The organism is Legionella dresdenensis, assembly GCF_042649825.1.
GTDB classification, from domain to species: Bacteria; Pseudomonadota; Gammaproteobacteria; order Legionellales; family Legionellaceae; genus Legionella_C; species Legionella_C dresdenensis.
This window is the reverse complement of record NZ_JBHSAB010000031.1, coordinates 1-115343: the sequence shown is the minus strand read 5'-3', so window position 1 is coordinate 115343 and position 115343 is coordinate 1. Positions and strand designations below refer to the sequence as shown.

The window sequence follows — 115343 nt, the reverse complement described above, 5'->3', positions numbered from 1 at the left end:
TATTTTAATTGCAGACGAACCAACAACCGCACTTGATGTGACTATTCAGGCGCAAATTCTGGCATTGCTTAAAAAATTACAGGCACAATACCGGATGAGTATGTTACTGATAACGCATGATCTTGGTGTAGTTAAGACAGCGGCTGACAGGGTTTGTGTTATGTATGCGGGGCAACTGGTTGAAGTAGCGGAGGCAAAGGTCTTTTTCAATGAGGTAAAACATCCTTATTCTCAGCGGTTGCTGGCTTCCATTCCAGATATAGCTAAACGGTCAAACTATCTGCAGACAATAACCGGTTCCGTACCTGTATTGTCGGCACTGCCTTCAGGATGCCGGTTTCATCCGCGTTGTGCGCATCGTTTTGAATTATGTACCGATATTATGCCGGTTATGCAAACTATTGACGGCCGGTCTGTACGTTGTCATTTATATCCGGAACATCATAAACTTCCTGCAATTGATGAAATTTCAAAACAGTGGCCGGAGCGGCCTGAGAATAGTGAAATTTTGTTTACGGTAGATAATCTGTCGGTGTATTTCGAGATTGGAAAGCGGCTATTGCGAAAGGGGCAGACTATTAAAGCCGTTGATGGTTTGTCCTTTGAACTTGCCAAAGGACGTACACTGGCATTGGTTGGTGAATCAGGTTGCGGAAAAACAACTGCTAGCAGAGCATTATTAAGGCTAATCACTGCCACTTCAGGACAGATTCATTATCGAGGCGAAAATGTTTTGCAGCTGTCGGGGCGTTCGTTGAAAGAATATCGAAAAAAAGTACAGATTATTTTTCAGGATCCATACTCATCTCTGAACCCGCGCATGAGTATTGGTGAAATTATTGCCGAAGGCATGATTGCGCAAGGTGTGTCGTCAAGCCAGATTCAGCGCAGGCAGGCTCTTTTGCTTGATCAGGTTAACTTACCTAAAAACTGCCTTAGCCGTTACCCGCATCAGTTTTCCGGCGGGCAGCGCCAGCGGATCAGTATTGCGCGCGCACTGGCAACTGAGCCGGAAGTGTTAATCTGTGATGAACCAACAAGCGCTCTGGATGTTTCAGTGCAAGCCCAGATTCTTAATCTGCTTAAGGAATTGCAATACGAGACAGCCATTTCATATCTATTTATTACTCATAATATGGCCGTGGTATCTTATCTGGCCGATGATGTTCTGGTCATGCGTCATGGCAAGGCAGTTGAAAGCGGCTCTTGCAGGCAGATATTAACAACCCCTGAGCATGCCTATACGAAGCGATTATTGGCCAGCGTATTAACCGTTAATTGATAAATTAAAGGAGTGTTGGGCTTTACAGCCCAATCTGCACTGGTTTAATGAAGTCCAACACTCAATTTTCACTAGTTATGGCGGCATTTTGATAACAAAAAACGGCTTGATAAAGCCGTTTTTGGAAGAAAGGAGGATTATTCGTTGTCTTCTTCTTTTTTTGAAGAATGTCCGCCATGGGAACTTTGGCCTCCTTTTCGGCCCATATCAGCAGCAATTTCACTTACGCTTTTCCCGGATTTTTCAGCCCGAGTTTCCATAGCTTTTCTGCCGCTTGATTCATGACCACCTTTGGCGCCCATTTTACTCATTGCACCTGGGTCATTTTTTTCACGGGTTTTAACCGCTTTGATACCACCTTCATGTGTGCCAGCCATAATAGTTCTCCTCTAAATATTGAGTTAACACTTTATGTGCCTATAAGCGACGAATAAAACGAAGCTTTAATTACAATTAAATGATGGTTTTTCTATATAAAAAATCATCTATAAGCTATCTAATATTTTATTTAATCGCCTATAGGAATTTCAGTATACCACAATGCTTTTTGATGTAAATATATTTGATTTTTTAATGAATATTTTTGATGTTTTTTATTAGTAAAATGTAGGTTGGGCTGTAAAGCCCAACACTCATTTTTATTACAATAATGTCTGCAAAAACGCAGGTAATTCTGACAGCAGAATCATTTCAGCTTCATCTTTATTCCGTGCCTTATATTCAACAGATTGCTGCTGCAAATGACGCTCACTGATAACCAGTCTGTGTGGTATGCCAATCAGATCGCTATCAGCAAACAGGACTCCAGGACGCTCATTACGATCATCAAGCAATACTTCAATCCCTTGAGCAATCAACTGTTGATATAACTCTTCTGCGGCCTGTTTGACCTCAGGGCAGCGGTGACCGTTAATCGGAATGATGACGAGCTGGAATGGCGCAAGCGCTGCTGGCCATAAAATACCTTTCTCATCATGATGCTGTTCAATAGCTGCTGCGACCATTCGGCTAATACCCATACCGTAACAACCCATCAGCATGGTTTGCAGTTTTCCTTCTTCATTAAGCACAGACGCATTCATGGCGCGGGCATATTTGTCGCCAAGCTGGAAAACATGGCCGACTTCAATACCACGGCATGATTTCAGCGTACCTTTACCATCCGGACTGATATCGCCTTCCTTTACATTACGTAAATCATAAGCGTCATGATATTTGGCATCACGATCCCAGGCTGCATTGATATAGTGTTTGTCAGCCTGGTTGGCGCCGCAGACAAATGCAGATAAAGCCAGGGCTTGATGATCGGCGATTACCGGAATAGATAAACCCACTGGCCCGAGATAACCTACCGGGCAACCTAATGCTGTTTGTATGGTTTTATCATCAGCAAGGCTTAATGGTGATTTGACTAATGGATGTTTAGCGGCTTTGATTTCGTTTAGTTCATCGTCGCCACGTAAAACCAAGGCAACCAAGGGGTGTTCAGCGCCTTCCACAATCAACGTTTTAATCATTGCTGCTGGCTGAATGGATAAGGCTTGCGAAACCTCCGCAATTGTTTTGTGACCAATGGTATCAACCAGTTCAATTGCGGCATCAGACGCTTGCGCTTTAGCTGGAATCGCGCAGGTTGCCTGCTCGATATTAGCGGCATAATCACTGCTATCACTGTAAAAAATCAAATCTTCACCAGCATCAGCCATAACCTGAAACTCATGCGAGGCAGAACCGCCAATTGCACCGGTATCTGCTTCCACTGCTCTGAATTTCAAACCCAGACGATTCAGGATTCGGCAATAAGCAGCATACATCGCATCGTATGTTTGCTGTAATGATTCCTGACTCAGATGAAATGAATAGGAATCTTTCATAATAAATTCACGGGCGCGCATCACCCCGAAACGAGGGCGAATTTCATCACGGAATTTAGTCTGGATTTGATAAAAATTTACTGGTAATTGCTTGTAGGAACGCAGTTCGTTGCGCATGACATCAGTAATGACTTCTTCATGAGTCGGGCCATAACAATAATCACGGCCATTGCTGTCAGCCATAGTCAGCAACAGACCGCCAAAAGTGTCCCAGCGTCCGGTTTCCTGCCAGAGCTCTGCTGGCTGGACAGCTGGCATTAATACTTCCATCGCTCCAGCCCGATTCATTTCTTCGCGGGTAATTTGTTCTATTTTACGCAGTACTTTCAATCCTAACGGCAGCCAGGTGTAAAGTCCTGAACCCAATTTACGGATCATACCAGCTCGTAACATTAACTGATGCGAAACGATTTCGGCGTCATTGGGAGTCTCACGGAGGGTTGATAGAAACCATTGCGATGTGCGCATATTCATTCCTGTAAGTAAAATAGAAAAATTATACCCAATAAACGCGAAAATGCTAGGTTCTGTGGATGGAAACAGGGTAGGTTGCCGGTTAAGCGCGTATCCGTCAAACTAAGGAAGTAAATTTCTACACTTCACAAAAACGTTCGGGTTGAGGAAGCGCTTTAGCGCTGTCTCGAAGCTCTGGTATGGTAAGCCTACGAGACAAATGCTACGGATTTTCCTCAGGCCGAACGGGTTTGAGCCGGATGAAATGACAATTGTTTATGTATCAAGATTTTTTAAAACACTCGTCTGCATGTCGTGACAACGTGTGATTATCATCAATCACTACCTTGTTATTCACTATTTGCACCTGATTTTTTAATAAACTGGCAACCAGTTTATGCACTGACAAAGTTTCGTTAGAATATTTTTGGCTGCGGAAAAAATGCCTTTCCTGCTTCAGTATGTGACTGGGTGAGTTTAAAATAAATAGCGCGAATGCTTTTTTAAATTCAGGGGACTTACCCACTATTTCACGAGCTACTGCTTGCAAATAATTTTCCTTATAAGTTTTCTCTTTTCCCTTTATCAGTTGTGGTAAAGTTGAGCTTATGCGACTGTCAAACTCATTCACTGTTTCATTATGTTGCGCATTATTTTCAGTATTCGCAGAAACATGTACTCTGTGCGGCTGGCTTTGCCCGCCAGGGACTGTTACAGCTTTGCACACTTCGCCCATTATAATAAACGTATCAAGAGTTTTTACCTGATCAAAGTCTAGCAAACATACCGAACTCTTAGCCTTCTCATAGAGATCAGTCATAAAATCCCTTTTGAAGCTACGTGATTTAGCTAGTAGGGCTTGGCTTATCATTTCCGCGTATTTGTTTCGACGCACATCAATATTTTTAATTTGCTCTATAGCAGCCAGTATACGCGTATTAAACTCGTGAATGGTTTCAAATTGATTCGGATCCGTGTTTGCCTGCTCTTGCCTTGGGGAATTAGTATTCTGAGAGGTTAACTGGCTGGAATTTCTTACCATGGGCATGTACTCCTGATTATTAGTATATATAATATACATAAAAAAACTTAAGAGATTATTAATTTAATGGATGACACAGGACAATTTTCTTTTGCTGGACAATTTTTGTAGGTTGGGTCGTTTTGACCCAACAAGCTTTTTTTATCAAGCACTCAGATCTGAAAAGTGATTGAAGATTGGTAATGTTGGGTCAAAACGACCCAACCTACACGTAATACAAAAAAATTGTTTGGTACAAAGGGAGAATTTCTTTGCACAGGACAGTTATTTTGGCATGCTGTGTAATTATTTATTGCTCCTCATTTGCCTGTTGCAGCAACAAGCGGGTTTTTTCAGCGATATTATTATGATCATGGCTAAGGCGGTTCAAGTCGTCGCTATAATCATCAAAATCAACTACCCCGGTTCCTACATCATAAATCGCGCCAACCATGCCAATTTCGTCCTGATCAACCATAATTCGCAAAATTTCGCTATTTTGATAAATCTGCTGCAGCGTATTGGCAATATTCAGTGAGGTGACATTGGCGGTAAACTCCTGGTTTTGGCCGGTACGGTTTGCCTGTGTTTCGGTTTCGGCATTAACCGCGGGTTTGATTTTTGCCAGCAGTTGCGTGATATGGCCTTTTTCTACGCCATCGCAAGCCGCCTGGATTGCTCCACAACGAGTATGCCCCAAAACTACGATAAGCTTTGCGCCAACAACATGGCAGGCGTATTCCATACTGGCCAATACATCTTCATTCACCACATTACCAGCAACACGGATACAGAACAGATCGCCGAAACTCATATCAAAAATGGTTTCAACCGGAACGCGTGAGTCAATACAGGCGAGCACGACTGCAATAGGATGTTGCGTCATTGCCGTATGTCTAATGTCGATTTTAGAACTGCGGTGGATACGGGTATCGTTGAGAAAACGCTGGTTGCCCTCGCGTAATACCGTTAACACTTCGGTTGGCGTTAAGGTTGATTGAACGTTATAAGTTGTGACATTAATAAAATCAATATAATCGTGAATATCATAATGATCTTTGAAGCCAATCAGGTTCAGGGAAATTTGTCGGTTTTGGGCTTTCTCTTCCTGGAATTCCTTGATTAACTCAATAATTTCCTTATCAATATAATTGGCATAACGGGCATCAATAATCAGTTGCGAGTTACGCGGTATGGAATCGAGTTCAGCAACCAGAGACGCTTTATTCAGAAAAGTGATTTGTTGCGGCAGCACCAGACGGCTGGTCACACCGTTGGGATAGTTTTCTTTAATAATATCGAGTCTTGCCTGACTGTTGGTTTTCAAAATATAAAAGAGGCTGATTGTCAGACCGATCACAATTCCGAGTAAGAGATTAAACAGAACAATGCTGATGACTGTTGCAATAAACGGAATAAAACGATCAAGCCCCTGGCGGTAAATATTTTTGTAAATAGCAGGTTTGGTCAGTTTGTATCCAGTATAAATAAGAATAGCGGCCAAAGAGGATAGCGGGATCTTGTTTAACCAGCCCGGAATAAGCAGAACAGCTAAAAACAGAAAAAGCCCATGAAGTATTGCAGAGGCTTTGGTTTTCGCGCCCGATTGAACGTTAACCGAGGTTCTGACAATAACAGATGTAACCGGTATACCACCGACCAGACCAGCAACCAGATTACCGCAACCCTGAGCAATTAATTCCTGATCTTTTGAGCAGTAACGGTGCTTATAGTCCAGTTTTTCCCCGGCTTTAACGTTAAGCAGACTTTCAAGCGAAGCAACGATGGCAATAATGATACCGTATAAATAAACTTTGGGATTGCTCCATGCTGACCAGGATGGATATTGCAGTTGATTAAGTAAATCAGTAAAACCATCATGCTCTGGAATATTAACCAAATGGGGGCTGTTTTGTTCAAATGTTGAACCACTTGCAATAAACAACTCATTAATGACTATCCCGGCAATGACAACAATAATTGGCGCTGGAATTCCCTGTAAAAATTTTAATTTTGTTTTATCAAAATAAATTAACAGGGCGAATGATACGAAGGAGATGATAATAGCGCCTGTATTGAGATGATGGGACAATTCGTAAAGCGGTTGTATAGTAAAGCCTTCAGTTGTTTCAAGCAGATGACCCTGAAGCTGTTTAAGATCAGAGGAAAGGGTGAATGCCAGTGGAATCTGTTTGACAATCAACAGAATGCCAATTGCGCATAAAAGTCCCTGCACGACGTTGGACGGAACATATTCGGCAATAAATCCGGCCCGCAGGCTGCCGACAATAATCTGGAACACGCCAGCGAGTACCAGTGCCAGAAGGAAAGTATTAAAATCCCCCAATTGCGTGATCGCCGTTAACACAACAGCTGCCATACCGGCTGCCGGTCCACTTACGCTGACTTGTGAACCGCTGAGTGAGCCAACAACAATCCCTCCAATTATCCCGCTTAAAATACCTGAAAACAACGGAGCGCCAGAGGCTAATGCAATGCCAAGGCAAAGAGGAACGGCGACTAGAAAAACAACTATCGCAGAAATGAAATCGAATTTCAAATTACGGCTTTGATAAACACGCAGTTTGCGTAAATTGGTAGTAACAGCATTCATTAACATTTTTCACTTCCTGGTTTTATGGCAACAATGTGATGCAAATTGTATAATATAAATTCTTTTACAGTAAAGTAATATTTCTTTACTTTATTGTAAATTTAATGCGTAAAAATAATGCAATGAGCTGTGTGTTGGGCTTTACAGCCCAACCTACGCTTTTAAATAAATGTAGCCTTGATGCAGCGCAGCGTAATCAAGGTTTTCCTCTATTACTCAATTTCAGCCAGATTGCCTTTAGTCTCCAGCCAGACTTTTCTATCAGCAGCGCGTTTTTTAGCTAACATCATATCCATTAAAGACATGGTTGTCTGCTCATCGTCCAGGGTTAACTGAATTAAACGCCGGGTATTTGGATCCATTGTGGTTTCCCGTAATTGCATGGGATTCATTTCACCAAGACCTTTAAAGCGCTGGACATTGATTCTGCCGCGGTATTTCTCGTTTAACTCCAGAATGATGCGTTCTTTTTCTTCATCATCAAGGGCGTAATGAACGATTTTTCCGGCGTCGATTCGATAAAGCGGGGGCATAGCGACATAGACATGACCTGCGGCGATCAAGGGTTTGAAATGGCGTAAAAATAACGCACAAATCAGAGTTGCAATATGAGCGCCGTCTGAATCGGCGTCTGCCAGGATACATAATTTGCCATAACGCAAACCGGACAAATCATCAGAACCAGGATCAACGCCGATTGCAACCGAAATATCATGGATTTCCTGAGAGGCAAGAACCTGGGATGAATCGACTTCCCAGGAGTTCAGGATCTTGCCGCGTAATGGCAGAATGGCCTGAAAATCTTTATTACGCGCCTGTTTGGCAGACCCCCCTGCAGAATCCCCTTCAACCAGAAATAATTCAGCCTGGTTTAAATCCTGTTGTAAACAGTCAGCCAGTTTACCGGGCAGGGCAGGACCCTGGCTCACACGCTTGCGAGCAACCTGTTTGGCTTGTTTAAGTCGTTTTTGTGCCCGTTCAATGGCAAAACCGGCAATTGCTTCGCCTTGGCTGCGATGGTGATTCAGCCAAAGGGCAAACGCATCTTTCACCACATTACTGACAAAGCCGGCTGTTTGTCTTGAGCTTAAACGCTCTTTAGTCTGGCCGGCAAATTGCGGTTCTTTCATTTTTACTGAAAGCACATAACGGCATGGCTCCCATAAATCATCAGCTGCGAGCTTTACACCGCGAGGCAGCAGGTTTCTTAATTCGCAAAATGCGGCAAGGGCGTCAAATAATCCGCTTCTGAGTCCATTAACATGTGTACCGCCCTGGGCAGTAGGAATCAGATTGACATAGCTTTCATTAAGGCTGGCCGCTGTCGTTTCAGACCATGCTACCGCCCAGTCTACTGTACCCTCGTCACTGCTGAATTCGCCGGTGAACGGTTCCTCGGGAAAATAATTTTCAGGCAATGATTGTTGCAGGTAGTCAGCTAATCCTTTTTCAAAACACCAGTCGATTTGTTCCTGGGTAATTTTATTGATAAAAGTCATTGCCAGCCCGGGGCAAAGGACTGCTTTGGCGCGCAGGGTATGAGTCAACTGTTTTACCGAAATCCGGGGCGAGTCAAAATATTTGGGATTCGGCCAAAAGCGGATCAGGGTTCCGGTTTCGCGTTTTTTGCAGATGCCGGTTTCATTCAATTCCTGGATTTTATCGCCGTTTGCAAAAGCCATTTGATAGGTGATGCCATTACGCTTGATAGTTACATCAACCCGCTCAGAGAGGGCGTTAACTACCGAAACCCCTACACCGTGCAAACCGCCTGAAAAGCTGTAGTTTTTATCGGAGAATTTGCCGCCGGCATGCAGGCGGGTCATAATGACTTCCACGCCGCTCAATCCAAGTTGCGGATGCAGGTCAACCGGCATCCCGCGGCCGTTATCTTCTACCTCTATGGAGCCGTCTTCATGCAGCGTGACGGTAATTTTACTGGCGAAGCCGGCAATAACCTCGTCCACGCTGTTATCAATCACTTCCTGCGCCAGATGGTTAGGGCGCGTCGTATCTGTATACATTCCGGGACGGCGCTGAACGGGCTCAAGACCGCTCAGCACCTCAATCGCTTCAGCTGTATAATTGGCAGACATTGCTGTTCACTTTAAGGTAAAAGTTTGTAGTTTAACATGAAATACCATAAAACCCGAGAAATGGCAAAGTAAAACCTGTTATTCAACTTTGATTGGAGGGAATTTTTCTGCATAGTTCAAAGGCTTTGCGGCGATAGCCGCGGCAAGCCGCAGGGCAATTTTGCTGAATTGCTGCGCCCGAGGATCATTCCCTGAAGCAGATGGTGTTCCCAGATCTGCCTGATGGCGGATTATACTGTCAAGCGGTAACTGGCCAAGAAGCGGCACATTAAAATTGGCGCTTAATTGGACTCCGCCGCCTTCACCGAATATTGGTTCCTGATGCCCGCAATGGCTGCAGATATGGGTAGACATGTTTTCTACCACACCTGCGACATCAATATTGGTTTTTTCAAACATTTTAATTGCTTTCTGAGCGTCAAGCGTAGCAACGTTTTGCGGGGTAGTGACTATCACTGCGGCAGTTAAAGGAATTTTCTGTACCAGGCTTAGCTGAATATCGCCAGTGCCTGGCGGTAAATCAATAAACAGATAATCGAGATCATTCCATAACGTAATATCCAGCATTTGCAGCAGCGATTTGGCAAGCATGGGGCCGCGCCAGATCAGAGCTTGCTCGCTGTCGGTCAGATAGCCTATCGACATCGCTTCAAGGCCATGTACTTTTACCGGCAGATAATTATCATCCTGCAATTGAACCGGTTCATGTTTACCTAACATCAAGGGGATACTTGGACCATAGATATCTGCATCAAGAATACCGACCCGCGCTCCTGCTTTAGCTAATGCGACGGCAAGATTGACGGTAACCGTTGATTTACCGACTCCGCCCTTACCGGAAGCAATAGCAATGGTATTTTTGACTCCTCTTAAACCATGGCCTGCAAGCTGGGTTTTGCGCGGTCTTATACGCGATTCCAGCGTAACCTGAACTTTGGAACCAAGCGCTTCTTTTAACAGCGGCAGATAGGTTGCGTCTAATGTTTCTATTGGAAAACCGGCTTGCAGTTGTAAATGATAGCCATTGCCAGTGGCTTCAAGTCCTGCTTTCAAATTCATTTGTTCGGCGGTGAGATTTAAAAACGGATCGCGTAATTGGGTAAGTTTTTCAACAATAGCTACTTGCTCTGACATAATATTGCACACAAAATCGAAATAATAGCAATGATAGCGTAGTTAGATGGTGAAGGGTAGAGTGGCAGGCGGCATGGCTGACGCTATCTTTAAAGCCCCTTGCCAATCCTGAGTAATCCAATCGTTTCTTCAAACCGCTGCTCTGGCAGTATGATGGTTTCATTATTACTGCCAGTAATCTCGGCCAGATTTACCAGACTGTTCACTCCATGGCACACAGCGTCAGTGCGTACCGTGGGGTTGACGTAATTACGAATAAAACCGCCAATAGCGTTGGCAGGATTCTTCAAGGCGTAAGCGTTGATCTCAGTATAGGCATTCTGCAGCAGCCAGCGGCTGGTTTTGATTACCGCTTCACGTAATCTGTTGCAATCTCCAATGGGATCTCTAAGACAGACGCGATATAACTCGGTAAATACTTCATTAATCCAGCCGTTACCGCTGGTGGTCATGGTATCAAGATAGCGGCCGTAATTATAAACATCGTGTGGATTATTAATTTGTCTGGCCAAAACCTGATCGACCGCCTGTTTTATAGTATCACGTACCCAAGGGGCGTGATTTATTCTGGCATAATCTGTCAATGACATGGCTACCCAACTGGTTGAGACGGTATTAGGAGCCCTGAAATCATCGCCGACAAAGTAATTTTGTTGCCTGACCTGTTCATTGATGCGGCCTGCGATAAGGCTTGCTCCCTGGTAGTAACGTTTGGCATGGGTAACAGCAGCAAGGCGAGAGAGCGCAGACAAAACCTGGCCCGAATACAAAAAAGATTGTTTTTTGACATAATGCCATTGATCGCCTACACAAATCGCTTCCGGCCATACGCTGCCATCGGACTGTACCATAGTCAGCAGCCAATCGCCGGCTTTTTGGGCGGCGTTAAGGTACACTTCATCATGATAGAATTCATAAAGCTCAAGCAAGGTAAAAATGGTTTTTGAGGCAGTGCCGGCAACCAGCTTGCAGGTTTTTTTATCGGTTTTAATATTGTAGGCATAATAGAATCCGCCGGCGTTTTTGCCGTTTTTAACCTGCATGGATAAAAGAAATCCGGCGATTTTTCTGAAATTCTTTTCAAGTGCCTGATCATGATTATAGCGGTATAGTTTTATAAAGCTGTACAGGCTGGAAGCGCTATAAATTGTACGCAGCAGGGTGCTGTCCTGATCGGATTTTGCCTGATAAACCTTGTAAAACCCATAAAATTGCGGATTCATCACATGCATTAAATAGCGTTGGCTGGCTGCAATTTGCTGTTTAAGCTGATTGGTTTCAAAAAGTCGGAGCGGTATGCGGCCGCCCATTAACTCATAGGCATTGCCTTGATAACTGATGAATGAATAATAGTTGTCAGGCGGATAGCTGAAGGTAATGATAACGCGCAATGCTTTATATTTTACTTTGGTTGCGGCGGTAATTCCAGCATTGGTGAGTGCAAGCCTGGTTGCCTGGCACAAAGTCTGGGCAATTTTATCGGTTGTGGCGGTTCCTTGACCAAGCAGTTGACCCTGGTCAAACAAAGTAATGGTAATATACCAATAGGCATGAGCATATTGCCTGTCCCAGTGTTCATTAAAGCGGGTTGCAGATGGCAGGGGTAAGTTGTCCAATATATTTCCGGCACAATTGTTGACATAGGCAAGTACATCATTGCGAAACTCTCTGTGCTGTTTTGTTGATCGCGGCTCTGTCATAGCGCTGGCAAAACTCGTGGCCGCTAAAAAGACACATACTACAGTATAGACGATTTGTTTGCGCATGATGGACTTGCCTGTCTCTATCAAATCGTTATCAGGAAATACACATCACGAGTATTGCCAGTGAGGAAGCAAAACCAATAAACCAAATCAGTGAACGCAGGCTGGCTAAGTCAATAAGATACAGGATATGGTAAACGACTCGGGAAATTATATAAGTAATAGCCAGGTTCTGGATTAAAGCTGAAGTATGGCCAGTTGCCAATGCCGTTAAGACCGCTACGGCGAAAATCAGTAATGACTCAAACGCATTTTGGTGAGCTGCAACGGCACGGCTGCCAAACCCTGTCAAGCCTGCCTGTTGGGAGCGCGGTTCATTATTATTATAGCCGCCTGCTTTTGCCATCGCATAACCAACCGGGATTCTGGCCAGATAAGGCATTATGGTTGCAATAAACAGACAGACAATTAATGTATTCATAAAATATTCCTAATAATTTTACATAATAAAACAGTGACAGCATTCCCGCTCATTAACCGACAATGCGTCTTCTTGGGGTTCTGCTGTCAGTACATATTCCACTTCAAATTGCTGATATCTCTCCCAGCGCGATTTTAATAGTAATCGGCTTTGTTGAGATAAAGCAAGCGAATCAATCCATGTCGGGTCAAATGGCAATTTTTTATTTAAAATCAGTCCGCCCGCGTTGCGGAGCAGAGCGGGTAAAATTGCATGCTGGTTTGTAGACAAGGGGCTTGCCGAGCTGTTACATTGTTTTGCTATCTGCATAAAATTCATTGGGTACCTGATTTTGCTTTCCTCTCCCTCAAAATCTTTTATTGTCATAGTAATTACTAAATAACCAAAAATATGCTGGTCGCATTTAAACTGAAAGTCATCATCATTTAATTTCAGTTCGCCAAGTAATATTTGGTAAGCCTGGTAGACATCTTCGTTTGACCGGGCCTCGGATTTCAATTTGAAGTTGGTAGCTTGTTTAAGTAATGCGGCATTGGGATTATGTTCTAAAGGCAGTTTGGTTCCAAAAAAATCTAAAGGCATGAACTTCTCTGGTTGATAATAGGTCATTTAGTCTACACATTAGTTAATAATTATGTCAATGCGAGATAAACTTTATGCGCCATATTCCCAAGTTACCCAGGAACAGGTAGACAGATAATAAACACCGCAATGAACGGGGTGTTCGCCATTCGCAAAAAGTTGGGCGTAGCCGTTGACTTGTTGTTGATGGGCAAGTGTTGCGGAGTCATCTTCCCGGCCGGTTTTAAAATCAATAATCCAGCGTTTGCCCTGATCGATGAAAGTCCGGTCAATAATCCGGACTGTTGCATGGCCGTCATTGCGGATTAACAGCTCATATTCATTGCGTTCCTGATCATGTTGCCGGCAAATCCATTGGCCTGTTGCATCGTTGCATAACAAGGTAATCTGATCATGCAACAGGGCTATTGTCTGTTTTACTTCGTCATCGCTAAAACCGGCATGACGGAAACGGTTGCTGACCATAGTCCATGGCAGCATTGAAAGATCGTCTGGATGGTTATTGCATATCCACTGCAAAAGTTCGTGCGCAATGATCCCGGTCAAGCGTTGTTTGTTGGTGAAATTGACTGGTTCCATCCTGGAAAACGGAATGGCTGTTGTTGCTATTGTATTATGATAAAACGAAACCGGCAGGCGCTTGAGCACTGGTAATGCCAAGGCTTTTTCTTCTTGTTCGTTGACTTGTTCCTGCTCAAAAGGCTGATGTTGCAACAGTTCTCGAAAAGTATTGCTGGTGGTTTTATGTTGATTATCGAGCAAATAAAGACGCTTTTTAGCGCGGGTAGCAGCAACATACAACAAACGTTGTAATTCGTAGTTTTCCTTGTTCTTGTCCAGATCGGAAATGTAATCATATAAGAGACATTGCTCATTATAGCTTGCACGGACTGGCGAAATCAGTAACAGTTCATCTTGCTCCTGAAGAGGGAGCTTAAGCCATTTTAACAGCGGTTTGTCATTATTATTCGGTTTTTTACCAAGTCCAGGTAAAATTACACAATCAAATTCCAGGCCTTTGGATTTATGTATAGTCATAATCTGCAGGCGGGATGGCGTGATCTGCTGGGAATAAAGTTGATCAAGTTCTGCTTCAAAGCGTTTGAGATCAGTGATAATCCCATCCTGGTTGTGCCGGGTTAACAGAGTCCAGAATTGCTCAAGGTCGTTTTGCTCTTCTATAGTCAGGATATGATCCAGATAAAGTTGTTTCAAAGTATTCCTGACCCAGTCCGCAAGGCATTGCTGATGACGGATTGCTAACGCGTTTTGCATCACGGAGTAAATAAATTCAGCCCGCAGGCGGCCATCGCTGCTTAGGCCGGTTATCTCGGTGAGATTTGCCAGGGCATATAAGATGGATTTATGGCGATTATAATTTGCAATGCAATGCAGATCAGCCAAAGATAACCCGCACCAGGGGCTGCGTAACAGGCAAAGCCAGGATAGTCTGTCAGCCGGAAGCAATAGCGAGCGGGTAATAAACCAGACATCTTTGATATGCGGCAACGTTGAAAGCTTTTCAATTTCAACCCCCTGAAAGGGGATCTGACGTGCTCGTAACAGGGGGATGATATCAGCAAGCAAACTGCGCGACCGTACTAAAACGGCAATGCTGCTATCGGTCGATATCGTCAATTCCTTTTCGACAATAGCAACCAGTTTTTCCGCTTCCTGCTGCCTGGAGGCACAGGCGTAAGCAAAAATATTACTGTCCTCGGTTGCTGGTAATACACTCACTGCTGACGAAAAAGAAATGGCGCCGGATTCAATGTCATTCTGTGCCGGAAAAATCAATTGAAACTGCTGGTTAACCCAATCAATAATTGTTGCAGTAGAGCGGAAATTACAGCGCAGTTCTAATGGCGTTAAACTGACATTGCCTATACCGGACTTCCATGCTTTCAGAAACAGACCGACTTCGGCCTGGCGAAAGCGATAAATCGATTGCATCGGATCGCCAACGATAAACAGGGTGCGGCCATCTTCGGATTGCCAGCCTGATACCAGTCTGGTTAAGAGCTGAAATTGCTGGATTGACGTGTCCTGGAACTCATCAACCAATAAATGATGAATCGTATTATCAAGATACAGGGCAAGATCGGTTGGCTGGTCATCATCACCCAGCGATAATAATGCCTGTTGTGCAATGGCGCTGAAATCGACCTGGTTAGCTTCGCGAAACACAATGTGCAAATGGGCGGCTAGCAGCGGCAGTAAGGTAAACAAGGCTTGCAGAATCTGCCATTGCCCATTTTCGTATTGCGGGTAAGGCAGCTTGCTGATTCGATTCAACGCTGCACAAAAATCGCTGTTGTCTTTCAGTTGTTCAAACAGAGCTTTGCTGTTTTTTCTCAGCATTTGATATAACGCGTCATCGCAAACGCCTTTTTTCAGACCAATATGATGATCAAATTCCTTTCTTAAGCTATTGGTTTTAGTCAATAACAATTGACCCAGACAAAATGCAACATCGCGATCAAGGCCAGTAAAATCATTCCAATCCCGAAGCGCTCTCCGCGGTGAATCCGGGTTTGCATCGATGCTCGCCAATTGCCTGCAAAGCCGGCATAACTCATCTTGCAAATCATCCGGAACCGAATGAATAAAGCGCTCAAGCTCATGTTGTTCAATTAGCTCCAGTCCATACTCATACAACTCACGGCTCTGGGCGCGGGCAGTATAAATAACGGTTAACCATTGTTCCCGTTTCGCCAGCAAATCACAAAATAACGTTAGCAATTTTTCCTGATCATTGTCGAGGTGATTGAGCAACTGGCTTAACGGTTCCTGCAATACAGCCTGTTCCAGAGCATCCTCCAGGCAGGAGCGGGCAGCCTGCATATAAAGGGGCAGTGGTTGATCGCTAAGTCCGGCATAAGGAACCTGGCGTTCACAAATTGGTATTGATTGGGTCAGTGAATTACACAGCGAATCGATGGTTATAATTTTCAAACGGCCAGGTTGCTGCAATAACTGCCAGCCTAATCGCCTGGATTGGGCCAGGGCTTCTGTCGCATATTGGTAAGTCAGGCGCTGATGGTCTGATTGCGGGGTTTTGCCGGCAGCGGCTTTTGCCAAAGCATGTAAAATACGCTCTCGCATTTCACTGGCAGCCTTGCGGGTGAACGTTAATGCGACTATCTGTTCAGGCGAATTAACTTTCGCCAGCAAACGCAGAAAACGCTGAGTCAGCAGCTCGGTTTTACCCGAGCCAGCTGGTGCCTGAACAATATAGGAACCGCAGGGATCGGTTGCCTGTATACGCTGTTGACTGTCAATAAGCATCATTTAGTCCAGAACGATTTCCTGTGCCGGCGGCCTTAAATTATAAGATGAACTCATGCAATGCCCGTAAGCGCCGGTATTCGCTATCAGAATGACATCATTCTCGGCAGTCGCTGGCATCGGCCGATCATAACCCAAGGTATCGCCTGATTCACAGATGGGTCCAACGATATGGGCAAAATGCTTTGTCGGCTCATGTAATTTACTCAGGTTAACTATCTCATGATAGGCGCCATACAATGACGGTCTGACCAATGAGTTCATGCCGGTTTCAATCCCGATGAACCTGACTTTGCCTTTTTCCTTGCATTGAGTTACCTTGGCAAGAATAACGCTGCTTTCGGCAACCAGATAGCGTCCGGGTTCAAGCCAGAACGATAGCTGCTCGCAATTCGCTTTAATTGCGAGTAAAGCGGAATCGAGAACTGCCAGATCCAGAGGTTGCTGGCCTGGTTTATCGACAATGCCAAGGCCGCCGCCGAGATTAATAATTTTGATGCTCGGAAAAACGGAGGTGAGTTCAGCAAGCATTCGAGCGGTATCCTGCCATAATTCCGGCGTTAAAATGCCGCTGCCAGAATGGGCATGCAAGCCAATAACCTCAATTTCATGTTGCTTGACCAATTCACAAACTGTTTGTAAATCCTGCCTGGGAATTCCGAATTTCGATTCATTCCCGGCTGTTGATACAAATTTATGATGGCCTGCACCGCTGCCAGAATCGATACGCAGGAACAATTGTCTGTTTTTAAATAACTCTGGCCAGGTTTCAAGTGGGTAAAGGCTGTCTATTGTCAAATAGCACCCCAGCTTCAGCCCAAATTCATATTCATGTTTTGCAGCGAAATTCGGCGTAAAAAAGATGCGTTTGGGATCGATATCCGGAAACAGGGATAGAACCAATTGCAATTCATTAATAGAGACGCACTCAAATCCAATTCCTTGCTGATAAAAAGTTTTCAGCACTTCAGGATGCGGATTGGCTTTCATGGCATAAAACAGCTGATCGATTGCTTTAAGTTGGCGTAAGGTATTGGCTTTCTCAAGCAGCGTTGCCCGATCGTAGACATAGCAGGGTGAATGCAGGGCAGCTAAATCCAGCAGTGTACTTTGTCTGGTTTCCCACCATGGCGTTGCACGCTGGGCGGGGTTGCCGAATTCTTCATGCCAGCTTTTGGAGTAATAAAAACTTTGCGGGTTATTTTCAATCAGCAACGTATGCAGCTTCTGACATAATTTTTCTGCATGTGATTCATCAACGACAAAGGTTAAGTTCAAATCGTTGGAAGCAAGACACATCAGATAAACCTGTTTTGCCTCAAATACTTCCAGTGTTGGGCCTAGTTGATGCAGAACAGTACGGATATGGTGGCCGACCAGGCTGACAGCGCTGCATGGTTCAATTAATTTCGCCCGCCCAAACTGATTTAAATCAGTCAGTAAGGCTTCAAGGGCTTCCCGATCACGTAATTTGGCCGTGCTGTCTAAGGACAGAGTCACGTTAAATTCGGAAGACGAGAGCAAATCCACTGAAAAGCCATGTTGTTTGAACGCAGCAAAAATATCTGCCAGAAAGCCAACCTGTTGCCACATGCTGAGCGTATCAATAGAAACCAGAATAATACTATGCTTGACCTGAATAGATTTGATTGGCGGCGCCAGATCATCACTGTCTTTGGTAATCCGGGTTCCCGAATGTTCCGGCATACGGGTAAATTTTACAATCATCGGAATGCCGGCTTTGCGTACCGGCGGAATACAGTTTGGATGCAGTACTTTGGCGCCCATGGAGGCAATTTCCTGCGCCTCATCATAATTCAGCTGCTTAAGCAGGCGCGCATGCGGTAATTGATGAGGATTCGCTGTGTAAATCCCGGGAACATCAGTCCATATTTCACATGCTTCCGCCTGCAGGATAGCCGCTAACAGGCCGGCTGTCGTGTCTGAACCGCCACGGCCGAGCAACACGGTTTCGCCCTGGGGATTCGCGGCAAAAAACCCCTGGGTTATGATAGCCTGTGCGCCGGATTCAAGTAATTGCCCGCGTAATTCCGGATTATGACGGCTTTCACAATGCGCAGCCAGGTAATTGACCGAGTCGCCCCCGATAACCGGCTTCGAAATTAAAGCCTGTTTGGCATCAAACCACATGCAGTTTATGCCCTGTTGTTGCAAATAATGATGACCATAACGGGTCATCATTATTTCACCCAGACTCATAATATGAGCGCGGATTTTGGCGGAGGCCTCTTTAAGCAGGGCAATTCCGGTTAACATCTGATCAAGCAAGGTCAGTTCATTATTAATAAGTTCGGCTGGGATTGCCAATTCTTCTGCCAGTTTAAAATGGCTCTGGATAATATCCTGGTGGATTTCGTTGTGTTGATTTAATAATGCAGCGTCTATGGCTTTTTCAAGCTTGTTGGAAATTTGAGTCAGCGCAGAACAAACGATAATAGGCTGCAATCCGTTTGCAATATGCTGGCTGGTAATTTTTGCGATGTTCTGCCATGTTTGCAGAGAAGAAACACTGGTGCCGCCAAATTTTGTTATTATTTGCTGCATAATTTTTCCCGCACAAAAAAAGTACAAGGTAACATGGCATTATTGGAAATAGCAAGCGGATAAAAAATAAAAATGTTGATTTATGAGCACTTGGCTTTGGTTGTTTTCATGTTGGTCTTTTGTTGAATATTCAATTAGTTAAAAAATAAAAAAACTTCCGAGAATAGTTTGAAAATTATTTTATTTATTTTATTATGGCTGCTGTTTTGCAACATTTTGGGATGCATTTTTAAATTTTAAGGAGTGTCGAGTGAGCATGCAACGCCCTATAATAAAAACAATAAGCGCTGCAGTTATAGCTGCAATCGCAACTGGCGCACACGCTGGAAGTTTTTCGTTATATACTGAAGGTTCTGGTCGAGCAATTGGAAATTACGCTGCGGGTGTTGCGGCCGAAGCCTCCGATGCATCGACAGGCTGGTACAATCCTGCAGGTCTTGCGTTATTGAACACGCAACAGGCTGTATTTGGCGGAGTGGGCGTTTTCCCTTCATCCAAACTGTCTGGAACGACTACTTATTCTACAACTGGTATTCCAGTCCCATATACACAGTCATACTCAAATTTACAGGGCGCCAAGGACGCGTTTGTTCCTTCGTTCCATTATGCCAAGCCTCTGAGTGAAAACATCACTGCCGGTTTAAGCGTAGTGTCGCCATTTGGTTTGTCTACTGACTGGAGCCGTACTTCTGCTGTCCGTTATAGTGCGACATACAGTGAATTGATTACTACTGATCTTGCTCCTGAGCTGGGTGCGAAAATTACTGATAACTTTGCAATTGGTGCGGGTCTTGATCTGCAGTATGCACGAGTTAAATTCAATAAAGTAATCGGCGCTCCTGATGTAATGAGATTGCTTGGCCAAAATCCTGCCAGCCTTGATTCCTATTCATACAATAAAGGCGATTCTTTTGGCGTAGGTTTCCATGCCGGTCTGATGACAATGTTTAATGATAACCACACCCGTGTTGGTTTCAATTATCAGTCAAAAATGAAACACAAATTCCATGGCTACAGCCGTTTAAGCGGATCGCTGGCTACTGCCAACGTTATCACTTACACCCAGTATCCATTAACAAGTCCTACTTCATCTTTCAGAACCAATACATTATATAGTAATGATATTGAATTCCCTGAAATTGCAACGTTGAGCGGATACCATGATCTGAATGATCAATGGGCGTTATTAGGTTCTGTTGTTTACACTGGCTGGCATTCGCTGAGCTACATCCAGTTGAACAATGCTGCTGCATTTGCTCCTACTGTAGGCCGTGTTTTAGCTAATTCACGCGCAGTACAAAATTATGATAACGCCTGGCGTTTTGCTGTAGGCGCTAACTATAAAGTTGATGAGCAATGGATGCTGCGTGTAGGCGGCGGTTACGACCAATCTCCAACTAACGATGTTGATCGCGATATCCGTATTGCTGACAGCGATCGTTGGGCGCTGTCTGCTGGTGCACATTACCAGTATAGAGAAGATATCGGTCTTGATCTGGGATACACTCACCTGTTCTCAGTTGACAGCAGTGTACCGCTCAGAAAAGTTGAAGGAACTGCTGCTAACACGGTTACTTTGAACGGCAGTGCAAAAGGTTCTGCTGATCTGGTTGGCGTGCAAGCTACCTGGTACATGGACGGTATCGTAAAACCGGTTCCAACTAAATAATAGGTTAAGAAAAACCTTAAAAAAGCCACCTTATGTGGCTTTTTTATTGTCTAAAATAGAGTATTGGGCTTTACAGCCTGAATCATAAGCGTAGGATGCTGTTAATGATACTGTCATTCCCGCGAAGGCGGGAATCCATTTCTCAAGTTGGCTCCTTACCTGTTTGATGGATAGATCCCAGCCTTCGCGGGGATGACATATTTTCTAATTTAGCATTTAGTCAAACTTGAACGAATTAAAGCACAGTGACTACACTTACAATAGTTAACAATTTGAATAAATTCAGAGGGATTGTGAAAGGACTCTCAATTATACCAGCTATTATCGGGTTTTTAGTTGCCATACTAGGCACTGTAGTAATAGTTGGCTGGTGCATTGAGGCGCACAAACTGATTAGACTTCATGATAATTTTTCCCCAATGCAATTTAATACTGCGTTGTGTCATATTTTCGCCGGTTTAGCATTAGCCTTTCTTACTCTGCATCAAAAAAGCTTAAGCTGTTTATTTGGCCTGTTACTACTTTTTATTGCCGGGTTTACCTTAAGCGAATACATTTTTCAATTTAATAAAGGAATTGATGAGATATTCATGAAATCGTATATCTCATTATCCAATCAATTCCCCGGGCGTATGGCTCCCAATACTGCATTAAGTTTTACCCTTTTTGCCATTTCAATATTATTATTGCTTTGGAATGATCCCAGGAGGCGGTTAAAACTGCAGGTCGGAATGAATTTGCTAATTATCAGTATCGGCATATTAGCCATTCTCGGCTATTTCACTAATTATGCGACCAATTATGGTATCGGCCAGTGGGTTCAGATGGCGGTACACACTGCAGTCGGATTAATTCTTTTAAGTACCGGGCTAATTTTTTACTTATATACCGACCGAGGACTTAGTTATCTCTCGCTAATTCCACTAATTATTACTTTTGTATTGCTCAATCTGACTTTTTTAAGCTGGCAGCAGATCAAGAAAAATCAGGAGCTTTATTTAAATAGCCTGCTTTATGAAAAGATTACTAATGTCAGAACACTCCTTAGAACCTATATGGTTGAACGGGTTGCTGCTTTTTCAAGAATATCAAATCGCTGGCTTAGCCAGGAAGGCGGCACTCCCAGGCAGGTATGGGAGTCCGATGTATTACGTTATATTAAAGATCAGCCTGGTTATGTAGCGATTGGATGGGTGGATAGCCACTATATTGTTCGATGGGTTATGCCCAAGGAAAATAATGAATATTTAGTCGGGTATAACCTTTACCTGGATGCCACCCAGCGCAATGTTATCGAGCAGAGCATGAAAAAACAGGAGGCTCATTTAAGTGATCAGGTTGATTTAATGCAAGGAGGTAAGGGGATTTTTCTGTTTAGCCCTTTGTATAGAAATAATCAATTTCAAGGGTTCATGATTGGGATAATGAATAGCCAGCAATTATTCGCTTCTTTTATAAAAAATATCGGTATAGCAGGGGTGAATCTTGCAATAAAAGATACATCCGGGCATTTATACAGTAACACAAAGCATTTTAATGATGTTACCGACAGCGCCTTCCAGCGTTGGACTAAAACCGCCATTATCAATTTATATGGGCAGAACTGGTATATCATTCTCGAGCCAACGTATGAATTCTATCATGTCGTTATTTCCCCGGTTCTTCCAGCTTCCACCTTTATTCTGGGTGTGCTGGTCGCGATACTGGCAGGGATTTTAACGGAATCATTACTGTCTATCCGAAAACTGCAAATAGTAGCTGGTAACGCTAATGAGCGCTTACAGGGTATTATCGAGGGCTCTTCGGATTATATCGCTGCAATCGATCTGGATTATAATTTTATTGTTTTTAATACCATGTACCACAATGAAGTTTATCGCCTGTTTCGAATTGATTTAAAACCAGGGATGAATTTTAGTGTGCTCGCTGCACGCATGTCTGCCGCTAACCGAAAAAAAACAGAATATTTATGGAGGAAGGCTCTCGAAGGGAAGGCGTATACTGTTATTGAGGCCTTTGGTGAAAAACTGAATTCTTCTCTGCATTATGAAATTCACTACAATCCTATTTTTGATACCGAAGGAAAACTTATTGGAGCAAGCCATATCGCGACCAATATTAATGAGCGTATTGAAAATGAGCATAAATTGATGCTTTACCGTCAGGAGCTGGAGTCTCTGGTCAATAATCTGGAAGTACAAAACAAATCGCTCAGTCTATTAAAAGAATTTTCAAGTATGCTGCAGGCAAATGATTCCATGGAACAGGCGAATGAAATCATTAGCAGTTATAGCAAAAAATTATTTGGCAACAGTTCCGGTAAATTATATTTTATCGCTTCTGATGATCCTGGCTGCGCTAAAGCAACTGTGACATGGGGCGAGCCAATTAGCACCGTGGATTCATTCGAGATTGATAATTGCTTATCGTCATTGCGGCATCAACTTTATCATGCAGACAATACTGCAGAAGATATGTTGTGCAAGCATGTTTCCCAATGCCAGACTATCCCGGCTAGCTATATCTGTGCGCCTTTGCTGGTGAAAAATGAAATGATGGGCGTAGTATATATCGAACTGGGAGAAAACAGTTTACACCTGCAAAATGAAATTTCTTTTGTACAAATAGTTTGCGAACAAATTGCGTTAAATTTATATAGTATTCGTTTAAAAGAATATTTAAGGGTGCAATCTATTCGCGATCCATTGACTGGTCTTTATAACCGACGATATTTTGAAGAATGTATCCAAAAAGAAATTATGTTAGCCACGCGTTATTCCAGATCTTTTGCGGTTATTCTCCTCGATATTGATCATTTTAAAATGATTAATGATACCTATGGTCATTTGTCTGGTGATAAGGCGCTTTGTAAGCTGGCTGAATTATTACGTACAGAACTGAGAGAGAGCGATTTGGTTGCCCGCTGGGGCGGTGAAGAGTTTATCTTTATTATGAAAGGTGTTTCGTTGGAAAAAATACAGGCTAAAGCGGAAAAATTACGCCAGCTTGTCGAAAATCTTAAAATTAAAATTGATAAGAGCCATATGTCTTTCACTGTCTCTATAGGTATTGCTGAATTTGACCCTGCTTTTGATAAAAACCGATTAATTGAAAAGGCCGATGAGGCGCTATATCAGGCAAAAAACACGGGCCGAAATAAAGTGGTTCTATTGAGCTAGCGCAAAATTTTTCGAAATATCAAAACGTTGTTCTTAAAACACTTGACTGTGCTATTGAAGGTTATTGTATAGTAGAAGTAATAAATTCAATGGCAAGGGATATGTTTTTCACTAAAAAGAAAATCCTGATTACTATCTTTACCCTATTTGGTCTTTCAGGATTAGTATCGCTTGCGTACCATCAGGCGCGATCTTTAAAACGTGATCCGGTCGTGCTGATGGATCGCTATTATCTGTTGAAAAAAACACACCCTCAAGCGGCGGTGAATGCACTTGAAATTCTCTTGCAGCAATACCCTGAGCATCCAGAGGCTTTACGTGCACTGGCGCAGGAATATCTGAGCGTCCGTGATGAAGTCAGGGCAATAACGCTTCTTGAAAAGCTGCACCATCAATTTCCAGAAGACAAAACATATAGCGCTCAATTGGCAAAATTATATTATCAAAAAGGCAATTGGGATAAAACCCGTTCTTTACTGCCTGCTCTTACACCTGAAGAGATTCGTTTTTTCCATGATCAAATGGCTTCCGCACTTCCAGATTACCGCAACCAGGCCGCAATCACGGCAGTAATTCCTCCCGAGCAGGTTGTGATTAACAATCTCTGGAATGATTATTTCAGGCTGAAGCAAACCGACCCGGAACAGGCACAAAAAATATTGCTGCAGTTAGAGGAGAAATTAGCCCATAATGCCGCCGTATTTGAAGAAGCGGGATATTTCGCCTTACAGCAGGGCGAAGCGACAGACGCAATTAATGCTTTTTTGAGGGCTTATAAGGAAATGCCGGCTGACCATTTGGCGCTTCAGCTTGGTTATCTTTATATGAATCAGAAAGAGTATGCCAAAGCGGCAGAGTTTTTTTTACTGGCTTCCCAATCTACTGACGCAAAGATTAGACGATCGGCTATGAATGGTTACGACTATGCCAAGCGATCGGTTGCCTTTGAACAACCCGCGCCTCTACAGCCAAAGTCTAAAGAAATGGTTATGTTCGATCAGTATTATGAGCTGAAAAAATATGATAAGAGAGCTGCTTATCAATTGCTAAAGCAAATTATTGTTCAATACCCGGCCAATTTAACCGCTTTGAAAGAAGGGGGGTACCTCGCTATTGAATTAAAACTTCCCAACGATGCAATCAACTATTTCTCGCAGGCTTATGCATTAAGTTATGAGCCTGACATCGCCATGCAACTGGGTTATTTATACAATCAGGTTGAGAATAATTATATGGCCTATCAGTATTTCAAATTAGCTGGTAAAAGTACTGATACTGAATTGGCGCTGAAAGCGGAAAATGCGATGACTAACCTTGCCGGCATGCAAACAAAAGTCTTTCCTAAACCTTATTTCAGCGAACTGTTTTTCACGCCCTTTTCACAAACGCGCTTTGGGTTGACCGTACGGCCATTAATTGCCCGTCTGGGTATTGAACATGAGGATACTTTACAGACCAAAACGTATTTATTATTCAGGCAAACCGATGATAATAAAACAGATGTTCTTGGGCAATTACCACAAATTTATGAAGATAATGTCCGGATTATGGGGGCAGGCGTCCAGATAACGCCGGTGAAGGCAATTCCTATGGTTGCGTTTGTTGAAACCGGAGCCGCCTACGATTTGGTCTATCGCAACCGCAATCGCTGGCGTGGCGATTTACGCGGCGGATTAATGTATTACCAGGATTTGGGTGCACGGCCTGCATATTTTGGACGGCCAACGCTAAGCGCGAAATATTATGGCTTTTTATATGGCGATGCGACTTATTTTTCCCGTTATGATAATAATGTTATCGGAACATTAAAAACCCATCAGGGGATACGCTTATTGCAGTACCATAGCAGTATGCTGAATTTATATATGAGCGGGCGAGTGCTGCAAGATACTAACCGCGATTTTTTTAATAATATTGCAGAGATTGGACCCGGTATCGGTTTCATTCCATCGAATCGGTTTTTTCTCGAATTTCGTTATGAATATATCAGGGGAGTCTATCTGCCTGCAGGTGGCTCAGTTAATCCATATAGCAAGTACTATAACAATGGTATTTTGCAAATGTTATTTTATGTGAAAATGTGATGCCAGGTGAATTTGCTCTCATATGCTATTTTGTAATGTGGTATTTACTGGTCGGGCTTGCAATCTTGTTTGTCCTGTCGGGTATAGATGATTTATTTTTTGATCTTTACTACTGGTATCGCTATATTTTTCGTTTGTTTAAAATGCGGAATTTTGCTCCCTTGACGTATGAAAGTCTGGCCGGCAAGCCGGAGCAGTTAATTGCAGTATTAACCCCTTGCTGGCATGAGGCCGGGGTGATTGGCACGATGTTACGCCACAATTGTTATGCCATTGATTATAAAAATTATTATTTTTTTGTTGGTGTTTATCCTAACGATCCGGAGACGGTGAGTGAGGTTCAGGGCGTTGCAGCGGAAATTCCCCAGGTTCAGTGTGTGGTTGGCAAGGATAATGGCCCTACCAATAAAGCGGCAAACTTAAATGGCATGTTTCAGTATGCGTTGGAATTTGAAAAAAAGATTGGCAAGCAATTTGATATTTTTGTGTTTCATGATTCCGAAGATATTATTCATCCAATGTCATTCAAACTCTATAATCATTTGATGCCGCAAAATCAGATGATACAGATTCCGATATTTCCTCTTGCGGTGAATATCTGGAATTTCACCCATTGGCTATATGCTGATGAGTTTGCGGAAAATCATACTAAAGACATTATCGTTCGTGAATCTATCCGAGGACATGTTCCTTCTGCCGGTGTCGGAACCGCATTTACCCGTCAGGTTCTTCAGGCGCTGGCCGATCCCGCAACCGGGTTGCCTTTTTCAACCAGTTCGCTTACTGAAGATTACCGGACGTCGCTGGCCATAAGAGTACAGGGATTGAGACAGATTTTTGTTACCCGGCGCATTCTAAAAATGAAATGGGAACCAAAAGGCTGGTTCAGAAAGGGATATGTCCAGCGTCCAGTGGAAGAATACATTGCTACTCGTGCATTATTTCCTATGGAATATACGAAAGCAGTGCGCCAGAAATCGCGGTGGATTATTGGTATCGTATTTCAGGAGTGGGATCATACCAAATGGCCAAGCTCATGGATAATCCGCTATACCCTGGCTCATGATAGAAAATCATTTTTTACTCATATTATTAACGGGCTGGGTTATTTTGTCCTGTTATATTGGCTGCTATATTCCTGGTTTACTTATTTTAACCCTGCTTATCCTTCCCTGCAGGAACAATTAAATATGCATTCCTGGGTATGGTGGCTGGTTGTGTTTGTGACGGTTGTTATGTTTGAGCGCTTACTGCAACGTGTGATCGCTGTGAGAAGGGTATATAAACGGTGGCTTCCTGCGTTGCTGGCATTCCCGCGTGCGTTTTACGGCAACCTGATTAATTTGCATGCGGCCCTGCGTGCTTTTTCTATGTATTACCGAGCTCCGAAAACTACTTCGCCATCCAAACAACCGGTATGGGATAAAACAGATCACCATTTTCCGGGTAGCCATATTTTGACCCCTTATCGCATTAAACTGGGTGATATGCTGCTCAGGAAGCGTAAAATCAGCCCCGAAAATCTGGAAAAGGCTGTTATTTTACAACAACAGACAGGGCAGCGCTTAGGCGAAGTATTTGAGCAGTTAGGATTTTTATCACGCAGAGAATTGTTGGAACTGTTATCAGAGCAATATCGGTTGCCTTTAAAGCCTAAAAGTCAAATCAAACCTTTGGATCAGGAACTTATTCCGCAAAAGGTTTGGAACTGGCTAAAAGGGCATGATGTCATTGTAATTGATTATAATCCCAAAAAACAGACAATGACTATTGCTCTCGACGATCCCACCAATGAAGCCTTTATCGAGAAATTAATCAACCGGCTAATGCCTTATAAAATAAATTTTGTGTTGATAGACAGCACCAGTTAACAATACAGGGATTGTTTAAGATACGCTGTTATTCGTTGTGCAGCATGACCATCCCCATAGGGTGAGAGTCCTTGCGACATACTGGCATATAGCTTTTTATCGGTAAGTAACTGGCTTACAATATCGACAATGCGAGCGGGATCAGTACCAGCCAGAATGCCGACCCCTGCACTAATTACGGCTGGCCGTTCAGTGGTATTTCTGAGTACTACAACGGGTTTCCCGAGGGCGGGCGCTTCTTCCTGTATGCCGCCTGAATCCGTCATAATTAGTGTTGCACGATTCATTAAATGCGCAAATTGATCGTATTTTAACGGGGCGAGCAAATGAATATGAGCATGGTTGCCAAGCACAGATAAAATGGTTTTTTGCACATTGGGATTAGGGTGTACTGGTAATACAAAATGAATAGCGGGAAATTTTTCTGATAAAGTGAGTATGGCTTGACTGATATTCTGCAGGTTCCGCCCAATATTTTCCCGGCGATGGGCGGTGACAACAATAATTTCTGAGCATTCGCTTAAAATATCGTGTGCGGGTTTGTGTTTTAAAATCCAGTATAATGCGTCAATCACCGGATTACCTGTTACCAGAATATTATCGGCGGGGATATTTTCCCGGCGTAAGTTTTCCTGTTCAGCAAGTGTGGGCGCAAAATGCCAGGTTGCCAGCGGTGCAGTTAAAACCCGGTTGATTTCCTCAGGAAAAGGCTCATGGCGATTGTATGTTCTAAGCCCGCTTTCAATATGGCCAAATGGAATCCGATGATAAAAAGCAATCAATGAGCAAACCATGACTGTGGTAGTATCGCCAACCGCTAACAGGGCATCGATAGAATGCTGGTTAAATAATTGATCAAGTTTATGACATAATATTCCGGTTAATTGCCCCAGTGATTGATTTTCGGTCATGCAATCAAGGTCAATGTCCGGATGCAGTTCAAACAGATCCAGCATATCGTCCAGCAAATGACGATGCTGCGCGGTGTTAATGATTAGTACTTCCGCCCAATCACTGGCTTTGAGTTGGTGAATAATGGCAGCCATTTTGATAAGTTCCGGCCGAGTGCCAATGACACAGCCTATAGTCAAACGTTTTTTATTAGTCATGGTATTTATTTGGGAGGAAGTATAAATAGTATTAAAAACTGTTTTATAGGTTATTGCAAGAAAGTAAAAAACCTGACCAGACTGGAAGGTCTGAATCAGGTTTTTTTAATCGCTAATCGCTAAGGCTTATTTACATTTTAGACTGATCAGGCTTTTGCCAAGATTTGTAAATCCAACATGGGCGCGTGAATAAAATTCAATGTCAAGAATCGAACCCGGTTTAACAATAAAAGTTGTAGCTGCGCCTTCATCCAGGACAATACCATTGATAACAGACCGCTTTTTCAGTGCCTGAATGTATAAATCAACAACTTCGTTCTGAGTCATGCGAACTTCACATTCACGGTGACGTTTCCAGATAAGATGATTTTTTATAGTTTTGACTTCATTGGATGGTAATTCAAGATACCAGGGAATAAAGTCACTGGATGATTCATTAACTACTTCTTCAGTAGCAGCAAATGAATTAGCAGCTAAAAGAGCACTTGAACATAAGAGAAAAATATTGATTTTTTTATACATAATTAAACCCTTCATTTAATGGAGCTAATGCTCATGAACAAAATTACACTATCCCATTATCAGATTACTTTTATCGTAATCTGGAGTGCCGTTTAAGCGACAGTTTTTGATTAATCCAATCGTTTTAGACAGAGCATTTAATATTAACCAAATGCGCGCCATGATTAGTTAATCCAGCTTCTGACAGCGAGTCAAATTCCAACGTGAATTTATCCCCTCTGCTTAGAGCCAATGCAGATGATTTTCCTTCATCAATAATCTCACCATTTAAAATGATTCGATTTTTCAGCGTCTGAAAAATAATTTCGTCTTTTTCATTTTCTTCAGCACGCACTTCACAGGTTGCAGTAACTTTCCACGGGAAGTGATTCTTAATAGTTTGTAATTGTCCTGGCGGCAACTCATAGTCAGTAGAAACACCTTTGGTCAGGTGGTAACTTGTCGCAAAAGTCGCTGTGGCCAGGAGAACACTGGAACAAAACAATGCTGTACTCATTTTTTTAATCATTTGTATTATCCTTATAGTTAGAGAGCTTCTGCTCATTAAAAATCAGTTCATTGATAGTGGCCATTTTCCTCCTTAAGGCAGAAACACCCGCTTCCTAATTGGGGTGAACGACCAGTTTGTTCTGTACGGTTTTTACGCCATTGACCTGTGCGGCTATACGGCCTGCCTGATATTTTTCGGCAGGCGATTTAACAAATCCGCTCAGCAATACTACACCTCTGTTTGTTGCAACATGTATACGCGATATCGCAACTTTTCTGCTATCAACCAATGCCGTTTTGACAGAACTGGTGATTGCACTATCAGAACTGTATTCACCGATGGTTCTGTCGCCAGAAATAACCTGGCAACCAACTAACATGATTAATACTGTACCTGCAAAAATACTGTTAAAATTGTTAATCATAATTGTTTCCCTGAGTGTTATTTTTCTGCTTCATTGCCCGGTGATTTTTTTAATCATCGTGTGACAGTTATCAATCTACCTAATTGTGACAAAGTTGTCAAATAATTACATTTAAATAACATCTGATATTTTGTGTTTATTTAAAAATTGTTGGTCAAACGACCCAACCTACGTGAAGAGGCGTAGTTTGGGTCGTTTGACCCAACATCTGTTTTTTGTTGGCAAAAACGTCAAAAAAATTGTGACAACTATAAAAACACAGGATAGTAAAAACAACTAGTCATTGCTAAACTAATACCAAATAAGCTCACACAAAATTCTATGGATCTTTCTATTCCCGAATGTTTATTGCCGCGTAAAGCATTGTTTGAAAAGTACATTGCAAAACCTGAGCATGCTCTGACGCAGGCGGCATACAAGCTGATTTTATCCAGTAGCTATGCTGGCTCTCATATACCTGTTATTCAAAAAATGTTGGCTGACAACGATTATCAGCAGCCGCTCGCTTTTAGCGATTATCAAAAACGGATAGCCGAAATTCCCAAGCTGAGCCAGCCTCAGATGTCCGCGGCGATCCGCCATTTCCGTCATTATCATTTTCTGCGTCTGATGCTGCGTGAAGCCGGCGGTTTGGCTACGGTTGAAGAAACCATGGCTAGCTGGTCTGATTTTGCCGATGCCGCTATTCTGGCCATACTGGAATATTGTCAGGAGGAACTATCGGCCCGTTACGGTAAGCCTCGGGAATCCAATGGAGATTGTGCTCAAATCTATGTTCTGGCGATGGGGAAGCTAGGAGGGCGGGAGCTGAATTATTCGTCTGATATCGATCTGATTATTGCGTATTCAGCATCAGGCAATACGGATGGTCAGGAGCAAATTTCCAATCAGCAATACTATACCCGGGTTGTCCAGCTCTTTATCCAGCTAATGCAGACAGTGACAGCAGAAGGTTTTGTGTTTCGGATCGATTTAAGGCTCAGGCCAAATGGAGAAAGCGGGGCGCTTGTTTCTTCGCTGGCAGCAATGGAAACTTATTATCAGGAGCAGGGCCGTGATTGGGAGCGTTATGCTATGGTCAAAGCCCGATTGCTCGGCGGATCCAACAATGACTGGTTTTCACGGCTTATAACGCCTTTTGTTTATCGGCGTTATGTTGATTTCAGCGTAATTGAATCCCTGCGTAGTATGAAAGCAATGATTGAAAGGGAAATACAACTTAATCCTGCATTAGATGATATAAAGCGTGGCGCCGGTGGAATTCGCGAAATTGAATTTATTATCCAGAATTTTCAATTAATACGCGGCGGGCGAATGCTGCATTTGCGTCAGCAAAATGCCTTGGCAGCGCTTGCCGCTTTGAAAGCAAATAACCTGTTATTGCGTACTGATGCGTTAAAAAAAGCTTACCTGTTTTTAAGAAGACTTGAAAATTGTCTGCAAAGTTTAAATGATCAACAAACCCATTCTTTGCCGACTGATCCTGTAAAACAGGCGCAAATTGTACTGGCTCTCGGCTTTGAGAATTGGGATGACTTGCTCGCCAGGCTGCATAAATACCAGCGCATTGTTAATACCATTTTTCGCTCCATGCTGGCTAATGCGCCGGTTTATGAAGATAATGACCGACTGCTTGCAAATCAACTTGCCAGCCTGTGGAATGGACATGTTGAAACCAATATGGCAATCAACTGGTTAGCAAGCTTTGGCTACAAAGAAGCAGAACGCTGCTATCACCTTATCCATGAATTTAAACATTCCTCGCGCTGCCGGCGGCTCCATCAGGCTGCACGTATCAGGCTTGAGCGCTTTATGGTTTTATTATTGGCACAGTTGGCATTAGTCAACAATACTGAGTCCGTAATGCTACAGGTAATTCGGTTATTGGAGAATATTGTTGGCCGAAGCGCCTATCTGGCACTGCTGACTGAAAACCCTGGCGTATTAAATGAAATTCTGTATTGGTTTGAGCACAGTCCATTTATAACATCCCTCTTGGTTAACTATCCGTTTTTATTGGAAATGTTGCTGGAGCAACAGACAAAATGGCATCCGCCATCACGCAAACAACTGCGCAATCAGTTAAAAAATCAATTGGCTGCGGTCACTGAGCTGGAAATTCAGCAAGAAATTCTGCGCCAATTTAAATTAAGTTATTGGTTGCTGACTGCCCGTGCGGAGTTGCAGAAAAAAATTAATGCGGTTACTGCGGGCCGTTTCCTGGCTGATTTGGCAGAAGTTATTCTCGGGGAAGTGGTAAATCTCGCCTGTGCTCAGCTTGCATTGAAACACCAGGAGATTGTCCGGGTAAAATCCCGGTTCGCAATTATTGGTTATGGCAAGTTGGGTAGCCGGGAAATGAATTATAATTCTGATCTTGACCTGGTCTTCATCCATACGGCGCGGCAAGAGGATGAGCGGATTATGATCCGGCTGACGCAGAAAATTATTCATATGCTGACTACCCGCTCAAGTTTTGACATTTTATATCAGGTTGATACCCGTTTACGGCCATCGGGCGAAGCGGGTCTTTTAGTAAGCCGGCTGGAAGCTTATATTGATTACCAGCTGAACAATGCCTGGACCTGGGAGCATCAGGCATTAACCAGGGCACGGATTATTACTGGCAACCGCAGTATTGCTTCAGCGTTTAATCGATTGAAAAATGAAGTAATATGCCAGCCCCGGGAGCGTGCCAGTCTATGGGCAGATGTTCAGGCCATGCGGGATAAAATGCTGCGTTATCTGGCCAGTGATCAAATCAAAAATATCCCGGGCGGATTACTTGATTTGGAGTTTTACATACAGTTTTGTGTACTGGCTCATCCTTCTGCTTCCCTGTGTCAGGAAACCAGTATCCCCGGTCTGTTGAAAAAGCTGCTGGCCACAAAAAAAATTCTGTTAAGCGAATATAATGTTTTATATAAAGCATATAAACGCTATCACGCCATTTTGCATCAGTATCTTTTGTCAGAGAACCAGCCAACGGATAAAATCGCCGAATTCGAACAGGTAAAAGCAGTAATCAACTTAGCAGGACAGTATTTGTAGCCTTAAAGGAGTGTTGGGCTTTACAGCCCAATCTACTCTTTTAACTCCCTCTCCCGTATCGGGAGAGGGTTGGGGAGAGGGCCTAAAAATCCAACCTATACCTGCTCCGCATACAGATCATAATCATCACTATCTGTGATTCTCACCGTAACAAAATCTCCCGCTTTCAAACCCGGCGCAGGATCAATATACACCAGACCGTCAATTTCGGGCGCATCACTCTGGCTGCGGGCAATAACCTGTTCATCAGTGACCGAATCAATCAGAACAGTTTGTATACTGCCAATCTTTTCCTCCAGCTTCTGACGGCTGATTTCCGCCTGGAGCTGCATAAATCGATGATAACGTTCTTCTTTAACCTCATCAGGAACCGGATCGGCCAACTCATTCGCTTTAGCGCCTTCAACCGGTGAATATTGGAAACAGCCGACCCGATCCAGTCTGGCCGCTTGCAGGAATTCGAGTAACTCGCAGAATTCCTCTTCCGTTTCACCCGGAAAACCTACGATAAATGTAGAACGCAAAGTAATCTGCGGGCAGATCTCACGCCATTGCGCAATACGCGCCAGCGTATTTTCACTGCTGGCCGGCCTTTTCATCGATTTTAGTACGCGCGAACTGGCATGTTGCAGGGGAATATCCAGATAAGGCAGAATTAAACCATCGCGCATTAATGGGATAATTTCATCAACATGCGGGTAGGGATAAACATAATGCAGCCGCACCCAGATACCTAACTCGCCTAATTGTTCGCATAAATCGTAAAATCGGGTATTAACCGTTTTTCCCTGCCACTCGACCGGTTGATAGCGGGTATCTATACCATAGGCACTCGTGTCCTGCGAAATCACCAATAACTCGTTGACGCCAGCTTCTTTCAATCGTTTTGCTTCGGTTAAAACCTGTGTCAGCGGATAGCTTTGTAATTTGCCGCGCATAGTCGGGATGATGCAAAACGTACATTTTTGATTACAACCTTCAGAAATTTTAAGATAGGCGTAATGACGCGGCGTTAATTTAATCCCTTGCGGCGGAACCAGCTGGGTAAACGGATCAGCGGGCGGCGGCAAATGACGGTGAACGGCCCGAACCACCTCTTCATAAGCGTGAGCGCCGCTGATATGTAAAACATCAGGGCAGGCATCGCGAATCACTTCAGCCTTGGCGCCCAGACAACCAGTGACAATCACTCGACCGTTTTCAGCCATAGCCTCTTTAATCGTATCCAGAGATTCGGTAACTGCTGCATCGATAAATCCGCAGGTATTCACGACAACCACTCCGGCGTCCTGATAGCTTGATACCAATTCGTACCCCTGGGCACGCAGCTGGGTAATAATTCGTTCTGAATCAACCAAAGCCTTGGGACAACCCAAACTCACAAAGCCTACTCGATGATTCATACATTTCTCCACGGTTATGGAACTTAAAAATAAAAGGCCTGTATTATAATTTTTTTTACTGGCTAAAGTCTAGGTTCTATGGATGAATTTTATCTATAATATGCGTTCAATCGCTCGATAAACTCACTGCCTGATAATTCTCCAACTAACCTGAGTTGAGTAAGCTCTCCACCCTTATTATCGAGAAAGATAAAAGTAGGGGGCGCTATGACCTTAAATTTCTCCATTAACGCTTTTGAGTCGCTGTTATTTGCCGTGACATCAATTTTAAATACCGTAAAATTTTGCAAGGCTTTACTAACCTGTGTTTCCTTAAATGTCGTATTTTCCATAACTACGCAGGATGCACACCAATCGGCATAATAATCCAGCATCACTGGTTTACCCTCCGCCTGGCTAATGGCCTGTTCAAGTTCATTTAAATTGGTAATTGATTTATGTAGCGGCAGCAGGTCAGGAGCATGCCTGCCAGCAGCCCAGGCTGCCAACGGTTGCAGTGGATTTGTTCCGCCCATGCTTGCGCCAATTAGAATCAATATCCCGTATACCAGTAACACCAGACCTATGCCCTGGCAGAATTTGCCGGCATTGGTTAATGCCGGGGTAAGGGCGCCGGCATAAATCCCGGAAAATATCAGTAATACTGCCCATAATCCCATAGTCAGAGTATCGGGGATAATGCGGCCAAGCAGATAAATGGCCACGGCCAATAGCAATATCCCAAAAAAAGCTTTTACCGCATTCATCCAGCTGCCGGCTTCCGGTAACCATTTGCCGGCTGAGGTGCCGATTAAAATTAACGGCATACCCATACCAAGACCCAGAAAAAAGAGACTCGCACTTCCTAAAAAGACATTACCGCTGTGAGCGATATAGCCAAGCGCTCCGATTAAAGGCGCTGTGACGCAAGGGGATAAAATCAAGGTTGAGAGGCAGCCCATCACTGCCGCTCCCAGATAATGGCCGCTGCTTTGGTTACGGCTGAGCGCAGCCAGCCGGTTTTGCCATGTCGCTGGTAACTTTAAATCGTAAAACCCAAACATGGATAAAGCGAGCACAACAAAAATAAGGCTAAAAGTGATAATCGCCCAGGGAGCTTGCATAATAATCTGCAGGTTACTGCCCAGCTTTGCAACAATTGCGCCAATAACTGCATAAGTCGCTGCCATGCTGAGTACATAGCTCAATGACAACAGAAATGCTTTACGGGTAGTAATGGCGCCGCCATGGCCGACAATGATGCCGGATAATACAGGTACCATGGGAAGTATGCAGGGGGTAAATGAAAGCAATATACCAAACCCGAAGAAGGTCAGCAAAACCAGTGTCCAGTGCCGCGCTGAAAAAAGCGATTCAATCTGATCCTGACTGCTTGTTGCTGCCGGTTGCGGCGCAACCTGTACCGTTGAATCCAGTTGCGCGGAATCAAGCGCCATCTGCCCGTTAATGGCAAGTTTGATATCGACGGTTTCCGGCGGATAGCAGAAGCCGTCATCAGCACAGCCCTGATAATGCAATTTTATCAATGATTCGCCGGGACTTATTCCCAAAACAGGAACATGCACCGCGACATCATTCCGATAGACAGGAAAGCTACGGCCCTGTTTATCGGTTTTTATCTGCGGCTTTGGGTACATGATCTGCCCGAGATGCAGATTGCTGTTTTCATTGACGCTGATGTTGATTCGGTCGCTATAAAGAAAATACCCTGGCTTTATCTGCCAGTTAAGGGTAAATCCGTTTGGATCAGACGTTTGTACCGTAAGCGGAAAAACATCATTCGCCGGCAGCGGGGAAGCAGCAAACAATACTGTTGAGATCAGGCAGCCAGTTAATAAAAACAACCATTTTTTTATAAACACGTTCATAGAGTCGAGTAGATTGCTATGGTAAAGGGAAATAGTACATTTAATGCTTGCCATTGGCAAAACAATAATCTTAGTAACTCCTCCCGTCATCCCGAGTGCAGCGAGGGATCTCCAACAAATGGCACGTACTACATTAAATCCTGAGTGGGACGATTTATATCGATCATTATGTTAGAGATTGTGCCACTGCAGGGAGATCCCTCGCTGCGCTCGGGATGACGTGGGGAGTTACTAATAATCTTATATATCGTCCAATTTTTACGTTAATTGATAAAAAACGGGATAGAGTTTTAAAAAAAATAAAAAATATATGATTGTCCCTCTTGAAAAAAAACTTTCAGGCTACATATTGCAGTCATCGATGTTGTTCAGGCATAACAGCATCACATGGTGATTAACTCTACTCAGGAGAAAGAAGTATGAAAATTCGTCCTCTACACGATCGCGTTGTAGTTCGCCGACTGGAAGAAGAGAAAAAAACAGCAGGCGGTATTTTAATTCCAGACAATGCTGCAGAAAAGCCAATGCAGGGTGAAGTAATTGCTGTAGGCGGCGGCAAGCACCTGGATAACGGCGATGTTCGCGCACTGGCGGTTAAAGTAGGCGATACAGTTTTATTTGGTAAATATTCTGGTACAGAAGTTAAAATCGGCGGCCAGGAGCTGGTTGTTATGCGTGAAGATGACATCATGGGTGTTGTTGAAAAATAATCTGATACGATCTTAGGAGAATTAAACATGGCTAAAGATGTAAATTTTGGCTACGGCGCACAAAAAGATATGATTGACGGGGTTAATGTTCTGGCTAATGCCGTACGGGTTACCCTTGGTCCTAAAGGACGTAACGTCGTATTAGAGCGTTCTTTTGGCTCGCCTACTGTTACTAAAGACGGTGTTTCTGTAGCAAAAGAAATTGAACTGGAAAACCCCTTCCAGAACATGGGCGCTCAAATGGTTAAAGAAGTTGCTTCTAAAACTTCTGACCTGGCTGGTGATGGTACAACAACTGCAACCGTTCTGGCTCAGGCAATTGTTCTTGAAGGCCATAAGGCAGTTGTTGCCGGTATGAACCCAATGGATCTGAAACGCGGTATTGATCGCGCCGTTGTGGAAATCACTAAAGAGCTGCAAGCACAATCCAAGCCTTGCAAAACTGCAAAAGAAATCGCACAGGTAGGTACTATTTCTGCTAACTCTGACAGCGCTATCGGCCAGATTATTGCTGATGCAATGGAAAAAGTTGGTAAAGAAGGCGTTATCACTGTTGAAGACGGTAACGGTCTGGAAAATGAACTGTCTGTGGTTGAAGGTATGCAATTTGACCGTGGTTACATTTCTCCATACTTCATTAACAATCAACAAAGCATGAGCGCTGAGCTTGAGAACCCGTTCATTCTGTTGGTTGACAAGAAAATTACCAGTATTCGCGACATGTTATCTGTTCTGGAAGCGGTTGCAAAATCTGGCCGTCCATTACTGATCATTGCTGAAGATGTTGAAGGTGAAGCATTAGCTACACTGGTTGTTAACAACATGCGCGGCATTGTTAAAGTATGTGCGGTAAAAGCGCCTGGTTTCGGTGATCGCCGTAAAGCCATGCTGCAAGACATTGCTATCCTGACTAATGGCCAGGTTATTTCTGAAGAAATCGGCAAGAGCCTTGAAACAGCTACGCTGGAAGATCTGGGTACTGCTAAACGCGTTGTGGTTACTAAAGAAAACAGCACTATCATTGATGGTGAAGGTAAAGCAACTGAAATCAACGATCGTATTGCTCAAATCCGTGCGCAAATGGAAGAAACTTCTTCTGATTACGATCGCGAGAAATTACAAGAGCGTGTTGCCAAATTGGCTGGCGGTGTCGCAGTAATTAAAGTGGGTGCGGCTACTGAAGTTGAAATGAAAGAGAAAAAAGCACGTGTTGAAGACGCGCTGCACGCTACTCGCGCTGCTGTTGAAGAAGGCATCGTAGCTGGCGGCGGTGTTGCCCTGATCCGTGCTCAGAAAGTACTGGAAACACTGAAAGGCGATAACGCTGATCAAGACGTTGGTATCAAAATTCTGCACCGTGCTATCGAAGCGCCAATGCGCCAGATCGTTTCTAACGCAGGTTATGAGCCATCTGTAATCGTTTTCAAGATTACACAGGAAAAAGGCAACTTTGGTTTCAACGCAGCAACCGGCGAGTACGGCGATATGGTTGAACTGGGTATCCTGGATCCAACCAAAGTTACTCGTACAGCGTTACAAAACGCAGCTTCAATCGCTGGTCTGATGTTAACAACAGACTGCATGATTGCTGATCTGCCAAAGAAAGCTGATTCTGCTGGTGCTGGCGATATGGGCGGCATGGGCGGTATGGGCGGCATGGGAATGATGTAATTTTCCCTCCCCAATAAAAAACCCGCCGAAAGGCGGGTTTTTTATTTAAACCACGTAAGTTGGGCTGTAAAGCCCAACACTCATTGCAATAAAGTCTATCTGGAAAAGGTAAAGCTTTTCGCTTTTTGCCAATGGGCAAGTGGCGACAAATCAGGGTTGACCATGGCAGCGGCAGGCAAGTAAAAGGTTTGTTCGAGTAAGTATTGTCCACTTAAGGCAGCATGAGAAACCTGATCGGTGAACACTATCCAGGTACTATTGGCCGGGAAATCAATACGTTGTTTGGCAACGCTTTGCTGGTAATCATCGTCCAGTTTCATCATATCATGCATATGCAATTGGTAATGATCGTAGGCTGAGCGCAGGGTCTTAGTGGCTTTGATTATTTGCAGGCATTTCGCTCGCAATGGGCTATATGCAGGTATTCTGGGCGCGAAGCGTTCGAGAACTTGCGCAAATGGCTCCCCCAGCTCCCATACTCTGGCAACGTTATCAGGGTTAATATTACAAAAAATCCGGAGAATTCGATTACCATTAACCGGTGTGGCAGGAAATGAATCAACATGAACGCGGGTATCGTCCTTACGTTTTGAACTGACCCGTCCCTTGATTTCCGCAGGACGGTAACTGGTTCTGCCCCAGATCAAATCGCTGCCGTATTCTGGACAAATGGTATCGATAAGCTTTCTGGCAAATAGAGCGTAATCGTGCATAAATGTTTTTAACAGAGCAGGTAATTGTCCATTATTATCTTGTTTGAAACCGCCTGATTTTCCTGTTCGATAGTCATAACTGACATTTTTATGTTTGCCGTCAAGAATAGCGTCTGTGAGCAAATCCTGCATGGTTTTCTTACTGGAAACAAAAAAATAATTGGGAAAATAGACTACCTGACCCGATTCCAGGGCAGTCAAGGCAGATGTTTGCTGCTCCAGGTTGATAGCCTCAAGCGAGTCGTTTTCCAAAGTAAAAAGTTGATTTTCCATAGTGCCTCAGACATACGTAAGGTGAATTGGGTTCGATTCTATCAAATAATTATGTTAATTTGTGGTTTTACCGAGAATTTGTACTATCTTATTTATATAAAACTATAAGGAGACAGTCATGAGTGAATTAGCAAAAAAACTGTCGGTATTAATGGCTGATACCTACTGTTTATATCTTAAAACTCAAAATTACCACTGGCACGTCAGAGGCGCTCAATTTAAAGCGTTGCATGGATTGTTTGAACAACAATACATTGAGCTTGCCGAAGCTGTTGACAGCATTGCAGAGCGTATCGTGACCACTGGTAATCGTGCACCAGCCACGTTTAAAGAATTTGAAAGCCTGCGCCGTATTCAGGAAGGCGAATATGGGATTTCTGCTAATGAGATGGTTACTCAACTGGCACATGATAATGATACGTTGGTAAAAGACCTGAATCAGGCTCTGGCATTGGCTCAGGAGCATAAAGATGAGGGTACTGCGAATCTGTTAAGCGATCGCATCGCAGCTCATGAGAAAGCACGCTGGATGCTGAATGCTTCGAGAGAGGTGTAGCTGGGTTGCAGGACAAGTTTAACCGAGTCGTAGGGTTGTATCCGTAGGCTGGCGAAAGTGTACGATCCGTTCGGGTTCACTGTCATTAAGCTAAGAAAATTGTCATCCCCGCGAAGGCGGGGAGCTGCGTTCACGTTTGAAGTGCAACACTTTGTTTGAAAAAAATTCTGCCGGTGTCTTATATCCCAAACATTTCCTTGGGGTCAAATTATATAAGCTTTCAATTTGTAAAAGTTCCGCTTCATTAATATCTTCCAAATTAGTTTTTCGTGGTAAGAACCTGCGCACTCTTCCAATAGCATTCTCTACGCCTCCTTTTTGCCAGGGTGAATAAGGGTCGCAAAAATAAGTTTTGATGTTATGTTCAGTTAATCGGTGATGCTCAGCAAACTCAGTGCCATTATCAAAAGTCACTGTTTTAACCAGGTTATTAGGTAATTGGGTAAAAAGTGCAATAAGATTTTCCGCGATGGGCGCCGCTTCCTTTGTTGGAATTTTAGATAAAAAAAGAATTCGAGACAGGCGTTCCTGTACTACCAGAATAGCGCCTTTTTTCTTGGAAAACTGCATTAAATCAACTTCCCAATGACCGATTTGCTTGCGTTGCTCTATGCTTTTAGGGCGTTTATGAATTGATACCCTATGCTTAATAAACGAGACCGACGAATGCTTCCTTTTCATCTTGCTTCGTCGAGTAGAGCGCCCACTAGGCAGATAATGGCGCCACTTATAGTCTTTTGTCCGTTTAATTTGCTGATAAATAAAACGATAAATTGACTCATAAGATATTTGAGCGCATCCTTGTTCCTGCGCCAACCTATTTGCAACCTGCTGAGGAGACCATCCCATAGCAAGGCGGTCTAATACAGCAGCTCGTAATTCAGGCTGGCGCTCTAATTTATGGCCTTTCCATCGGCGCGCCTTCGTCTGAATCTGGGCATAGCTCACATCATACCCTTTTGTTTTTGTGCTGTTCCTTTTTAATTCGCGAGACAATGTTGATGCCGAGCGATCCATAATTGACGCAATTTTTCGGAGTGAATACCCTTCTCTCTGAAGAATGGATATTCTACATCTCTCCTCCAACGAGAGTTGTTTATATTTTTTTCCCATAGCAACACCGAGTATAACCGGTGTTGCACTTCGTTTGTGAAATTAGGGGATCCATCCATTAAGCAAGGTAAGGAGCTATCTTGAGAGATAGATTCCCGCCTTCGCGGGAATGACAGAATCCTTAACTTAATGGCAGTGCCGTTCCTACATGCCTCTAACCAGCCTCTTCCTCAAACTCTGACTCGATCCCCTCAACCACAGATTCTCCATCAAGGTGATTCGGTGTTATCAGCTGCTTTTCCAGATCTTTAAATTGCCACAGATCCTGATCCATCAGCTGACTTGGTTTGATACTTTGCAAGGCATGTAAAATATTACTTGGAACCTTCGGATTTTCTTCTGCCAATTGATCAATTAATTTTCCAATACGCTTGCGGGCAAGATTTTCCTGTGAACCGCACAAAGTACAGGGAATAATGGGATAAGCCTGCTCATTGGCAAATTGAATAATATCTTTTTCCTGAACATAACAGAGTGGTCTTATCACAATATGTTTTTTGTTATCGCTAAGCAGTTTCGGCGGCATCGAGCGAATATCGCCGTTATAAAGAATAGACATCATTAAGGTGCGGATTAAATCATCACGATGATGGCCAAGCGCAATTTTGGTAAATCCATGTTCTTCCGCATACCGGTAAATAATCCCTCGTCTTAGCCGTGAACATAATGAGCAGTAGGTTTTGCCTTCAGGAATTTTTTCTTTCACAATGCTATAGGTATCGCGAGTCAATATTTCATAAGGAATATTTCTTTCCTGCAGCCAGGCATGCAGCTTGCTGTCATCCCAGCCAGGCTGTGCCTGATCGAGAGTAAAAGCGAACAAATCAAATTTATTATTAGAGCGTTTGCGCAAAGTATGCAGCAAGGTCAGCATGGAAAAAGAGTCTTTACCGCCGGAAAGACAGACCATGACACGATCGCCTTTCTGAATCATATTAAAATCGGCAATTGCCTTACCGGTATAATGTAACAGTTTCTTTTCTATAAACGATGGATTGGACATAAACTACAACCTGAGTAAAAAAAATTAAGCCTGGCGACGTTTTTGAGGTCCCGAAGGAGGGAAGCTGCTGATCCGCGTTGTTGCTAACCACGAATTTACCTCTTCAAGATCATTAACGTTGAGTGTACCGGCAAGATATTTTAAAGTTAAAAAAGATTTGATCAAATTATATTGATCGCGGGCCAATTGCTCCTGCGCTTCAAACAGGCGCTGCTGGGCATTTACCACATCAACCATTGTCCGGGTTCCTACCTGGAATTGCGCTTCCGTACTTTCAAGTGAATTCTGTTGCGAGATAATAGTCTGGCGATCTGCTTTGACTTTGCTGAGAAAGTCAATAATCGTATTAAATGCAATACGGCTGTCTACTTCAACATCACGATAGACTTTTTCCAGCTTATCGCTGGCTGTCTGGAAATCATATTGTGCCTGTCTCGTTTGCGATTGCACCAGCCCGCCTTGCAGAACCGGGAAATTCATCGCCAGTGCAATATTTGACGAAGTTTGTTTGCCGGGGATAAGAAGCGAAGGATCCTTGGGATAGTTTTTAAGCTGGGAGCTATTGCCCTGGATTGCAAAAGTAGGCCAGCCGCTGGCTGACTTAACCTTGATATTTTCCCGAGCCGATTCCAGAGTATATTTGGCAGAATACAGATTATAATTTTGCCTTAAACCGGTATCTATCCACTCATTGACATTGTTGGGTTCCGGAGTAATTAACGGAATTCGGCTGTCGCGTAAAGGCGCCAGGTATTCATAAACGTGATTAGTTAATTTACGCAGATTTTCGTTCTGGTTCATCTGATTGTTTTGTGCGGCAATAACCTGAGCAATAGACTGATCATAAGCTGCTTTTGCTTCATAAACCGAAGTAATCGCATCCAGACCAACTTTGAAACGTTGTTCGGCCTGATCATATTGCCGTTTGTTAGCCCGCTTTTTTGCTTCAGCAAAATTTAACGTGTCTCTGGCCAGTAGTGCATCAAAATAGGCCGATGCCGTGCGTCTTATTAAATCCTGGGCAGCACTGTTAAAAGTGGCTTGCGCTGCTTTCACCGATGCTTTCGCCTGCTTGACCTGTGCCCAGGCCTGATAGTTAAAAATAGCCTGACTGGCGCTTATCTGCCATTGGTGGCTGTTAAAAGTTCCTTCTGCGGAGACATTACCGCTGGCACTATCCTGAACATTACGCGCAGTCTGGGCACTGACATTTAATTGCGGGAACAATGCGGATCTTGCTTGCGGTATCGCCTCTGTGCTTGACATATAAGTACTGTAAGCCTGTTTGAAGAGGGGATCGTTTTCCAGCGCTTGTTCATAGATATCCATGAGATCGGTCGCTGAGACAACGGGCGAAAACCCTGCCGCTAACACTAATGCCCATAATGCTTTTTTCATTAAAACCTATCCTAGAAAACGAATTCTTTTGTTTTTAGCCGGTTGATTAATGCTGGCACGCAAGTCTCAAACAGCAGCGATTCACTCCAGTTGCCGCTGTGATCCTGTTCCAATAATTTACACAGCATTATTGGCTCTTTACCTACTATTACAGCAAGTTTGCCGCCCGGCATAACCTGCAGGCGGTGTGATTCAGTAATGTGTTCAACCGCGCCGGTTATTACAACTGCATCATAAGGCGCTTTATCCAGCCAACCCTGACTGGCATCGCCTGTTATCAACTCCACATTAGTGCAGCCGTGTTGCTCCAGCCTGGCTCTGGCAGACTTTGTGAACTCATCAAAGTAATCGACACTGATTACTTTTTTACATTTTTTACTTAACAAGGCAGTGAAATAACCGGTGCCGGTGCCGACCTCAAGGACGGTTTCATTTCCTTTCAACGCCAGCCCCTGCAAAAGTCTTCCTTCTTCAACCGGCGTCAGCATTCTCTGGCCGTGTGCCAATGGAATCTGCATATCAGAATAGGCAAAATTCTGCATGGCGGCAGGCACAAAATTCTGTCTTGGCATTGATTCGAAAAGATCTAAAATGTCTTCGTTAAGAACATCATTGGTTCTTAACTGCTGTTTAATCATGTTAACAAGCGCATGTTGAGTGGTCATTACACTACACCTTTATTACAGGGCAAAGAACTACTTTATATTAATGAAGTAGGCTAGGGTAAAACGTTGCGGATATTTTAGCAAGATCTGGGAGGTATCCTCAATCTATTTATTAGCGCGGCTCGCAAGAAGCGCAGCGGATTGCAGGTCTGAAACAGTTCATTCCCTGCATTACGTTGCGCTCTTTGCGGCCTGCAAGAGATTTAGACGCTGTTAGGTCAGGGGGCGATTTGAAGAAATTTCTTCCATTAAGGTGTCCACATGAGTTCTGTTGGGTAAGCAAGGGCTCACAAGACTTGCTCCTATCCGGGTGAAAATTTCAAGCACGCCGGCTACCAGAGTCAGAGCAGCCATAGCAGTTCTGCCCACGCTGATCAGTGCGTGTTTGCCGATGTCGACAACATCTGAGCCGATATCAAGCAATGAATTGCCGGCAGCTCGCCCTCGAAAAGTTATCAACTGCCATGCCGCTTCGAGAAGATGAGCCACAATTTCTGCTGCTTTTAGCAAAATCATCAGGCCATTCTCGATGACTGAAAGAACATAACCGGCTGGCAAGCCTACTGATAATACCAATGTTTTGCCAAAATCCGACCAGCTACGGTAGGCGGTAAAAAAGTTTTTCCGTAAGAATTTTAACTCGGTTGGATCGGCGGCAAGCATTTCTTCAAAAAAGCTATAGTTATCAGTTACTCCTGACTCTTTTCTATCGTGCCGCTTTAGGTTCGAATATTGTGTTGCGAAAAAATTGCTTAAATTATTCATATTCTCTCCTTACTTTGTTATTTCAACTCTCAGTGTGCATAAAACGGGCGCACTATGCAAGCCTTTTTTAAAGTCAACTTACCGCTCTTAGACATAGTACCGCTGTTTAGAATTTGTTATCATGCAGGTTTTCTGTTGAGAGTCTGAAGGAGATTATTGTGCCTGAACGGTTTATTGAACATTTGCAAACTGAGCTTGAAACGCTTAAAAAAGAAGGCTTATACAAGTCAGAGCGAATAATCGGCGGCCAGCAGCAAGCTGCTGTTTCAGTTAATCAACACGAAGTTATTAATTTATGCGCAAACAATTATCTTGGTCTTGCCAATCATCCTGATTTGATTAAGGCAGGTCAGTCAGCGCTTGAAACATATGGTTATGGTATGGCATCTGTCCGTTTTATCTGTGGAACCCAGACGCCGCATAAACGCCTCGAGCAGAAAATCAGTGAATTTCTGAGGATGGAGGATACTATCCTTTACTCTTCCTGTTTTGATGCCAATGCCGGTTTGTTTGAGACGCTGCTGACGGAAGAGGATGCAATTATCAGTGATGCGCTGAATCATGCCAGTATTATTGATGGCGTCAGATTGTGTAAAGCTGCGCGTTATCGTTATGCCAATAACGATATGAAAGATTTGGAGGCGCAATTAATTGCCGCAAAAAATGCCAGATTTCGCTTAATCGCGACTGATGGCGTATTTTCCATGGATGGAATCATTGCTAATTTGCCCGCCATCTGTGAACTGGCCGAGCGGTATGACGCAATGGTTATGGTTGATGATTCCCATGCGGTTGGGTTTATGGGCGATACCGGGCGCGGTACGCCTGAGTATTGCGGTGTTGCAGACCGAATCGATATTATTACCGGAACCTTGGGTAAGGCGTTAGGCGGCGCTTCCGGCGGTTATACTGCGGCCAACGCCGTGATTGTTGACTGGTTGCGTCAGCGTTCCCGGCCTTATCTGTTTTCCAATACGCTTGCGCCTGTTATTGCCCAGACATCAATCACTGTACTTGATATGCTGCAATCAAACCGGGAGCTGTTACATAAACTGAAACGAAACAGCCAATATTTCCGGGAAGGGATGACCAGACTGGGGTTTACTCTGGTACCAGGAGAGCATCCGATTATTCCAGTTATGCTCGGCGACGCATCATTAGCAGGTAAAATGGCTGCGATGTTGTTGGAAGAAGGGATTTATGTGGTCGGCTTTTCTTATCCGGTTGTTCCAAAAGGCAAAGCGCGTATTCGTACCCAAATGTCTGCCGCTCATGAAATTGAGCATCTTGACAGGGCGATTGCTGCGTTTGCCAAGGTAGGCCGTGAGCTGGCGGTTATTAAATAAATTCTGTGTATATGAGGTTTACCATGAAGTCGTTAGTCAAAGCGAAGCGTGAACCCGGGATCTGGATGCAGGATGTTCCGGTGCCTGAGTATGGCGTTAATGATGTATTAATTAAAATTAAAAAAACAGCAATCTGCGGTACGGATATCCATATTTATAACTGGGATGAATGGGCTCAGGCAACCATTCCTGTTCCTATGACGGTTGGCCATGAGTTTTGCGGTGAAATTGTTGAAATCGGCCGTGAGGTTACTGGCCTGAAAGTCGGGCAGCGCGTTTCGGGCGAAGGCCATATCACTTGCGGCATGTGCCGGAACTGCCGTGCGGGCAAGCGTCATTTATGCCGCAATACATTAGGGGTCGGCGTAAACCGTCCAGGTTGTTTTGCAGAATATCTTGCCATGCCGGCCAGTAATATTCTGGCTTTACCTGATAATGTCAGTGATGAGCAAGCCTCTATTCTTGATCCCTTTGGTAATGCGACTCATTGCGCACTGGCTTTTGATATGGTGGGCGAAGACGTACTGATTACCGGTGCCGGTCCTATTGGCATTATGGCTGTTGCCATTTCCCGTCATGTCGGCGCCCGCCATGTGGTGATTACCGATATTAACGAAAACCGGCTCGAATTGGCCCGTAAAATGGGAGCGACCAGAGCAGTGAACGTCAAGCATCAGTCCATTCGGGAGGTGATGAATGAACTCGGGATGCAGGAAGGATTTGATATTGGCCTTGAGATGTCAGGCAGCCCGGCTGCATTCAACGACATGTTAAAAGCAATGAATCACGGCGGCCATGTTGCGTTGTTGGGTATTCCGCCTAATGACACGGCAATTGACTGGAATCAGGTCATTTTTAAAGGATTGGTTCTTAAGGGAATTTATGGCCGTGAAATGTTTGAAACCTGGTATAAAATGATCGCCATGCTGCAAAGCGGATTGAATATCGCACCAGTTATCACGCATGAATTCCCGGTTGAAAACTATCAGGAAGCATTTGAAATTATGGCATCCGGCCAATCGGGAAAAATTATTCTTGATTGGTCGTAATCAGGATAGCAATAGAAATTTAAGGCGGAGTTTTAATGGCACAATATATTTATACAATGAATCGCGTAAGTAAAGTGGTGGAAAACCAGCGCGTAATTCTTAAAGATATTTCATTAAGTTTTTTCCCGGGCGCCAAAATTGGCGTGCTTGGTTTAAATGGTTCAGGAAAATCAACACTATTGCGTATTATGGCAGGCGAAGACCAGCAATATGATGGCGAAGCCCGTCCGCAACCGGGAATCAAAATTGGTTATCTGGCGCAGGAACCTGAGCTTGATATGCAAAAGACCGTCAAGGAATCAGTCGAGGAAGGGGTTGCTGAAATCAAGCAAAAGCTGAAAGATTTTGATGAAATCAGTATGCGTTTTGCAGAGCCTATGAGCGATGATGAAATGAACGCGCTGCTTGAAAAACAGGGTAATTTACAGAATGAGATCGAAGCCTGCGGCGGTTGGGAGCTTGATCGCAAGCTGGAAATAGCGGCTGACGCGCTGCGGTTACCTGAGTGGGATGCTAAAATCAGTCAGCTGTCGGGCGGTGAGCGCCGGCGGGTTGCTTTATGTCGTCTATTGTTATCAAGTCCAGATATGTTGCTGCTTGACGAACCAACCAACCATCTTGATGCTGAGAGCGTCGCCTGGCTTGAGCGCTACCTGGAAGATTTCCCGGGTACCGTAGTGGCAATTACCCACGATCGTTATTTTCTTGATAATGCCGCTGAGTGGATTCTGGAGCTTGATCGCGGTGAAGGTATTCCTTATAAAGGCAATTACACTTCCTGGCTGGAACAAAAAGAAGCGCGTCTGGCAATGGAAGAAAAGCAACAAGCTGCGCATGACCGTGCTATCAAAGCTGAACTGGAGTGGGTCAGAACTTCACCAAAAGGCCGTCATGCCAAGAACAAGGCACGTCTGGCACGCTTTGAAGAAATGAATTCAAAAGAGTTTCAAAAACGCAATGAAACCAATGAGCTTTATATACCGCCAGGCGAGCGTCTGGGGGATCTGGTCATTGAGGGCATTGATATCCGTAAATCCTTTGGCGATCGCCTGTTGATAGAAAAGCTTAATTTTCAATTGCCCAAAGGGGGAATTTTGGGGATCATCGGCCCGAATGGCGCAGGAAAATCAACATTCTTAAAAATGATTACTCAGATGGAGCAACCGGACTCTGGGGAAATAAGAATTGGCGAAACAGTGGATCTGGCCTTTGTCGATCAGATGCGTGATCATCTTGATGATAACAAAACGGTATGGGAAGAAATTTCTGACGGCCATGATATTATGCAAGTTGGTTCTTTCCAAATCCCTTCACGGGCTTATGTCGGCCGTTTTAATTTTAAAGGCGCTGATCAACAGAAAAGGATGTCGCAGCTTTCCGGCGGGGAGCGCAACCGTGTGCATCTGGCCAAGTTGTTAAAGCGTGGCGCCAATGTTCTGTTGCTTGACGAACCAAGTAACGATCTTGACGTTGAAACCTTGCGTTCACTGGAAGAAGCGATACTGAACTTCCCGGGCTGTGTGATCGTGGTATCGCATGATCGCTGGTTCCTGGATAGAATCTGTACCCATCTGATGGCTTTTGAAGGCGATTCACAGGTCGCATTCATTGAGGGTAATTACACTGATTATGAAGCGGATCGCAAACGCCGGCTGGGTGATGATGCGAATAAGCCGTCACGTATTAAGTATCGTCGTTTAAGTGCTTAATTTAGTATAAAATTGGCTCATAAAACTGGTATGCCGGTTGAAGTTGTATTTAGAGGAAAATTTAATGAAAAAAATCGTTTTGGCAAGCCTGTTGCTTTGCCTTGGCCTGACTGGTTGCGTCAGTGATGATCCTTCAACTATTGTTGTTGATGATAATGGTTACGTTCATCACACAATTCATTTCCTGAAGGACAAAAGAGGGCGAGATTATTTTCCAATGCAGGTTACTCCTACTGGAAAAAAACAGTTTGTATTTGATCCCAAAGCGTATGCCTGGGCAGCCTACGATGTTGATGGCCAGCGGGTAATGACCGGTAGTGCGTCCGGTGGTATGGATTTCTGTGAGGATGTCGGGCAGCCATGCCGTACGGTTACCGGTACCTTTAAAGTCTATAATAAGCGGGGCGCTGATTGCCGTTCAGGTGAATATCCGGTTGAAACCTATGGTGGGGCTAAAATGCCGTACTGTATGTATTTTTATCAAGGATATACTATTCATGCTGCTTATGAAGTTCCGGAGGCTAATACCAGCCATGGCTGTGTGCGGGTATTACCCAGTGCTGCCAAATGGTTGAATGAGGAATTTATGACCAGAGGCACAACGGTTATTATATTGCCTTACGCTGACGAAAAATAAGTTTTCAGAAAAACACACGGTTGGGCTGTAAAGCCCATGGCCGTCAAGTTAAGCCAGGTACATAGGAAATTAGAATAGTAAATGTACAAAATTCCTTAACTGACTGCTATGTGTTTTACAGTCCATATTCGTTCGGCCTGAGGAAAATGCGGAGCATTTGTCTCGAAGGCGTGGCACTGTACCACAGGCTTCGAGACAGCGCTAAAGCGCTTCCTCAGCCCGAACGATATTGTGAAATATAGAAATTTAATTCCTTAGCTTGACGTCTATGGGCTGTAAAGCCCAACACTCCTTAAAAATAATTTACCCTTTCAGCCATAAATCAATCACATCGACATTAATTTTTACTCATTAAGGATAAATTATATGTTCTTTTAATCGTCAATAGGGTAAAATTAAGAACATTCTTTTTTGTTAACATCCTATCCCATGCCTATTTTAACCGATGAACAACTAAGACAACTAAGACAACTCAATGTACAAATTACAGTGCCTTTTTTGCAAGAGCAATTGGAGGCACTCCGGGCAGAAATTGATAATATGTATCGCGAGCTTAGAGATAGACTTGATGTCAGGCTACAACGAATCTTCGAACAGCGTCATCCACAACAAGCGGTTGCTTTTATCAACGACAATCAGAATACACATGACCGCTCTGTGACCTTGACTGCAACCGGCAGCCTGATGGCCCTGGACAAGCGTTACCTGCTTAAAGATGACGAAGAGGCTGCAGCGTTTGAAGAAATTGAGCAGTTAATTAACGAGTTTGATTACAATCAATTGATTATCGATGAAAATTTAACTTTTCAAGATAAACAGGTTCTGGCCGCAAATTTTCTGACATTGATTAAAGCCAGTCGTGAGATTACTCATGTTTACACAGGCCTCACAATGGGCAAAATTTTCGCTCTTGTCTGGCGCGGCGTAACCGATAATAGTGCAGATTGCTTTCCTGATGATATTCGTCAGCTCTTTGATCCAGACTTGAAAGTTGCGCCAGAGCATCTGATTACTACTAAAAAAGCAGCATTGGTTGAGAAGTTTGTTGAAGCAGCGCGACAATTCATTTGTTCTGGCGGCATTATTCATAAACTGTTAGAAGCGTTAAATAAAGCTCATGTCGATGTTGTTATTACAACAGGTGCAGAGGCAGTGATGCCTGCAGCAAATAGTATGGCAGTTTCGCTCACGGGAATGGAAGTATTAAAGCTGTCGCAGCAACAACAAGCAGAGTTACTGGCTAATTGGCACCAGGATGAAAATGTACCGTGGATACATGAATTTAAAAATCAACTGTCACCGGTGATCGATAGCAAATTAAACGAGCATTTTGGGGTATTGCTGACAACTGATGAGCGTCAGGAGATTATCAATAATTTATCTTATATGCCGCGGCCTAAAGTTCCTTATGCCAAACTTAATGAATTAGCTGATGAAATTGAGCTTACACTAATTAACCAGGGTGGTGTGGAGCGGAAAAAAGCAGTGCAGCAATTAAAAGCTTTTGCTCATGCCAGCTTTTATGCTGAATCAAAGCAGGAAGAATGCGCCAGGCTAGCAGAGCAATATAATCAGTTAAAAAAAGTTGATCAATTTATCAATACTATTACTGACAGTAATAACCTCAGATATAACGAGCTGAAAGAAAAAGTAAGCCAGTTATATATTTCTTTTGATGATGTTTATTATCAGCAATTACAAGAGCAGTGGCAATCACTGCAGGCCATTGAAAATTACAGACAAACGTATCAGAATCAGACAACAGATAGCTCCCATCCGGTATATAAAGCGCTTATTAAACGTATCAGGCTGGAAATAGAAGCGGCTTATAAGCAAGCTGAGCCGGTAAGCGCTCTGCACCAATTACAGACGGCAGAACAACAAATGGCCGAGCTCAGCTCCTGGATAAAGAGTCTGTTAATGTTACCGGTGCAATATAAGGCAACTGGAGCAAAGAGAATTTCTCAGGTGCAGGATATTAACAGGCTGCTGGAACAAGTAGGACAGAATGCGGTTGAGCATGGCTTTAACTTCGCGCTTACAGAATTAAAAAAAGATGTTTATTCAAAACGTAAGCTTATTCAGATAGATCATAAGACAACTGGGGCTTTGCGTTGGTTTGGAAAATTTCAGCCGCAAAGCCGGTTAGTTAATGCAATGAATCATGTATGCAATCACCATGCTAACACTGAAGATTATCGGCAACTTTTCCTGAACGAATATGATGCGCTTTTTACTGCGGATAAGGCAGGTTTTTTTGGCGTCTATAGAAACAAAGGTATTAAACCGGAATGGTCGTTAGCTGAGATCATTCAGCATGCCCAGTCAGATAATAATCGCAGCCGGCAAGCGTGTATTAATCTTGGATGGATGGACAAGCAGGGTAAAATCAAAAATGAAGCGCTGTTACAGGCTGTTAGCAGTTGCCAAGAGAAGATAGAATTGACCGTTTAACCCAGATAGCTGATTTCCCTATAGTGTTTCCTCTCCCCCGCACACAAGGCTTTGTTGCATAAATAGAGAGTAGCCTTGATGTAGCGGAGCGTAATCAAGGTATCTATCGCGCGTTCAGACACTTATGCCTTGCAAGTTCAGTGCGGGTAAGCCCTTTCTTTTAAAGGCTTTTTGCAAACACGCATGAAGTCATCCTGACGCTCCCAGATGCCATCCCTGGCATCTGAGGGTTTGCAAAAAGCCTTTAAGAAAGGGCTTACCAGAGAGATATCCTGTAGTAATACATAAAGACAAGCATAGTGATTTCGGAGTAAGTGTCCCTGATATTCCTGGATGCTATTCTGCTGGTAGTACTTATGATGAGGCATTGACAAACATTATTGAAGCTATTGAATGCCATTTGGAAGGTTTTTTAATGGATAATGAATCAATTCCTGTAGGAACTGCAATCGATCACTGGATAAATAATGATGATTTTCGAGGTGGTGTCTGGGCATTTGTTGACATTGACTTAAGTCGAATATCAGGAAAAGCAAAACGTGTAAATATCACTATGCCAGAACGTGTTTTAACTCTTATTGATCTGTATGCTAAAAATCATTCTATAAAAAATCGCTCTTCTTTTTTAGCTGATGCTGCACTTAGTTATATGGAAAGTCATAGATAATATTGAAGATAAAGTACAAGGTATTTTAGAACTAAACGCTGATACAATGACTATTGACCAGGCTCCAGCATCCTTGATGCTGCAAGCATCAAGGTTATCCAGGCTACGCTATAAAGCTGGTGTTTTCTGCTGGGCATCGGTTATAGGTGTAATCGGGAGCTTTTCTTTATCCTTGGAAATAACAAAATTAAAAATGCTGTTCTGGTACGGCAGAGCGGCAGTACTTTTTCGAATAGCGCTATCTGTTTTTTTAATCTCTTCGCGTGCCCGCTTTTGTTCCTCGCCTGTTTTTTTATAACCCAGGCTGGTTACAGGTTCGGTGTAATTTTTATTAAAAATAAACAACACTTCTTCTTGACTCAATTGTTTCCAGCCTTCAAAGGTGCGTAATTCGCTATCCTCATCAAAAAGTTGAAACCATATATTCCTTATGTTCTTTAGTCTTATCCCGGCGTTTGCTGCTGCAGTGGATATGCCTTTAGTTTCTTGAACGGCAAGATAAATCATTTCGGGCGTTATTTTTTCCGGATCCAACGGTTCATGAGTCAATGGTTTATCATAAGCCTCTTTCCATATTGCTTCCGCTTCAGCTACTGTTAATGATTTAAGCCATTTAAAGATGGATATTCCAGTCAGTTTCGGTATTGCGTCAGGGATAGCAGGGATAGGGAGACTGGCTAGAAAACGAGCAAATGCAGAATGATGAACATCAAGTCGTTTAGCCGCAGAACTATAACAGTTTTCTTTAATAATATGAGTATGTATTTCTCTTAGAGTCTTGCCTTTTAATTTTAATTTAGGCTTGACTTCCTTGGTATGAGGGGTAGCAAAGAAGCTTGCAGGCAATATACGCCTGGTTTTATTAACATTTTTCATAATAATTTCCAATTATCATTAACGCATGTAAAATATTCTATACCAATTTCATTAAGGCTATATTAAAACTTACAAAGCAAAAATTCCGCTTTGGTTGAGTTAAGACTGCTCACAGTGTTTTTGATATTACCAAAGGATATTGGTGTGATGTTTGCTTTGTTCTTCTGCTTTCACAAGTTTTTTTGATGCAAATAAAGTTGCTGTTGATTGACTGTATAGAATAGCTGGAGCATGGATGAAATCAAGCCGCTCGGCTTCTTCCCTGTTATTTTCGTTAACGGGAATTGGGATAAAAGATTCATCTGTGGCAGCCTTCGAAAGTAATACCTGTTTTATATATTTTTTTATAGAGTTTGCAATTTCACAGGCATCATTAACCTCTGTTGAAAGGTATAGGCTTTCTAACTCTTGATAAGAGAGCTCAGCAATCGCTTTTCTAAGTGCGCTACATACTTCATCAAAATTGCTATACCATTTCTCGGGCGAATACGTTACTTTGAAATCTGCCGCTGTGACCGCATCATAATGAGGAATAGCCTCAAAACCACCTGTTAAATAAGATAATACCGCCTGTTCCGCTCGAATACGCAACCCTGACTCAAATACGCTTTCTGCAATAGCATGGCTTTCACCTAATACAAAATCGATTTTATTCTGTATAGCAAAAGGCACGCAGTGCAAGGTAAATTTATTATTATACGGCGTATGATGCAGCACAACTTTTTTTAAGGGAATGTCGAGTAAGCATAACACTTTGACCATTCTTGCATAACAGCAGTTAAATATCATCTCATCGATTGGCGCTGAGAATTCAAATGAAATAGCGGGTTTAGTATCAGCACTTGAGCAATAAACATCAATTACGTTTGGGTGTAACGGATTAATCTTTTCAATACACGTATCATAATTAATAGAATGACCTTCTGCCAAAAACCTATAAACATTAGGTCCATACATTACAAACAGAAAGGAGATTGTGCTGTCAATTTGCAGGCTACATTCTGTGGTAGAATGATAAGTTAATATAATATGGGTTGCATGCTGAAGCCGCCTGTCATCATAGATGATAGACAGGTGTTTAGGATACGTAGATAATTGACTTAACTGTTTCTTAATTTTCTCTTTATACTGATTCTTATAAGCATTTTCAATGACTGCAAAATCCCTTTTTAATTGAAAAAATCGCTTGGCATCAGGATTAGTTGAATGAAAAGAAAGACCATGCAGCCGCCTGACTAGAACTTCGAACTCATCCGGGCTTATAAAAGGAACATGAAACCGTGCCAAGTCCTGGCGTGAAGGAACACCATCACTAATATTGCTATCATTAATGTATAACGGGGTATTGATCACGCCTGGATTACGAGAATGCACTAATGCAGCTGATTTGCTAAATGCACTAATGCTTTCACTATCATACCCGATATCATGAACATTAACTTTAATACCACTTAAGCTTATTCTGACCTTATTTATTTCAATATATGCATCCGTCGGAAAGGTATAAGCTTTAGGTTTCTTATCGGGATAAAAAGAATATGTTCCGCCAGGGGTGTTATAAAAAAGAGCCATTGATACATCTCCAACTGGATTTATTTGGCTTTTTAATGGCTAAATAATAAACTTTAATAGGCAATTACGCTATCCATAAAACAAGGAAAAATCATTTAAAAAACTTCAGGAGCGTTGCCTGATTATATCTCAATTTATAAAATTGAACATTTGCTGCTAGCTGCTTCCCATAACGAATCCGGTTCATATCCGTTAATTGACTCAATATTTATTGAAATGGCTTCTTTTATTGTCTGAAGAACAGGATGCAAATAACGAGATCTGGTGAAATCCTGATTCCCCGCAGCTGCTGCCGCTAGCAGATAAAAATTGGCCAACCAATAAGATGAGCGAAGGATGCTTTACTTACCGTTTAAGCACAGTGGAAGCCTCAACTGATTCTTTTATATCTGCAGATGGACAACTTTCTTCTTTTAACTCTGAAAGCGCTTGTTTAAATTTATTTATGGCTGCAATGGGTGCTGATTTATTTTCGGCCGTGGCGGATTGTTTGTGTTCTTTAGGTGAAAAGTGACTAAGACGATTTAAGAAAGGGAGGAATTTTAACAAAAACTCTTTCCAGGAGGACTTTTCTGCTAAATTAGAATTTGCAGAATTATCATAATACATAATACGTTGTTGGCAAAAATTTTTAAACTCTGTTAAATCGCCTGTTTTTTTATACTCCTGGTACTTAATAACAACCGATTTGTAAAAATTACCAGCATCTTTTGCGGCCTTATGATCTGATTTTTCTAAAGTTTTTGCGCTCATTGCAATTTCCTGCAATAACTGCTCAAATTTTACTTGGCTATCCAGAGACTTACCTGCATTTACGTTTATTGTATTACAACGTGCTTCCGCAGCCAGCTTCATTTCATCTTTCTTTGCTTCAACAGCTTCCTTTGGTAAATTTAAAGAATTCAGGCGTTGTAATTCTTTTTCCAAATGCTGTTCAACTGCCAGAGTATTAGTGAGCCGACTAAAATCATAACTAAAGTCTTGTATTGAATTGAATAAATTATCGGCTTTCTGACAAACATTGTATGAGTTTGCAATGTAATCATAAGGATTTTTCAGCATTTTAACGAATTCATTTTGTACTATAGCACTGTCTTCAGGACTTAATGTCTCACCGTTTTGATAATTTAAATCAGTAATTTGTTTAGAAAAAATGACGTTATTAAATACCGCTTCAAAAGCACATGCCGGTAAATCACTTAAAACCTGCGGTTCAGTTTGATATTTTTCAAAAAATTTAGCTAGCTCTTTATCAAAAAACGGAAAAACTGCGTAACTGGTTGTAGCTCTGCTGGTATCAAACCGCACTGAAACAAACGAATTAAAGCCAAAGCTATCTTTGGGCCCTAAAGGGTTTTTATTTTCAGATAAATTAGCCTGTAAATAGTTGTTGATATCTTCTGATAATGCAAGCATATCAGAGACCGATGAATAGGCATCAAAATAAATAGTCAGCTGATCAGTGTCTTTAAAACGCTCATTGCCATGCTCTGCCGGATTAATAATTTTATAGTCAAAATTCATATTATTATCGGCTTTAGCTTTCTTATTTAATAGCTCTACTAAACCCCATAATACTTTTTCGTCCAGATTAGCAATACTATTAATGTTAACATGAAATTTTAATGCAGCACCTGCAGACGACTCTGGCGCGCGCCCTATTATGGCGTTTGTTTTTAATTTATTTAGAGCATTAACTACTTGATTCCCATGTTGATTTTTTAGCTTATTAACACCATCTAAAAACAAATCACTTGTTTGATTTTTATAATGGCTTTTTAAAGTCATTTTTTTATCTTTAACAGGAATTATTTTGTAAAACATACCGCCTGAGATTGGATTGCAGTCAATATTGTCGCTCTGGATCCTTTTTTGCAGATTCTGGCCAGACAGGTTTTTAAATTTTGTCATTGCAATTCCACGATTTTCAAATAAAGTACAATTATAAGTATATGCTACTTTCTTGCGGCAAATGGCTTTTATGATGTGACTTAGGTAATCTTCGAAAGGGATCCTGATATTAACTGCCGACAGAAGTCTTATTCTTCAACAAGGGGTTCATGCCGGCCCTGTATTGTGTGAACAAGGTAATCCGAATCAATGTTATCACTCTGTATTGGGTTAGCCATGCAACCTGCAAAGAGCTTGCTGAATTTCTACATAAAGCAATATGTATGTATATGTTGCTATATGGTATAATATTAATCATTAGGTGTTTATTTGTTTAATCTGGCAGGCAATAAATAATGAGTAATACATCGATCTATGAATCTGGTAAACACGGCAATAAAACAAAAAACCTTTCTATTTTACAAGATCTTTTAAAAGGCGAAGAAAAATTATATGTGCCTGATTTCATTGGTTTGGCACATGATGACATCTGCTCGCACCTGAAAAGATTTGGCCTTGATATTGAGGTACGTTGGCAAGCAATTGCAGATGCCATGTCAAAACCAGAGGTTCTGAATGATCAAACAAAAGAACTGTTAAAAATCTTATCAAGCGATATTAGAGCTTGCCTTTCAACGCATCCGATTCAAGAGTTAGCTCTGCCAAAAGGTGCACGCTTAATGGTTAGGAGTACAGGCAAAGAAGATAGTAAAGAAATAGCTAATGCCGGCGGCAATGAAAGTGTTGCTAATGTTGTTCCAGATATCAATTCAGTCTCTAATGCTATTGCTGAAGTGCTTTGTTCTTATCTTGGCGAAAAGTCGCTACTACAGCGACAACTGGCTCATGATGATATTAGTACACCACCGTTTATTCCCATTTTAATCCAGACTATGATTGGTTCAGAATCTGATATTACTGATGACAAGATTGTCAAATCAGGCGTGGCGTATTCTAATAATAGCGGCACTTTTATTCAGATAGCGCCGGGTCATGGCGAATTGATAGTTAATAGTAAAGGAGCTGTTGATAGTTATTGGTATACCAAAAATCATGTTGTAATTGCTGATATTGTTAACAAACCTGTTCGTATGGTACCACAGACGGATGGCAATGCGGGGCTGAAGACTATTCCTAATTCGCATAGTCTTGCTAAAGCACCAAGTATACCCCCTGCAGTCGTTGAGCGTTTAGCAAAATGTGCAGATAAGATAAACCGCCATTATGGCATGCCAATGGATATTGAATTTGTCTATGTTCCTGAGCATGATGCGATTTATATTGTTCAGGCAAGGCCTATCGTTAATGCGCCAAATCTGGCGCAACCTTCTGCATTACATCCGAACTTGATAGAGCAGGGCAAGGAAAAACAAGCCTGGCTGGCGGGACATTCTATTGTTCCGCCAGGTAATGCCTTGCCGCTTGCACATGTCAGGGAAGTCACTAAAGCCGATGATGTTTTCATTATAAAAAAAATGAATAATGATGCGTTAAAACAATGTATCGAGCTGGCCAGAGATAATCGCGTTAAAGTAGTGGTAGTTGAACAATTACTGGCAGATATTTCCCATGAGGCAGCAATAATTAATGGGGCAGGGCTTCCTTTAATACAAATAAGCAATACCGCTGAGCTTTCTAAAGCGCTTGATACTGTCGCTGAAGCTAACCCACTTTATTTTGACCGTCAACGAAATGGTTTTTTACTAGCCTCTAAACTGGAAAAAATTGTGCTTGACCGAAATGAATGGATTCAGCCCGGCCTTATCGCTTCATCTCTGGATTCCAACTCCACTCCGTTGCCGATTGGTATAAATCCACACGTTTCGGTTGACTTAACAGTATTAACCGATAAAAGAACGCCATTAGCTGAGTTGATAGTGCGTGTGCGAAATCCAGAGATAGCGATAGCAGAGCCTGCAGTAAACGAATTATTAGCTCATTTTTATGCTTTAATGGGTAACGATCACAGCAGAAAAACTACTACGAATGAAGCGCGAATAGCATGCCAAACGGTATTGACTAATTTATCGGAAGCCAATAATGTGCAGGCAGGCCGTGCAATCGCGCAATTATTACGTTATGCTTTTCAGATAAATAAAAAGCTTGATACCCAATCCAGTCATCGAGCTTTTCAAAACCTTGTCCTGGTTGCTGCGGATTATTACGAAGCACGCCATGCTGAACCTGGGCAAGAGCAGGCAGAATACTTACTGGATTTAGCAAAAAAGATTGAAGGTTTAATATTTGGAAAAGGACGTCCAGAAGATTTCGGTTATTCATTACATGCCTTGCTGGAAGAGCGAAAATTGCAGGAATCTATCGCCAAACAGTGTCAGAGGCTTTTTGGTCAAAATTATCAGCAATTAACAGCTGCTCAAAAAGTGATGCTCGTCACACTCATCCCGTTTAATATTTATTTTTTGAATGCTAATGACAAGACAGCCTGGAGTACTTTCTGTTTTAACATAGTAAAACAGGGATTAACTACAGCGGATGAGTTATTGCAATTTTTACTTAGGCTTCAGGAGGAGAAGCTGCTTGAAGCGGCAGCTTGTTTAATCGTGTTGCCAGCCATTACAGCGGATAGTCCAGTTGATTATAACGAATTAATAAACCAGCTTAGTTCATTTGTCGAGTTTAAAAGTACACAATTGGCAACGCACTATTCTGCCATTAATGATTTTGAAAATCAAATATCCCTATGGGGCGAAAAAGGGTTAAGCCATGATATGTTTATACAGCGTTTGAATGAGCTTAAACAACTGGGTGTCAGTGTATTAAAACTCAAAAAAACAGGGCATGAACAATACCTTATCAGCCAGTTAAAGTTTAAATATATTGAGTTGTTGGATAATTCGATTAAAGCCCTGAAAGCCAATAGCGCTTTACCGGTCAGTGATAAAATTGACCGCTTTACTGAAATGCTTAAAATCTACAAAATCAGTATGGAAACATTAGTACGTTGTGATATCGATCAAGCCACATTTCAGAAACTTCGCAATACGGATGTTATTTTAACTGACAATGAACCAAAAACGCCGTGGGAAAGGATAAATGCTATCAGTCTTAAGTTTGATACCTTATTAAAGCAAAATAACTTTGGCGAAGATCAGCTTTTATCAAGCGGAGAGTTTTCAGTTGATGCAGCAATCATTAATACCGCAGGCTCGTTTAAACGGGCATTTATTGATATGCGATTAACGCTAGAGGATTTTTTTACATTTTTTCACCAGGAATGTCTGGCGTGCATTGAGACTGAAACAAATCCTTATCTGATTAAGACAGAGCGCTTGCCTGAGCATATACAACAAGTAGTCAATAGTCTGGATAATATGTATTGGCTGAACCGAGAAGGAAAAACATCAAAAGCTACACTATTACAATCAGAATTTAATTTTCCTGATTTAACTTATAGTTACAATATGCCGCTACGGAATCACGCGGCAAAATTTGATATTAAAATTGATGTTGTAACCGGTGTAGTCACTATTGGATTAGTATTAATTGGTGTCGAATTAAATTCGCGTATGGAACAAATACCCGGATTGATTCGACTGGATTGTATGGCATCTGGCAATGAATTATTGGATTTAACTAAAAAGCATGCCGGCGCAAATATAGTTATTAGTAAAACAATCAGAACTTCTCTTGATAAATTGGCTGCGCGCCTACATGAAAATCCCCAATATCTAACCGAATATTTTATTAAATATTTTGACGTTACTGCTATAGGAACTGATGAAAAATATAAAACGCCTTATCCATCGATTATCTGGACAATTGAGAATCATCGCTATAATTTTGACATTTTTATTGATAAATTACTAACCAGTCTGGAAAAAGACGACTGGGCATTGTGGATGTGGAATGATGGTTTATTCCGATTACAATGGCGAAGTGCTTTAGGAGTTAAAGCAACAAATTTTCCCAATACAGCTGTTTTTTATAGTCTGTTAGCAGATAAAATAAAGCATAAAATAACGAATAATCCGAGCCATGCTGAGGTTTATGAATGTTTATTTGATGTAATCAATCCGAAAAGATTAGGCGGCAATTGGTTTGAGATTGATTCTTTAAAAACGAACAGTTCTTTTATTAATAAATTTCTTCGAGCGCTTCCGCAACAAAAATTCAATGAGATTTTGCAAGTGATTGACGAGCAAAATACACTACTTTTTGACGAAATTGCGGGTAAACACGGCCTGATGGACTTAATATCCGCCATCGTCAAAGAGAATTTATGGGCGGTGGGTTCAGAAAAAATTGATGAAACGCTAAAAAATTTGCAAATAAATGATGAACAAGTAAAAAATGCAATAAAAACAGACTTACTTGGTGTTTTTGATATTAATAAAGTATTAATGTTTGCCCGGCTTGTACAAAAACCTGTCACGGATAATACAGAATCTTCTATTCAACCGGCAGATATCAAATATCTTTTAAATAAGGTAAGAGAATATAATAACAGGATGCTCATCGCTCAACAGTTGAAGGAAATAGTATTTGCTATTAATCAGGAAGTTGAAAAAGAAGTTATGACTAAACCTGCAGGGTCAGCTCAGCCAAAAGCGGAACCTAAGCCTGAAATTCCAGCATCTGCACCGGTTGCAGAATCAGCTCAGCCAAGAGCGGAACCTAAACCTGAAATTCCAGCATCTGCGCCGGTTGTAGAATCAGCCCCGCCAAAAACAGAACCTGAACCTGTGGAAAATGCCTTACCGCAACAACCTTCCGTAACCCCTTCGAAAGCGAGCTATGCCGAAGAGGCTGAAATTAAGGCTAAAAAAGATATAATTAACCTTCTTGAGCAATACACTGATAGGCGAAAGAGTGTTACAAACAGTAAGAATCAGACTAAAGAATATTATTTTGGTAGTTTTTTGGGAATTTTTCAAAAAAGTTTTACCCAGAAACAGCAGGCGATTATTACGTTAAAAAGTGCTTTGGACAATGAGCAAGTTGATTTATTAGCACATTTATCAACGTTCCGAAATGGGGATCTGGGTAAGCAGTTGCGCGAGTTTATCAAGGCAGGGAAGGCAGATATTCTGGTAAACAACAAGCAAGTCCGTACTGTCAGCGATTTTATTCGTGAATTACACATACTTTGTAACAAGGCCCAGGAAAATCTATCGTTATAATGCTATTTGAATCATCCCGAATTACGTTTCACTGCCATTAAGATAGCTCCGTACCTTGTTGAAATGCAGAGACGACATTAGAATTATCCTTATTTAAACCTCGATTAAAGAAATAGCCAGGATAAGTAGTTAATTGAAGTAAAATCTGAGCAGCTTCCTCTTCCTCCATTTCCTCTTCATCGGTCAATAAAGGTATAGTTTCCTGGTTTAGGGTGTCTTCTGATGCAGACAAATCTGCAGCTAATGCAGCATTCGGAGGATTAACTACATTAGATTCGATTTGAAAACAAATGGCGTTCCAATTAATTTCTCTAATTTTTAGCGCTTCATAGCGCAAGTAATTATCATCTAAATTTGGAAAAAGATTTCGTAATGATGAAAAACGATTTAAAGCCGGATAAATAATTTCCGAAATCGCATAAGAACGTTTTTCTTCTATCGTTTCAGCTATTAAATCAACATTAATTGTTCTGTAATTGTAGGAAAAAGTAAGCCACTTTTCTCGATTATTATACGACTTGGAATAATGAATGATCCATCGAGAAAATTGTTCAGCGATTAAAAGATTTGCCATCGTGAATAAGATCGAATAGGGATTCTTAACAATAGATAACTGTTGCAGCAAATTGGACGCTTTAGCCTTAAATTGCTGTAATTCACTAGCCGGGCGCCTACTTAAGTCGCGTAGATACTCTTCAAGCTCTAAGCTGGCACGTGGATAAAGAACAAAATCGTAACAAGGCATATAAATAGATCAATAAGAAATCATTTGATCATTATAAATACAATTTATTAACAAAATATTAATGATTAAGGACTGTTATGCTATTCTTCTTTGTGCCGGACAATTTTTTTGTATTACATGTAGGTTGGGTCGTTCCGACCCAACATTACCAATCTTCAATCCTTTTCAGATGTAGAGTGCTTGATAAAAAGGTTTGTTGGGTCAAAACGACCCAACCTCAAAAATTGTCCGGCACAAAGGCTATTTTTTTTGTACCGGACCATTTTTTTATATTACGTGTAGTTGGACTGTAAAGCCAACATGAGTTTAAGCCTGAACTTTCAGCCGTAAATCAATCACATCCGCATTAATTCGCACTCTACCGCTGGTAAGCGGCATTTGTTGGTTGCCGACTGTTACATAGTTACCCAGCAACGTATTATAAAATGCATGGCCATATAATAATTCAACGCTGGTTGTCTGATTGAGATGATAATCAGTAGACAGGCCTAACAGATAAATTCTGTCTGCCGGGAAATTAAGGGTGCGGTAGATGTCTCGTTCCGGCCCGTCATCAACCACACCCAGAAAGCTCAAACCGGTTTTTTCATTGACTTGCTTACGTAAAACGCCGACGAAAGCCCAGGATGGTTTGTATTTCATCGTGAAAATAAAATTTGGTCCGGCGGGCGGTGGGGCTGCAGTATTTAAAACTCTGGCAAACTGGTTTGCATCCCATTCGGATCGGATTGCCTGGATGTTGCCCAGCCATGTTGGTGAAAAAATATGGGTGTAATTAAACAGGCTGGTTGCCGGAAACCGGAAATTAAATCGTATGTCATTACTGATATTGCCGGCGAACATGCTTTGGCCGCGCGTATTTTGCCGGATGGCAGAATAATAACTGGCGCCTATAAAATTGGTTGGGTTAATCATATACGACAAACCCACATCATAACCGGCGCCAAACCCTGTGGTTCGGTTTGTAAGCGTTGCATATTGGGTAGCGTTAACCGGTAAAGCCCAATTTACTTCGTTATTTTTTAAAAAATTAAAATTAACACCAACGCCGGCATGCAATTTGGGAGTAATCTCTGCCGACAGGCGTGGGCTTACGTCAACATCCGTGATTAGAACATCTATTGAAGCATAGCGGGTAACGGCATCTTTTCCCCATACCAGATAAGAATTAAAAGGTTGAGTGACATCAACTCCCCATACCAGTTTATCATTGATCCGGCTGGCTATTCGCCCATACGGGAGAATGCTGGTCCGTTTGGTATCGCTTTCACCATAATCAAGATTAAGGGTATTAAAATTTAAGGCATTACCGGTGAATCGGCCTTCAACATAGACCTCGGTACTGCCAATAATAAATTCGTTGTTTTTTACTTTAAACAATTCTGCAGGATTACTGTAAGAGATGCCGGTAAAAAACTGGAACACATTGGCATTAGTGTTAACGCTGAAAAGACAGCTAATGGCTAAAACGAGTTTACGCATAATCTTCCCTGAGTAGGGGGGTATTCCACACCCCACTGCCATTAGGTTAAGAATTCTGTCATTCCCGCGAAGGCGGGAATCCATCTCTCATGGTGACTCTTCACCTTGTTTGATGGATGGATCCCCGCCTTCGCGGGGATGACAAATTTTCTTAACTTAATGGGAGTGATTCCATACCCCCGGAATACAAAATATTAATTCTGAGTAGCTGGCGCTGTTGGTTGTGTTGCCGGTGCCGCTGTAGCTGGCGCGGCAGGAGCAGCAGGCGTTGCTGTTTTTGGGGTTGCGATAATTTGCATAATACCCAGATCTCCTGACAATTTTCTGCCAACAATAACGTCAACACTCAGATTTTGAGTCAGTTTTTCTTTATCGTTTTGATAAACAACCTGCAATGGCAAGTTGACTTTCCATTGATTTTCTTTGGTTTCGATAATTGATGTAGTGCCGCTGATTATGCTGCTTACAGTCAATTTTTCAGTTGTTATCGCTTTCATATTACCGGATTTTTCCAGGGCGTCGCTAAAGCTCTGCCAGCCTTGATCGGTGAAGCAGGTTTGCAGGGCAGACAATTGTTGCGTCAGGTTGCTAAAGTCCAGATCGAAAGCCTGTTGCGTTGCTTTTTCTGTCCACTGCTTCACCAGATTAGGGTCAATATGAGAAGCTTCACCAGTACGATAAGAGCAATTGACTGGCGCTGGCGTTGCTGGTTGTGGTGTAACAACTGGTTGAGGATTCGCAGGGGCGGTAGCCGGATTTTGTTGTACTGGCGCGGGGGTTGTGGTTGTTGGTCCGGTAATATTCGCTTCGGCGGTTACTATGTTTGTGTTTGTTGGCTTGTTAGCCGCAATTTCCAGTGTGCGTTTGGGATAATTAGCTGTAGCGGGGTGGTCCTGAATTGCGAACGCAGAGGCGCTTAATAGAGCCAACAATCCGCTGCATAACAAAGTCTTTTTCATTATGTATTACTCCTTTTATAATAATTCTATCAATTCTGCCGCAATATTTGCCGCAAGACGTGCCGTTCTTTGCTCTTGATCCCAGGGCGGAGAAAGTTCGGCAATATCAAAACTTACCACTTTGCCAGTTTGTACGATGTATTTCAACAGGGGAAGCGTTTGCCAGGGAAATAAGCCCAATGGCTGCGGAGCGCTGACGCCAGGCGCAATACAGTCTGCAAAGACATCCAGGCAAATAGTCAGATAAATTGCTTCATGAGTTGACAGAAATTTATCGAGAAAACGAATTTGATTGGCCGGGCTGTCATGAGTGATTTGTTCGGCGGTGAGATATGACACATTTAATTTACTGGCTGTGTTAAACAGACTTGTCGTGTTAGCATGCGGCTGGATGCCCAGGCAACAATAGGAGAACAGCAGGTTGTTCTGTTCGCAATATTGTGAGATTTGGTAAAAAGGTGTGCCTGAAGTGCCTTTTTTATCCGCTAAAGGGCGAAGATCGAAATGGGCATCGAAATTAATAATACCCAGTCTGGGATATTTTTTAACCAGTCCATTAAAATGACTCCAGGCAATTTCATGGCCGCCGCCAAAAATAACCGTTTTGATCTCATTGTGCTGATAGTACTTGATTAACTCGGCCAGCTGCTGCTGAGCTGACTCCAGGTCGCTGTCTGTGCACAGAATATTACCGCCATCAATAAATTGATGTCGGCCATGATAAGGCAATTTCGCTAACTGCGCCTTCAGGGCATCAGGGCCCTGCTGCGCTCCGGGACGGCCTGAATTTCGTTTAACGCCTTCATCGCAACTGAAGCCGAGAAAGGCAATTTTATGATTAGGCTCTATGGGCTGATTTTCTGCATTCTGACAAATGACGCGTTGAAAAAAACGTTCGCCGGGCAGGCTATCGGTTCGTCCTTGCCAAAGTGACTGAACACCTGGTTGGTAATTTGCCAGTTTTTTTAACATGGCCGGGTTTCTCCTGAAATGATTAACTGGATATTGTTGGGCCGAAACGACCTCGCCCTAGTTTAATAAAGGCATAACTGCTATTATCCGCTAAATTGTATTTTGGGAGAAGGCATTGTTTGTCATCACTGGTGGCGGCAGCGGCATTGGCCGTGCGCTGGCCCATTCTCTGGCAGATCGCGGACACGAAGTACTTATTATTGGCCGCAGGCAAGCCTTATTGGCTGAAACAGCGGCCTTTTCGCCTTTAATTTCTGTTTTTTGCGCGGATGTGTCAACATCAGAAGGGCAAGCGGAAATTATCAATGCCCTCAAACCAGTCAGACAAATAACCGGCCTGATACACAATGCCGGGATTATCGAGCCCATTAAAGGCATTGCTGATATCACATCAGCAGAATGGCAGCATACTCTTGCCACCAATTTAAACGCGCCATTGGCTTTAAGTCAGAAACTGCTGGCTAAATTATCCGGTAACCGGGTTTTGCATATTGGTTCAGGCGTCGCTTATTTTCCAGTGAAAGGATGGGCTGCCTATTGTGTTTCCAAAGCTGCGTTATCCATGTTGACGCGCTGCTGGCAGCTGGAAAGTGAAGATGTCCATTTTGCCAGTGTGATGCCGGGTATTATCGATACCGATATGCAGGCATTAATTCGACAGGCCGCGTTCATGGATGCGGAGAAAAAAGATTTCTTTATGCAGTTGCATCAGGATAACAAACTGGTTTCGCCGGCTACTGCGGCAATATTTTTGACCTGGTTGCTGCTGGATATCAGCCCGGAAGAATTCAGTTCAAAGGAATGGGATATTTACGATACCACTGATCAGGCGCGTTGGTTGGTTGCTCCGCATACGGTACCTCATTGGGAAGTGTAATGCGAACTGTCGATACTGTTTTATTGAATGCAACAACTGTTGATGAGACTGGTAATGAGCTGACCAATCAGGCCTTGGTGATTGCCGATGGCAAATTTGTCTGGTGTGGCGGACAGGATCAATTACCTTCCAGATTCCTGGATTCAAAAGCCGTTATTGAGGACTGCCGGCACCATTTGGTTACTCCCGGATTAATTGATTGCCATACCCATCTCGTTTATGCCGGTAATCGAGCCGATGAATTTAAATTGAAGCTTCAGGGTGCGACTTACAGTGAGATTGCTAAGGCTGGCGGCGGTATCCTGTCAACGGTAAACAAAACCCGTGCCGCTTCGGACGAGGAATTGCTGGAACAATCTTTACCCAGAGCGTTGGCGTTAAAAAACGAAGGCGTCACTACGCTCGAAATTAAATCAGGTTATGGCCTTGATCTGGCAAATGAAGTAAAAATGCTGCGGGTTGCGCGCCGTCTGGGTGAACTGGCCGGTCTAAGAGTCCGAACAACTTTTCTCGGCGCTCATGCTATCCCACCCGAACATAAAGACAATCCACAGCGTTATGTCGATATCATTTGCAATGAAATGCTGCCGGCAGTGGTTGAGCTAAAACTCGTAGATGCAGTGGATGTCTTTTGCGAATCCATTGCTTTTTCACTGAAACAGACAGAGCAAATCTTTAATCAGGCTCTGGCGCTTGGCTTGCCCATCAAATGCCATGCAGAGCAGCTGACCAATTTGGGAGCAGGCAAGCAAGCTGCGATGATGGGAGCTTTATCGTGCGAGCATCTTGAGTATCTTGATTTGGCGGGCGCCAAAGCTATGGCAGCGCAGGGCACGGTAGCGGTTTTACTGCCGGGGGCCTATTACTTTTTAAAAGAGAAACAAAAACCGCCAATTCAACTTTTGCGGGAGCAGGGTGTTGGAATGGCGATCGCTACAGACTGCAATCCTGGTTCCTCACCGACAACATCGTTGTTGTTAATGATGAATATGGCATGTCAGTTATTTGGTTTTACTGTACCGGAGGTTGTTGCAGCAACAACAACCCAGGCTGCGAAAGCGCTTGGCCTTGATGCTGAAATTGGACGGCTAATGCCCGGATTTGCCGCGGATTTGGTAAAATGGTCAGTAAAAGATAGCGCATCCTTGTGCTATTATTTTGGTTACCCTTTGTCGCAAAGGACAATGATAGCCGGCAAATGGGTAAATTAACCGGAGAGATTACACATGAACAAATTTACTATGGCCGCAGCCAGTTTGTTACTGGTTTTGTCTGGCGTCAATTTTAACGTTTACGCTAAAACGGTAGAAGTGAAAAAAGAAACTAAAAATCTTATTCTGGATATCAAATACCCTCAGGGTTTTAACAAGCCAGTTGATCAAACAATCAAGAAACTGGTTGATAGCGCACAGAAAAAAGCAGTTAATGATAGTGTGGTGGATGATTTGCCGGCTGATGTACCAGGCAAAAACGGTTTGTATATTAACTTCCAGCAGCAATTTCAAAACCAGCACGCGTTAAGCCTGCAATTTGATATATCTTACAATGCCCGGGGAGCGGCTCATCCCAATAATACGATAAAAACGCTGAATTTTATTGATGGTAAGGAAGTCGGCCTTGATCAATTGTTTAAACCCAACAGCGGTTATCTGGCGAAGCTTGCAGAAATCAGCCGTAATAAATTTCTGGAAAATAAAGATTTCGATCCCAAATGGGTAACCGAGGGGACAGAGCCGAAGATCGAAAATTATAAAAACTGGTATTTCAGTCAATCAGGTCTGGTGATTGTATTTGATACTTACCAGGTTGCGGCTTATGTATATGGTCCGCAAACGGTTACTGTGCCTTACGCAGTATTAAAAGACATGTTGCAGGAGCGGGTAAGTAATTTGGTTTGGGGTAATTAATGGCAAGTCTGGAGTCGGGTAGCACACGAAAGCAGGGTATTATTGAATTGACTGTGCGCAGTATTATTCTTGCTGTTATTCTCACGGTCATATTGGCCATGTCAAATGCTTACCTTGCCTTAAAGCTGGGTATTTTGACTTCGGCCTCAATTCCTGCGGCCATTATTTCTATGGGAGTACTGCGTTTTTTCAAAAACTCTTCCATTCTGGAAAATAATGCGGTGCAGACTGCAGCCTCTGCCGGCGAGGCAGTAGCTGGCGGTATTGTGTATACCATTCCAGCATTAATTATTATTCAATATTGGCATCATTTTGATTATTGGGTCAATTTCTTGATTGCAGCCTGTGGCGGCGTGCTGGGTGTTTTATTTTCCATTCCCTTAAGACGGGTGCTTGTTCATGATCAATCGTTGAAGTTTCCAGAGGGCCGTGCCATTGCCGAGGTACTGAAAACGTCATCAGAGCGCGGAGGCGTTAAAGAAATTGTATTGGGCGGCTTGATTGGCGGTTTGATTGAGTTACTGCAAACTGGATTCAAAGTCGTTGCCAGCAGTTGGAACTTCTGGTTTGTCGCTAACCGTTCCTTATTTGGCTTTGGCGCAGGTTTTTCGCCGACCATGCTGGGGGCAGGTTATCTGGTTGGGTATGAAATGGCGGTCAGTATTTTTCTGGGCGCAATTATTTCCTGGCTGATTGCCATGCCGATTGCAAGTCAGTTTTTCCCTGAGTTTATTCATCAATATCCTCCTGCCAAAGCTGCGGTATTTTTATGGAATGGCGAAATGCGCTATCTTGGCATTGGCGCTATGTTGTTTGCCGGGGTCTGGACATTTCTAAAATTAGTCAGGCCGTTAATTAAAAGTATCCAGTCATCATTACGCGGTTTTTCGCTGAAAAAATATCAGCAAAATGAACTTGCAAGAACTGACAGGGATATTCCTCTTCCCTTTATTTTACTGGGCACAGCTGTAGTTGCAGTCATTCTTTTTGTCATGTTCCGGCATTTATTTCCTCTGGCGTATATTGGCTTTACTGGCGCCCAGACTCCTGTACTGATTTTAGGAGCTATCACTTACTTAATCGTAGTTGGATTTCTGTTTTCAGTGATTACCGCATATTTTTCCGGGATGGTCGGCGTGACTGCAAGTCCTGGCAGTTCGGTGGTGATTGCCGGGATGTTAATTGCTGCCTGGTTGCTGCTGGTTGCGATTAACTGCTTTATACCCACCCCGCTTGATGCGGGGCAGATGCAGGCTGCAGAAGCCGTAACCATTATTATTGGATCGATTTTAACTGGAATCGCAGCAATTGCTAACGATAATAGCCAGGATTTAAAAGTAGGGCAGCTAGTCGGCGCAACGCCCTGGCGACAGCAGTTGATGCTTTTGCTCGGTGTTATCGTGTCAGCCCTGGTTATTCCACCGGTGATGCAGTTGCTTTTTGATGTCTATGGCATTGCGGGTGTCATGCCGCACGAAGGTATGGATGCAGGGCAATCTTTACCAGCGCCAGTCGCCGCATTGATGGCCGCGGTGACAGAGGCGGTATTTCGCCATGCTTTACCCTGGTCAGTGATGTTTATCGGTGCAAGCGTCATTTTAGTTGTTATTGCAGTTAACAAAATATTCCGTCTGGAACGTTTCATCAGATTATCGATCCTGGGTATAGCGATTGGGATGTATTTACCGATTTCCTCATCAGTACCGCTTTTTATCGGCGGCATGATTGCCTTGCTGGCACGAAAAAGATTGGCCAAATCGGGTTATAGCGGTGACGAGGCAAAACAACGCACTCAAACTGGAACATTAATCGCCTGTGGTTTACTCGCCGGTTCCGCACTGCTCGATGTATTGCTGGCTATTCCATTCTCAATTTTTCATTCCCCTGACGTTTTAATGTTGGTCGGACCGAGCTGGGAAAATTATGGCGTCTTTCTGGGGATAGCGTCTACTTTGGTGTTAGGAGGGTGGATAATCAAAAGAGTTTGTAAATATTAAGTAATGTCCCTAAAGTTATTTTTTGCTTATTTAAAGCACAGATTTTTAAATTTACCCGTATCTGCCCCCTCTCCCGCGAAAGGAATTTGAATAATATACTGATGGTTATTCGCGGGAGAGGGAAGTGGACAAATCGATACTGTGCCATAGTCTAATGGTAAGTCACGCCAGGCAGCCCCTGTTCGAAGGATCCAGCAAACAGCTTCCAAAAATAAGCGATCATCTGTCCCATGCCTCCCTTTAGGCTTTGGTAATAATTCTTTTAAATTTGTCCAAAGCGCATCATCTATTACCATTCGTGACATCCCTCTCCCGCGAAGGATCATCAGTAAATTATTCAAATTCCTTTCGCGGGAGAGGGGGTAGATCGAGATAAATTTAAAAATCTGTGCTTTAAATAAACAAAAAATAATTTTAGGGACGTTACCTGGTTAATACATTCAAATCATCCATTATAGTTTGAATCTGGTTTTGCCGTTTAGTATTCAGGAATAAAAAGTTCCCGGTAAATATATAATGAATCAGCGGTATTATCACTGTTGCGGCAGCTGCAATGTTTAAGAACAGCATTCTTCCCGGCATACGGTGATCGTTCATGTCGCAAAATCCTTTTTTCAAGGCAGTTGAAAAAGCTTTTTCTTGAGTCTTGGTACTGCGACCATTAAAATAGGCAACAGCATAATTATCCGCATGGGTTTTAAGCTGATCCGCAAGATCTGTGGTTCTCATTCCATGGCTTTCACTCGCTTTTTCTTGCTTTAAATTTTCTCCATGAGATCTGAATACGGCAATATCCTTATGTAACTGCAGAATCGCTTTCGCTGTCGCCAGCGATTGTTTAATGTGCTTATTATTAGCAGACTTAAGCGCTTCATTAATATCTCTTATAGTCAGCTTGTTATCCACGATCATTGCGCAATAGTGTTTGACTAATGAGAGATTATTTTGTGAAACCGCCTCTCTTAGTCCATTGGCTGTTACTTTTGGAGTTAACCCGGCATCAGGCACGTTTTTTTGTATTTCTTGCGGCCGTGTTGGTATAGCAGAAACAGTAGGTTTCTCTGCTTGAGCAATAGGTTTTTCTATAGGGAATAACTTTTCCTGTTCAAAGAACCGACATATTGAGTGGCTTTTTAATTGAACCGCTTTTTGATAGGCATCACGCAAGAATTTTTCGTCAAAAATAGTTGTTTTTTTATGAGCTGATACTAAAAATTTAAGTACTCCCAATCCATTAGGGGCCTCGATTGCTGTTAAAAATCCTGCTTCCATAGCTTGTTGTTTCGATTCAAAACAGGACTCATCAAGAAAAATAAAGTAGTGCGCCAATTGGACATAGCCTTGAGATATAGCTCGATTAAAACCAGCATCGACACATTTTTTTTCAGGCCGAACCGGGTTTGTTTCTCCTAATAAAAATTTAATAACATCTAAATGCCCTTTACTTGCAGCAGTATCGAATGCCATTTCAATTAACGCTGTATCAGGTCGATTAGGTGTGGCTAATTCACAAAAATATTGGACAACCAAATTATTATTTGCAGCCGCGGCATCTATAAATGCTTTGGTAATGGTTTCGGAGGTAGGCCTGGTTTCGGTTTCTATTTCCATAAAGAAAGCCAAAATGCCCGTATTCTTTGAATTGGCAGCAGCCAGAAAGGCACTCTGAATTGCTTCAGCCCGGGGGCAACGCTCCAGAGGTAAGGTGCAAATATCTTGAACTAATTCTAATTGTCCGGCACTTGCAGCTTGTCCTAACACAACTTCAATAGCGGCTTGACCAGGTTTATTGTCGCTTTCTATCTTGAGTATTTTTTTAACCAGTTCCCATTTAGTGTATACTGTTGCGTTGTTAAGCGCCTTATCAATGATAGGTTGTCCAGGCTTGTTTTCTGAGGTTAAAAAACAAATGTATTCAATAAATTCCCATTTTACAGGGTACGCTTGAAAAGCAGCACCTAAAATGTATTCAAGTTGTTTTTGGCTTGGTTTAGTTATACTTTGTTCACATATTTCTTTAAATTCAGCAAATTGATCCTGTTCATGAGCGTGAAATGCTGCCACATCAATAGCTGTCTGACTGGGTTTATTGTCGCTTTCTATCTTGAGAATTTTTTTAACCAGTTCCCATTTGCTGTGTACCGCAGCGTTTTTAAGCGCCTTATCAATGGCAGGTTGTCCAGGCTTGTTTTCTGAGGTTAAAAAACAAATGTATTCAATAAATTCCCATTTTACAGGGTACGCTTGAAAAGCAGCACCTAAAATGTCTTCAAGTTGTTTTTGACTTGGTTTGGTTATACTGTGTTCGCATATTGTTTTAAATGCAGTAAGTTGATCCTGTTCATGAGCGTGAGATGCTGCCACATCAATAGCTGTCTGACTGGGTTTATTGTCGCTTTCTATCTTGAGAATTTTTTTAACTAGTTCCCATTTGCTGTGTACCGCAGCGTTTTTAAGCGCCTTATCAATGGCAGGTTGCCCAGGCTTGTTTGCTGAGGTTAAAAAACAAATGTATTCAATAAATTCCCATTTTACAGGCCAAGCCGCAATGGCGGCATCTACAATGTCTTCAAGTTGTTTTTGACTTGGTTTGGATATACTGTGTTCGCATATTGTTTTAAATGCAGTAAGTTGATCCTGTTCATGAGCGTGAGATGCTGCCACATCAATAGCTGTCTGACTGGGTTTATTGTCGTTTTCTATCTTGAGAATTTTTTTAACCAGTTCCCATTTGCTGTGTACCGCAGCGTTTTTAAGCGTCTTGTCAATGGCAGGTTGTCCAGGCTTATTTGCTGAGGTTAAAAAACAAATGTATTCAATAAATTCCCATTTTATAGGCCAAGCTGCAATGGCGGCATCTACAATGTCTTCAAGTTGTTTTTGACTTGGTTTGGTTATACTTTGTTCACATATTGCTTTAAATGCAGTAAGTTGATCCTGTTCATGAGCGTGAAATGCTGCCACATCAATAGCTGTCTGACTAGGTTTATTGTCGCCACCCATTAAACAAATCTTTTTAACCAGCTCCCATTGACTATATGCCGCTGCTCGTTTAAGCACCATATCAATGGTAAGTTGTTCAGGCTTGTTTTCTGAGGTTAGAAAACAAATGTATTCAATAAATTCCCATTTTGGAAGGGAATCATTACATGCGGTCCTCAGCAAATGCTCCACAGTTTCTCTACCAGGAGATTGGTCGCCAATGGCGCTAAATAACTCTTTAAATTTGTCCAGATTATTGGACTCCATGCAGCGGATTGCATCATGAAAAGGGAAGAATTGTGGCATGATAAACTAACTTGTCTTAGAAACTCATATCACGGATTGTATATTGTTAGATCACTTTAATCAATCTTTTAGTATTTTTTCTCTGTTCCACTTTGATTTTGCACAGAGCAATTTTTTTATTAAGGTTGGGCTGTAAAGCCCAACATTCCTTATTTATTACCGGTAAATTCCAATTGCCTCAATGCTTCAAATAAAATAATCGCAACTGAATTCGATAGATTCAGGCTTCTGCTATCCGGCCGCATTGGAATTCGAATCGATGAATAGGGCTCACGCATATGCACCGGCAAACCGCGTGTCTCGGGGCCAAACAGAAGCATGTCTTCATCCTGATAGCTGACATGATGGTAGTTCTGATCGGTTTTGGTGGTGCAGGCGAAAATACGCCGTTCTTTGTTCTGGTCAATGAAGTTTGCTTCATTATCGTAATGCACGACACTTGCCCATTCATGGTAGTCCAGACCCGCACGGCGCATCCGTTTGTCATCGAGGGCGAAACCCAAAGGGTGGATTAAATGAAGCTGTGCGCCGCTGTTAGCGCACAGACGAATGATATTTCCGGTGTTAGGCGGAATTTCCGGTTGATACAATACAACATGCAACATCTTAAAACTGATTACCCCTTTTTCGTAACCGCTGGTTCAGCGACATCATCAACATAATCGCTGCTGTTGACGCTATTATCGTCTTCTACGTAAAGGGAATCAACCGCGTCGCCATTAATCAGGTAATTACGATGCTGTAAATAGGCGTCACGCACAAAGGCGTAAGGATCAAGCGCTTCATCCATAAGGCGTTCGGTATCAAACAGTTGCGAGCGCAGATCAACATAACGTAATCCTAACAAGCCGTATATTAATGCATCGCTCTTAAGGTATGGATAAGGGGTCATGATTGAATATTCAAACATGTTACCCATTCCGTCGCGAATGGTGCTTGGCCCAAGGAACGGCAGAACGATATAAGGTGATTTTTTATCGCCCCATTTGGCAAAAGTAAGTCCCAAGTCATTGCTATGCGGCGGAAGGCTGAAACGCTGGTCGGCTACATCAAAAAAGCCGGCGACGCCAAATGTTGAATTGACCAGAAAGCGCCAGGTATCTTTAATCGCATAGCTCCACTCGCCCTGCAGCAGATCGTTGCCGACAGTCGGGATCATATTAATATTATTATAGGCGTTATTAATCCCCGCACGTACAGGGCCAGGAATAACCGCTTTATAGAGCCGTGCCGGCGGTTTGAGCATAGTAGCATCAAAAGCCATATTAAATTTGTGGATTTTCCGGTTGACTGACTCATAGGGATCATCCGGGTTGGTCCCTTTGGCGATACAACCAGCAAGCACCATAGAGCTTGCGAGGGCAGTGACAGCAGCTATTAATCGCATAATTTATTTACTTTTTCCATTATAAACAGAGTGATACCAACTTTACCCTAAAATTACAAACCTTAACAAGCGTCAAGGTTATGTTTACCAATTTCATTGCTGGCGGTAATCAGAGCATCAATCATGCCTGCTTCACGATCAGAATGGCCTGCGTCGCGCACTATAATTAATTGCGAAGCAGGTAAACTCTGGTGCAAATCCCAAGCGCCGGCGAGAGGGCATATCATGTCATAACGGCCATGAACCAGGTAAGCCGGGATATGACGGATTTTATTCGAATTATTCAATACCTGATTTTCCTCAATAAAATAATGATTATTAATGTACCATGATTCAATTTTGGCTAATGCCAATGCAAAATGAGGGTCGCTATACAAATCAATGACATTTTGATGAGGCTGTAAGCTGCTGCATCGTGCCTGCCATAATGCCCAGCTTTTAGCGGCCGCCATACGCGCCAGTTCATTCTGGCCCTGTAAACATTCGGCATAGTATTGCGGAATATGGTTTTGGCGATTTGCCGGTACGATACTGGCAAACTCCTGCCAGTAATCCGGATAAACAAGGCTTGCTCCGTTTTGGTAGAACCAGGCGATATCTTTTTGCCGCCCTAAAAATATTCGATGCAGTAATAAGCAGAGTATTTGCTGCGGGTAGCGTTCGGCGTAAAGCAATGCCAACAATGCCCCCCAACCGCCCCCTGACAGGACAAAACGCTCGATACCGAGATATTCTCTGATGGTATCAATATCTTCCAGTAACAGATTAGTGTCATTTTCCCTGATTTCAGCGTGCGGCGTTGAATGTCCGCAACCGCGCTGATCAAAAATTACGATACGATAAATCTGCGGATCGAAAAAGCGCCGAAGATAACATTCACTGTCAGCCCCGGGACCTGCATGCAATACAATGACAGGCAAACCATCCGGATTACCCGTTTCTTCGATGTATAAAATATGGCGATCGCCGACCGGAAGCTCGTGCGTCTTGTAAGGCTTGATGGCAGGATAAAGAGTATGCATTTTAGTCCTTTAAAATTTTTATATTCATCATATCCTGCCTGTTTGTAATTGGTAAAGCAGAATCGCGTTCACAGAACTTGGGATATTTTAATTGAGAGTCGGCTTCAAATTCAGGATAATGCGAGGATTGTTTTAGGAGGGGGCGGCATGGCAATTACAGATTTATTAAATGGCTTAAATGAAAAACAGCGTGAGGCGGTGATGGCGCCTTTGGGTAATGCACTGATTCTTGCTGGAGCCGGCAGTGGAAAAACAAAGGTACTCGTTAGCCGGATAGCCTGGTTAATAGAAGAGTTAAATATGCCGCCGCAGGCAATCCTGGCTGTAACATTTACCAATAAAGCAGCAGGCGAAATGAAAGCGCGGCTGAATAATCTCCTGTCAACGCCGGTCATTGGCTTATGGGTTGGAACATTCCACGGTTTATGCCACCGCCTGTTGCGTCGGCACTATCAGGAGGCGCGCTTGCCAGAGCAGTTCCATATTCTTGACAGCGATGACCAGTCCAGATTGATTAAACGCGTTATTACCTCGCTTAATCTGGATATTGAGCAATGGCCGGTTAAACAGGCGCAATCATTTATTAATGCCAATAAAGATGAAGGCATCAGACCTCAACATGTAGTGGTATCGCAATACAGTCATACCAGAACGCTGTTGCAAATCTATAAAGCCTATGAACAGGCCTGCCAGACCGCCGGGGTAATTGATTTTGCTGAATTGCTGCTGCGTACTCATGAATTATTAAGAGATAACCCGGAATTGCTGGCTCATTATCAGCGCCGTTTCCATGCCATTCTGGTTGATGAGTTTCAGGATACTAATACTATCCAGTATGCCTGGATCCGTCTGCTTGCCGGTTCGCAGGCTGCTGTTATGGCGGTAGGCGATGATGACCAGTCAATTTATGGCTGGCGAGGTGCGAAAGTGGAAAATATCCAGCAGTTTTCCCGTGATTTTCAGGATACGCATATTATTCGTCTCGAACAGAATTACCGCTCGACATCAACCATCCTGGACGCGGCAAATCAATTAATCAGCAATAATAATTCGCGCATGGGCAAGGAATTATGGACAGCTGGTAAAACCGGTGAAAAAATCGTCTTGTACAGTGCCTTTAATGAAATCGATGAGGCCCGGTTTATCTGCGAACGCATTGCCATGGCGATTAATGAAGGGCGCAGCGCCGATGAAATGGCGGTTTTATATCGCTCCAATGCCCAGTCGCGTGTGATCGAGGAAGCATTGCTGCGTGCCGGTATTGCTTATCGCATTTATGGCGGCGTCCGCTTTTTTGAACGCGCTGAAATTAAAGATACACTGGCTTATTTACGCTTGCTGCTTAACGAGCATGATGATACTGCTTTTGAACGAGTAGTGAATTTTCCCACACGCGGGATTGGTGAAAAAACGCTGGATGATGTACGTCAGCTGGCAAAAAGCGAGCAATCCTCGCTCTGGCAGGCAGCTAATCTCATTCTGCAATCCAATGACTTACCGCAACGTGCTGCCGGTGCGTTAGCCAAATTTATAACCCTTGTCCAGCAGCTGCAACATAAAACAGAAGGTCTTGACCTGGATGAACAGATTGCTGAAGTGATTAAAAGCAGCGGTTTATACGAACACTTTGCCAAAATCAAAGGCGATAAATCAGAATCCCGGCTGGATAACCTGCAGGAGTTAGTGAATGCGGCCAAACAATTCCGTTATGAACAGGATGAAGAGGAATCATTGCCGTTAATGGCTGCATTCCTGGCTCATGCATCGCTTGAAGCTGGGGAAATGCAAGCGGGGGAACACGAGCGTTATGTTCACTTGATGACCCTTCATGCTGCGAAAGGGCTGGAGTTCCCGCATGTGTTTCTGGTCGGAATGGAGGAGGGAGTATTCCCGGGTAAGCAGTCAATTGAAGAGCCAGGCCGTCTGGAAGAAGAACGCAGGCTGTGTTACGTGGGTATGACCCGGGCAATGGAAAAGCTGATTCTTTCTTATGCGGAAGTCCGGCGGCAATACGGCCGGGAAGAATATCACCGTCCTTCGCGTTTTCTGAATGAAATACCCCAGGAATTGTTGGAGGAAATCAGAGTAAAAGCGAGGTATCAACCGCTGGCCTCAAGGCAATCACTGCCTGAGGCGGCTGCTAAAGATGCGGGATTGAAACTTGGACAGAGCGTGAGTCATGCCAAATTCGGTCATGGTGTTGTATTGGCCGTAGAGGGCAGTGGGGCGCATACCCGGGTGCAGGTGAAATTTGATCATGAAGGGCCGAAGTGGCTGGTACTGGCGTATGCAAATTTAACCACTATAGAGGATTGTGCGCCATTTTAAAGTTTATTAAGTATGCTACTTGAATTTAGCCTGCGCTGGTGCTACGGTTCGGTGTGTGATAACTACTATCAAAGGGGAAATTTGTGAAAGTTACTGGTATATTCGCTGCAAGCGCGCTTGCAATGGCAATGGCGCCGGCTGTAATGGCTGACAATAGCACAATGTCTGACGCTCAGAAAAAAGCGGTTGAGAAAGTTGTGCACGATTATTTGGTAAATAATCCTGAAGTATTGATTGAAGCATCGCAAGCTCTACAACAAAAACAACAGCAGACTATGCAGGAGCAGGCAAAATCAGCAATTAGCGCTAATGCCGATCAATTGTTTACTGATAAAATGACCGTTGTTGGTAATCCAAAAGGTAATGTAACACTGGTAGAGTTTTTTGATTATCAATGCATACACTGTAAAAAAATGGCGCCCGTTCTTGGCGATCTTGCCAAGCAGGATAATAATCTGCGTATCATTTATAAAGAATTCCCTATTTTTGGTAAAAGTTCGGAAACTGCTTCACGCGCTGCTTTAGCCGCTGCAATGCAAGGTAAATATCTGGCTATGCACGAAGCGCTGCTCAAACAGGACAAACGCTTGAATGATCAAATCATTGATGATGTAGCCAAGTCAATTGGTCTTGATATGACCAAATTCAAAGCGGACATGAACAGCCAGGCTGTGACTGACGCACTGGAAGCTAATCGTCAGCTGGCTGAGAAATTGCGTCTGATGGGTACACCGGCATTTATTATTGCTTCCACACCGGCAGGACAATTTAAAACAGGTACTCAACCTGCATTTATCCCCGGCGCGGCAAGTGCTGATTCTCTGAAAGAGTTAATCAAAAAGGCCTCTTCCTGATTCGGAAGACTGCAATAGTTTCCTTCTCCCGTTGACGGGAGAAGGTGCCCGTAGGGCGGAAGAAGGCAGATCAAAAAACGATACACTTTACCCTGATGTAACATGAGATAACCATGACTAAACCGGCAACTTTCCAGGATATTATTTTAACCTTGCAACAATATTGGGCAGCACAAGGTTGTGTGATTTTACAGCCCCTTGATATGGAAGTCGGTGCAGGCACATTTCATCCCGCTACTTTTTTACGGGCAATTGGACCTGAGCCATGGTCAGCTGCTTATGTGCAGCCATGCCGGCGGCCTACAGATGGACGTTACGGCGAAAACCCGAACCGGGTTCAGCATTATTATCAGTTTCAGGTTGTGCTTAAACCTTCTCCAATTGATATTCAGGAAAAATATTTGGACTCGCTGCGTGCTTTAGGCGTTGATCCGCTGACTGATGATATCCGTTTTGTTGAAGACAACTGGGAATCGCCGACACTGGGTGCATGGGGGCTTGGTTGGGAAGTGTGGCAAAACGGTATGGAAGTATCACAGTTTACCTATTTTCAACAGGTTGGCGGCTTGTCCTGCAAACCGGTTACCGGTGAACTGACTTATGGTCTTGAGCGTATATCCATGTATGTTCTGGGTGTTGATAATATATTCGACTTACCCTGGAGCAATACTCCGAATGGTGTTGTGACTTACGGCGATGTATTCCATCAAAATGAAGTGGAAATGTCTGCCTATAATTTTGAACATGCTAATGTTGAGGCCTTATTCCAGCAGTTTGATCATTACGAAAAAGAAGCTGAACGTCTGGTTGCTATGAATTTGCCGCTGCCCGCTTATGAAATGGTCATGAAAGCATCGCACGCATTTAATTTGCTGGATGCAAGAAGAGCGATTTCGGTGACTGAACGACAACGTTATATCCTGCGAGTGCGGCAACTGTCCAGAGCTATGGCGCAAGCCTATTATGATGCTCGTGATGCGCTTGGTTTTCCTATGCTAAAGGTGTAAATAATGGTTAATGATTTTTTATTTGAATTAGGTTGTGAAGAACTTCCTTCCGGCGCAGTACGGCCATTGGCAGACGCATTAACTGTTAACCTGACCAATGCGTTAGCCAAAGCGCAGATTAATTACACTGAAGTAAAATCATTTGCGACGCCGCGCCGCCTGACTGTATTAATAAAGGGATTGCAAACAGAACAGCCAAGCCAGCGTCAATTAAGGCGAGGTCCCGCCAAAAATGCAGCGTATGACGCTGACGGAAACCCCACCCAGGCATTACAGGGCTTTGCCCGTTCCTGCGGTGTGGCGCTTGATGAGTTAACCGTGGTTAGTACGGATAAAGGGGAATGGTTGGTATATGAGGCCGAAACCAGCGGCGCGAAAACCCATGATTTGCTGCCCGATTTGCTTCGGGAAGCCATCCGTAATCTGCCCATTGCCAAACCCATGCGGTGGGGAGACGGTGATGCCGAATTTGCACGGCCAGTGCATTGGGTTGTCATGCTTTTTGGGTCCGAGGTTATTGCAACTGAAATTTTAGGTGTAAAAACCGATCGTCTGACTTATGGGCATCGTTTCCATGCCCCGCAAGCAATCGAACTGGCTAATCCGGATCAGTATGAAAACAGTCTTTATGAGGCCTTTGTTGTTGCTGACTTTGATAAACGCAAGCAACAGATCATCAAACAGATCAACGAAACTGCCGCGAAGCATGAGGCAGAGGCAGTTATGCCGGATGATTTACTGGAAGAGGTTACCTCTATTGTTGAGTGGCCGGAAGCATTAGCTGCTCATTTTGATTCTGAATTTCTTGATGTTCCTGCTGAAGCGCTAATTGCCGCCATGCAATCGCACCAGAAATGTTTTGCCTTGCAGCGGTCAGGTAAATTGTTACCGGTATTTATTACTATTGCAAATATTCGCAGCGCTAATCCCGAACAGGTCATTGCAGGGAATGAAAAGGTGATGCGAGCGCGTTTAAGCGATGCTGCTTTCTTTTTCCGCCAGGATAAAAAAGCGCCGCTTGCCAGCCAGATTAAAGCGACTGGCAATGTGGTATTCCAGGTAAAACTTGGAACACTGCTTGATAAATCTAACCGTATCCAGCGTTTAATGTCGATTTTGGCTGATAAGCTGAATCTTGATAAACAACAAGCTGCACGCGCTGCCGAATTGAGCAAATGCGATCTGATGACGGGTATGGTAGGCGAGTTTCCTGAGCTGCAGGGCTTGATGGGTTATTATTATGCCAATCATGATGGCGAAGCCAAGCCGGTTGCAATCGCACTGAATGAGCAATATCTCCCTCGGTTTGCAGGCGACAGCCTGCCGGAAACAGATTTGGGATTAGCCCTGTCGCTTGCTGACAGGCTTGATACCCTGGCGGGTATATTCGCTATTGGCCAAAAGCCTTCTGGCGTTAAAGATCCATTCAAATTGCGCCGGCATGCTCTGGCGGTAGTGCGGTTATTAATTGGTTGTAAAGTAGAGCTTGATTTGTCGCAATTGATTATTGCAGCAGTAGAAGGGTATGGCTCAGGTTTTTCTGCCGCTACTGTATTGTCTGATTTACATCCGTTTATTATGGAGCGCTTATTGTCCTATTATCAGGCGCAGGATGTAAGCCAGGATTTTGTTCAGGCGGTGAAGGCTCGTCAACCAGACTGGTTGTATGATTTTGATAATCGTCTGAAAGCTTTGGTTCATTTTGTCGCTTTGCCCGAGGCTGGCGCACTGTCTGCCGCTTGTAAACGGGTAAATAATCTGTTGCAAAATAATAAAGCAGGGCAGCAGGCAGTCCGGGAAGATTTGCTTACTGAGCAGGCTGAAAAGGATTTGTTTGCCAAGCTGGCGGCAACTGAAGAAGCAATTAAACCGCTTTATAACAGCGGCAATTACACCGCAATTCTAACTGAGCTTGCCAGCTTGCGTAATGCAGTGGATGCTTTTTTTGACAATGTGATGGTAATGGTTGACAATGAGGCAATAAAAAATAATCGCCTTGCTTTATTATTACGCTTGAAAGAAGCGCTGCAAGGTGTGGCTGATATTTCTGTGCTTCAATTAAACCCATGAAAAAAGTTATATTATTAGACCGGGATGGGGTGATTAATCAGGATTCATTACACTATATTAAATCAGTGGATGAATTTATTGTCCTCCCCGGCAGTATAGCAGCGATTGCCCGCCTGACTCAGGCGGGTTATGTCATTGGCGTGGCGACTAACCAGTCAGGTATTACCCGCGGGTTGTATACCGCAGATGAACTGGCTGCTATCCATAACAAATTAATTAATCTGGTTGAGCAGGCAGGCGGGAGGATTGATGCAATCGAGTTTTGCCCTCACCTTCCCGAGACAGGTTGCGGTTGCCGAAAACCGGCGCCTGGCATGTTAATGGCTCTCGCAAAGCGATTTGGTCGGGCCGATCTGACCGATGTTTACTTTGTGGGGGATCGGGTATCTGATATCGAGGCAGCTCAAGCAGCCGGCGCTAGCCCAATTTTGGTTTTATCTCCCATGACAGATCGGGTTGCGCTGCTTAAACATCAGGATGTGCCCGTTTTTCGTTCACTTGCCGAGTGGGTTGATTCTCTGCTGGCTGAACCATGCTAGCACTCACCATCGGTTATCAGAATGAAGAATGCCGGGAAAAAGCGCAGCAACTTGCCTTAAAATTGGATCTGGCATTGGATAACACTTGCGATAACCGTCTGGTGGTCACTGCCGACAAACTTGTTCTTGATGTTAAGCCTTTTACTGCAATGTATGCTGATTTTAGCCAAAATACCTGGCAAAAAAGGCATGATGCCGGTAAAAAGCAGGGCCTTGTCAAAGCGTGTAAACCAATGCCCGGGATGCGTATTATTGATGTCACCGCTGGTTGGGGCAGAGATGCGGCAGTTCTGGCGAGTTTTGGCGCCAATGTCGTGTTGATAGAACGCAACCCGGTTATGGCCGCGTTGCTTGAAGACGCGCTTGCCAGACAGGATGAACTTTCCAGACAGGCTTTGCAGCTTAAATTGATTGCACAAGACGCACGCAATTATCTGAACAGTCTTTCCGCCAGCGATTATCCTGATCTGATTTATTTCGACCCTATGCACCCAACCCGGCAAAAGTCAGCTCTGGTAAAAAAGGATTTACAAGTGATGCAAACATTAATCGGGGAAGACAGGGATGCCCTGGAGGTGCTTGAATTGGCAATAACCAGGGCAAAAAAAGTGGTAGTGAAGTGGCCCCAGCACTTGCCGCCATTAATGCCGCCTACTTCCAGCATACCAGGGAAAACCGTTCGTTTTGATTGTTATTCATCAAAAGGGAACATTGTAAGCGGTTAATTAACCGCTTACGGAACTCGCGCCCTGACGGAAAATCCTACGATTAAGCCTGGTTAACCCACTAACCAGACTTATTTAGAGAAAGCAGAAACCCATAGTAGTAGGTCTAAGAATACTATATGGAAAATTGGTTAATTAACAATTATAAAGGGCATAATAATGTATTTGTGACAAATTTTAATCCAGGTAAAAACAATCCTAAGTTTAGTTAATTCATGCTATATTGGTTATTAACTTGGGGAGCTGTTAAAGTTGTATTTTCTAGTTTTGCTCTAATTTCTTTTTTTGCCTCAAGCAAATAACTCTCAAAAGAACTACTCTTAATCTCAGGACGACTTATGCGTAAATCCTTAACTGTAAAAATACCATTAGAGGTAACTGGCATATAAGGCCGTAGGAACATTTCACTATATTTTTTGTTTAACTTTTCAATATGCTCTATCACTAGCTGGCATTGAGAATCAAAATAATTACTATGATTTTTATCTAATGTTTCTAGGGCCTGTGAACAGTCCTTCAAAGCTTGAAGGATAAGTTCTTTTCTCTTCTGATTAAAAGTATGATCTAGCTGGTTTGCTGAATAACCAAGGTGATTCGCTCTGCTTGGGGATAACTCATCAACTACCTGTTTGGTGAAATAACACGCCATATGATACTGAAATTTATTAATAGGCTCATCGATATCAAGAGTATTTAACAACTGCAACTCTTCTAATTTGTCATAAATATGCTGTACTAATGATTTGCCATTACACCCGATATACTGCTCAACAAGATGTTTTAGTGATTTGCATACTGTTTTATCATCAACTAGATCAGGCAATTGTGAAAGCTCAAAAAATATCTTCTTAACAAATGATTTTCTAAAGATTTGGTTAAGAATTTTTTTTGCAACTTTTACAAAAATGGTTTCTTGCATTTTATCATCTCCACAAAGGATGCCGCATAACTTTAAAGTTATGTCCTAAGATGGGAATTATTTCATAAATTGATGTATTAGGGTAATAAATAAACAGCTATTCTTCTGATTTAGGTGTTAACCGATAATACCTACTCGTTTCAATAAATATAATTTTTTCTGAATGAAAGAATTTATGTATTATTAAACAAATATGTTGTCTATATTTAGTGATAAAGATATAACCAACCCAAATTTGCCAACGCAAACGTATTAAAATCTTAGTTAAGAAGTCACTAGGAGGATTTTCAACTCATAAGGCTTTCGATTATTAAAAAACCACCGTTTGTTGAGACACCGCTTTATCGAAAATAAAAATTCAAGACAACCCTTATAAATACTCTTGTTCATCGCTTGTTCAAATTATTAAATACTTATATCATTATCAAAACATTAAAAAGTCATTTAAAAACCTATTTATTGAGAAATACATGGGAAAATTATTTGGGTATGCTCGAGTGAGCACTGACGATCAAAATTTGAACTTGCAAATTGATGCCTTGATTCAAGCTGGATGTTTAAAAAATGACATTTACAAAGATAAAGTATCTGGTGCTAAAGAACGCCCAGGGTTAGATCAATGTTTGGAAAAATTAGTGGCTGGCGATGTATTAGTAGTCTGGCGCTTAGATAGTTTAGGGCGTTCAATGAGCCACTTGGTCTCATTAATTGAAATGCTTAGGGAAAAAGGAGTTGGATTCCGTTCCCTATGCGATGGGGCTATTGATACCACCACTGCATCCGGCGATTAATTTTTAATATTTTTTCATCTATGGCTCAATTTGAGCGACGGCTTATACAAGAGCGCGCTCAAGCGGGGCTTAGTGCGGCTCGTGCCCGAGGTAGGAAAGGTGGGCCTAAAGTCGAGTCATCTAAAATTGAAGCAGCTAAAAAGATGCATCATGATAAATCGATGTCCATCGACGACATTTGCAAGGTACTAAAAGTTTCAAGACCAACTTTATACCGCTATTTAGCAAGCTAACTTAAAAGTAATAATTGGAAGCGAGAATATGCAAACAATAAAATACAAGCAGTGAGTTAATCAAGGAAGTATTGGTTAAAAAAATTCTTGTTTTAGGTGGGTACTAGAAAAATTAATAATAGATAACAAAAATTTTAATAACCTCGTATAAATAATTGTATTATTTTGTGGAAAAAAACCATATATTGTATATACTTTATATATATTTGATAATTCTAGAGGATGATTATTTATGGTTGCTCTAACAAAGGTCTCAATGAATTTGACTGATCGAGACATTTCAAATACTGAAAAAATTAAAAATCGCTTGCATTCAAGAAGCAAAGCAGATGCTGTAAGTGCCGCGTTATCGATTACTTCTTCTCTTTCTGATTATATCGAAAGGGGCGAGGAAATTTTTGTTCTTACAAAAGATGGAAAAACAGAGCGATTGGTTATTCCTGGCCTCCAATCAAAATAATTTAGAGAATATTTATGCCAAAAGAAAAGGAAACGGAATTAGATTGGGGCAATTCCGATGATGAGGTACCAGCATTAGAGCATAAGCCAACAACTATGCAGCTTACAGAACAAAATAAAATGTTTTATTTAACAGTGGCATGGTTTCTTGGCCTAACTACTTTAGTAATTGTTATCGGTTCTTTAGTTCTAGCTTATTTTGGAAAAGAGCTCCCAAGCGCATTAATTGCAATTGCTGCGGTTGCTGTTGGATCACTTGGTAATCTATTTTCAAAGGGTTCATGAATGGACTAAATGCAGCGGCATTATCGTTATATAATTGCCGCAAGCATATACAAGCTTTCTTCGGCAAATGCTATAAGGCTTGCTATCGAATTTTGGATTAAATTACAGAAACGGGGCAAAAGCGGGCCGTTACACTTATTGCCTATGAATTCGCCTTTGCTCTAGCTGAGAGCTCTAATAATTCTTCAAATTCGTTAACACTATTTGGTGTAGTGAAAAAATTCCAGAAGTGGCGCGGTTGTTTGCATATGGCTTTAACACTTTGAATTTCCGAATCGTTATCAAAAGTGTTACTTGAGGATAGAGCAGCTAATTTATTCTTAAGCGCAATCACTTTATTGGAACCTTTACCGGATGTTTTTCGATTGCATCCTGCTTCAATATTGTTTATAAGTTGACAGATTATTGATTCAAATTCTGCTTTCTCCGCGAGGGCGTTTTTATTGATGTCACGTTTAATAACCGTTTTTATTTCATCAGTACCAGTGTTTTCTTTTGCCGAAGTATCTATACAGGGAAGATTATTCTCTTGTGCAAATTTTTGTATTAATGGAATGTTATCAGATTGTTGTTCATCCACCTTGGTTTTGACTAATATCAATGAAGAATGGGGATGCTTTGACCTTATTTCTTCAATTTCTGTTTTATAAGAAGATAGGTTATTTTCCAGTGTTTTTTGGGAGGCATCAATGCAATATAAAATTAAATGAGCATTTTTTTCAAAATAGTCATAAAAATGTTTAAATTGTTTATCACCAGTCATATCCCTTAGATCAATTATTTTATTTTCAATCCTGAAGGAATGTAAATCAACAGCAATTGTTGGATCGTGCTCGAATGAAAACCTCATGCCCATTAAGCGATTTGATAATTGGCTTTTACCGGCCTTCGCATCGCCTTTAATTAAAACACGAAAAGGAATATTATACATCTGTTTTCCTGTAATTGCTCAACTCACATAATGATAACATTCATTTCTTAAGGTAAAATTAAAGCGGGATATGATTAAAGCTAAAAGCCTTTGTGCCGGACAATTTTTTTGGAAATGGGGAATAATCAAGAAATAACTCGCTGATTTTAAACTGTTTTTATATAATCCTTTCCGTCTAAAAAGAGGGTTATATGGGTAAAATCAACGAGTTAAAGCGAATTTTAGGTGAAAATTTGGTTTGGAACAAGGCAAGACTTGATTGTTTTGTCCGAATGTTAGTTGCGTTATTTGTCGTTCGCACGGTGAATCTGAGTGAAATAGCGGTGGCTTTTTGTTCTAAGGCAGAAAAAGAATCACGCTATAAAAGGCTGCAACGCTTTTTCGGCCAATTTAACCTGGATTATACGCTTATTGCCCGACTAATCTTTAAATTATTTTTTTCTGATAGCCAAAAAATTTACCTCACTATCGATAGAACCAATTGGTATTGGGGGAGGCAAAAGATTATTATTTTTATGCTGGGGGTGGCTTATGAAGGGATTGCGATTTCCTTATTCTGGACGTGTCTTGCCAAAGCGGGTAGTTCGAATATCAAAGAGCAAAAAGCGTTAATCAATCGCTTTATAAGCTGTTTTGGAAAGTCTGCGATAGCGGGGTTGTTAGGCGACCGTGAATTTGGCAGTGGTGGTTTATTTAAGTGGTTAAACAAAAAGAAAATCCCTTTTTATATCAGGATTAAAGAGGGTTCGCTAACCCACATCAATAAGAAAAAATTATTCACCGCTAAAACGATTTTTAACGATTTAAACCCCAAACAGCATAAAGTCTTTAACATGGCTGTAGAAGTATTCGGTCAACCCGTTTTTCTGGCCGGTTCCCGCTCAGAGAAAGGGGAACTTATGATTGTTGCAACAAACCAACATCCTAAAAATGCCATTCCAATCTACTTAAGACGGTGGGAGGTTGAATGTCTGTTTTCCGCTTTAAAAAGTCGCGGCTTTCGCTTCGAAGAAACCCATATGACCACCCTTGCGCGTGTTGAAAAGCTCATGGCTGTACTCGCTATTGGAGTGTGTTGGGCACATAAAGCCGGTGAATGGAAAGCCTCTAAAAAGCCTATTAGAATCAAGCGGCATCGACAGAGTAACCGCCCTCAAAATAGCTTCTTTCGCTATGGCTTTGATTTTATCCGCGAACTTCTTATAATCCATGTAAAAAACCAAGTCAGTTTAAACATGCTTTAACCTTGTTATTTGATTTTTATCCGACAATGGAGATGAAGTCATGATTTTTGTCCTGTGCAAAGAGCTAAAAGCTATATTTATCCTTTGAATTGATTTAAATTAATTCATTATGGTATAATTATGCATATTTTGGTTGTTAAGGGTTTCGTTGATGGCTATTTGTTTGTTTACCAGGAAATGTTACGATGGAAGCGGAGACCTTGTCCAAACAGTAAAAATTGCTGATTTTATACAAAAATTTATTGAATCGACAACATTAGAAGAATTAAAAGATGAAGCCGTCATAATTGTAGTTAATGATGATGAAAACCAAAACATAACCAATCATTTTGTAAAATTTATTAATCCAAATGTACAAGTTAAAAATTTTGCCGATTTTAAAGAGGAAAATCATACCATTAATTGCTGTATAGAGGCTGGCTATTCTCATTTTGATTGGAAAAAAGACCTTATATTCAAAACAGAAAAACCGCCTCTAATTGTGATGCCAGAATATGATAACCATGTCGGTCCTAATGCAGTACTAAAGATTTTAGGCGGGTTTGATAAAGAACGTGGTGATGTAGGCGTCATACCAAGTCCTACTTTGTTGGCTGCCTCCGCAGGAGAAGTTGTTAATGTTGAGGTTTTGAAAAATGCTTTTGAACAATTAGATCCTAAATTACAATTATATCTGGGTAAAGACTTTAAATCCTATCTAACCCACCGAGAGCAACGCGAGTTTACCTATCAATACAGCCATGATAGAAATTATTATCCCACTTTTTATACCAACCACATACCTTATAAACCTTACCAGTATAAAGCGAAAACAACGCAAGGTGCGAAATATACCCCGGTAGAGTTTTTCTTACAAGAACATCTCATGTTGGCGGGAAATTATACTAAATCTCAAGACGTGCTTTGCATAGGAGAGTGTTCTGAAAGTAAAATAGAAGCTCTGGTTAGGTTAAAAGAAGAATTGATAAAAAAGGGATATACTAAAATTTCGTTTATTAATATGGATGAGGGAACAGGCGAACACATTATTCATGAAATTAATTCTTCCGGCGCACAGCCCAAGGAATATCGTGTACTTTATTCAAAATCAATGCCCTTTTCTTCAATGCAAGTGTTACCTCTTATCGCTACTGATATGGTAGGCGTTACAGGTGATCAATCATTAGTAGAGGCTATGTCTGCCAAAAAACTTGTAACTTATGAGTGCGTGGACCATAAACAAAATTTTGCTCGGGGATATTTAAAAGCAGTTCAACAAGAGGCTTCTGTAGCCACTCTAGAAGGAACCTCAAAGGAAGAAGTACTGTTATTAGCTAGGTTTTTAATTAAACCAACATATAGCAGAAACACTTTGGAATATAAACAAGAAGTCGTTTCAAATCTGTTAAATAATAGAAATACAGTCGAAGCACTTAAAAACATCAATAGGCAATTAGTAGTAAAAAGCCAATATTTTGCTTCTATTGAAAAAATGCTTGTAACAGACGTGCTTTCCTATATTAAACGTCAGAACACTACAAAACTTAATGGCAAATTACAACCTGATAATGTCTTAGATAATTTGAAGTCAGCTTTTCTTTGTACCCATGAAGCCTTTTTATTGAATGACATTACTAATAAGCCATTCCCTAGATTTAGACGAACCAGAATTAATAAAGAATTAAGTCTTAAAACCATTATCGAGCATGGTATGGCTCATGATAATCGCACAAGAAAAGCTTGTTTTAATCTGGGATGGTTATCCAAAAAAGGAAATCTAGCTGAATCTGCACCTACGGAAATTAAAAAATTATTTGATTCTACTAGCAGGCTAAATCATTCAGATGAACAAGACAGTTTTGAGCAGTTAAGAAATAAATTTCTGTCAATGCACTTTGACACGCTGTTTAAAGAAAAGAGTGGATTTTTTAGCCGATGGAAAAATACTGAAGTTAAACCTGATTGGGATTTGAAGCAAATTATAAAGCATGGAATGACTCATGATAACCGAACCAGAGCAATATGCGTTGAAATGGGGTGGCTATCGAAAAAAGGAGAGTTATTAGAAACAGTGCCTGATAAACTAAAGCAGCTGTTTACTAATCCCTCAATCCATTTCTCACATTAAGCCCCCTTAGGTCTGATTATCAGAGTAATCAGACCTAAGTAGGATTTTGGGCATTTTAGGTTAAATAGCTAATAAGCCTCGCCTTAAGGAGATCCAGGAGTTAAAGGGTCTTCTAATTCTAAAGTATTGCCACTTACTATGCTTTTGTCCTTGTTAGTAGTTAATTTAAAGTGTGTAATGTTACTTTGAGATGCGGGTAAGTAAACTTTAAGTGGATTCGGGTTTATTAGAGCGTTTATATCTTCATAAATTTCTTCAACAGTCATTTTATCCGCATTAAATTTGTGTAAATAAGGGGTATCAGGATCCACAATGGATTCAATCTCAAATAACTCCTTCGGTTTATCAGGTATGTTTTTTAAAAAATTAGATGAAGGAGTTTCAGAATGGATATAAATAAAAATATAATTAGCTAAATTACCAAATTTTGCAACCAAGCCTTCTTGGATTGGCTTTAAGTGTCGTAATCCAATCCGTCCGATTGTGGGCTTAGTAACTTTAGAATAGGCCTCAACCATACTTGCATTTCTCAAATCTCTGGCTGTGTTATCCTCTTCATCCGACACAGGCATTTCTAATTGGTATTTGCTGCTGATTTCAGACCAAAGCTGAGCTCCTTCTGAATCATCTATGCCAATATATTCGATTTGAAGCTCCTTTAAAAGGCAGTATGTTTGTGTAAATTCCTCAGCCGTCGTCAATCGATCATATGTAATCAGTACATGGAAGTAAAACAACCATAATAATTCCCGCTCTTGCTGTGGTCGGTCTTGATGCATTAGAATAAATTTAGAGCTATCTGGGCAGTAAATATCCGGGTATTCATTCATAGCTTCCTGAATTTCTTGATATTCAGCTTCTAACATTTTCGTCCAAGTCGTTGAATTGCTTATGGCAATGTCTATTGTTTCCGGAGGTATTTCTTCGTAGAAAGTACCATAGTCTTTCTTTAAAAGAGGAATAAGGTTTTTAAAAATATTAGCACTTTTTTTATCAGCATGCGTTTCAACAAAAATCAACGTAGGAATCATTTTACTCCTCATTTTATTGTGTTTACTATTTATGAAAATTATCAGTTAAGTCCAAACTGATTGATGCAATTGGAAGATAACTCATTTCTAAAATCCAATCTACCCTGCATCTGCTGAGGCCGGGGCTATATATCGATTAATCAGACCTAATAATCTTTAGATCAACCTCTCTTTAAAATAGTCTCACCACTGGTGAGACTATTTATCATCCTCTGATAGCAACTCATGTAATTTTTCTTGTAGGTCCGGCGCTCCGGAACTTGCGCTGTGACGCAAAAAAGACAAAAGTATTGGCTAAAAATGAACTCATAGTCGATATTTGGGTGGAATTAGGGGTGTGACAAGCAATGGAACGAAAAGGTACTCTAAGTAAAAATCCCTAGGCCAGTTCAAGCTCTTCAGCGATATTTAGCGGTCTTAGTGTCCTTCTGCCACGACTTTTGGCAACATATCAATACGTAATAAACAATAGTTACAAAATGGACTAAGGGGAAAAAGGATATGAAAATTAAAAGGTTATTAATTACGCTGCCATTTATCATGGCGCAAACTGCTTTTGCTTTAAATGATAAACCAGAGGCTTTCCCTAGCCTCGCGGCAATTCAATCAGTTGGTGTTAATCATGCTATATATCATCCAAACGAGGGATGGGAGGTGAGAGGCCCAAAGAATAGATATGACACAAAAGAAAAATGGCAATTTACTATTGCATTCGGCGATACATTAAAAGACAAGGATGCTCTGGCAACAGCAAAAGAATTCATGGCTGCATTAGACCCTACTTATGGTGACCCTATATCTCTCGGTGATAAATGGGGTTGTTACTATGTTGCGACTGTAGACGGAGAAAGGGGTATTGGTTGCGCAATGACACATTCTGAACCGAATTTGACACTGGATATAAGTCGATTTTATAAATAAGAAAACTAGGGCGTGTTTTTAAAGTTATTTCTGGGCTCCAAAAGCAATAAAATGGTCTGAATTTATGCTCGATTTCGTTAAATAGAGCAGGCTATTCGCCTCAATCGACCAAAAATTCAGCCTCATTTTCTTGCTTTTTCGCTTCCAGAAAAACTTTAAAAACACGCCCTAGAATCGAGTTTTGGTTTTTGCGCTTTCGAATTTTCAATATGCAAGATCAAGACTTGACATAGAATATTATTTTGTCTTTTTCTTGACTGTGTATTTGAATTTGACGAGAGCTGATTCTAAGGAAGAACCCCTCAAAATGTAGCGATTATTTTATATGTAACGTCGTTCTTCAATTAAACCTTCATAAGGAATATGCAATCATTTATGTAAATTAACTATTTGGTGCATAGTTAACAGCGTTTTCTATTAAGAACAGTTGTGGAAGAAACTAATTTTCTAAGATTTAGATTATTAATCAGCAATTGATTGATAATCGATGTCTTGACTACTCCTGAAGGGCCTGAGATGAGGTATAGGTCTCCAGGTACTGTAGAGTGTTTAAAAAAATAGGGTTCAAACTTACTGCGCATATTATACCCAGGCCAAATTCGGAACTAATATTATCAGAAATGTGAGTTCTTTTGAATTGAAAACCATGACTTGTTTAATATATTAACAGTAAAGAAAACGAGAGTTTTGTTTACCGCTGGCCAATCCATTTTTTGACAACACAAAATTACGGTTTTTCCGGTAAAGAAATCCGTTAAATTATTTAAAGTTAAGTTAATATCGATTTTTACGATAAACTTAACCACTTTGGATGCTTTATGTTAATTGGCTATTCTCGTGTCTCAACTGATGATCAAACTTGCACTTGCAACACGATGCTTTAAAAAAAGCGGGTTGCGAAAAATTTTTTGATGATTTAATGACTGGCAGCAAAATTGATCGGCCTGGTTTAGACGAAGCATTAAATTATGCCCGGGCAGGAGACACCATTGTTGTTTGGCGTTTAGACCGCTTAAGCCGATCTTTAAAGGATTTAATTGACTTGGTTGCTCAATTTGAAGAAAAACAGATTGGCCTTAAAAGTTTACATGAATCGATTGATACGTCATCGAGTTCGGGTAAGTTAATTTTTCATATCTTTGGTGCATTAGCCGAATTTGAACGCAATTTAATTCGCGAGCGGACACATGCAGGGCTTCAAGCCGCGCGGGCTCGGGGTAGGAATGGAGGACGGCCTAAAAAGTTATCAACTGATAAAGCAGCATTGGCGATTGAACTGTATAACGGTAAAAAGCATAGTATTAATCAAATCTGTGAGTTAGTATCCATATCCAAACCGACACTATACAAATATATTAATAACACGCATGGTACCCGTTCGTGCTAATTGGCATGTAGACGATTTGAAGGGCTTGTATGACGCAATTAATCACAACCGAGGCGCTACCTATCTTATGCCTTTACAGAACAAGGAGTAGCGATGCCTCCGGCTGTTTTGAGAAGTCCTACTGCAAGATCCCAGAATTGACAGGACCAAACGTTATCCATTGATTGAAATTATTTATTTGAGAAACAGATTGGGTTTATTGAGCGCTTACCCTGATCTGATAGATTAAAAAAGCGTGGTGTTGAACCGTCAGGGCTAGTGAATTGTTTTATTGCGTGCGGCGGGTGATTGATTAATGCTTGATAATCTTTTTCATGAGTGAGGGCTTTTAGATAATCAATGCCATGCTCTTTAAATTGCTGAATGCACATCATGAGTTTTTCTTTATCATAAAGTCCATCAAATTCAGCCATAATGACCTCAGTTAAATTGTTTTTATCAAACACGTGTTGGTAAATTGGTCTTTCACGATTTTCATTGAAATGAGCAAGTGCTTGCTGATAAGCGGTCAAAGCCTGCGGTTCACCGTTGCTGGCTTCATGATGAAGCTGCTTTAAGTAGGTGAGTGCAGCTTGGCGCGTCAGTTGCTGCATTTTAAGGTTAATGGTCTCCTTATCGACAAAGATAAACTCAATGAATGGCGAGAAGCTACTGAGTTTTTCACAAAATTTGTTCGCGGTGCCGCCATAACAAATCGGCTTATCGTCTCCGCCTTCATCCTGCCCTTGCTCGTTAAGGTTATAACCACGCTGGATTTCAAAGAGCGCTTTGGTAAAGAGTTCCATGACCAAGGGATTATCTTTTACTGCCTCATATACCCAGACGATAAAGGTTTGTAAACCAATCCGGCTTTCTTGGTTTAAGGTGGCGGTTAAGGTTGCCATTAAAGTCTTCACCTCATCAACCAGATTAAGCTTTAATTTCTCAATTAACGTCAGCGAGTTGGCTTTTTTATTAGCTGTTATGGATAAGTTAACAGCGGGTGCTTGTTGGGTTAAGCGCGCTAAGCAGCGAATCGCGGCCTCGATTTCCGCCTGCGGTAAATCTTCAGAGGGCGTCATGGCAGTGACGGCACTAACCATCGCTTGCCATTGTTTTGCAATGTCGATTGCCAGAGTGCTATATTTACTACTTAATAACCAGGCTGTTAAGTCGGTTGTTGCATGTACACTGGCAGTATGGGTGCTTTGATTCTGGTTAAGCTGCGCTGGCCGCTGAACTCCTTGAATTAAACGAATAAGATAGCGGGTAATAGCCGCTTGGCCGGCAGCCAGATCATTATGATGGGTGGCTGCAAGCGCGATAATGTCATCTAAACAAGCTTGAGTGAACACATGACGTGGTATACGGCTCCAATGTATCACCATCCACGGTGCGGTCAACAAGGCTGCATGTGTCACAATCACGGCATTAAAATTACCTTGTGCCTGTGCGCCAGTTAATAAGCGCGCCCAATGAAGGTACAGCAGGGCTTCTTTAACTTCTTTTGGGTTAGCTGCGCTTGCTACTGCATTACGGTTAGCCGTTGCCTGCTCGCCTGTCAGTAAGCCATCTTCATTAAGGTATTGCAGTGCGCTTAAGACTGCATTAGGGTCGGCTGCATGAAATACAGCATTAAAATTAGCCTCTGCCTGTTCCCCGGTTAATAAACCACTTCGTTGAAGAGTCCACAGAATAAAAAGGGTTTTCCAGGGATCAGCAGCCCTAACTATCATATCAAAATTAGCCTGCGCCCGCTCGCCTGTGAATAAGTCTAATCGATGGCTGCTTTCCAGTGCCTTGGCCATTTCTAAGGGTTTGGCTACGCTTGCTATAGTCCTGCGAAAAGCATGCGCCCATTCGCCGGTAAGTAAGTTATACCGGTTAAGATGTTCTAGTGCACACACCGCATTCTCAGGATTAATAGAACCGACTATAGTATCAAAATTAGCCTGGGCGTGGTTGTCTTTTAACAAACCTTTCATGCCAAGACTATCTAATGCATATGATAGGGACTCGATATTAGTTGCACGAAGTACCGCATCAAAATTAGCTTGTGCCTGGCTCCCTTTCAATAAACTTGTTTGAATAGCTTTTAATCCATAAATAATTTTTTTGGGATTGACGGCGTTTGCTAGTGCAATGAAATTGGCCTGTCCCTGGTGACCTTTTAAAGGCTCTGCCTCGTAAAGATCCGTTAATGCCTCATAAACTAAATCAGGTTTACGTACCACTATCTCTCGAATAGCTTGTGTTTGGCTACCGTTCAGCAAACCGTAACGGTTAAGATAATATAGCCCTTGTGCCGCTCTTATAGGCCAATTTGAATGAAATACGGTATCAAAATTATCTTGCGCTTGTGAACCAGCCAATAAGCCTTTTTGATGAAGCTCCTTCCATGCATAAACAACGTCGTAAATGTCAGTAGCTTTAACAATTTTTTCAAAATTTGCTTCGGTTTTAAGCGTTGCTTGCCCCTGACTATTGATTAATAACATAGAATTATTAAGCGATTGTAATTCCTGGGTTGTAATTAATTCAGAAAATTTAAGCAAACAAGAAAATAACCAGCGGGTAAAAAAATTAGTGTGTTTAAAATAAGCTTGATAAACAAGAGCCGCATGCCGGGCGCTGCTAGTATCTTTGGCAAACTCTTTAAGGGCTTGAGCGACTTTTCCGGGAAAAAACCAACGCTTAAAGGCATTTAATTTTTGATAGTGGTTTAACAAAGTATTAATATTGCTAAGGGCCTCACTCATTTAGTGGTTACTCCTAGGAAATAAGGTAGGCATCAAACTGAAGATGCTTGATTTATAACATACTAAAACTAGCATGCTGCTTAATTTGTGGATGGATTCCCGCCTTCGCGGGAATGACAGTACTATTTATTCAACAAAACCCTTACATCGTAAACTGCGCCGCTGCATTATCCGGTTGCTCGAGCAAGGCGGATAACCCATCGATGTTATCGACAATATATTTCAACGATGTGGGGATCTTTTTCCTATCCAATGCACCTAAAACCTCCGTAATATTATTCGCATTGGCGCGTATCACATTCCACTTGCCTATATAGCTCTCAGGCAGTTTTGTACCTAATCTGCGGACAGTATTTACCAGCTGCTCTGAAATCCTGTTTTTCAAATCAGCTTTGTCAGCATACGATATATTGCTGTTAGCCATATAATCTGCCGCAATCACGGTAAACATATGAGTACAGATATTAAACAACCTGCTATAACCTTTGGTATTTTTCTCAAGACTATCCTGGTCCATTATCTCCTTTTGAGTGTCCAGAATCGTATTAATCTGAGTATTGTAGTAAGTAGCTATATTTGAGACGTTCCTCTTCATTCGCGTGCTCTCGCTCTCAATCGTATTAAATAAATTGGCGGCGGCTAGTTTGCGCGCAGAATTAGTAAACCACATATCGGCATAGGATTTGCGCTGCTGGTTAAAGAAGGCATTATGCTTGTCGCTGATTTGCTTCCTTTCTTCCTGAGTGACATATTTGAACGGTGTCTCTGGAGTCCTCCCAAACGGATGGGCTGCGATCTGTTGAATTTCTTTAACTAATCGCATTGTTTGTTGTAGTTGCTTTTGCAAACCGCCGCAATCAGATACCTGGAAGTTTTTAATACCCACCGCAGCTGCTGCCATTTGTTCAAAGCTGTGATAGCATCTTGTTTGAAAACCGGCATCCAAATTGAGATAGCCATGGTGCAGGAACTGCATAATTTCTTTACGGGCCGCCTGCCCCTGATTAAGTTGAGAGAAGTATTTACCATATTGACGGTGCTTGACTAAATCTTCCTGCGCTAGTCTGGCAATCTCAAGAACCTTATTCAATTGCTCAACACTCCTAATGCTTCTGGAGGTAAAGCAGGCCTTTTTCAGGCTTTTTAAATAGTTTAAGGAGAATCCGGCTTTTTCAGCCTCCTTGATAAGGGCAAAGAATGCCAGATAGGTACGATTGGTTTGCTCAAAGTTAGGGCTAACGTAATAATCATCTAAATCAATTGCGATTTCATTTTGATAAGCTTGCAGGTTTTGAATTACCTTTAAAGTGGTTTTAACGTTGTTGAGGTTATGACGCTGTCGATACAGGCATTGCAATCCGCCCTGGTCAAGCAATAACCCGCTCTTTTCAACTTGTTCAAGCCATTCTTTAAACGCGAGAACTTGTTGAGTGTGAGCACCGTCTGGTTTGCCAACGTAATCTGTCAGAAATTGTTTCATACAAAATTCACGTGTAGCCTGGTTACTGATATTATGAATTTTGTCAGCCGTTATAAATGCTGTCGCCAGTGTTTCTTGTGTCAGTCGTTTCGCAATAAACGCTTTCGCAAGGCCGTTTAAAGTCTTTGAATTAATGGCTTCATGCCTGATTGCATCACCAAAAAAGCGCTGGTTTTCTGCTGGAGACAATTTATTGAATCGTGTTTGCCATGATTCATAATTTGTAATGCCATGCTGCCTCATTGCCCGGGTAAAGCAGTCGCCGGCTTGCTTAATCTCTTTTAAACAGGCTTCACTGGCAAGCGCATCGTACTTGCCCATTTTAAAGCGGGAATAATGGAGCATATATTCAACGCTGATAAACGGCGGCAAGTTAATTAAAGGTTTAAACAGTTTGTCGTTGAAATCTTCATTGTTTTCCTGACCGTTCAGGATAAGCATAAGCTCATCATGACTCTTTTTATCAACAGGCTGACGTTGACGGAAGAAATGCCAAAGGTCGCGTTGCTGTTTTTTGTCAAGATGGGCCGATAAAGTTGGTTTTTCCGGGATATATTTTTCTGTAAACGAATGGGACCTGTCGCCAAAATGGATTTGAAATAAGGGTATTAATACACTTGGTAAGAGCTCGTCCTCAATATTTTTGCTGACATAATCCATAAAATGGGCGATTTTTTCAGGCTGTGGGCAATTTTCCAAAAGCAGTTTGATAATCTCGCCCAAATCTGCACGATTCGTATGGCTTGCAAGTATTTGGGTAAATTTCGGATTTGAGGCAAATATTGTCTCCAGTTTTTTCAGGGAATTTAACGATACTTTATCCCAGTAGTGATGATAAATGACTTCGCTTAAATTACTGATAAACGTTAATGTGTCGTCCTTAACAAAGCCGGTGGTAACTGTTTTCATGACAAACGAAGCAAGCAATCCTGTTTTATCATAATCATCGGGTGTTCTTGCTGTTGGAGTTTTTTCAAGCAACCAGGGCTGTTTCATAAAGTGTTTCAGACAAACCAGATAGTTGTCATAATCGCTGTCCTCATTTTTGCTTGTCAAAAATGAAATGAGATCGGCAACGTTTTCCAGAGGGATATTATAAATACCTGCTCCAGGATGAGATGATATCTCTGTCAGTGTGTCAAATAACTTTTGTGCGCCAGCAGTTGATGAACGGCTTGCATTTAATAGTGAATTGAAAAAGAGTTCCAATGAAACAAGTTTGGTACGATAATTATAATCTCCTGCAAGGCTGTCAGAAAAATAAGTCTTGCGTTTTTGAGTTGCTCCTACGGCAAATGTTTCGAAAGGTTTCCCGTATATCGCAAGTAACTGCTTATCCGCAAGCTGATGCAAATCAGAGAAATAATGCTTTTGAGCGCCTGCAATCCAGGTCTGATATGCCTTAATCGCATTGGGCAAAACAGATGTCTCTGGCGTGGGTTGATCAGTAGCTGGTTCAGCCTGCTCCTGTGGGGCTGGCGTGGCAGATACCGCACTTGGTATATATTTGCTGTAATCAGAAAGCTGTGTAAGCAGGTTTTTGTCGAGAGCCGGGTACTTGGAACAGAGGGTTTGCCAGTATTTGTTAGCCTGGTTAAAAAATTGTTCATAAACAAGGTCATCTTCATACTGTTTGCCAGCAAGCCGCCCGTTCCAGGCTGCTTCAATTTGTTTGCGGCATTCAAGCCAGGCATCTTTTAAATTGGGATAGGCTTTTCTGGTTGTTTTAATATCTCCATGGAGCAGCTCCATATTTTTACCAGACAAGACGGCCATCACCAGCTCTTTACGGCGCAAGTATTGTTCATGCCTTTGTTTTTCTTCATGTTTAAGTTGTTGTACAGCACGCGTCTTGAGGTACATATTATAGGCATCCGGATTTTCATCCTTATCCAGCCATTTAAATTTGTCGGATCCATTTTTTTTATGCTTTTTAATCTTATTATCGAGGTGCTGTGTTTGCTCGGATAAAATTTCTGCTAAACGTTTATTAGCAGTTTTATCAAATTTGTTATATTCGCGTTCAACTTCTGCATAGTTAATGATTTCCTGACAGGTACCAAACGCACCATTACGGCCGCCCCGGCCGCCTTCCTGTTTAACGATCCGCGGAGTGCTTGCATAAGCCCGCACTACAGCCAGCCCCTCGGGGACCTCCGGTTTAATATCAGTACCACGGCCCATACGGGAGCTGATTACTACCGAGCCAGCCCGGCCAGCGAGTGGAACAACATCTGCTTCCGCCTTGCCGCTGTCATTAGTATCTTCAATATATTTACTGAAATCATACTCTTTCTCTTTGTAGGCGAGTATCATTTTGAGCTGTGCCGAGATGCGTTTCACGGCAATATCATCTTCACAGGTAATCAGGGTAGGAATTTTTTTATTTGCCATGACTATATCAGCAAGACTCAGGATATAATCAGATTCAGTCTTGCAATACTGCGTTGGCTTAAAGGTCACTCTTCTCGGTTCATGAGTCGGTAATTTAATAACGTTTTTAATGTCATATACTGACAGATAAGCCGCAAGATCCTGTGCGTCCCCCGCAGTTCCCGTACAGCCTTCAATCTTGTGATAGTATTGTTTCAACAGGTAACTGGCATTTTGCGACAGGGCAATCTGTGTGTTCGGATCAACGAAGAAATCCGGCATTTCACCTTTTTCCGATGCTTCATTATTAAGCCTGATATGCAGGAACTGATGCACCAGGTCGCTATAAGTTGAGCCATGCCTGATTTGGTTGTCGATCATCACTTTGGCAAAACGGGTATTAATGACCAGACCGCCAGTAACAGTCTTGGTTTCAGGCATAATACAGAAGTCAGCGCCTTCCTGTAATCCTGAGGCGATATGGGCAGCGGTTAGTAATTGCTTTAACTGCTCGTCACGCTGCTTCATTGCATCGGGATTCTCGCTTAGGGCGGGAACCATGTATTTATTGAAAAATTGAGATTGTTTCGGACTGCATTTTAATGAGTCTTGCAACAGCTTGCATAGTTCCTTGAGTTCCGTATTGCGTCTTACAATCAGAGCGCCGCTATCATTGGTTATGAACTTGCTTTTATTTTTTTGATAATAGTCGTATGTTAGACGGTATACCCACTCATCAAGGTTATAAATCCTGTCGCTGTCGTTGTTGTCCGAGTAGTTGAATTGGGTTTTCTCATTAAGGACATGGTCTGCCTCATCAAGAAAAGCAACCCGTTTTTCGGGATTTAAATCAAGAGCGGTTATACCTTTCCAGATATGGGTTGAGTGGAACAGAGCGGAATTACCGGCAGTTAAGTTGTTGATGGCGCCTTTGCCATTACGAGAACCGGTTTTATAGTGACCGGCAGCCGAATTGGCCGTGATATAGCTGTTTTGTATTCCTAATGCGTCAAGCATTGGTGCGAATTCTTCATGGTCACGGCGCGACAGGCTTTCTTTTGCACTAAAAATATCAACCACATAGCCATTTAATGCGAGATAGGCAGCACGCATAATGGTAATGATACTTTTGCCCTCTCCGGTTTTAACTTGATGGATAAGGCTGGCATCATTGTTTAAAGCAGCATAAATCAAATCCAGCATTTGGGTATGGTTTGCCCATTTTCCTGACTTACGCAGCAATATTTCACGCATGCAAGCCAAAACACGGGCCGATGCAAACCGTTTGCTTTGAGCGTCGATGCCTGGTTCTTTGAGTTCAGACAGGGCTTTATCCAATTTGGCTTGTAATTGCGGCATTGGCAGTGAAGCAAGACGGGTAGCCTGGCTATAGGCATTCAGGTAATCCAGTAAATTGAGTAGCTGCTGGCATCTTTCTTCCCCAATATATCCTCTGCCTTTTTCTTTAATCCCGGAAAGTACCCGCTCAAGGCTGTTCTTATCCGCTTCTGTAGTACTGTAATGGCGTTTGGTTGTTCCATCGGAATTGAGGTTTTGCTCAATGGTTTCAAATTGATGGATTAAGCCATCGGTGGTTTGGCAAACAGGCAGATCCAGCAGCTTATTCAATACAGGAATGGAAGGAACAGGCTCTTGATCCATGTATTCAACGAGCCTGGATAGCTCGTCATCTGGTAATTTTTGCAGTTTTTCAGCTACAGTTGAAAATAATTTCTGATCCGCATCCCAATTCTGGGTAGCCAATACAAGAACCATTCTGCTCTTTGCCAATTTAGGGATTACACATGATGGTATAGTGTGCCAGTGGAAGTAGGATACTTTGTCATCATTATATATCGACATCAGCTTAATCTGGCTATGTTCCCAGATAGTTTTGAAGCGTTGCTGCTGCCCTGGGAGCCAGTGCTCAAGATCAGTAATCTGCACTGTAAAATCTTTAATGAGTCTTGAGCATTCCAAGTTGTCGATCTTGGGCACGCTACTGCAAATGTTTTCAAGAACTTGAACAAATTTTGACAGTACAGCCGGGGCGGCTTTATGCTGCTCTAATTTGACAAAACAATCAATTACCCTTTGTACTAAATCGGGCGTATGCTGATATTTAATCGCTATTTTCGATACAGCATGTTTATACTGGGCAGAGATAGGGGTTTGAGTAATCTTCTTAATTAAGCCTTGCAATGTCTGATCGGCTTGTTCCCGAAGTTTCAACAAGTCGCGGTTTAACAAGCTTGAGTTCGGCTTACTAACGGCATCATTCAGAATTTCTCTGAGGACATTGGTCGGATAATGTCCATTATTGTAGGTATCTATTTCAAGCAATGCGTTTATCCAGCTGGTTAATTGTGTCAGTGGATAACGGCGGGTTTGATTGCCGGATTTGGCTTTTTCAATTAATAAACCCAGAATTTGTCCAACTTCGTTATAGTGGGTTTTGTTATCTAGCTGAATAAGCAGCCGCTGAAACTTTTCTATCTGATTTTCAACATCTAAACTGGCTTCAACTACAATATATTTCTTAAATAATGTCTGGCATAACTGCAGATTCTGATTTTTAAAACCCGGTTTGAATTTCATAGTCAGGTAAATCTGATTTTCATTCAGTTCGTGCCCAGTCAGATGGCGATAAGCTGATTCCTGATCGACAATATCAATTCCCTGATTAACCCAGTCACTGATAATTGCCCGTCTTTTACTTGCCGCTCTGGTTGCGTTTGGTTCTTTGGCTATTTCCAGTAACGCTCTGGTCAACGCTGCTGTATTTGGCAATCGGTTAAAAGCAGTATTGCTGAAATTGATTGATTGTAATTGTCTCAGCAAAGTTTCCAGTTCGGCTCTAATCAAGGCGTCGCTCGAAAGATCGTAAGCTACCGCTAACGGATCTTTCCAATTGGCGCTTGCTTGTTGTTCTGTAATCAGCCATGGGTAAGCAGTCAGAAGCGTAGCGTTCGGATCCTGGATTTGGGCTGCATACTGGAATAACAGTTTTACATTTTCCTCGGCATTGTTTCCTTCAAAACACAGGAATGCCCGTCCACAGGCATTAATAAAATCAATGGGTGTCCGCAAATACATATCAATGGATGATTGTATGGGAGATTGGGATAATAACTCCAGGAAGACAGGCATATCCTGAAAGCGCAATTTTATGGTGTGCGCAACAATCTCATCATCAAGCAGGATTGCATCATTAAGCCATTGCTGCCATTTTGAGTTAGTTTGACCTAATTCTTCAAGGGTTGATTTTGCCTGTTCTATATTGAGCGCGCGGATATTATCTGAACCCACAGTAAAGCAGGCAGTGAATAGACGGATAAGGCCGGCATCCACTGTATCACTGTCAAAGCATTGGTTTAAAGCCTCGCAAAATTGTTCATACTTACTGATACTGAATTGTGCGCGTTGGTTAACATACCGTTTGGCATGGGTTAATGGATCGGATAATTTCCGGCCTTGATCCCAGATAACAGTATAACCGGGCGCACTGCCAGCATCAGTTGTTTTGAGTTGGCTTAGTCCCAGATCATTATGCCAGAATGGGTAGTTCTGATAACGGGCGGCATAGTAAAATCCACTATGTGTCCAATCAATCTGGTCAATGTTATCTAAAATGGATTGCATGGCAAAATCATTGTCTAACTGATTAGCAGCTCGGGTTAATGTCCAATGCAGCCGTTCAAGGAATACTTGGGCGTTAAAGTTTGGAGTATTCGTAAGGTATTTAAAGAGAACGTCTTTATTAAGTTCCAGATCCCTGTCTTCACAAAACTTAATGACTTTCTGGAAGGCATACCACAGTTGAGAGTAGCGCATATGGCCTGTCGCTTCACCATGACAATCAACCAGCTTCCACCAAATGTCATGAAAGATTGACGACTTGCCTTTAAGGGTTGTAATACTGAGCGCAACCGCATCGACTTCACGTTTTTCAAGCAATTCAGACCAGTTTTTTGAGGGGTCGAGCAACCGTTTTTTCCAGATAGCAAGATGTTGCGCACTAAATGTTTTGACCATTTGGTCGGCAATAAAGAGCCAATGCTCGCTGCCGTTTTTTTCTTCACCGTTGTTCTGGATATCATATTGATTAAATAGTTGGCCAAATCCTTTCAGGTTTTCTTCACTAAGCGCAGTTGGACTTTCTATGGTAAATAATGCGTTTATCACGTCTTCCGAGGCGCCTTTTTGTTTGGCCCATGACGCCAGACAGGTAAAACAAAGAGCAAGATCGCCTGGCGCTTTGAAAGTCTGCTCTATATCAAGGCGTTGCATGAGCGGCGAGAGATCACTGGCAGGCGTATCAGGGTGTTCGGGCATAATAATAGCTTTGGCATTATTAATACGCTCCTGATCGTTGTCTTCCAGCGCCATAAATTTCCACAAGGTCTGTTGCCAATCAGCATTAGAAGTAACTGATGAAAACTGACGATAATCGCCTTTAAATACCATTGCCGGTTTGGGTTGGTGTAACTCGATTTTGAATGGATTTTGATGCTTTATCATTAATTGCGAAGATTGATACAGGTCTTCTTTTTCGCGTTTGGGATCAAAGCATAACACCAGACCTTGAGAGAATGGCAAATATGAAAGATAAAATCCTGCCGGCAGATTATCCTTAGCCAGGTTTTGCCTGAATTTAGGTGCATTTTCCATAATTTTTTGAACGGCTGCCGGTTCCATTTGCTCAATAACAAGGGATGCGTCTTTTTCACTGCCAACCCAAAGTGAGAAGAGCTGACGTAACGTTTCCTGTTCATAACCGGATTTATTTTTAATCGATTCCGGAATTTTTGCCCAGATAGCGCGGCATTTTTCGTTAATATTGTAACGGGTAATCAAATCGCTTTCACTGCCCCTGTAAACGCCAATTTGCAGTTCATAATCATGTTCCAGCTCTTGTTCTTGCTCTTGTTCCTGCTCCTGAACAAACTCCTGTTCAACCTGTTGTTCTAATTGTTGTTGAATTCCAGGTGTCTGGGAAGTAAGCGGGTAAATGACATCATCACCATCCCAGGGTTGCGGCAGCTTTGCCAGTTTGTCATCAATAACCAGTTCGGGTACAAGTGTACCGTTGGCTGCCGCGTATACATTTTTAGTTTGATGAGGCAGTTTTCGATTGAAGGTTTTACGTTGATTATCCAGAATTTTATTCTGTACTTTGCGATAATCAGCTTTTAAGCTGCTTTTTTTGTTCTCTTCGCTTTTATAGGCATCGCGATCCCATTCAGGTATTCGGATAACGACCTGAAAATTATTATTTGCCAATCGCTCCAGGTCGCTGATTAGCTCTTTGCTGTCAGGCGCGCCATTTTGAATGTTATAGAAAATGACTTCATTATTTTCTTCCGGAAATTGTTGCCGGCGGTTATTTAGCGTTTCGAGCAAGTTAATTAACGCTATTCTAGTCTGGGCATTCAATGTGTCTGGTAAAATCAGCGATAAAGGTGAAAATAGCGGCGTACATCCTTTTCTATACGTATCAAATTGAATAATCTTCGCGGTTAGATAATTAATATATTCAACAGGATTTGTCGCGAGGCTACCGTTCAAATCCAAAGTACAAGCCAATTTTGGCGCAGGCTCTTGTTGTATGAACTCCCAATTTGTTGCTTTTGTCTCCAAGCTCTCAAATAAAGTATCGATTCCGTCTTTTCCCATTTGTGCGATTTGTAAGAACGCCCATAATGCCTGATCATCCGGCTTTAGCTTATAATCACAGGATTCTGCCGCCCATTGGGTTTTAAATTCTATGGCACGGTTGATGAAGTCCAGATCAATATCCTTGCCATGTTGTTCAAAGAATTTAACAAGCTCGTTTCCGGTGTTCAGCCAGAGCATTTTACGCATTGCAACCTTTTTTTCTGCTTCTTTCACAAAAGCCGGATTGCGAGCTTTTAAAAAACGGTTTCTGGCGGCGCAATGCATGGGATAGGCGTACGAATCTGCGAACTGACGGGGATTTTGTGTTGGTATGATGGTTTGCAGATTAGCATTGTATTTAACCAGTTTCCTGAAGATCCTCTGATGATCCTGCATTAAACTATTAACAGAATTATCTAATGGCGAAAAGGACAAACGGGTCAGATTATTTTGATAAACCAGATACATGGCCTGGATCGCCGTATCATATTGATTATGGAACAGCGATATTCGGGCTGCATCGGGGGAAATTACAATACGTTTTTTATCAAAATTGGAAAGCAGGCTCTCACTTGTTACGATACCGGTTAACTCATCGATGTTACCAAGCAATAATTCAGATTCTGATATTGGGCCTGGGAGTTGGTGTCTACTGGACGCCATTCTCCTGCGTACCGCCAGATTGTCGAGCCGTATGCTACTCAGTACTTGGGCCACTGTCTGATTAGACATTGGCTTGCGATTTATAAACGCTTTTGCCAGGCTCTCTTTCTCGCCGGTCTGATTGGAGCAGAAGCAATTTTCCATCACATTTTGTAAAAGTACATCTGCTGGAACATTGTTGCGGAAAGTGCGAAGCTCGGTGCTTCGGTTATTTCTTAACCATGGCAGAACACGGCCCAATAAAACAGCGTGCCAGATATTCTTTGCTGATAAATTTTTCAGCGAATTCAGCTGGTTGTTTTCAGCATAATTGACTGGTATGACGCTTCTGACCAGATGCCTGATGGTATCAGGGATATCAGTTCCTACAGGAACATAAGCTGTCCAGCACCCATTTTCCTTATGCAGGGCAATCCATTCCGGGGCATTTTCTTCGCTAGTATTTAGCAGAATTGTTTCTGCCTCCTCCCTCAGCGCTTGCGGCATTGTTGTGAAATCATGCATATCAAGCGGTAAAATCTTTGGACAGGCTGTGTATGCGTTTAGATTACACCTCATCGCTTCTGGATAATTGTTAAGAAGCAATCGATATAAATCTATCCGTCCAAGTGTGTAATCAAGTAATTCGGAGCTCTGCGTTCTGGGCAGGGTGAGGTAGTCCCTAAACATGTCCGAGTTATTGTAGAGCAAATTTAATCGGGAAATCGGGAATAGTTCAGTGAAAGCCTGATAATCAGCGAATTCAAGAGGTTTCCAGCTAAAGGTGTTGGGATTTTTAAGCTGGTCCAGATTTAAATCCTCCCATTGGTTTATCCTGGTATGTAATTTTTGTTCGAGCATGCTTAAAAAGATATGATTAAGGTACAAAGTGGCATAAGTCGAGAGGTAGCGCTTTGACGGATCATTTTCCAACCAAGGGTGTCTTTTAAATAAGTTGGTCAGGATTTCCTCAGGTTGAAATGCATCAAGCTGATCAGAAAATCGCTGTGACAGTTGGTGAGTCCAATATTCAATATATGTGTGGCGATAAGACATTTTTTTGTCGTTGTATATGGACTCTCTGTCGGGCTCTATCAGAGCATGGTGGCGTGCCTGGACATAGATTCTGGTATGCGGGTATAGCACTGCATCCGGATGATTTCTATCGCATTGATATTGTTTAAGATTTGCGCTCTTTTGCTCTTGAAATTCCTTATCTGTTTCTTTATTGATAATATCGCGATGTGCTTTTAGCCATGCAGTTTCTAAAGTACTTTCCAGGGATTCCAGGACCCGGCTTTTGATGTTTAATATACTGTTTTCGTACACGATGACAAATCCTTCATAAAGAAACACTCAGGTAATTATAAAGGAGAAAAATTAAGGAAGTATTAGCAGATTGCCTGCTTACCGGTGCAAAAGCGCGGGTAAGCAGCAGGAAAGGGAAAATTATATCAACTCGAATTCACTCAGCTCTTCACGCAGCCGTCTTTCTTCAAACAAATCTTCAATTCGGCGGCGTCGTTCCAGTTTGGTTGAGCGGTTGTTATCGGTATGTTCTTCGGGTTGATCAGGAACGTCATTAATATCAGCTTCCAAATCGTCAAAATGCTGATTACTCATCGCATACTCCTTTGCTTTGGTAGAGGCTATCTATAATGGAAAAGGCATAACCTGTTTGGGTAAAATACCAAAAAAACGCTTTAAATAACAGTGGAATTTTTTGAGCAGAGGAGGGGCCCAGGTCCCTGCCATTAAGTTAATAAAATGTGTCATCCCCGCGAAGGCGGGGATCCATCTATCAAGCAAGGTAAGGAGCCAACTTGAGAAATGGATTCCCGCCTTCGCGGGAATGACAATATCCTTAACTTATGGCAGTGAGGCTACGGAGCGCCGGGTCTGGACGTATTTTGTTGCTCTGCAGCTTGTTCTACAGCACGATTTCCAGCAGCGGCATCTTTGAATCTTTTAGTCTCCTGAGCAATTTCCTGATCGAGTTTTTTAACTTCCTGAGTGTTGGCTGGTTTACCATGCGCTGCAGTGCGCTCATCCATAAGGCGTTTGGCATCAGCTTTGAGCTGTCCCAGCTGCTGAGGATGTCCGGCAAATAGTTCATCAAGCTTCTTACGCTGGCCATTGACTATAATGGTAATCTCCGCTTTTTTCTGATCTTTGGGATCTTTCGCATCTGGCGGCTCATCCATGCTATAACCGGCAAAGACACAGGCTTCAGCAGCTTTGCGGCCAAGTTCCATGGCATATTCAGGATCTTGCGGATAGTTAACTGTCATTTCAATTGTCGGCGCATTAGCGGCTTTAATGGTTGCTGCCATGGTCGTGAAATCATAGGCAATTTTGTCATCTGATCCATGGTAATACATACCCCATGCAGGCATCTTCATCTGGTAACCATCTGCGGTTTTTTCAATTTTATTGCCGCTGATGGATTGGATGAAATCAAGATCCTTAATTTCCAGATTTTTGAAAATCGCTTGCGTGTTTTTGTCCTCTACATTAATTTGGACTGTGGTAGCCTGAGACGTTGAGGCCATTTTCGCTTCTGCTTTTTTTAAAATCTCATCTCTTATTTCCAAGGTCTTTGCATGTTTAACAAAGGTTCCAAAATATGCGACTCTGCGGCGTTGTCTGTCTGCTTCGTCATGAAGCCTTTTCACCTCGTCGCTGAATGCTTTATCCATCTGCGCTTTCTGGTCCGCATGCGCTTTTTTCAGCTGCTCCTGCATATCCTTGACAATTTTGCCTGCCTGGTCATCGGTTGCACCAGTAACTGCTTTCAGGTTATTTAGAAAAGCAGGGTTTTTTACCATTGCTTCAAACAAACCGCTTTCATGCTTCTGTTGCGCTTCCAATGCTTTTACACTGTCGCTTTTAAGGTTTTGAATCTTGCCTGCTATGGCTTCAACACTAAAAGATGATCCATTTGGTTTTTTCATGATGCGGCCAATCGCAGCAATATTATCTTCGTAAGTTGCCTGGAATTCTCTTAACTTGCCATCCACCTGAAGACTCGTGGTAATCTGGTTATTAAGTGCCGTTACGGCCGCTTTATCCGTACTATCCGCATTAAGCTTGCTTTCCAACGTTTTACCGCCGGGCAGTTTAATGTCGCCAAATCCGGTAAGGGATGCAACGCGACTTTCTCTATAAGTATTAAAGACATCGCCGCAGTTAACCTTATCAGGCAAGTTCATGCTTGCCTTGTATTGATTAGCAGTTGCAATTCGTGACTGTGTATCGAATACCGAAATACCGGCTCTGTTACGGGACATAATCCACCTGACAAATTAAGTTGACTAAATAAAGTATAACAAGTAATTCTTAATTTGAGATTAACTTAATGAAGGGAATTTAAAATTATCTTTTGTGCCGGACAATTTTTGTAGGTTGGGTCGTTTTGACCCAACAAGTTAAAAACTGATTTATCGCCTTGGGCCGGCACTTGAGCTGCATGCCGCCTTTTGCGCTTTGTCAGGCGAGGTTTTTAAAGATGAATAAGTCGCATGACGGTTATTAGATAATCTGGCTTTATCTTGGGCTGACTTGCCAAATCTATTCAGGGCTTCCTGTAATTCGTTCAACACTCTTTTGCGGACAAGAGTACGATTATCTTTATCAGCATGTTTATAATATTGCTCGGCTTCTTTTTTCTTGATACCTGACTTGTTGTAAACAAAACAGAGCACCAGCTCAATGGGATACATTGCTTTAAAGTGGTCAGTTTTTCTTACTTTACATTCCCTCTGGAATTTTTCGAGATATTGCTGAACGGATTTTAGTCCCTGATATCCTTGATTACTAACTATAAAGAGCGCTAAATCAGAAACTAACGAAAAGGTCGATTTGGTAAATGTACCCTTATAATAGGATTCTAAACTTTGTTTAATATATGCAAAAATTTCATCGTTACGATCTTGCTTATAATGTTCTGCGAGAATAGTGATGAGCCGGCTAAGCGTATAAAGCAGGAGTCCTTTTCGTTCGTAATGTGCTTTTGTTAATTCGGCACATTCAAGATCTGCTAGCATTTTTCGCACGATTTTTTCATGGGTTTCTACTGTAGTAATGGGTATGCAGTCATAGTCATTAATATTATCCTGTTTAAATAAGACTTCGCTACCGGTTATTAATTGGTATTGAGCTTTTATTTCAAGAAACAAGGGATAATTAGCAGAATCCTTAAAATCCAACAGGGCATCCGTCAACTCATCATCAGATTTTTTTAAGCCATATTCTATAGTAATGAAATGCATAGCAAGACCAATATTATTGCCATGCTCCGCTTGAAAGCGCTGCAGATCTTTGCAGGTTGCCACTGCTTGGGAATAGAGCTGGTGAAACTCTTCCGGCTGCATAAAGGGTTTGATTATACTATCATCTGAACGGGCAATATGCTTTCTCATCAGTTGAGTAAGCTCGTTATGAATTTCCGGCGCATATAAAATGCAGGCCGGATCATGGGAATCGAGTAATGCAGGTGTTAAATTGTTTAGAATAGCGAGATAGAGTGCATCAAGAGCTGGAGAGCGCTCCCCACCCTCAGGAGCAAGGCGTAACAAAAAGGCGGCCGAATACATTAGCGCTGCGCCCACCCTGACCCTTGGTAAATAATAATGAAAAGTTAAATCGGTTGCCAAATGAATAGCAGTTAACGGAACCTGTGATTGTTGTATGCGTTCTTTAATTAATTGAGCGCTCCTGGATTTTTTAGCCAGATTGTAAATAGCGAGTCCATGAGTGAAATTCACACAGGCTGATTGGATCTTTGAGCTCAAGATATGATCTTCTAATACGGCATTTATCAGTTCTAAATAGGGAACCTCATCGTTCATTATTGCCGTTTCGGGATCCTTTAAAGTATAAAGCACATTACACATAAACAGCACCATATATTCCCTGACAATGGCATCAGGCACATGATCGGTGGGAACATCAGTAATTTTAATTAGTTTTTTAAACATTTCCCGTTTTTTTTGTAATATTTCTGTCAGAATATTATCGTCTTGCTCTCTTTTAGCAACTTCTTCGTGGCGAGCATATAAACGGAATAGATCGAACAGAATACTAAACGCTTCAGGGTTCATCTGTTGGATATCAACCTGCTCCGGACAAAGTGCGGTAAATGCTTCATTATAGAGTTTTTCTGCTTCATCAAATTTTTCCAGAACCAGGTAAGCTTTGGCCAAAGTGCGTTTTTCTTCAGGGGTTACTTGAGTAGCGGAGGACTTAACCTGTAATGCCTGAATTTCTTCTTTAATTGGCAATACTACCCTTAACAATGCATGTTCCAATTCATTGAATTGTTTTTCGGAGGACAGTTCATGCATTAGCATATTCCGTAAGTGTACGGTCTTGAACATTGATTCCAGAGTCTTCCTGGGAGCATCTGCGTCCAGCAGTTTTTGGTTTATTTCCCGAATATCCCGGATTAACTGACCTGCTTTGGCAAGCGAAAATTCAACTGCATCGTGAAAAAACCTGGAATCTGCTGATTTTTTAAGCAATGTTTCCAGATAATCCAATTCGCGTTCGAGATGATTTAATCGGGATTGATATTGCCTGTATTGTATTTCCAGGCCATTGTTCGCAGGTTTACTGGTTTGAGCCAGCGTTTCAACAGCAGGGGCTGCAGGAGCAGGGGTTACAGTAGGCGGAAAGATTTTATTTAATTTAACCTCCAGTTCGGCAATTAATTGAATTGTTGGTATTTCGGAAGTAATTTTAAGTTCTTCCAGACAATGCTTATTCCAATTTACGACATTATCTTGCAGATTCTTGAGGAAGGGCGCGTTCTTGGCAGGCGTTCTTTTAGGTGAGTTTTGTTCCCATTTTTCAACTTGTTTTTTTAAACCTGCAAATTCACGGACATGCTCCCAGACTCTGACTGGCTTGGCTTTGGCTGCAGATTCTGACGCTTGAGTCGGTTTGTCTTTTGTGCCAGTCTTTTCATGACTGACAAATGAAGCTTTAATTTTTGTTAGCTGCTTTTCTTTCTCAGATGAGATTTCGTTTAATGTCAGCGTGTTAAAATTTTGTTGAGCGGCATTGGTTTTTAATTGGTCATCGATTTTTTTCAGCTCGGGTAAAAGTAATGTCTGGATTAAATCTCGTAGCTCATTTAATTCTTTCTCGTTATGATCATAGTACATAACAGCATAGGTATGGCCAAAGGTATCACGGATTTCTTTAAATTCTTTCAGGATTGTTTTTTGCGGCTGCTTTTTAGAGCCTTTAGGATTTGGAGGCAGTGGATTAAAATCAAAAAACTCTTTACAGGATTCGCCGATTTTTGTCAGCACCCGGCCCAATGCATAACGTTGTTCCCGGTGTTTGCAATTAAGGAGGGCAAGTTTTTCATCGGTACATAAATTGATTAAGCGGTTAACTACACCAGGGATATGGTAGTATTTGATAATAGAAGAAAGTTGTCTGGCGGCTGGAATTTGTAACCAGGCATTTTTGCTGGTAGCCGTCTTTTCCTCTTCAGCAATAATCAGTCCAATTTTCTCTGCCAGTTGTTGAAATTCGGTTTTCAGCTCAGGGAGAGCGCTTTGAAAAAAATTATCATTGCAATCAATCCGGCTAATTACGGCAAGGCTGATAAAATCAATTCCTTCAACGCGGGTTTTTGCACTTTTACTGCGATCCACTGAGCCATATTTGTTACGGATGCAGTCTGATGATCTATCATTATAGGTAATTGTTTTTGTAAGTTCGGCAATTTTGTAAAACAGGGCAGTGTAGTCGGATGTTTCTTCTTTAGCGCAATTTTCCAGTAGTTCTTTGATCTGGCCAAGTGTTTGAAGATCTTGTGTTTTATTGGAATTGGGTAAAGTCATTGCTATTCTCGTGGAGATGAAGAAAGCGCCATTTTATTATTTAATTATTAAGAGAATATTATATTTATCTGTTTGTAGGTTGGGTCGCTTTGTGCCGGACAAAAAATGGAAGCAGTGAGTTTTTTTAAGGAATAACTCGCTGAAACATAACGTTTTT

General features: G+C 42.2%; 75 protein-coding genes and 3 pseudogenes (1 of these 78 running past the window's edge). 34 read left to right on the top strand and 44 right to left on the bottom strand.

Annotation, left to right across the window (positions count from 1 at the left end):
- A protein-coding gene (locus tag ACFORL_RS12750) for a dipeptide ABC transporter ATP-binding protein (RefSeq protein WP_382344607.1) crosses the window boundary here: on the top strand, positions 1–1282 show its 3' portion. It extends 524 nt beyond the left edge of the window; the window shows 1282 of its 1806 coding nt (coding positions 525–1806); its start codon lies off the left edge, out of view; its stop codon occupies positions 1280–1282.
- A 137-nt stretch (positions 1283–1419) separates the two neighbouring features.
- Here ACFORL_RS12750 and ACFORL_RS12745 read toward each other — a convergent pair whose 3' ends face one another.
- The 11 genes from ACFORL_RS12745 to ACFORL_RS12695 all read right to left on the bottom strand — a co-directional run bounded on the left by ACFORL_RS12745 (position 1420) and on the right by ACFORL_RS12695 (position 19093).
- Complete coding sequence (locus ACFORL_RS12745; protein WP_382344606.1) at positions 1420–1659, bottom strand: hypothetical protein; 240 nt, start codon at positions 1657–1659, stop codon at positions 1420–1422.
- 264 nt (positions 1660–1923) lie between these two features.
- A complete protein-coding gene (locus tag ACFORL_RS12740) occupies positions 1924–3624 on the bottom strand; it encodes a proline--tRNA ligase (protein ID WP_382344605.1) in 1701 nt (566 codons plus the stop codon).
- Between the two features lie 268 nt (positions 3625–3892).
- On the bottom strand, positions 3893–4651 hold the full coding sequence (locus ACFORL_RS12735; RefSeq protein ID WP_382344604.1) for a hypothetical protein: 759 nt from the start codon (positions 4649–4651) through the stop codon (positions 3893–3895).
- Positions 4652–4940: 289 nt separating this feature from the next.
- Positions 4941–7250, bottom strand: coding sequence for a bifunctional SulP family inorganic anion transporter/carbonic anhydrase (locus ACFORL_RS12730; protein WP_382344602.1), 2310 nt, complete (start codon positions 7248–7250; stop codon positions 4941–4943).
- Between the two features lie 206 nt (positions 7251–7456).
- A complete protein-coding gene (parE, locus tag ACFORL_RS12725) occupies positions 7457–9340 on the bottom strand; it encodes a DNA topoisomerase IV subunit B (RefSeq protein WP_382344601.1) in 1884 nt (627 codons plus the stop codon).
- A 78-nt stretch (positions 9341–9418) separates the two neighbouring features.
- Positions 9419–10474 (bottom strand): iron-sulfur cluster carrier protein ApbC, encoded by a 1056-nt coding sequence (gene apbC / locus ACFORL_RS12720; protein WP_382344600.1) that lies wholly within the window; start codon positions 10472–10474, stop codon positions 9419–9421.
- An 89-nt stretch (positions 10475–10563) separates the two neighbouring features.
- Positions 10564–12240 (bottom strand): hypothetical protein, encoded by a 1677-nt coding sequence (locus ACFORL_RS12715; protein ID WP_382344599.1) that lies wholly within the window; start codon positions 12238–12240, stop codon positions 10564–10566.
- A 31-nt stretch (positions 12241–12271) separates the two neighbouring features.
- A complete protein-coding gene (locus ACFORL_RS12710; protein ID WP_382344598.1) occupies positions 12272–12658 on the bottom strand; it encodes an MAPEG family protein in 387 nt (128 codons plus the stop codon).
- A gap of 18 nt (positions 12659–12676) precedes the next feature.
- Complete coding sequence (locus ACFORL_RS12705; RefSeq protein ID WP_382344597.1) at positions 12677–13240, bottom strand: hypothetical protein; 564 nt, start codon at positions 13238–13240, stop codon at positions 12677–12679.
- A gap of 72 nt (positions 13241–13312) precedes the next feature.
- A complete protein-coding gene (locus ACFORL_RS12700; protein ID WP_382344596.1) occupies positions 13313–16531 on the bottom strand; it encodes a UvrD-helicase domain-containing protein in 3219 nt (1072 codons plus the stop codon).
- On the bottom strand, positions 16532–19093 hold the full coding sequence (locus tag ACFORL_RS12695; protein ID WP_382344595.1) for a bifunctional aspartate kinase/diaminopimelate decarboxylase: 2562 nt from the start codon (positions 19091–19093) through the stop codon (positions 16532–16534).
- 256 nt (positions 19094–19349) lie between these two features.
- Here ACFORL_RS12695 and ACFORL_RS12690 point away from each other — a divergent pair, with 256 nt between their 5' ends.
- The 4 genes from ACFORL_RS12690 (at position 19350) to ACFORL_RS12675 (ending at position 27896) form a co-directional block, all read left to right on the top strand.
- Positions 19350–20762 carry an OmpP1/FadL family transporter gene (locus ACFORL_RS12690; protein WP_382344612.1) on the top strand — a complete coding sequence of 471 codons (1413 nt, stop codon included), beginning with the start codon at positions 19350–19352 and terminating at the stop codon, positions 20760–20762.
- Positions 20763–21055: 293 nt separating this feature from the next.
- Positions 21056–23941: a diguanylate cyclase gene (locus tag ACFORL_RS12685; protein WP_382344594.1), complete on the top strand. Its 2886-nt coding sequence runs from the start codon at positions 21056–21058 to the stop codon at positions 23939–23941.
- A gap of 89 nt (positions 23942–24030) precedes the next feature.
- Complete coding sequence (locus ACFORL_RS12680) at positions 24031–26025, top strand: tetratricopeptide repeat protein (RefSeq protein WP_382344592.1); 1995 nt, start codon at positions 24031–24033, stop codon at positions 26023–26025.
- Positions 26026–26060: 35 nt separating this feature from the next.
- Complete coding sequence (locus ACFORL_RS12675; RefSeq protein ID WP_382344591.1) at positions 26061–27896, top strand: glycosyl transferase family protein; 1836 nt, start codon at positions 26061–26063, stop codon at positions 27894–27896.
- On the opposite strand, the gene wecB is transcribed toward ACFORL_RS12675, so the two are convergent.
- From wecB to ACFORL_RS12655, 4 genes are all read right to left on the bottom strand, one after another.
- Positions 27893–29005, bottom strand: coding sequence for a non-hydrolyzing UDP-N-acetylglucosamine 2-epimerase (wecB, locus tag ACFORL_RS12670; RefSeq protein ID WP_382344590.1), 1113 nt, complete (start codon positions 29003–29005; stop codon positions 27893–27895). The two genes, ACFORL_RS12675 and wecB, sit on opposite strands and share 4 nt — an antisense overlap.
- Before the next feature lie 126 nt (positions 29006–29131).
- Positions 29132–29527, bottom strand: a complete 396-nt coding sequence (locus tag ACFORL_RS12665; protein ID WP_382344589.1) for a hypothetical protein — start codon at positions 29525–29527, stop codon at positions 29132–29134.
- A gap of 124 nt (positions 29528–29651) precedes the next feature.
- Positions 29652–30035 (bottom strand): hypothetical protein, encoded by a 384-nt coding sequence (locus tag ACFORL_RS12660; protein ID WP_382344588.1) that lies wholly within the window; start codon positions 30033–30035, stop codon positions 29652–29654.
- Positions 30036–30129: 94 nt separating this feature from the next.
- Positions 30130–30441 (bottom strand): BON domain-containing protein, encoded by a 312-nt coding sequence (locus ACFORL_RS12655; protein ID WP_382344587.1) that lies wholly within the window; start codon positions 30439–30441, stop codon positions 30130–30132.
- 321 nt (positions 30442–30762) lie between these two features.
- Here ACFORL_RS12655 and glnE point away from each other — a divergent pair, with 321 nt between their 5' ends.
- Positions 30763–33492: a bifunctional [glutamate--ammonia ligase]-adenylyl-L-tyrosine phosphorylase/[glutamate--ammonia-ligase] adenylyltransferase gene (glnE, locus tag ACFORL_RS12650; protein ID WP_382344586.1), complete on the top strand. Its 2730-nt coding sequence runs from the start codon at positions 30763–30765 to the stop codon at positions 33490–33492.
- Positions 33493–33587: 95 nt separating this feature from the next.
- Here glnE and rimO read toward each other — a convergent pair whose 3' ends face one another.
- Together rimO and dsbD are read right to left on the bottom strand one after the other, a co-directional pair.
- Entirely contained in the window at positions 33588–34895 is a 1308-nt protein-coding gene (gene rimO / locus ACFORL_RS12645) for a 30S ribosomal protein S12 methylthiotransferase RimO (protein WP_382344585.1), read from the bottom strand.
- A gap of 89 nt (positions 34896–34984) precedes the next feature.
- Positions 34985–36751 (bottom strand): protein-disulfide reductase DsbD, encoded by a 1767-nt coding sequence (dsbD, locus tag ACFORL_RS12640; protein WP_382344610.1) that lies wholly within the window; start codon positions 36749–36751, stop codon positions 34985–34987.
- A gap of 431 nt (positions 36752–37182) precedes the next feature.
- Between dsbD and groES the strand changes: the two genes are divergently transcribed.
- Complete coding sequence (gene groES / locus ACFORL_RS12635; RefSeq protein WP_382344584.1) at positions 37183–37473, top strand: co-chaperone GroES; 291 nt, start codon at positions 37183–37185, stop codon at positions 37471–37473.
- 27 nt (positions 37474–37500) lie between these two features.
- Positions 37501–39144 (top strand): chaperonin GroEL, encoded by a 1644-nt coding sequence (gene groL, locus ACFORL_RS12630; protein ID WP_382344583.1) that lies wholly within the window; start codon positions 37501–37503, stop codon positions 39142–39144.
- A gap of 95 nt (positions 39145–39239) precedes the next feature.
- Here groL and ACFORL_RS12625 read toward each other — a convergent pair whose 3' ends face one another.
- A complete protein-coding gene (locus ACFORL_RS12625; protein ID WP_382344582.1) occupies positions 39240–40130 on the bottom strand; it encodes a Kdo hydroxylase family protein in 891 nt (296 codons plus the stop codon).
- 118 nt (positions 40131–40248) lie between these two features.
- On the opposite strand from ACFORL_RS12625, the gene ACFORL_RS12620 reads away from it, so the two are divergent.
- On the top strand, positions 40249–40686 hold the full coding sequence (locus tag ACFORL_RS12620; RefSeq protein WP_382344581.1) for a Dps family protein: 438 nt from the start codon (positions 40249–40251) through the stop codon (positions 40684–40686).
- Between the two features lie 102 nt (positions 40687–40788).
- Here ACFORL_RS12620 and ACFORL_RS12615 read toward each other — a convergent pair whose 3' ends face one another.
- The 5 genes from ACFORL_RS12615 to ACFORL_RS12595 all read right to left on the bottom strand — a co-directional run bounded on the left by ACFORL_RS12615 (position 40789) and on the right by ACFORL_RS12595 (position 45630).
- Positions 40789–41799 (bottom strand): IS30 family transposase, encoded by a 1011-nt coding sequence (locus ACFORL_RS12615; protein ID WP_382344580.1) that lies wholly within the window; start codon positions 41797–41799, stop codon positions 40789–40791.
- A 154-nt stretch (positions 41800–41953) separates the two neighbouring features.
- Positions 41954–42802, bottom strand: coding sequence for a tRNA 2-thiocytidine(32) synthetase TtcA (gene ttcA / locus ACFORL_RS12610; protein WP_382344579.1), 849 nt, complete (start codon positions 42800–42802; stop codon positions 41954–41956).
- 24 nt (positions 42803–42826) lie between these two features.
- On the bottom strand, positions 42827–44200 hold the full coding sequence (locus ACFORL_RS12605) for a TolC family outer membrane protein (RefSeq protein WP_382344578.1): 1374 nt from the start codon (positions 44198–44200) through the stop codon (positions 42827–42829).
- Between the two features lie 11 nt (positions 44201–44211).
- The gene (locus ACFORL_RS12600; protein ID WP_382344577.1) at positions 44212–44865 is read right to left on the bottom strand and encodes a protein-L-isoaspartate O-methyltransferase family protein; all 654 of its coding nucleotides are present in this window, start codon (positions 44863–44865) and stop codon (positions 44212–44214) included.
- Between the two features lie 213 nt (positions 44866–45078).
- Positions 45079–45630, bottom strand: a complete 552-nt coding sequence (locus tag ACFORL_RS12595; RefSeq protein WP_382344576.1) for a hypothetical protein — start codon at positions 45628–45630, stop codon at positions 45079–45081.
- A 158-nt stretch (positions 45631–45788) separates the two neighbouring features.
- On the opposite strand from ACFORL_RS12595, the gene ACFORL_RS12590 reads away from it, so the two are divergent.
- The 5 genes from ACFORL_RS12590 (at position 45789) to ACFORL_RS12570 (ending at position 52825) form a co-directional block, all read left to right on the top strand.
- Positions 45789–46976: a glycine C-acetyltransferase gene (locus tag ACFORL_RS12590; protein ID WP_382344575.1), complete on the top strand. Its 1188-nt coding sequence runs from the start codon at positions 45789–45791 to the stop codon at positions 46974–46976.
- A gap of 23 nt (positions 46977–46999) precedes the next feature.
- Positions 47000–48025: an L-threonine 3-dehydrogenase gene (gene tdh, locus ACFORL_RS12585; protein WP_382344574.1), complete on the top strand. Its 1026-nt coding sequence runs from the start codon at positions 47000–47002 to the stop codon at positions 48023–48025.
- Positions 48026–48060: 35 nt separating this feature from the next.
- Positions 48061–49734: an energy-dependent translational throttle protein EttA gene (gene ettA, locus ACFORL_RS12580; protein ID WP_382344573.1), complete on the top strand. Its 1674-nt coding sequence runs from the start codon at positions 48061–48063 to the stop codon at positions 49732–49734.
- Positions 49735–49798: 64 nt separating this feature from the next.
- Positions 49799–50371 carry a L,D-transpeptidase gene (locus tag ACFORL_RS12575; RefSeq protein WP_382344571.1) on the top strand — a complete coding sequence of 191 codons (573 nt, stop codon included), beginning with the start codon at positions 49799–49801 and terminating at the stop codon, positions 50369–50371.
- A gap of 429 nt (positions 50372–50800) precedes the next feature.
- A complete protein-coding gene (locus tag ACFORL_RS12570; RefSeq protein WP_382344569.1) occupies positions 50801–52825 on the top strand; it encodes a hypothetical protein in 2025 nt (674 codons plus the stop codon).
- 137 nt (positions 52826–52962) lie between these two features.
- On the opposite strand, the gene ACFORL_RS12565 is transcribed toward ACFORL_RS12570, so the two are convergent.
- On the bottom strand, positions 52963–53193 hold the full coding sequence (locus tag ACFORL_RS12565; protein ID WP_382344568.1) for a hypothetical protein: 231 nt from the start codon (positions 53191–53193) through the stop codon (positions 52963–52965).
- Here ACFORL_RS12565 and ACFORL_RS12560 point away from each other — a divergent pair.
- Positions 53106–53492: a type II toxin-antitoxin system HicB family antitoxin gene (locus ACFORL_RS12560; RefSeq protein WP_382344608.1), complete on the top strand. Its 387-nt coding sequence runs from the start codon at positions 53106–53108 to the stop codon at positions 53490–53492. The two genes, ACFORL_RS12565 and ACFORL_RS12560, sit on opposite strands and share 88 nt — an antisense overlap.
- A gap of 108 nt (positions 53493–53600) precedes the next feature.
- Here ACFORL_RS12560 and ACFORL_RS12555 read toward each other — a convergent pair whose 3' ends face one another.
- The 3 genes from ACFORL_RS12555 to ACFORL_RS12545 form a co-directional block, all read right to left on the bottom strand.
- Positions 53601–54368: a hypothetical protein gene (locus ACFORL_RS12555; RefSeq protein WP_382344566.1), complete on the bottom strand. Its 768-nt coding sequence runs from the start codon at positions 54366–54368 to the stop codon at positions 53601–53603.
- A gap of 126 nt (positions 54369–54494) precedes the next feature.
- Positions 54495–55940 (bottom strand): hypothetical protein, encoded by a 1446-nt coding sequence (locus ACFORL_RS12550; protein ID WP_382344565.1) that lies wholly within the window; start codon positions 55938–55940, stop codon positions 54495–54497.
- A 345-nt stretch (positions 55941–56285) separates the two neighbouring features.
- Positions 56286–57851, bottom strand: coding sequence for a hypothetical protein (locus ACFORL_RS12545; RefSeq protein ID WP_382344564.1), 1566 nt, complete (start codon positions 57849–57851; stop codon positions 56286–56288).
- A 335-nt stretch (positions 57852–58186) separates the two neighbouring features.
- On the opposite strand from ACFORL_RS12545, the gene ACFORL_RS12540 reads away from it, so the two are divergent.
- On the top strand, positions 58187–62971 hold the full coding sequence (locus tag ACFORL_RS12540; protein ID WP_382344563.1) for a PEP/pyruvate-binding domain-containing protein: 4785 nt from the start codon (positions 58187–58189) through the stop codon (positions 62969–62971).
- 37 nt (positions 62972–63008) lie between these two features.
- Here ACFORL_RS12540 and ACFORL_RS12535 read toward each other — a convergent pair whose 3' ends face one another.
- From ACFORL_RS12535 to hutG, 4 genes are all read right to left on the bottom strand, one after another.
- The gene (locus ACFORL_RS12535) at positions 63009–63716 is read right to left on the bottom strand and encodes a hypothetical protein (protein WP_382344562.1); all 708 of its coding nucleotides are present in this window, start codon (positions 63714–63716) and stop codon (positions 63009–63011) included.
- A gap of 306 nt (positions 63717–64022) precedes the next feature.
- Positions 64023–65198 (bottom strand): OmpP1/FadL family transporter, encoded by a 1176-nt coding sequence (locus ACFORL_RS12530; protein ID WP_382344561.1) that lies wholly within the window; start codon positions 65196–65198, stop codon positions 64023–64025.
- 194 nt (positions 65199–65392) lie between these two features.
- A complete protein-coding gene (locus ACFORL_RS12525; protein WP_382344559.1) occupies positions 65393–66157 on the bottom strand; it encodes a DotI/IcmL family type IV secretion protein in 765 nt (254 codons plus the stop codon).
- 15 nt (positions 66158–66172) lie between these two features.
- Positions 66173–67129, bottom strand: coding sequence for a formimidoylglutamase (hutG, locus tag ACFORL_RS12520; protein ID WP_382344557.1), 957 nt, complete (start codon positions 67127–67129; stop codon positions 66173–66175).
- A gap of 115 nt (positions 67130–67244) precedes the next feature.
- On the opposite strand from hutG, the gene ACFORL_RS12515 reads away from it, so the two are divergent.
- The 4 genes from ACFORL_RS12515 to ACFORL_RS12500 are packed head-to-tail and all read left to right on the top strand — an operon-like array spanning position 67245 to position 71910.
- Entirely contained in the window at positions 67245–68006 is a 762-nt protein-coding gene (locus ACFORL_RS12515) for an SDR family NAD(P)-dependent oxidoreductase (RefSeq protein WP_382344555.1), read from the top strand.
- Positions 68006–69217 carry an imidazolonepropionase gene (gene hutI / locus ACFORL_RS12510; protein WP_382344553.1) on the top strand — a complete coding sequence of 404 codons (1212 nt, stop codon included), beginning with the start codon at positions 68006–68008 and terminating at the stop codon, positions 69215–69217. Before ACFORL_RS12515 ends, hutI begins: the two co-directional genes overlap by 1 nt.
- Before the next feature lie 15 nt (positions 69218–69232).
- A complete protein-coding gene (locus ACFORL_RS12505) occupies positions 69233–69913 on the top strand; it encodes an RsiV family protein (protein ID WP_382344550.1) in 681 nt (226 codons plus the stop codon).
- A complete protein-coding gene (locus ACFORL_RS12500; RefSeq protein ID WP_382344548.1) occupies positions 69913–71910 on the top strand; it encodes an OPT family oligopeptide transporter in 1998 nt (665 codons plus the stop codon). Before ACFORL_RS12505 ends, ACFORL_RS12500 begins: the two co-directional genes overlap by 1 nt.
- A gap of 143 nt (positions 71911–72053) precedes the next feature.
- Here ACFORL_RS12500 and ACFORL_RS12495 read toward each other — a convergent pair.
- The 5 genes and pseudogenes from ACFORL_RS12495 to pip all read right to left on the bottom strand — a co-directional run.
- Positions 72054–72215 (bottom strand): annotated as a pseudogene (locus ACFORL_RS12495) (transposase); the annotation flags it as partial.
- Between the two features lie 118 nt (positions 72216–72333).
- On the bottom strand, positions 72334–75198 hold the full coding sequence (locus tag ACFORL_RS12490; protein ID WP_382344546.1) for a hypothetical protein: 2865 nt from the start codon (positions 75196–75198) through the stop codon (positions 72334–72336).
- A 149-nt stretch (positions 75199–75347) separates the two neighbouring features.
- Positions 75348–75803 carry a tRNA (uridine(34)/cytosine(34)/5-carboxymethylaminomethyluridine(34)-2'-O)-methyltransferase TrmL gene (gene trmL, locus ACFORL_RS12485; protein WP_382344544.1) on the bottom strand — a complete coding sequence of 152 codons (456 nt, stop codon included), beginning with the start codon at positions 75801–75803 and terminating at the stop codon, positions 75348–75350.
- Positions 75804–75814: 11 nt separating this feature from the next.
- A complete protein-coding gene (locus tag ACFORL_RS12480; protein WP_382344542.1) occupies positions 75815–76585 on the bottom strand; it encodes an MlaA family lipoprotein in 771 nt (256 codons plus the stop codon).
- A gap of 62 nt (positions 76586–76647) precedes the next feature.
- Positions 76648–77607, bottom strand: coding sequence for a prolyl aminopeptidase (gene pip / locus ACFORL_RS12475; protein ID WP_382344540.1), 960 nt, complete (start codon positions 77605–77607; stop codon positions 76648–76650).
- Positions 77608–77754: 147 nt separating this feature from the next.
- Here pip and uvrD point away from each other — a divergent pair, with 147 nt between their 5' ends.
- The 6 genes from uvrD to ACFORL_RS12445 all read left to right on the top strand — a co-directional run bounded on the left by uvrD (position 77755) and on the right by ACFORL_RS12445 (position 85130).
- Positions 77755–79935: a DNA helicase II gene (gene uvrD / locus ACFORL_RS12470; RefSeq protein ID WP_382344538.1), complete on the top strand. Its 2181-nt coding sequence runs from the start codon at positions 77755–77757 to the stop codon at positions 79933–79935.
- A gap of 83 nt (positions 79936–80018) precedes the next feature.
- Positions 80019–80789 carry a DsbA family protein gene (locus ACFORL_RS12465; RefSeq protein ID WP_382344536.1) on the top strand — a complete coding sequence of 257 codons (771 nt, stop codon included), beginning with the start codon at positions 80019–80021 and terminating at the stop codon, positions 80787–80789.
- A 113-nt stretch (positions 80790–80902) separates the two neighbouring features.
- Positions 80903–81796 (top strand): glycine--tRNA ligase subunit alpha, encoded by an 894-nt coding sequence (glyQ, locus tag ACFORL_RS12460; protein WP_382344534.1) that lies wholly within the window; start codon positions 80903–80905, stop codon positions 81794–81796.
- A 3-nt stretch (positions 81797–81799) separates the two neighbouring features.
- Positions 81800–83866: a glycine--tRNA ligase subunit beta gene (gene glyS, locus ACFORL_RS12455; RefSeq protein WP_382344532.1), complete on the top strand. Its 2067-nt coding sequence runs from the start codon at positions 81800–81802 to the stop codon at positions 83864–83866.
- On the top strand, positions 83863–84405 hold the full coding sequence (gene gmhB / locus ACFORL_RS12450; RefSeq protein ID WP_382344531.1) for a D-glycero-beta-D-manno-heptose 1,7-bisphosphate 7-phosphatase: 543 nt from the start codon (positions 83863–83865) through the stop codon (positions 84403–84405). The genes glyS and gmhB overlap by 4 nt, the downstream gene beginning before the upstream one ends.
- Positions 84399–85130, top strand: a complete 732-nt coding sequence (locus ACFORL_RS12445) for a class I SAM-dependent methyltransferase (protein ID WP_382344528.1) — start codon at positions 84399–84401, stop codon at positions 85128–85130. The genes gmhB and ACFORL_RS12445 overlap by 7 nt, the downstream gene beginning before the upstream one ends.
- Positions 85131–85338: 208 nt before the next feature.
- Here ACFORL_RS12445 and ACFORL_RS12440 read toward each other — a convergent pair whose 3' ends face one another.
- Entirely contained in the window at positions 85339–86049 is a 711-nt protein-coding gene (locus tag ACFORL_RS12440) for a hypothetical protein (RefSeq protein ID WP_382344526.1), read from the bottom strand.
- 470 nt (positions 86050–86519) lie between these two features.
- Between ACFORL_RS12440 and ACFORL_RS12830 the strand changes: the two are divergent.
- From ACFORL_RS12830 to ACFORL_RS12425, 4 genes and pseudogenes are all read left to right on the top strand, one after another.
- Positions 86520–86878 (top strand): annotated as a pseudogene (locus ACFORL_RS12830) (recombinase family protein); the annotation flags it as partial.
- The gene (locus ACFORL_RS12825; RefSeq protein ID WP_449280262.1) at positions 86861–87073 is read left to right on the top strand and encodes a helix-turn-helix domain-containing protein; all 213 of its coding nucleotides are present in this window, start codon (positions 86861–86863) and stop codon (positions 87071–87073) included. The pseudogene ACFORL_RS12830 and the gene ACFORL_RS12825, both read left to right, overlap by 18 nt.
- Positions 87074–87305: 232 nt before the next feature.
- Positions 87306–87533, top strand: a complete 228-nt coding sequence (locus ACFORL_RS12430) for a hypothetical protein (protein WP_382344524.1) — start codon at positions 87306–87308, stop codon at positions 87531–87533.
- Positions 87534–87547: 14 nt separating this feature from the next.
- Positions 87548–87817 carry a hypothetical protein gene (locus ACFORL_RS12425; protein ID WP_382344522.1) on the top strand — a complete coding sequence of 90 codons (270 nt, stop codon included), beginning with the start codon at positions 87548–87550 and terminating at the stop codon, positions 87815–87817.
- A 142-nt stretch (positions 87818–87959) separates the two neighbouring features.
- Here ACFORL_RS12425 and ACFORL_RS12420 read toward each other — a convergent pair whose 3' ends face one another.
- Positions 87960–88748 carry an ADP-ribosylation factor-like protein gene (locus tag ACFORL_RS12420; protein ID WP_382344520.1) on the bottom strand — a complete coding sequence of 263 codons (789 nt, stop codon included), beginning with the start codon at positions 88746–88748 and terminating at the stop codon, positions 87960–87962.
- 191 nt (positions 88749–88939) lie between these two features.
- Between ACFORL_RS12420 and ACFORL_RS12415 the strand changes: the two genes are divergently transcribed.
- Together ACFORL_RS12415 and ACFORL_RS12410 are read left to right on the top strand one after the other, a co-directional pair.
- Positions 88940–89992 carry an IS4 family transposase gene (locus ACFORL_RS12415; protein ID WP_382344518.1) on the top strand — a complete coding sequence of 351 codons (1053 nt, stop codon included), beginning with the start codon at positions 88940–88942 and terminating at the stop codon, positions 89990–89992.
- Between the two features lie 151 nt (positions 89993–90143).
- The gene (locus ACFORL_RS12410; RefSeq protein ID WP_382344516.1) at positions 90144–92099 is read left to right on the top strand and encodes a hypothetical protein; all 1956 of its coding nucleotides are present in this window, start codon (positions 90144–90146) and stop codon (positions 92097–92099) included.
- Between the two features lie 83 nt (positions 92100–92182).
- Here the strand turns inward: ACFORL_RS12410 and ACFORL_RS12405 are convergent, their stop codons facing one another.
- Positions 92183–93130 (bottom strand): hypothetical protein, encoded by a 948-nt coding sequence (locus ACFORL_RS12405; protein WP_382344514.1) that lies wholly within the window; start codon positions 93128–93130, stop codon positions 92183–92185.
- A 501-nt stretch (positions 93131–93631) separates the two neighbouring features.
- Here ACFORL_RS12405 and ACFORL_RS12400 point away from each other — a divergent pair.
- Positions 93632–94051: a hypothetical protein gene (locus ACFORL_RS12400; protein WP_382344512.1), complete on the top strand. Its 420-nt coding sequence runs from the start codon at positions 93632–93634 to the stop codon at positions 94049–94051.
- Between the two features lie 818 nt (positions 94052–94869).
- Positions 94870–95438 (top strand): annotated as a pseudogene (locus ACFORL_RS12395) (recombinase family protein).
- A gap of 170 nt (positions 95439–95608) precedes the next feature.
- Here ACFORL_RS12395 and ACFORL_RS12390 read toward each other — a convergent pair.
- The 5 genes from ACFORL_RS12390 to ACFORL_RS12370 form a co-directional block, all read right to left on the bottom strand.
- Positions 95609–98176, bottom strand: a complete 2568-nt coding sequence (locus ACFORL_RS12390; protein WP_382344510.1) for a hypothetical protein — start codon at positions 98174–98176, stop codon at positions 95609–95611.
- 142 nt (positions 98177–98318) lie between these two features.
- The gene (locus tag ACFORL_RS12385) at positions 98319–109658 is read right to left on the bottom strand and encodes a hypothetical protein (RefSeq protein WP_382344508.1); all 11340 of its coding nucleotides are present in this window, start codon (positions 109656–109658) and stop codon (positions 98319–98321) included.
- 120 nt (positions 109659–109778) lie between these two features.
- A complete protein-coding gene (locus tag ACFORL_RS12380) occupies positions 109779–109952 on the bottom strand; it encodes a PA3496 family putative envelope integrity protein (protein WP_382344506.1) in 174 nt (57 codons plus the stop codon).
- A 260-nt stretch (positions 109953–110212) separates the two neighbouring features.
- The gene (locus tag ACFORL_RS12375) at positions 110213–111619 is read right to left on the bottom strand and encodes a hypothetical protein (RefSeq protein ID WP_382344505.1); all 1407 of its coding nucleotides are present in this window, start codon (positions 111617–111619) and stop codon (positions 110213–110215) included.
- Between the two features lie 150 nt (positions 111620–111769).
- Positions 111770–115186 carry a hypothetical protein gene (locus ACFORL_RS12370; RefSeq protein WP_382344503.1) on the bottom strand — a complete coding sequence of 1139 codons (3417 nt, stop codon included), beginning with the start codon at positions 115184–115186 and terminating at the stop codon, positions 111770–111772.
- Positions 115187–115343: the final 157 nt, after the last annotated feature.

Bases quoted from the DNA above. Each gene is read 5' to 3' on its own strand.
- ACFORL_RS12745 (WP_382344606.1), bottom strand. From the start codon at position 1,659: ATGGCTGGCACACATGAAGGTGGTATCAAAGCGGTTAAAACCCGTGAA.
- ACFORL_RS12740 (WP_382344605.1), bottom strand. From the start codon at position 3,624: ATGCGCACATCGCAATGGTTTCTATCAACCCTCCGTGAGACTCCCAAT.
- ACFORL_RS12735 (WP_382344604.1), bottom strand. From the start codon at position 4,651: ATGGTAAGAAATTCCAGCCAGTTAACCTCTCAGAATACTAATTCCCCA.
- ACFORL_RS12730 (WP_382344602.1), bottom strand. From the start codon at position 7,250: ATGTTAATGAATGCTGTTACTACCAATTTACGCAAACTGCGTGTTTAT.
- parE (WP_382344601.1), bottom strand. From the start codon at position 9,340: ATGTCTGCCAATTATACAGCTGAAGCGATTGAGGTGCTGAGCGGTCTT.
- apbC (WP_382344600.1), bottom strand. From the start codon at position 10,474: ATGTCAGAGCAAGTAGCTATTGTTGAAAAACTTACCCAATTACGCGAT.
- ACFORL_RS12715 (WP_382344599.1), bottom strand. From the start codon at position 12,240: ATGCGCAAACAAATCGTCTATACTGTAGTATGTGTCTTTTTAGCGGCC.
- ACFORL_RS12710 (WP_382344598.1), bottom strand. From the start codon at position 12,658: ATGAATACATTAATTGTCTGTCTGTTTATTGCAACCATAATGCCTTAT.
- ACFORL_RS12705 (WP_382344597.1), bottom strand. From the start codon at position 13,240: ATGCCTTTAGATTTTTTTGGAACCAAACTGCCTTTAGAACATAATCCC.
- ACFORL_RS12700 (WP_382344596.1), bottom strand. From the start codon at position 16,531: ATGATGCTTATTGACAGTCAACAGCGTATACAGGCAACCGATCCCTGC.
- ACFORL_RS12695 (WP_382344595.1), bottom strand. From the start codon at position 19,093: ATGCAGCAAATAATAACAAAATTTGGCGGCACCAGTGTTTCTTCTCTG.
- ACFORL_RS12690 (WP_382344612.1), top strand. From the start codon at position 19,350: ATGCAACGCCCTATAATAAAAACAATAAGCGCTGCAGTTATAGCTGCA.
- ACFORL_RS12680 (WP_382344592.1), top strand. From the start codon at position 24,031: ATGGCAAGGGATATGTTTTTCACTAAAAAGAAAATCCTGATTACTATC.
- ACFORL_RS12675 (WP_382344591.1), top strand. From the start codon at position 26,061: ATGTGGTATTTACTGGTCGGGCTTGCAATCTTGTTTGTCCTGTCGGGT.
- wecB (WP_382344590.1), bottom strand. From the start codon at position 29,005: ATGACTAATAAAAAACGTTTGACTATAGGCTGTGTCATTGGCACTCGG.
- ACFORL_RS12665 (WP_382344589.1), bottom strand. From the start codon at position 29,527: ATGTATAAAAAAATCAATATTTTTCTCTTATGTTCAAGTGCTCTTTTA.
- ACFORL_RS12660 (WP_382344588.1), bottom strand. From the start codon at position 30,035: ATGATTAAAAAAATGAGTACAGCATTGTTTTGTTCCAGTGTTCTCCTG.
- ACFORL_RS12655 (WP_382344587.1), bottom strand. From the start codon at position 30,441: ATGATTAACAATTTTAACAGTATTTTTGCAGGTACAGTATTAATCATG.
- glnE (WP_382344586.1), top strand. From the start codon at position 30,763: ATGGATCTTTCTATTCCCGAATGTTTATTGCCGCGTAAAGCATTGTTT.
- rimO (WP_382344585.1), bottom strand. From the start codon at position 34,895: ATGAATCATCGAGTAGGCTTTGTGAGTTTGGGTTGTCCCAAGGCTTTG.
- groES (WP_382344584.1), top strand. From the start codon at position 37,183: ATGAAAATTCGTCCTCTACACGATCGCGTTGTAGTTCGCCGACTGGAA.
- groL (WP_382344583.1), top strand. From the start codon at position 37,501: ATGGCTAAAGATGTAAATTTTGGCTACGGCGCACAAAAAGATATGATT.
- ACFORL_RS12625 (WP_382344582.1), bottom strand. From the start codon at position 40,130: ATGGAAAATCAACTTTTTACTTTGGAAAACGACTCGCTTGAGGCTATC.
- ACFORL_RS12620 (WP_382344581.1), top strand. From the start codon at position 40,249: ATGAGTGAATTAGCAAAAAAACTGTCGGTATTAATGGCTGATACCTAC.
- ACFORL_RS12615 (WP_382344580.1), bottom strand. From the start codon at position 41,799: ATGGGAAAAAAATATAAACAACTCTCGTTGGAGGAGAGATGTAGAATA.
- ttcA (WP_382344579.1), bottom strand. From the start codon at position 42,802: ATGTCCAATCCATCGTTTATAGAAAAGAAACTGTTACATTATACCGGT.
- ACFORL_RS12605 (WP_382344578.1), bottom strand. From the start codon at position 44,200: ATGAAAAAAGCATTATGGGCATTAGTGTTAGCGGCAGGGTTTTCGCCC.
- ACFORL_RS12600 (WP_382344577.1), bottom strand. From the start codon at position 44,865: ATGACCACTCAACATGCGCTTGTTAACATGATTAAACAGCAGTTAAGA.
- ACFORL_RS12595 (WP_382344576.1), bottom strand. From the start codon at position 45,630: ATGAATAATTTAAGCAATTTTTTCGCAACACAATATTCGAACCTAAAG.
- tdh (WP_382344574.1), top strand. From the start codon at position 47,000: ATGAAGTCGTTAGTCAAAGCGAAGCGTGAACCCGGGATCTGGATGCAG.
- ettA (WP_382344573.1), top strand. From the start codon at position 48,061: ATGGCACAATATATTTATACAATGAATCGCGTAAGTAAAGTGGTGGAA.
- ACFORL_RS12575 (WP_382344571.1), top strand. From the start codon at position 49,799: ATGAAAAAAATCGTTTTGGCAAGCCTGTTGCTTTGCCTTGGCCTGACT.
- ACFORL_RS12570 (WP_382344569.1), top strand. From the start codon at position 50,801: ATGCCTATTTTAACCGATGAACAACTAAGACAACTAAGACAACTCAAT.
- ACFORL_RS12565 (WP_382344568.1), bottom strand. From the start codon at position 53,193: ATGCCTCATCATAAGTACTACCAGCAGAATAGCATCCAGGAATATCAG.
- ACFORL_RS12555 (WP_382344566.1), bottom strand. From the start codon at position 54,368: ATGAAAAATGTTAATAAAACCAGGCGTATATTGCCTGCAAGCTTCTTT.
- ACFORL_RS12550 (WP_382344565.1), bottom strand. From the start codon at position 55,940: ATGGCTCTTTTTTATAACACCCCTGGCGGAACATATTCTTTTTATCCC.
- ACFORL_RS12545 (WP_382344564.1), bottom strand. From the start codon at position 57,851: ATGACAAAATTTAAAAACCTGTCTGGCCAGAATCTGCAAAAAAGGATC.
- ACFORL_RS12540 (WP_382344563.1), top strand. From the start codon at position 58,187: ATGAGTAATACATCGATCTATGAATCTGGTAAACACGGCAATAAAACA.
- ACFORL_RS12535 (WP_382344562.1), bottom strand. From the start codon at position 63,716: ATGCCTTGTTACGATTTTGTTCTTTATCCACGTGCCAGCTTAGAGCTT.
- ACFORL_RS12530 (WP_382344561.1), bottom strand. From the start codon at position 65,198: ATGCGTAAACTCGTTTTAGCCATTAGCTGTCTTTTCAGCGTTAACACT.
- ACFORL_RS12525 (WP_382344559.1), bottom strand. From the start codon at position 66,157: ATGAAAAAGACTTTGTTATGCAGCGGATTGTTGGCTCTATTAAGCGCC.
- hutG (WP_382344557.1), bottom strand. From the start codon at position 67,129: ATGTTAAAAAAACTGGCAAATTACCAACCAGGTGTTCAGTCACTTTGG.
- hutI (WP_382344553.1), top strand. From the start codon at position 68,006: ATGCGAACTGTCGATACTGTTTTATTGAATGCAACAACTGTTGATGAG.
- ACFORL_RS12505 (WP_382344550.1), top strand. From the start codon at position 69,233: ATGAACAAATTTACTATGGCCGCAGCCAGTTTGTTACTGGTTTTGTCT.
- ACFORL_RS12500 (WP_382344548.1), top strand. From the start codon at position 69,913: ATGGCAAGTCTGGAGTCGGGTAGCACACGAAAGCAGGGTATTATTGAA.
- ACFORL_RS12490 (WP_382344546.1), bottom strand. From the start codon at position 75,198: ATGCCACAATTCTTCCCTTTTCATGATGCAATCCGCTGCATGGAGTCC.
- trmL (WP_382344544.1), bottom strand. From the start codon at position 75,803: ATGTTGCATGTTGTATTGTATCAACCGGAAATTCCGCCTAACACCGGA.
- ACFORL_RS12480 (WP_382344542.1), bottom strand. From the start codon at position 76,585: ATGCGATTAATAGCTGCTGTCACTGCCCTCGCAAGCTCTATGGTGCTT.
- pip (WP_382344540.1), bottom strand. From the start codon at position 77,607: ATGCATACTCTTTATCCTGCCATCAAGCCTTACAAGACGCACGAGCTT.
- uvrD (WP_382344538.1), top strand. From the start codon at position 77,755: ATGGCAATTACAGATTTATTAAATGGCTTAAATGAAAAACAGCGTGAG.
- glyQ (WP_382344534.1), top strand. From the start codon at position 80,903: ATGACTAAACCGGCAACTTTCCAGGATATTATTTTAACCTTGCAACAA.
- glyS (WP_382344532.1), top strand. From the start codon at position 81,800: ATGGTTAATGATTTTTTATTTGAATTAGGTTGTGAAGAACTTCCTTCC.
- gmhB (WP_382344531.1), top strand. From the start codon at position 83,863: ATGAAAAAAGTTATATTATTAGACCGGGATGGGGTGATTAATCAGGAT.
- ACFORL_RS12445 (WP_382344528.1), top strand. From the start codon at position 84,399: ATGCTAGCACTCACCATCGGTTATCAGAATGAAGAATGCCGGGAAAAA.
- ACFORL_RS12440 (WP_382344526.1), bottom strand. From the start codon at position 86,049: ATGCAAGAAACCATTTTTGTAAAAGTTGCAAAAAAAATTCTTAACCAA.
- ACFORL_RS12825 (WP_449280262.1), top strand. From the start codon at position 86,861: ATGGCTCAATTTGAGCGACGGCTTATACAAGAGCGCGCTCAAGCGGGG.
- ACFORL_RS12430 (WP_382344524.1), top strand. From the start codon at position 87,306: ATGGTTGCTCTAACAAAGGTCTCAATGAATTTGACTGATCGAGACATT.
- ACFORL_RS12425 (WP_382344522.1), top strand. From the start codon at position 87,548: ATGCCAAAAGAAAAGGAAACGGAATTAGATTGGGGCAATTCCGATGAT.
- ACFORL_RS12420 (WP_382344520.1), bottom strand. From the start codon at position 88,748: ATGTATAATATTCCTTTTCGTGTTTTAATTAAAGGCGATGCGAAGGCC.
- ACFORL_RS12415 (WP_382344518.1), top strand. From the start codon at position 88,940: ATGGGTAAAATCAACGAGTTAAAGCGAATTTTAGGTGAAAATTTGGTT.
- ACFORL_RS12410 (WP_382344516.1), top strand. From the start codon at position 90,144: ATGGCTATTTGTTTGTTTACCAGGAAATGTTACGATGGAAGCGGAGAC.
- ACFORL_RS12405 (WP_382344514.1), bottom strand. From the start codon at position 93,130: ATGATTCCTACGTTGATTTTTGTTGAAACGCATGCTGATAAAAAAAGT.
- ACFORL_RS12400 (WP_382344512.1), top strand. From the start codon at position 93,632: ATGAAAATTAAAAGGTTATTAATTACGCTGCCATTTATCATGGCGCAA.
- ACFORL_RS12390 (WP_382344510.1), bottom strand. From the start codon at position 98,176: ATGAGTGAGGCCCTTAGCAATATTAATACTTTGTTAAACCACTATCAA.
- ACFORL_RS12380 (WP_382344506.1), bottom strand. From the start codon at position 109,952: ATGAGTAATCAGCATTTTGACGATTTGGAAGCTGATATTAATGACGTT.
- ACFORL_RS12375 (WP_382344505.1), bottom strand. From the start codon at position 111,619: ATGTCCCGTAACAGAGCCGGTATTTCGGTATTCGATACACAGTCACGA.
- ACFORL_RS12370 (WP_382344503.1), bottom strand. From the start codon at position 115,186: ATGACTTTACCCAATTCCAATAAAACACAAGATCTTCAAACACTTGGC.